We start from the raw sequence: 113900 nt of genomic DNA on the forward strand, positions 1-113900 counted from the left end.
CCGGCGGCCGCGTAGGCCGACAGGTCACCGGCGGCCGCGACAAACTCCGCAAAAGCCCCGCCGGGATGGTTCCCGACGGGGCTCCGCCGTATCACTGCCCCTATGAGCGGGGTCCTGGCTGTAACTGTTTGACCAGGTGGAAGACCTCCCGGGCCGCATAGCGTTTGAGGCAACGAACGATTTCGCGACGGGTCTTGCCCTCCTTGATCCGGCGCTCGTAGTAGCCCTGGGTGCGCGGGTCGACCCGCAGGCGGGTGAACACGATGCGGTGGAGCGCGGCATTGGCCTGACGATCACCGCCGCGGTTGAGGCGACGGAACTGCCGGCGTCCCGAGGAACGCTCGACGGGGCTGACCCCGCACAAGGCGGCGAAGGACGCCTCGCTGTCCAGGCGTTCCGGGTTGTCTCCGACCGTGATCAGCAGAGCGACGGCTGTGTCTGGGCCGATCCCGACCACGTCGAGCAGTTGCGGGGCATGGCCTTGCACGAGCCGGGCCAGACGATTGTCCACCTCCCGGATCTGTTCGGAGAGCTGGCCGATCCGGCGAGCCAGCAAACCGAGCGTGATCCGCGTGGCCTGCAGCACCGACTCCTCGCCAGCCTCTTCCTGACCGCTCGCGTCGGTGAACCGTGCGCAGGTACGGAAGAGCTCGGCGTTGCCCAGTTGGGCCAGTTCTTCCCGCAAGGCGGGGTCGGCAGTGATGAGGACGGCCTTGAGCTGATTGATGGCCTGAGTACGGGCTTTGACAGCCGACGCCTTCGTGAGTTTGTACATCCTCGCGATCTGCACCGGCCCGTCGCCCGACTTGGCCCGCGCGCAGGCCCGCCCACTCAATACCGCTCGCGCCGCGTTCTGCGCATCGAGCGGATCCGATTTGCCGCGCCGACGGCGATCCGCCCGGTCCATCCAATTCACATCAAACACGTCCACGCCCTGGGCCAGCAGGTAGCGGGTCAAGGATGCCCCGTAAGAGCCGGTCCCCTCCACCCCGGCCCGCCCCACCGTTCCCGACCTCCTGGCCCACTTCAGCAGATCCCGATATCCAGTCGCGCTGGCCGGGAACTCACTGGTGGCCAGCACCGCCCCCGTCAAGGAGAGCACCGAAGCCACATGGGCATCACGGTGCGTGTCCACTCCTAACACCACTTCCCCCGCAGGGCGGCGACGGCGGGGCTTCGGAACAGAAGACGGCGCACTGGGTCCGACTGAAGTGGACATACCTGATCCCTTCCGGTCCGATGACGTGTCGCGTTGCCGGTACCGGGCCACGTCAGACGGTCAGAATCGTGAGGACGCCACAACGAACGGCAGGCCCCTATCGGGACACGCCCCGCCAGCCCGGCACCGACAACGCACCATCCCCGACCATCGGCCGACACTGTGACACCAGGACACTTCGGTCACAGCCCCTATGAGCGGGGTCCCAGCTGTGGCTGTTTGACCAGGTGAAAGGCATCCCGGGTCACCTGACGGCGCAAGACTTCCTGGCTCACGACGCAAATCGCGGAATCCCGCCGCCGTGGCGGGGAACGCGCCGGCGGCAAGCACGGGCCCCGTCATGGACAACACCGCAGCGACATGGGTATCCCGGCGCCTGCCCCTCCAGCACCACCTCCCCTACAGGGCGACGACGGGCCTGCCGAGCAGGAGGCGTACTCGGCATGATCGATGCGCACATGGCCGATCGGGACATGCCGGTTCCCCTTCCGGTCCGACGGCGCGTCGCGTTGCCGGTACCGGGCCGCGTCGGGCGGTCAGAATCGTGAGGACGCCACAATGATCGGCAGGCCCCTGACTTGTTGAATCGGGCCCAGACGCGCGGTCTGCAGCCGTAGCGTCCAGGGTGTCGGTCGGCACGGGCCCGCAGTGCCCCTTGCCGCCCATGGGCTGGCTCTCCGATAGCGTGCCGCCGCCGGCCGACACCCACGCGGTGTGGCTCGACAGAGGCATGAACGTGTGCGACCGCTACTTCAAGTCAGGGTGCCCACCGCATACTTCGCCGCTTCGAGTACAGACCGGGATGCGCGTGATCACGATCGGGATCGACCCCCACAAGTCCTCTCACACCGCCGTCGCCGTGGACGGCGCAGGCCACAAGACCGGCCAGCGGCGCTTCGTCGTCAATGCCGGCACTTTCACGCAGCTGATGCGCTGGTGCGAGCCGTGGCCCGACCGCCGTTTCGCGGTGGAGGGTGCTGGCGGCCTGGGCCGCTCGCTCGCCCAGCAGCTGGCCGCCGCGGGCGAGAACGTGGTCGACGTGCCCTCCACCCTTTCGGCCCGGGCCCGGCTGCTGGCCACCGGTGGAGACCGGAAGACCGATGCCAAGGACGCCCTTCATGTTGCCCAGGTCGCTCTGTTTCGCCATGACCTGCGACCCGTGGTCGAGGAGGACCAGACCACGATCCTGCGGCTCCTGACCGAGCGGCGAGAGGACCTGGTCCACGAGCGCACCCGCGTCCTGAACCGACTCCACGCCGTGCTTCGCGATCTGCTGCCCGGCGGTGCCCCCACCGGGCTGTCGGCCGACAAGGCCGCCGTCCTGATGAAGGGGATCCGGCCGGTCACGGCCACCGACAACTGCCGCCGTGACATAGCTCGTGACCTGCTGGCCGACCTGCGCCGCCTCGACCGGCAGGTCAAGGACAACGAAGCCGAGATGCGCGAAGCCGTCGCGGCGACCCGCACCACGCTGACCACCCTGCCCGGCCTGGGCACCGTGTTGGCCGCCAAGGTCATCGGCCACATCGGGGACGTCAGCCGCTTCCCCACGGAGCACCACTTCGCCAGTTACACCGGCAGCGCGCCCTTGGACGCCTCCAGCGGCAACAACGTCCGCCACCGGCTCAACACCGGCGGCAACCGTGCGCTGAACTCGGTACTGCACTCCATCGCCGTCTGCCAGATCCGCGACGGCGGGCGCGGACAGGACTACTACCTCCGCAAGATCAGCGAGGGGAAGGCCCCATCCGAAGCCCGCAGGGCCCTCAAACGGCGCCTGTCCAACGTGGTCTACCGGATCATGAAACGCGACCAACGGAACCACCTCGCCCAAGCCGCTTGACACACAGAGGCGCTATGAGGTCATGCTCCGCCCGGCCGGAGCCCTGGGAACCGGGGCCCGGCGGTCGGACAGATCAACGTAAGGACAGCCCAGCAGGACGTCAGTCAGTGATTGGGTCACGACCACCGGAGACCCGCGTACCACTATGACTGTCAGTGGTGGCTGGCACGATCTCGGTCATGAGCGACGAGTCTTTCAACTGGCACGACTTCCTCGGCCGTTGGCAGGAGGAGTGGGTTCCCCGCGCCGAGCACGAGGAGGACGGGGACGGCGGTCCGGGTCCCGTCAGGCTGGGCAGGCCAGGGGCGGACGAGGCCGCGATCACCACGGTCGAGAAGCGGCTGGGGATGCGACTGCCGCCCTCCTACCGCCAGTTCTTGGCCGCGAGCGACGGATGGCGTGTGGAGCAGACGGCCGGGGTCTATCAGCTCGGTGGGATCGCGGACATCGACTGGTCCCGGGATCCGTACGGGTTGACCGAGGTGTACGAGGAGAATCTGGGCGACGACCCGCGCGAGCAGGAAGTCCTGCTCGCCGGCATGTGGCAGCGATCGCTGCGCCTGGAGATGGACTCCGATATGACGCTGGCTCTGCTCGACCCGGGCGACCGCGACGAGCACGGCGAGTGGGCGCTCTACATCTACAAGGGCTGGAGTGGTGAATACCCGGACCGCTACCCGTCGTTTCGTGCCTACATGGAGGCCATGTACCGGAGCTTCCACGGCGACCGGGTGGGGCGGCCGGACTTCGAGAACGCCACCACGCGCGCCCAGGACGCCCGGGTCGAGGAGGCCCGCCTACTCGCCCTGCGCGGACGGCATGAGGAGGCCCTGCCCTTGCTCGAGGAGGCGCGGTCCTTCGGACGACCGAACAGCGCGATTCTGCTGAACCAGTTGCAGCATCTGGCGGCTCCCCGCGCTCAGCGGGACTACGGCTCCCTTGTGGCTGACCCCCGCTATCTGCCCGAGCTCCTTACGGTGTCGGCCATCGAACCGGCCTCCGGCGAATGGCGACTGGGCGGAGACGACCACTGGCTGGGGATGATGGCCGCCCGTGGGGTCGACCGGGAAATCGCCGAGGACCTGTTGAGCGCGCTGCGCGACGCCACCCATCGCTATGCGCCGCCGGGTGCGTGGGGCCGGGCCGTCAACGAGGCCCGGGAGTCGGCCCGATGGGGAGCGACCGATGCCGCGTGGCGAATGCTGCGCGACGCGCTTAAGCAGTGGATACCACCTGGGCCTTTGCTGCTCGCGCCCCTTGGCCTGCTCGCCGATCCGGTTCTGGGGTCGCTGATCACCCCGCAGCGCGGGCGAGAGATCCTCGCGACTCCGCGCGCAGGCGAGTCCGGGCCCGCTCCCGAGCCGGCGCCCGATCTCGACCCGCCGGGTCTCACCTGGCTGACGACGACCGGGATACATGGGCGGCCGTTCGACGCGTACCGCTGCGTCTGGGTCGAGGGCGCCGACCCCGCCGGCCTACCCGCTCTGATAGGCGACGAGGGTGCCGAACTGAGTGCGCCCGTGCACGCAGCCAGGGCGTACCAGCCGTTGAGGCAGAACCACGAGCGGGAGGGCGTCGAGCTCTGGGAGGACCGGGCCGCGGTCATGGCCGGCCGCTGCAGCGAGGGGTGGGCCTTCGCCTTCGACGGCCAGTCCCGCCAGGGCATCAGCCACCTGTTCCAGTCCCCCGCCGCGGCCGCCTCCGCGTCGGGTCGCGCCGTGGTGGTGTGGCGTGAGCCGCAGCGGCACTTGGCTGATCACCCGGCCGCATTCCATGTCTCGGTGGCCGAACGCGGCGTGGAACTCTACGCGTTCACGGTGCGGGGCAACGACATCCGGCGCTCGGGTGCGATACCCAACACCCTGGATCCTGCGCGTTTTGCCGGCTCACCTGACACCCATCTCGACCGAGAGGTACGTCTGTTGGAGACCCTGCACGCCGAACTGGGCATCTCGCTCCCCTGCTTCGCCCTGTCCCAGGGCAGCCTCCCCATGTTCACCACCCGGTCCTGGACCCGAGCGCCGCGCGAGGGCGAAGGCTTCGCCTACCTGAGCTTCGTACGGCGTCGCCCCTGAGGCGACGCTACCGTAGAGCCGCGACCACGGCCTCGGCCACCCGGGCGAAGAGGCGGTCGTCGTATTCGGCATTGTCACCCTGCCCAGCCGTACACCGTGGCTACACCGCCGCTGCTCCCCTGGGCAGCGCGTCCAGAAGCACAACAGCGTGCGCCTACCCCGGGAAACCATCAGCAGTACCAGCGCGCCCGCGCACACCTACAAATACTCCTGAGACAGCGGCGAAACCATATCCGGAGGCACTGGCAGCAGCCCGACCACGCTTCGCCCCATCCCAATCCCAGTGGTCATCTTCGACAACGACACGTACATGCCTTCTGGGGCGCCGAATCAACACGGCCCGTTCGGCGAGCTCCCGCCGGCGTACCACCGGACTGGTACGCAGCCGCCCGCTCAACTGATCGAAGCATCTACTCCCAAGCCGAGGCCGACAAGCGCGGCGCCATCGGCCCCGCGGGCAGAACCCCCACCGAGACAAGCCGACGGGGGGCAACATCTGTCACGACAGCCCCTGTGACAGCAACCCAGTTCAGATCGGCAGCTCTCAGTATCGGGTGATGCAAAAGCTGGCGCATCGTCAGTGGCTGATCGACACAAGCGGCACGTAACGCTGGAAACCAAGCGCGCAGCGGGCAATTGGTTCGGAAAGTCGCCCTGGGTGGCACAGCGTTCCAGAGGGGAATCTGCGCAGCGCAGCGCACCGCTGAGCGATGATGTTGACAGAGTGACGGAGTCGATCGGGGGGCCTGCCATGTATCTGAGTCGCGTCAAGGTGAGCGGTCTGCGCGCGAGCGCAGAGATGCCAATGAGCTGCGACCTTCCGGGCAGGTTCAGTGTGATGATCGGGCCGAACGGCGCGGGCAAGACCACACTCACAGACGCGCTCTACCTCGCGCACCCAGGGAACCGGTTTCCGGTGCTCCCGAGGCCGACTTCAGCCGCGCTGGCATCCCCTGATGCCGGCGTCGAGCGCAGCATCGACATCACGTACAACCTGGCCGACGACCTCCAAGCCGAGGGGCGCCTCGGCCGCGAGATGCACACCACAGGGCACAGGCGGCCCGGTGGAGAAGCTGAATCCTGGAGTGTCTCCCTGCACCGACAACTGGGGACAGTCACCTCGCGCCTGACAAGCAGCCACGGCCTCGCCCGGAGGATCGACCAGTTCAAGCTCATCTATCTTCCCGCCTGGCGTCATCCACTGGACGAACTGGCGCGCCGCGAGGTGCGCATCTTGGTGGAGCTGCTACGCGCACGGCAGCAGGAACTCCATGGCAGCCGCAACCTGGTGGCTCTACGGGCCCGTGCCTCCCGACTATTGGAGGATCTAGCCAAGGACAGCCTGATCGACGCCGTTGAGGCCCGCATCGGCGAGCAGCTGGGCAGACTGTCGGCTGGCGTGAGCCCACAATGGCCCTACGTGCGCGGCCAGGTCATCGACGACACCTATCTCGCCCGCGTCCTGGAGATCATGCTCGCCGTGATCGAAGGCCGTTCCGCAGCCCGTCCTCTGGAAGTTTCTGGCCTTGGGTACGTCAACCTGCTTCATATTGCCGTGACGTTGGCTGCGATACCTGATTCAACAGAGATCCCCCTCGCCTCCGCGGACCCACCGGAGAGCAGCGATCACGAATCCCCGTCCGAGGAGGAGCAGGCGCGGCAAGCGTTCGAGAACTTGGCTCAAGCGCATGCTGAGGCGGCCTCCGAGGAAGACTCCTTCTTCTCCACGGCCCCGTTTCACGCAACGGTCATCATCGAGGAGCCTGAAGCCCATCTCCACCCTCAGCTGCAGCACTCGTTGGTCCGTTACCTGCGCAGAACCGTCAAGGCGCGCCCCGAGCTACAGGTGATCCTCACCAGTCACGCGACTGACATCATCACAGCGTGCGACCCCACGGAGCTCGTCGTCGTGCGTCGCACCGACCATGGAAGTGTGAGCCGCTGCGTCAAGGACGTGGTCCCGTCCCAGCATCGCGATGCCACGCTCCGCATGGCCAGACTGCACCTCGACGCGAGTCGTTCATCGGCTCTCTTCGCGGAACGCCTGCTCCTAGTTGAAGGAGTTACCGAGGGCGCGGTGGTGCGCGAGTTCGGCCGGGCCTGGGCAGGCGACGACGAAGCGAAGCAAGCCTTCATTGATGCCCTGAGCATCGTCCCGATGGGCACCAAAGTCGGCCAGTGGGCCGCCCATCTCCTGGCGACACCGGGCAAGGAGCTGTGCACGAAGCTGGCCATCCTCCGTGACAGCGACAGCGACCTTCCCTTCGACAGCGCTCGCGACATGCCCAAGTGGGCTGCAGAGCACGATAGGTCCGTAGTCCAGGTTTTCATCAGTCATCCCACCCTCGAGCCGGCGATCACTCCGGGCAACGAGAACCTTGTCGCGGAAGCCCAACAAGCGGTCGACCCAAACCATCCATTGGCTGAAGTCACCGTCGACAGCGTCCGGTCCTACTTCGCCAGCCGAAGAGCAGGAAAGAACGGCGAGGAAGCAGTCAAGGAAGGCCGGGGTGCACGGCGTAAGGCCGAGTTCGCCCTCGCTCTCGCCGCGGTTCTCCGGGAAGCCAACGACACCGACCGCGAGGCGGCCGACGGCCTTTCCCTCGTGACGGTCCCCGAGCACCTCGAGGACCTCTTCGACTTCCTGTATCCGGCCGCCTCCCCAGACACCACCGGCGATCTGACGTCCGAAGATCCCGCCATGGAGCCGCCCGGGTGGCTCGCTCCCGACGACATCTGGGACAAGTTGCCAGACGACATCGAATGGGATGACGATCTCGACGACCCGGCGTACTGGCCAGAAGACGAGCCCATCGACGCAGAGCTCGAGGCCGCGCCAGGCGAAGCACAGGAAACCCAGAACTGGGACGATCTTCTGCGCTCACGTCCAATCCGGCAGAACCAGACGACAGGTCGCCAGCCAGGAGGCTGGCCCACACACGTGCAGATACCCGGGCCCTGGCCACAGGGACAGCACAATGCCTAGATCCAGCACAGGGCTTCACGCACTGACACGACAGCAGCTCACCGCAAGTGGCAGCCCGCACAGCCGCGTCTACGTCGAAGCGGCACCCGGCTCCGGAAAGACCACCGTGTCGGCCCTGCGATTCGGCCTGCACCGCTTTGCCGCCCCCACCGACGCACGCGCGGTCGTAGCGGTCAGCTTCACCAGATCAGCCACCGAGGAACTGCGAACGCGTGTCGCCCGGCAATGGGGGTCGGCATCACTGCGCTGGCCGCACCGCATCGTGACCCTGGACACCCTTCTGTGCGACCTACTCTTCCACCTGCTCAATGAAGGCGTTCTGCACTGGCCAGGAGGACACACGGAAATTGACGTGTTGGACTCATGGCGGACAGCCCTCCCGACAAAACCCAGCCGCATAAAGCCCGTTCTGCGGGTCGACGGCGGCCACGTCGTCATAAGAACCGTCAACGAGCCCCAGACCGCGAGCCACCCATCAGCCATGCACTTCAAGGAAGCGGTCTCCGCTGGCGCATGTACCCATGACAACGTACGGGAGGTTCTTCAAGAGGCCCTCCCAGCTGGTCCCGCACGCCGAGCACTGATCTCGTACTTCGAGACCTCGGTGCGCTCGTTGACGGTTGATGAGGTGTTCGACGCCAACGATCTGGACCGGGACATCTTCTCACTCGCTGCGTCAGCGTCCAGCTCTCTCACCTTGGTCGGCGATCCGTGGCAGGCCCTCTACCAGTTCAGAGGCGCCCGTCCCGCTGCTATGGCGGCATACATAAGGGAGAACGGCTTCTCCACGCACTACCTGGACGACTCCTTTCGGTGGGGAACCGACAGACAGGCATGGCTTACGCGGCGCCTGCGACGACGCGTGCCCGTCACGCTGCCGGCCGGTTCTGCCCGCGATGCCGACATGGTCCTCGCACTCAAGTGGAAGGCACTGTGGGAGTGCGATCCGCGCGTCCTGCCCCTCGCCATCAAGCCCGGTGTCGGTCAGGTTCAAGAGGCGATCTGCACCCTGCTCCTCAATGAGATCGCACAGAATGCGCTGGGCACACAGGCAGTATTTCTGCACGATGCTCTGGTCACGCTCGGGCTGGACAAGGAGGCGCTAGCGACAACGATCCGCCCCTGCCTGCAGGCCGCGGTGGCTGACCTCAAGGACGGTCGCCAACCGGCCTTGGTGTGGCAGAGACTGACTTCCAGTCTCGCGGACCTCATTCCGGGGATCGCTACGACACAGCTCGCGCGCAAACCGATCCGCGCACTGGAGCGTCTACAACTTCGGCTCGTCAATGACCAGTTGAGACCTGGCCTTACCTGTCACCAGTCCAAAGGGCGAGAGTGGAACACGGTAGCCGTCAAGCTGAGCCCGGCAGACGCCTCGGCCCTGGCGCACGGCCTCGACCCTGCACGGGAGGACCATCGTGCCCTGTACGTGGCGCTCACGCGTGCCCGCCTCAACACCTATGCCATGAGCTGAATGTGGCAGGTCGTGTGCACCGAGGCTGGCCGTCGCGGGCGTGTCCCCACGGGGAAGAAGGAGTTGCTCCTCGACGAGCAGGCGGCCGCGAAGTTGCGCCAAGGCGCCTCCGGCCAGTCCCCCCACATCCTCTACGCTCGGGGCTCTCCTACCAGGCACTCGGCGACATCGGACGTGACAACACGGCCCCGCGCTGACAGTCAGGGCACAGCAGCTCCTCGGGGCGAGCGTGCACGAAGGCCGTGCAAGCGCCAGGGAACTAGTGCCGCATCAAGCAACGTTCGCCCCGGCTTGCCGGACGGGTCCGCGGCAGGTAGCCGTTGGATACGGTCCGCGTAGTCTCGCGAGGTGCATTCTCATCTGAGCTTCGAGAACCCTCCCGCGCTGCCTCACGGGGTGGTGGTCGAGACGTTGGAGCAGGCCCTGCGTGACCGCTCGGCAGAGGGCGAGGCGGCGGGAGTCCTGGTCGGCACCGCGTTGAACGACGACGACGCGGGGTTCGTCGAGCACTGGTGCGTGCAGGTCGGGACGCGGGCTGTGTCGGGTAGTCCGCTGCTCGGGCTGGCTGGGCTGTGCCTGGGCCATACCGCTCGACGCTTTGGGCATCTCAGCGATGAGGCCCGTGCCCTGGCACAGTCGCTGGCGGCGCGAGCCGAGGCGGACCCGTCGGATGTGGACGGTCGGGCCCTCGACGGCTATGACGATGTCCGGAGCTTCCTTCACCTGTGGTGACGTCGCCTGTTGCCGCTGCTGTTGCAGGTCAGGCTGCGTTGGCTCTCCTCACGAGGGCTTTGAGGCGCTTGTCGGCGGCGTGCTTGTTCCGCCAGATGATGTAGCGGCGGATCACGCTGCCCTGGGCCTTGTGGGTGGGGTGGTCGGTGCCATCGAGGGCGAAGTAGCGCAGGGCGGTGAACTGGGCCTCGATGCGGTTGAGCCATGAGCTGTCGGTCGGGGTATAGGCGATCTCGACGTTGTTGGCCTCGGCCCAGTCGGCGACGCGGCGGCAGCGTTTGGTGGTCAGGTGCGGGGAGTAGTTGTCGCAGATGATCGCGATGCGCTTGCCGACGGGGTGGAGGGAGCGCAGGTAGCGGCAGAACTCCAGGAACTTGGAGCGGTTCTTGGTCTTCTTGATGTGGCCGTAGAGCTGGTCTTTACCCAGGTCGTAGGCGGCGAACAGGTGGCGGACGCCGTGCGGGCGGGGTGTAGGTCGCGCGGCGGCGCGGGCGCGGTTCGCGGACGGGGTCCTTGTGCTTGCCGCCGCATCCGGTCCACTGGCGGCCGGGGTGGGGCTGGAGATTGAGGGGGCCGAACTCGTCCATGCAGAAGACGACTTCTGGCTCGCCAGCCTCGGGTATGACCTCGCCGTCGGCGATGGCGTAGAGGTGCTCGACGCGGGCCTTTTTGACCGCGTAGTCAGGGTCGCGGGAGGTCTTCCAGGTCTTCAGGCGTTGAAAGGTGACGCCTTCCTCGCGGAGCAGGATGCGCAGGCCCTCGTGGCTGATGTCGTCGACCACCCCCTCGGCAACCAGGAATTCGGCCAGTTTGACCAGGCTCCAGGTCGAGAAGGGTAGGCCGTGCTCGACTGGCCTGGACTTGGCGATCTTCTTGATCTCACGGCAGTTGGTGCTATCTTCACTAGCACCATGCTGTTGAGGCTGAACACCGCGGACAGCCGCCCCCTGCACGAGCAGGTGGCCGGCGCGATCCGGCGCGCCATCGCCGAGGGCGAGTGCGGGCCGGGAGACCGTCTTCCCCCGGCCCGGGACCTTTCCCAGACCCTGGATGTGAACGTCAACACAGTTCTACGGGGCCTTCGGGCGCTGCGCGACGAGGGGGTGCTGGAGTTCCGGCGGGGCCGGGGCGTGACGGTGGCCGACGGGGCGGACCAGCGCTCCGTCCTGCTGCACCGCGTACGCGACCTGGTGACCGACGCGGCGCACCTCGGCTACAGCAAGAACGACCTCATCGACATGATCAGGGGGATCTCGTGACCGAGCAGGTACGCAAGAGCGGAGCGGCGTGGGGCGCCGTCGGCTGGGGCGTCGGCGTCCTGGCCCTGTTGGTGGCGCTGCCGTTGGCCGCCAGCGGCCGGCTCCCGGACCGACTGGCGACCCACTGGCACGCCGGCTCGGGCAGGCCCGACGACTCCATGCCGCTCTGGGCCGCGGCACTGTTCCCCGCGCTGATCTGGGGTGTGCTGGCGTTCGTCGTCGTGCTGACGCTGCGCCGGGCAGGGGCCGGTCGCGGCGTACCAGGGTGGGCTGCTGCGGGCCTCGGCTTCGGCGGTGTGACACTGCTCGGCGGGCAGGCATCGGTCGTACGGGCGAATCTGGACCGCGCGGACTGGCACGAGGCGGGATCGGTGACGAGCGGGGTCGTGGGCACGCTCGTCGTAGCGGCCGCAGCGGGCGCGGCCGGTCTGCTGGCCGCGCGCCGGGCGCCGGACGAGCCCCGGCCCGCGGCGGACGGCCCGACCCTGGACATTCCCGCCGGGCAGCGGGTCGTATGGCTCGCCCGCACGTCGAACTCCTGGCTCCATGCGCTCGCCGCCCTGACCGGGCTGCTCGCGATCACCGTCTTCGTGTCGGCGCTCGCGGGTCTGACGGACCTTCCGTTCCTGCTGGCGGCCACGCCGTTCACCCTCGCCTCCGTTCTGGTCCTCGGCTGCTCCTCGGTGCAGGCACGAGTCAGCGAGCAGGGTCTGGACGTCGCCTTCGGTCCCTTCGGCTGGCCCACACGACACTGGGCCGTCGAGGACGTGGAGTCGGCACGCGTCGAGAGCCGCACGCCCGCCCAGGTCGGTGGCTGGGGCTACCGGCTGAGTGGGCTGGGAACCACCGTGATGCTGCGCGGCGGCGAGTGCCTGGTCATCCACCCGTCAAAGGGCAGGGAATTCGCGGTGAGCGTGGACGACGCCGAACGCGGAGCCGCCCTTCTGAACTCCTTGAGTGCCCGGCACACAACGTGAAATCGTCGTGGCACGCGTCCAGATAGCGGTGCTCTACTTCCAGTCGTGCGTGGCCAAACTCCCCCACGCCGAATGGGCCGACGGCAGTGCCCTGTACTACTGGATCAACAACTACGACTTCGGCGCACCCCACTGGCTGCGGCCCGCGCTCAGCGCCATCGTCGACCACCCCCTGGGCGTCGCCGCGATGACCTGGGGCCCTCTGCTCCTCGAGATCGCCCTGGCCGCCGCACTGCTCATGCCCCAACGCGTCCGCTGGATGCTGCTGCCAGCAGGCATCCTCTTCCACCTCGGCATCGCCGTCGTCATGGGCCTGTGGAGCTTGGGCAAGCGCCGCTGTGCTCCGCGGCCTGCACGGTCCACGACTGCGGGGCCACGGTGAAGCCCACGGTGGCGCCGTGGCAGCTGGAGGCGCAGAGCCCCGCTGGTCGGACACCCCCGGCGTCCATCGACACGGGCTGCCAGCATGGCGCGGCCCCGAAGTGCGCTCCCACAGCCGCCGGGCAGGCTGCCGGAAGAACACCGGCGATGCGGGCCGGCCCAGTGCTGTAGCGCCGTCTCCCGCCCGGACTGGGCGGGTGACTTGTCCGCGGTGCGCGGTGTCAGATGCTGCGGTGCCCGCGCACCGCGTTCTCCATCTCCCGCAGCTTCGGCGCGAGTTGCGCGTCCACGGCCAGCGGGTCCCGCCGATGGAGGTCCTGCAGCGCCCGACGCGCGGGCAGTGCGGTGTTGATCTCGTGCCGGCCCTGCTCCAGGGCGGCGAAGATGTCACGCACCACGTCGGTGACCTCACGTCGTCCGAAGCCCAGTTCGTCTCCGGCTCGGGATGTCGCCATCATGTCCGTGTCGGTCGCACCGGGATAGGCCGTCGCCACATGGACCGGTGTGCCGTGCAATTCCCGGCGCAGTGCATGGCCGAAGGCCGCCAGACCGCTCTTGGTGGCGGAGTAGACCGTGTAGAAGGGCAGATTCACCAGCGCGACCCCGCTCGCGATGTTCAGCAGCAGGGCCTGCTTTTCGGGTGTCGGTGGCCGAAGTGCGGGCAACGCCGCCCGGGACAGCAGCACAGGAGCGGTGAGGTTGAGCGCGATCATGGCCTGGATGTCCTCCGCGCTGTGCTCACGCAGGCTGCCGGCCCTCACGTTTCCGGCGTTGCTGATGAGGAGGCCGTAGTCGCCGAACACGTCCTGGGCCCGACGGGCGATCCGGGCGGGCGTTCCGGGCTCGGTGAGGTCGGCGACGGCAACATGTGCGGTGCCGCCCGCGTCGCGCATGAGGTCCGCGGTCCGCTGGAGGGTCTGCCGGCGTCGGCCGACCAGCACGAGCTCCGCGCCCCGTGCGGCCAGTCGCAGGGCCATCTCGCGGCCGATCCCGCTGCCCGCTCCGGTGACAACTCCCCGTCGGTGGTCCAGGTCCATGCCCACTCCCAAAATAGTTCTTGATTGAACTATCCATTATTGCTACGGTGACATCACCACGGCAAGGGAACCCCCTTCCGCACACGGGTTACGTATTGATCAATCCAGAAAAGGTGTGAGGTCATGGATCTCGAACTCGACAACAAGGTCGTCGTCGTCACCGGTGCCAGCAGGGGCATCGGCCTGGCTGTCGCCCGCGCCTTCGCTCACGAGGGCGCTCACGTGGTCGCAGGCGCACGCAACCCGGGCAAGGAGCTCGCCGAGCTGAGCGAGCGGCACGGTCTCGTCTCGCTGCCGGTGGACCTGAGCACGGCCGACGGCGCCGCCGCCCTCATCGACACGGCGGTCACCCACTTCGGCAGCGTCGACGTACTCGTCAACAACGTCGGCTCGGTCGCTCCGCGCCTGGGCGGGTTCTCGTCCGTCAGCGACGACGACTGGACGCAGACCTTCAACACCAACCTGTTCAGCGCCGTGCGGGCCAGCCGGGCAGCCCTCCCCCACCTACTGGCGAGCCGCGGAGCAATCATCAACATCGGCTCCGTGAACGCGATCCTGCCCGACCCGAGCATCGTCGACTACGCGGCATCCAAGGCCGCCCTGGCCAGCTTCGCCAAGTCGCTCTCCAAGGAGGTCGGCCCCCAGGGCGTCCGCGTCAACACCATCAGCCCGGGACCGGTCGAGACCGACATCTGGCTGGCCGACGGCGGCATGGCCGATACCGTCGCCAACGCCATGGGCGTCGGACGTGACGCGGCACGCGAGGCCATCGTCGCGGGCCTCGGCGGCCTGGCCACCGGCCGCTTCACCCGCCCCGACGAGGTCGCCGACCTCGCCCTGCTGCTGGCCAGCCACCGCACCGGCAACGTCACCGGCGCCGACTTCACCATCGACGGCGGACTCGTCAAGACCCTGTGACACCCGCCCGGAGCCACCCGCGCGTCGCGGGGGCGCGGAACGGACACACGCCCTCTCCGCGCCCTGCTCGATGCAGTCGATCGACTCATGCGCTCCATGTGACTGTCTTGCCAAGGTCTACGGCATGACCCACGACTTCGGCTTCTGCTCGCCTCTTGGCGCCGTCCAGGCCGGTCGGTACGCACCGGACGTACGAGGAGGGGGCCTGGCCCGCTCGGGCCACCGGATCCTCGAGGAGCACCCCGCGGACACGCTGCCGCAGCCGCGGCGGCATCCGGCTTGACCAACCGCGGGCAACCGCCCGAACCCCGCGCCCGCAGACCGGTGCGCCCCTTCACCGTTCACCCCGGATCCAAGGAGACAGCCATGCCCGAGTCCGCCCCCTACACCCCCACTCCCCGCCAGGTCGCCGAGTCGATGTACGAGGCTCTCCTGCACTCCGACCGGGAAGCCCTCGCGACCATCACCTCCCCCGAGATCCGGATACATGTCACGAACGACCTCGCCTACGGCGGCGAGTACGCGGGCCTGCCGGGCTTCGCCGCGCTGTTCAAGAACACCTTCGATCTGATCGACAGCCGCATCGAGATCGAGCGGTTCTTCGACGCGGGGGCCGACACGGTGGTGGCTGTGGGACGTACCCGCGGGACCGGCCGTGCCACCGGGACGCCCTTCGACTCAGCCATCGTGCATGTCCTGACGATCAAGGCCGGCCTGCTGGTGGGCTTCGACGCGTTCGTCGAGGACCAGCCGATCACCGCCGCGATCAGCGCCACGGCCGCTCAGAACTGAGCGGGCGCAGCACTCGGGCACACCTCGGCTCCGCGCTCCGGTCCGGCCGTCGCGGCTGCCGGCCCGGGACGCGGTTGTCCCCTCGGTGATCGACCTCCCCGATACTGGAATAAACATTCCAAAAATGCTACGGTCGTTTCATGGCACGCCCTCGGATGTTCGACACAGACCAGGTACTGGAGCGGGCCATGGACCTCTTCTGGCGTCAGGGCTACAACGCGACGTCACTGCCGCAACTGACGATGGAACTGGGCATCGGCAGCGGCAGTCTGTACGGCGCGTTCGGCTCCAAGGAGGGCCTGTACGCCCAGGCCCTGAAACGCTATTGCGACGACCAGGCCGCCTCGCTCGTGGAGCGACTCGATTCCGCCTGCGACATCCGTGCGGCACTTCGGGAGACGCTGCTCGCCATGGCCGAAGCGGACCTCGCGGACCCCGAGCGCGGCTGCCTGCTGGTCAACGCGGCTACGGAGCGCGCGGCGCACGAGGCCACAGTCGAACGTGTGAAGTCGACCATGGCCACCGTCGAGTCCGCGCTGACCGAAGCGTTGCAGCGCGCCCAGGTTCGGGGTGAGCTGGCCGCCGAGAAGCGTCCGGCCGAGCTGGCCCGCTTTCTGACGACGTTCATCCAGGGCATGCGTGTGATGGGCAAGGCCCACGCGGACCGGGAGTTCCTCGAGGGCGCTGTGTCCGGCGCCCTGAAGGTGCTGGACTGAGGCCGCACGAAGGGAAGTGCCGCCGCGGTGTCGACGGTCACGTGAAGAACCTGACCGTCGACGCTCGGCGTCGGCAGGTCATGTCCGGCCGGTCGGCGCCTCGGTCTCCGACGGACGCGCCACCTCGGCCAACGCATCCCGCAGCGAGGCACGTGAGGAGATGCCGAGCTTGGGGAAGCCCCCCTCACCCGGAGTACAACGGTGCCCACGCCGGACACTGCACGTCGTCGTAGCCCGCTGCGCGTAGAAGCCCCGCCAGAACATGGCGGGGCTTCGTCGTGCAGTCAGCTGTCACACGCGAATCACAGACCCCGTGGACACCCTCCCGGCACAGGATCCCGAAACTGGACATACATGTCCGCATAGGACTGGATGGACGGCCCTGGACGGCTTCTACGACATGTGCCATGTCGTACCCAGTGAGGGACCCAAGATCAGGACTGGGGCGTCTTCTCGCCCGTCAAAGCGGTATTGCAGGGTGTTCGTCGGTGTCTCACTCACGCCCTGCACGCTCTCACATCTCACAAATTCTCACGTGCTCGGGTCGGAGCCCCCGTGCAAGCCGTCCATGTTGTGACGGCTCCGCGAAGATCCGCCGCGTCCGGCTTCACGTACCCCTTCTTGCTCCGAATTCCGCGAACCAGTCCAGCATGTGGCCATCGGTGACGGCGCCAGGACCGGTGACGTCGGCCACGCGCGCGCCCTGCAGAAGCCGTTTGACCGGCACCTCGAGCTTCTTCCCGGTCAGCGTGCGGGGCACCGCGGGCACCCGCACGATCACGTCGGGCACATGGCGTGGGGACAACTGCTCTCGGATGGCCGCCGTGATCCGCTCCCACAGGCGATCGTCGGATTCCTCGTCATCGCCGGTCACGACGAACAGCGGCATGAAGTAGTCGCCGTCGGCCTGCTCGACACCGACGACGAGGCTGTCCGAGATGCCGGGCAGTTGCTCCACCACCCCATAGATGTCCGCCGACCCCATCCGCACCCCCATGCGATTGAGCGTGGAGTCGGAACGGCCGGACACGACGAGGGACAGGTCCGTTTCCATGGTCACCCAGTCACCGTGCCGCCACACGCCTGGGTAGGTGTCGAAGTAGCTGGCCCGGTAGCGTGCGTCACCGGGGTCGTCGACGAAGCGCAGTGGCATGGACGGCAGTGGGGCGGTCACCACCAGCTCTCCCTGCTCGCCGATCAGAGGCCGTCCCGTCTCGTCCCACGCGGCCAGCGCCACACCGAGCGCCGGGCACTGAATGCGGCCTGCACGCACCGGGAGGAGGGCAGAGCCGCCCGCGAGCACGGAGCAGACGTCGGTCCCGCCGCAGATCGACTGCAGCCACACGCCGGGAGCGAGCCGGTCATGGACCCAACGCCAGGTGCTCGATGCCATGGCCGACCCCGTCTGCAGGACCGAGCGCACCGCATCGAGATCGAGGTCGGCCGCCGGATGCAGACCCGATTTCTCCACGGCCGCGAGATAGGCAGCGCCGAGCCCGACCATCGTCGCCCTGGTCCGTTCGGCGACCCGCCAGGCGCCGACGGCGTCGGGATACGTTGGGCTGCCGTCGTAGAGAACGATCGTGCTGCCGTGCAGCAGACCGCCGACCAGGAAGTTCCACACCATCCAGCTGGTGGAGGTGACGAACAGGTACCGGTCCTCGGGGCGCAGGTCGGCACCGAGCCCCAGCGCCTTCAGCAATTCCACGACGATGCCGCCGTGACCCTGCACGATTCCCTTGGGGACACCGGTGGTTCCCGACGACCACAGAATCCACAGCGGGTGGTCGAAGGGTACGTCGGCGAAGTCCAGTGCCCGGGCGGTGGACGGCAGGGCGGACCAGGCGTGCACGGTGACGCCGGATCGTATGGACCATGCGTCCGTCTGCTGTGGGAAGAGGTCGTCGACCGCCAGGAGGTGGCGGACGGTCGGCAGTCCGTCCAGGAGCTCGGTGACCGTATGGCGTCTGTCGTGCTCCTTACCTCCGTAGCGGTAGCCGTCCGCGGCGACGAGGACCGTCGGCCGGACCTGCCTCAGCCGGGCAAGCACGCTGGGGGTGCCGAAGTCGGGTGAGCAGGCCGTCCACACGGCGCCGATCGCCGCGGTGGCCAGCAGTGCCACCACCGCCTGCGGCAGGTTGGTGAGATACCCGGCGACGCAGTCGCCGGGGCGCACGCCCATCCGCCGAAGGGCGGCGGAGACGTTCGTGACCTCGCGGCGCAGCTGGGCCCACGACGTCTCGACAGGTTCGCCGTCCTCGGTCACGCTGACCAGTGCCGGACGGGCGTCGGTGGCCTGGGCGAGGCACCGTTCGGCGAAGTTCAGCCGGGCGCCGGTGAACCAGCGGGCTCCTGGCATGGTGGCGTCGCCCAGCACCTCGTCGTACCCGGTGACGGCGTCCAGTCCGTAGTACTCCCACACCGCCGACCAGAAGCCCGGGAGGTCGGTGGAGCTCCACCGCCACAGCTCCGCGTAGTCGGCGAAGTGCAGGCCGCGGGTCTCTTCCAGCCATTCCATGAACACTGCGACGTTGGAGTCCTCCAGTTCGCGGCGCCCCGGTGTCCACAGCGGTTCGGTGTCCGGACTCATGAGTGCCCTCCGGTGCGCGTCGCCCCGAGCGGTGCGCTGCGGGAGTCGGACTCCAGCATGCGGATCAGTTCCTCGGCAAGGGGCCACTCACCGTGTCCCGAGGCCGGGTTGAGGTGGCCGACCGCGCCCAGCTGCACCAGGCGACTGCGCCAGTTCCGGGCCAGCTCGGCGACGCGGCCCGGTGCGCCGAGCGGGTCGTCGGCGCTGGCGGCGACGAGGGTGGGGAAAGGAAGCGGCACGCGGGGCACGGGAGTCCAACCGTGGTCCGCCAGTTCGGCAGGGGTGGGGTAGCCGTCCGGCAGCGGCGTCTCGAAGTCCGGTGGCGTGGCGAGCAGCGCGCCGCGTACGTCGGCACGGTGGCGCCCGGCCCAGTGCACCGTGGTGATGGCTCCGGCACTGTGGGCGACCAGCAGGACCGGCCCGTCCAGGGGCGCCAGCGTCGCGGCCAGATTGCCGACCTGGACGTCCAGGCTGAGCCGTTCCGCGGCCACCGGGGGAACGGTGCGAACGGCGCGGCCGGCCTTGACGAGCCGTTCGGCCAGCACGGTCTGCCAGTGGTCCGAAACGTGGTCGCGCAGACCGGGGACGATGACCACGGTGGATTGCCCGGTGGGGCTCATGAGGGGACCTCCGACGGGTGCTTGGGCTCCGCCCTCGTGGCGAGGTCGTCGAGGCGGAGGAGGTCGCGTTCGTACCAGTGCCTGCCGACCAGGAAGACCGCCGCGGCTGCGACCGCGACGAGGGGCACGATGCGCAGGGCGCCCAGCAGGCCGAAGCGGTCCGCGAGCGCGCCCGTGACGGCGGGGCCGGGGGCCAGCCCGAGCAGGCTGTTGGCCAGGGTGAGGGTGGCGAACGCGGTCGCGGCGATGGAGGCGGGGGTCAGGTTCGCCACCATGGCCGCCGCGGGTCCGGCGGAACCGGCCGACAGCAGGCAACCGGCGGCCAGGGCGAGCAACTGGGCTGGTCCGGTGGGCAGTTGGAAGGTGAGGGTCAGCAGGAGGAGCGCACCGAGGCTGCAGCCGACCGCGACGGCCCACTTGCGGATCGGGGCGGTGGAGCTGACGCGGTCGGATGCGACGCCCCCGAGGATCATGCCCAGGCCGATGATCATCGCGAAGCCACCGGCGGCCCCGCCCGCCTTGGCCGGTGCCATGTGGTAGTAGCGGTTGAAGAAGCTGGGCAGCCAGCCCAGGAGCGCGGCGGCGATGAACAGTTGCAGTCCGCTGCCGATGTAGGCGCTGATGACCGAGACGGAGGAGAACAGGCGGGGCAGGTGAGTGCGCAGCCGACCGCTCGCCTCTGCACCGCCCTCGGCACCGGCCGGCCGTCCACGCGGCGCCAGTCTGCTCTCCTTGACCACGACCCCGTACACCGCGGCGAGCACCAGGCCGAAGATCCCCATCGCGGCGAACGCCCAACGCCAGCCGGCCGCCTGGGCCACGGCGCCGCCGAGGGCCACGCCGAGTACCGAGCCGAAGGCTCCTCCAGCGATGAAGGCGCCGGAGAGGGTGGCCCGCAGCGCGGCGGGGAAAATGCTGAGGACCACGGCGATTCCCACGCTGCCGTATGCCGCCTCACCGATGCCGACGAAGAGACGGCCGACGAACATCTCGCCGTAGCTCGCCGATACGGCGCACCCCAGGGTGGCCAGGCTCCACATGGTGGCGGCGAGCAGCAGGCTCCGCACCCTCCCCCACCGGTCGGCCAGTAGGGACATGGGGAAGGTGAGCACGCCGACCGTCAGGGCCACGATGCCGCTGAGCGACCCCAGGGCGGCGTCGGACAGCAGCCATTCGGCCTTCAGCATCGGGAAGACGGCGTTGAGGACTTGGCGGGACATGTAGTCGGACAGCAGCAGGCCGAAGCCGAGTGCGAAGACTGTCCAGGCATAGCTTTTGGACACGGGCCACTCCGACACGGATGCGGTCGGGGCCGTGGACTGCGCAGTGGTGTGAAACTTCATTGTCATCACCTCGACTGCTCGAAAGGGAAGGTCAGAACGGTCTGTCGCCCACGATTCCGGCGCGCTCCATCTTGCGGACGGCGGGCCAGTAGTCCTGGACGGCGTAGTGCTGGGTGGAGCGGTTGTCCCAGATGGCCACGCTGTTGGGACTCCAGCGCCAGCGCACCTGGTACTCGGGGATCGCGGCCTGGCTGATCAGATAGGTGAGCAGGTGGCTCGCGCCCGGCGCGTAGTCCTGGCCGAAACGCACGTTCTCGGGCGTGTGGTAGTTGACGAAGTGCGTCGCGAACGCGTTGACGAAGAGGATCTTCTCGCCCGTCTCCGGGTGGGTGCGCACGACCGGATGCTCGGCGTCCGGGAACCGCTCTTTGAGCGCGTGGCGCCGTTCGTCGGGCATGACAGCGCCGAAGGTGGCCTCGATGCTGTGCCGGGCGCGCAGCCCCTCGATCCGGGTCTTGATGTGGTCAGGGAGCCGGCCGTAGGCCTCGACCATGTTCACCCAGATCGTGTCACCGCCGACCGGGGGCGATTCGACGCAGCGCAGTACGGCGCCCATCGACGGGTTCACCCGCCATGTGCCGTCCGTGTGCAGGGCGTTCTCGTAGTGCTCGGGGGGGCTGTCCAGGTCCTTGTAGATCCGGACCAGCCCGGGATGATCGGGGTCGCTGCCGGCGACGGGGTGGTCCTCCAGCGGGCCGAAACGCGAGGCGAACGCGACGTGGTCGGCACGCGAGATGTCCTGATCCCGCAGGAAGAGGACCTTGTACTCCAGCAGCAGGCTCTTGATCTCGGCGAACAAGCCGTCGTCACGGGCCGCTTCGGCCAGGCTCACACCGCTGAGCTCGGCACCGATGGTGCAGGTCAGCGGCTCGGCCACGATGGATGTGCGGCGCGCGCTCGGGCGCACCAGCGCCGGGGCCTGCCGCGGCAACGACGAGAGGGTGTCTGGCATGGATGCTCACTCCCTGGGGTGGAACGGGGTGCGCCCTCTCACAGGACGAAGACGGAGGATCCGGTGGTCCGGCCGGCTTCCAGATCGCAGTGCGCCTGCTCCGCGTCCTCGAGGGCGTAACGCTGATTGATTTCGATCTTGATGCGCCCGGAGGCGACGTGCTCGAACAGCTCGCCCGCCAGCGCGGCGCGCTCGGCGGGGTCGGCGATGTAGTCGGCCAGGGCGGGTCGGGTGACGAACAGCGAGCCCTGGACGGCGAGTTGCATCGCGTCGATCGGCGGCACGGGGCCCGAGGCGGTGCCGAAGCACACGAGGAGCCCGCGGCGGGCCAGTGAGGCGAGGGATCCCGCGAAGGTGTCCTTGCCCACACTGTCGAACACGACCGGGACACCCGCGCCGCCGGTCAGCTCGCGGACCCGGTCGGCCACGTTCTCGCGCCGGTAGCGGATGACGTGCTCGCATCCGTGTGCTCGGGCGATGTCAGCCTTCTCCTCACTGGACACCGTTCCGATCACACGGATGCCGAGCAGCGCGGCCCACTGGCACACGATCAGGCCCACCCCGCCCGCCGCGGCGTGCAGCAGCACGGTGTCGCCGGACTTGAGCGGATGGATCCTGCGCAGCAGATAGGCCGCGGTCAGGCCGCGCATCGTCATCGCGGCCGCCGTCTCGCAGCTGATCTCGGGGGGCAGCTTGATCAGGTGCGAGGCGGGCATGACCCGCTCCGTGCTGTAGGCACCGAGCGGACTTCCGGTGTACGTCACCCGGTCGCCCTCGGCGACGTCGGTGACGCCTTCGCCCACCGCCTCCACCACGCCGGCGGCCTCGACACCGATGCCGTCGGGCAGGCGGACCGGATAGAGCCCGCTGCGGAAGTACGTGTCGGCGAAGTTGAGGCCGACGGCCTCGTGCCGGATACGCACCTCGCCGGGGCCGGGATCGCCGACGGTGACCTCCTCCCACGACAGGACGTCGGGGCCACCGGTTTGGTAGAAGCGGACGGCGTGTGCCACAGAGTGCTCCGAAGGAATCGCGCGGGTGGGGTGTTACCTGTGTGCGGGGACGGGCCCCGGCGCCGGGGAGGCGGGAGTCAGGCCGTGACGTCGCGCAGCATGAAGCCGCGCTGCCCCGGGCGACGGTTGGGCACCATGCCGAGCCGGGCGATGGTCTCGTCGGCGTCTGCGTAGTACTCGCCGATCTTGTAGATCCGCTTGGCGTCGGCGCCGGTGGCGATCTCACGGCCGAGCGCCTCGGAGATCGCCACCATCTGCTCGACCTGTGCCACGGAGGACATCCGCTCGCCCTTGGCGCGCCAGAGGTTGTCCTCGTTGCCGACGCGAACGTGCTGGCCGAGGGCGATGGCGACGGCGTTCATCGGGGCCACGGCGCGCATGGAGCTCTCGATGGTCAGAACGGCGCCGTCCGGGACTCGGCGCATGAACTCGATCAGGTCGGCGGGGTGCCGCCCGGCGAAACCGCCGCCGATCGCCACGTAGTTGAGGATCAGCGGTCCGGTGTGGACACCGGCCCGGATCAGCCGCTCCACGGTCTCCAGCTGGGCCAGGTGGGCGAGTTGGAAGTGCGGCTGGATACCGTTCGCGCGCAGCCGCTTGAGGTGCTCCAGGTAGAACTCCGGACCGGCCTCGACGACCATGTCGCGGTACGCCCGGTAGTAGTCCGGCTTCGCGATCGAGGTGCCCTCGAGGTCGTCGTCGTTCATGATCTCGACGATGTTCATCTGGCTGGTGTTGATCGCGATCGTGACCTGGTCCGGCGCCGGGGTGAGTTCGGCCAGCAGGTGACGGGTGTCGTAGGCGAGCCACTTGGCGTCACCGCCCTCGCCCTCGGGGGCGAAGGAGATCGAACCGCCGATCTGGAGCACCATGTCCGGCACGGCCTCGCGCAGCCGTCCCAGCAGTTCATTGAACATCGACATCCGCTTGGAGCCCTTGCCGTCGAGCTCACGCACGTGGATGTGGAGCACCGTCGCGCCGGCGTTGTAGCAGTCGACGGCCGCCTGTACGTGCTCGTCCATGGTCAGTGGCAGGTCGTCCGCGTCGCCAGGAAGCCACTCGGGGCCGTACGGCGCGGCCTGGATCACCAGCTTTTCCTGGTTCTCGGGGAAGAGAGAGTCGTCGTGGAAGTGCACGGTGCTTCTCCTTGTCGAAGGGGTGATCGCGTCACGGAGCAGGCGGCGGACGCGACGACAGGGCCTGCGGAGGCTGACGTCCGGGCCGGTGGCGACACCTGACCGAGATGATTGCGGGCTGGTCCGGAGGAAGTGCCCTCAGGGGAGTAGCAGAGCGCTCCCTCCGGAAGCCGACCGCCTGCGCGGTGGTGCCACGGTAGGGCGGGCGGCACGTGCCCGCTTTGCCTGCGGTGACAGGTGACTTGTCAATCGGGGACACACGCGCGGGTCCACCGGTCCTGCCGCCCGTATGTATGCGTCCTGCTGCGGGCTCAGCTTCCGCCGCGGGTCGCCGAGCCGCCCCCGCTCTTGCGCCACTCCCGCGGACCGGTGCCGAAGTATTCGTGGAACCACCGGGAGAACGCACTCAGCGACGAAAACCCGAGCAGTGTGGAAACCTCGGTCAGGGAACGGCTGGGATTGGCGACGAACTGCTCGGCGAGCGCCCTGCGGGTCGAATTGAGCAGGGAGGAGAACGTCTCCCCGGAGCGAGCCAGATGACGGTGAACGGTGCGCCGGTCGACGCCGAGGCTGCGTGCGATCTGCTCGATGGAGCAGCGCCCGGTCGGCAGCAGCGCCTCGATGAGCTCGCGCACCCGGTCGGCCTCGGATGACTCCCTGGGGACTGCGATGGGCTCGAAGTACTGCCGGGTGTAGCTGCGCAGCTGGGCATCGGCCATGGAGTTGGGGGCGTCCAGGTCCGCGGCGTAGAAGACGATGCCGTTGAAGTCGCGGTCGAACTCCACCAAGGGCCCGAACATGCGGCGATGGCCTGCGGTGTCCCGCGGCGCTCGGTGTGCGAAGCACACCGACAACGGGCGCCAGCGCGGGCCGAGGAAGCCGCACAGCACGCGGTGGAACACGCCCACGGCGAGTTCCGTGCCCTGCCGGGCCGGCTGCGGCTCCCCGAGCCGGAGGTCCACCTTGAGCGTGGCCACCCCGTTGCCCTCCGAGAGCCGGGCGTGCAGGACCTCGTTGTACGTGTGCTGATGGCGGATCAGCAGTGACAACGCGCTGCGCACGTCAGGCTCTTCACGGACGAGCAGGCTGATGGGGCCGAGGTTGGAGAAGCGCCGCAGCTCCGCCAGGAGCAGACCGAAGTCCTCGCGCCCGGAGGCGGCGGCCGACAGCTCCAGCAGCCTGACCACCGCCGTGCCGGAGATCCACCGGTCCTGCACGGCCAGGTCCGCGGTGTCCAGGCCGACGCCCTTCATCAGCACACGGGGATCGAGACCGAGAGATCGGCTGAGCTCGACATAGCCGTTCAGCGCGGCGGTGCGGGCAAGGGGCCTCATGGGCACGCTCCAAGGGCGGCGGGTCCCCAGAAGTTAAGTTTCCCGTCCCCGTACGTCAAGCATGACGGACGAGTGATTCGTAGCATCCCCGTTCAACGCTGCCCGTAGGGCGACCGGCGGCCGCGCCGCCCGCCCGCCGCGCCGCCGGAAGAAAGCTGCTCGGCTCACCAGACCTCGCGGAGGCGACCATGGCCGAAACCCCGGATACGCCGGCGGTGCCGACCGAACCGTTCACGGGCCCCGCCCTGTGGTACGGACCCGATCTGGCGGGCCGTGACGACTGGGTGGTGAGGCTGTCCGCCGAGCACGGTGAGGAACTGCGTACGGGGGTGCACACCGCCCGCGGGCGCGCCGCCACACTGCTGCGGATGACCGTCGGCGACTTCCCTCTGCCCACGCTCGCCGCCGAGCTCGAGCGCGCTGCCGCGGCGCTTGTCGAGGGGCCGGGCTTCCTTCTGATCAAAGCTGTACCGCCGGATCTGCTCGGCGAGGCGGAGGCGAGCACCGTGCTGCGCGGCATCGGCCAGTACCTCGGCAGGCCCGTCCCGCAGACCGCCGACGGCCGCACCCTCTGCCACATCCGGGACGTCGGCCTGGTGCTGGACGGCCCGGCGCCACCCGCCTGTCTGACCCGGGCGGCGCTCCCGTTCCACACCGCCGAGTCGGACCTGCTCGGCCTGATGTGCCTGCGGCCGGGCCGCTCGGGCGGCCGTACGCTGCTGGCCAGTGCTGCCGCCGTGCACAACGCCGTGCTCGACGCCCGACCGGACCTCGCCTTGCGCCTGTACCGGAGTCACCTCTTCGGCGGCCAGGAAGAGCGCGCGTCCGGTGAGGGGGCGTACCTGGCCTCCCCGCTTGTCACCCGGCACAGCGACAGGCCCAGCATGCGCTACGACCGCGCCCGCTTGGCCAACGGTGCACACACTGCTCGCGGCAGTGGTCCCGACCGGGCCGCTGACAGGGAGTTGTACGACCTGATCGAGACGACGGCCGCTTCGCCCGCCGTCCGGCTCGAACTGGATCTCCAGCCCGGTGATCTGCTGCTGCTCGACAACCACATGGTGCTGCACGCCCGCTCGGCGTACGAGGACTTCGACGCCCCGGAACACAAACGGCACCTGTTGCGACTGTGGCTTGCCCGCCACGAAGACACCGACCCCGCAGGATGGGCAGCCGGACCGCACTCCCGCCCCGTGACACGCGCCGGGATCACCCCACACGACGTCATCCACCCCCGGAGCCTGCGCATGGCACGCCCTGGCTGCAGCTGTCCGCCGCTGCACACCTACTGAGACGAATCGAGGACGCCACAGTCATGCCCAATCTCGCCACGCTCCTGGTGAACTCCGCGGCCGTACACGGAGCGCACGTCGCCGTGCGCCACGACGACACCACCCTCACGTACGAGCAGCTCGACGAGGCGAGTGCGCGGCTCGCCAACGCCCTGGGCCGGCGGGGTGTCCGGCCAGGCGACGTCGTCGCCATGACCATGCCCAACGTGCCGCTCTTCCCGGTCGTGTATTTCGGCATCCTGCGAGCCGGTGGCGTGGTGGTGCCGATGAACCCGCTGCTCACGGCCCGCGAGGCAGCCTTCGTGCTCCGCGACTCGGGGGCCCGGACGGCGCTGGCCCACCCGATGTGCGCCGACCAGGTCGCGAAGGCAGCCGCCGAGACCGGAGCGGCGTGCCTGGTCACGGATTCCGACGCCTTCCAAGCGCTGCTGCTCGCTGCCGGGCCCATGCCCGGCGTGGTCGAGCGGGCCGACGACGACACCGCCGTCATCCTGTACACCTCGGGCACCACCGGAACCCCCAAGGGTGCAGAACTGACCCACCGAAACCTGCTGACCAACACGGCCACCACCGCGGAGACCCTGCTTCTGCTCGGCCCGGAGGACGTCCTGTTCGGCGGCCTGCCGCTGTTCCACGCCTTCGGTCAGACCTGCGCCATGAACACCGCCATAGCCGCCGGCGCGACGCTGACCCTGCTGCCCCGGTTCGATTCGGGGCGGGCCTTGGAGGTCATGCACCGGGACGGGGTGACCGTCTTCCTGGGCGTGCCGACGATGTACTCCTCGCTCCTGCACGCCGAGCGCCCGGACCGGCACAACACGCCCCGGCTCCGACTCGCGGTCTCGGGCGGTGCGGCCCTGCCGGTCGAGGTGCTGCACGGCTTCGAGCGAGCCTTCGGGGCACCGGTGCTGGAGGGCTACGGCCTGTCGGAGACATCTCCGGTGGCCGCCTTCAACCATCCGGACCGCCCACGCAAGGCCGGCTCGATCGGCACACCCGTGCGGGGAGTCGAGATGAAACTCGTCGGGGACGACGGGTCCGCCGTGGAGACCGGCGCGGTCGGCGAGATCGCCCTCCGCGGTGACAACGTGATGAAGGGCTATTTCAACAACCCCGACGCCAGCGCTCTCGCACTGCGCGACGGCTGGTTCCACACCGGCGACCTGGCATGTGTCGACGAGGACGGCTTCTACTTCATCGTTGACCGCAAGAAGGACCTGATCATCCGGGGCGGCTACAACGTGTACCCGCGGGAGATCGAGGAGGTCCTCTACGGGCACCCCGCGATCGCCGAGGCCGCGGTCGTGGGAGTTCCGGACCCGCTGCACGGGGAGGAAGTCGCGGCGGTCTTGGTGCTGAGGGCCGGCGAGAAGGCGTCGGAGCAGGAGATCCGCGACTACGTGAAGGAACATGTCGCAGCCTACAAATATCCGCGCATCATCACCTTCACCGACGAGCTGCCCAAGGGCCCCACCGGCAAGATCCTCAAGCGGGAGATCACGGTCCCGCCGCCGTCGGTCTGCTCGTGAATCCCACGCCTCGGCGACGGTCTCGGACGCGTGTCATGGGCGGTGCGAGGCGTCGTCGGGGCTGCCTGGCGTCGGCTGCTGAGGATCGTGGCGATCGGGAGGGCCGCGGCCGGCCCGCTGAGCAGGACCGCTGCCAGCGCTCCCGGGATGGAGGGCCGGTCGTCGAAGGTGAGCCCGCTCGCGGCCGGCGCGGGACCCGCGTTGCGGACCGAAGCGATGCCGCCCATGGTGGTGCGGCGCACCGGCGGGCCCGTGGCCGGCAAGGTTCCCACGCCGAAGGGGCAGCCGCCAGCAGGAACCCGGCGAGCAGGGAGACGGAGCCGAAGACATCTTCGAGGCCGCCGACGCCAGTCGGTGGACCCGCGGCCCCAGCCCGCCCCTCGCGTGGCGCCGGGTCCGGCGCCAGGTGGTCCCACCGCAGGTGCTCACGTCGAAGCGGACCACCCACCGGCGCCGGACCACGACCGGCCGATGGGGCGATGTTCCCCGCCGACCGGGAGACTCGCGTTCCCCGGACGGTCGGCGTCCGGGGCTCGGCGGCTCGACTCGCCCAGGAATCCGGCCAGTCGGCGGGCGGCGCGGCCCGGTCCCGTGCCCGGTGTCAGAGGTCGCCCGGTGCGCCGAGGCCCGTCAGTGCGCCGACCGGGTCGAGGTCGGGGGTGCCGCGGGGCCACCAGTCGTCGTGCCCCGGTTCGGATTCGTAGGCGTACCAGAGGCCGTTGTGACCGAGGCGGAGTTGGGCGTGGCCCCGCGGGTGGGTGAGGTGGTTGCGCCACGGGCGGAAGGCGGGGAGGTCCGCGGCGAGGAGGAGTGGGCGGGCCCGGTCAAAGCGGCCGGCCGGTGGGTCCCAGGGCTCTTCGAGGACCCTGAGCGCTTCGAATCCGCCCTGCCGCCAGGCGGCGACCGCGCGCGCCAGGTCGGCCGGGGTGCGCCCGGTCGCGGAGGCGAGCGAGGAGTACAGGGCGCGGGTGGCGGCGGTGAGGCCGGATCCGGGGCGGGCGGCGGCCAGACGCACCGCGTCCTGCCAGAGCGTCAGTTCCGCGACGGGATCGCGGCCCGTGGTGAGCAGCGCGTGCGCACGAGCCGCCGCGTCCGTGGCCAACTGGTCGAGCGCGAACGGGTCCGGACCGCCCGGAGCGCCCGGGTAGGTCGGCGGCTGCTCGGGGTGCGCGGGCGGCGGCAACGGCGCCGGGAGCGGCGACAGTGTGCGCCGGGCGATCACGTCGCGGGCGCGTACGCCGGGCAGGGGCGCGGGTTTCTGCTCCTGGGCGGCGCGAGCCGCGCGGGCGGCGTTACGGCGGGACAGCGCGTCGAGCAGCTCGCGTTCGCCGCGGCCGCGCAACAGGAGCAGCACGAAGGGGTCTTCGTCCAGCAGCCGTGCCGTCTGGTAGCAGAGGGCGGCCGCGTGCTTGCAGGGGTGCCCGGAGTCGGGGCAACTGCAGTGCGGTTCGAGCTCGCCGGGGCCGGGGAGCAGCGCGACCCCGCACTCCGCGAGCGACTTGGGCATCTCCTTGTCGAGCAGCGCTGCGATGTGCCCGGGCCGCTCGGCGGCCGCGTCCAGGAAGCGGTCCCAGTCACCGTCGGACAGCGTCCGCACCCTGACCTGCACGCGGTACGGCCGCGGTCGGCTCCCGTGCACATACGCGAGCACCAACCCCGGGGTGACCGTGATGGCGTCGACGTACCCGTGCCCTGCATAGGCCCGCCCGCGCGCCAACCGCGCGGCATCCAGCGCCCCCTCCTCCAAGGCGGTCACCCAGGCATTCCCCCACCACGTCTCCGCGAAGGCGTCGGCCTCCGACGCCCGCGCGGCGAAGGCGGGGAAGGTACGACGCAGCTCACCGTCGCGGCCCGGGGATCCCATGGAGCGCGGGAGCCGGTTGGCCCGGGGCGCGGTTCGCGGCTCTGATCCGGAGTGCGATCCGGGGTGTGCCAGGAGCGGGCCGGCGGTCGCACCGGGTACGGAGCCGGGCCGCGCGGGGCGCCGCACGGGGAACGCCTCGCCGTCGTCGCCGGGTTGCGCGGCTGACGAGTCCGGCGTCGCCACGCGCGGGTCTCCGGGCTGCGCCGGGTGCGGCTCCGAAGTCGCCTCGCGTACGTCTCCGGGTTGCGCCGGGTGAGCATGCGAGGTCGCCTCGCGTGCGTCTCGGGTTTCCGCGGGCTGCGGCTCCGAAGTCGCTTCGTGCGCGTTCTGGGGCAGCGCGCGATATGCATCGGAAGCCGCCTCGCGGGCGTCCTGAGGCAACGCACCATACGAGTCCGAAGCCGCCTCGCGGACGTCCCGGGGCGGCACACGAGGCGCGTCCGAAGCCGACTCACGAGTGTCCCGGGGCTGCGCCGTATGCGGGTCCGACGTCACGTCGGTGGGCAACTCGAAGGCGCCGGCGAGCAGATCGCGTAGGTCCCGGGCCCGGGACCCGCCTGCCTGGCGCGGTCTGCTCCGCCGAGTCCGGGAAGCGTCCGGGTTCGGCTCGACCGATCGGCGCCCTGCCTCAACTCCCCTGATTCCAGGGCCCGTTACCCCACTGTCTCCGGCCTCCGAGTGTGCCGCCCGTCTCGCCTCGTCCCGCGCGGCGCGCAACGCCTCGCGCGCGATGTCACCGGGACGCGCGCCTCCGGAAGCCCCCTCAGCGGGACGGCTCGCCGGAGTACTCCCCGCCCCGGTCGCCCGCCGCAAGGCCTCTCGCGCCACGTCGCCCGGTCGCGCCCCCGGGGAGGACGCCGTCTTCGGCGGCCTCCCGGCCGCGCCCCGCGCGGCAAGCGGGGCCGGCTGATCGTCAGCCGCATCGGCCGGCCCGGTCTCCCGAACCTCGCGCTCGCGCGCGGCTCGCAGCGCCCGACGGGCCTCGTCCGCAGGCCGCGCCCCGGCGACGGGACGGGGCGGATCGGTGCCCCCGGGCCGGCCCGTGTCCCCATGCCGGTCGGTGTCCTCTCGTTCCTCCTCCGCCCCGGCTGCCACCGGCCGCTCCTCGCTCTCGGAACCGTTCACGAGGACCTCCGAAGCGAGACCAGGTCCGACAGCTCGCGGTCGGTCAGTTCCGTCAGGGACGCCTCGCCGGAGCCGAGGATCGCGTCGGCCAGCGCCCGCTTCGCTTCGAGCATCTCGGCGATGCGGTCCTCCACCGTGCCCTCGGTGATGAGGCGGTGGACCTGGACGGGCTGGGTCTGGCCGATGCGGTAGGCGCGGTCGGTGGCCTGTTCCTCGACGGCGGGGTTCCACCAGCGGTCGAAGTGCACGACGTGGCCGGCCCGGGTCAGGTTCAGACCGGTGCCCGCGGCCCTGAGGGACAGCACCAGGACCGGGGTCGCCCCGCTCTGGAAACGGTCCACCATGTGTTCCCGCTCCGCGACCGGTGTGCCGCCGTGCAGGAGCTCCACGGGGACGGCACGGGCGGCGAGGTGCGCGGTGATGAGGCGGGCCATCCCCACGTACTGGGTGAAGACGAGTGCCGAACCGTCCTCGGCGAGCAGCGTGTCCAACAGCTCGTCGAGCAGGGCCAGTTTGCCGGAGCGGGCTGAGGGCCCGTGGGCGGCTCGGGCTTCCTCCTTGAGATACAGCGCCGGATGGTTGCAGATCTGCTTGAGGGAGGTGAGGAGTTTGAGGACCAGGCCCCGGCGCGCGATGCCCTCGGCGGTCTCGATCGCCAGCATCGACTCCCGGACCACCGCCTCGTAGAGGGAGGCCTGCTCGCGGGTCAGGGGGACGGGGTGGTCGGTCTCGGTCTTGGGCGGGAGCTCGGGGACGATCCCGGGGTCCGACTTCTTGCGGCGGAGCAGGAAGGGGCGGATCAGCCGGGCCAGGCGGGCCACCGCCTCCTCGTCCTCGCCGTTCTCCACGGCGCGCGCGTGCCGGGCCCGGAAGGACTTGAGGGGGCCGAGCAGTCCGGGGGTCGTCCAGTCCAGCAGGGCCCACAGTTCGGAGAGGTTGTTCTCCACGGGGGTGCCGGTGAGTGCCACGCGGGCGGGGGACGGGATGGTCCGCAGGGCCTTCGCCGTCGCCGAGTAAGGGTTCTTGACGTGCTGCGCCTCGTCCGCGACGACCATGCCCCACTTCTGCTGGGCGAGCCGCGGCGCGGTGGACCGCATCGTCCCGTATGTGGTGAGGACGAAGCCGCCGTCGAGGTCGTCGAGAGTGCGGTCGGGTCCGTGGAAGCGGCGGAAGGGAACGCCGGGCGCGAAACGGGCGATCTCCCGCTGCCAGTTGCCCAGCAGCGACGCCGGGCAGACCACCAGGGTCGGCTCGCTGTGGGCCCGCCGCAGGTGCAGCGCGATGACGGTGACGGTCTTTCCGAGCCCCATGTCGTCGGCGAGGCAGCCGCCCAGTCCGAGGGAGGTCATGAGGTCCAGCCAGGCGAGGCCGCGGAGTTGGTAGTCCCGAAGGCGGGCCTGAAGCTCCGGCGGCGGGTCCACGGAAGCCACGCCCGCCGTCAACCGGTCGCGCAGCGCGGCCAGCGCGCCGACCGGCACCGCATCGACCGTCTCGCCGTCGACATCGGCGCTGCCGGTGAGCGCCACGGACAGCGCGTCGACAGGGTCGAGCAGGCCCAGTTCGCGCTTGCGCGCCTTGCGGACGAGCGCCGGGTCGACGAGCACCCACTGGTCGCGCAGCCGGACGACCGGGCGGTGGGCCTCGGCCAGGGTGTCCATCTCGGCCTCGGTGAGCGGATCGCCGCCGAGGGCCAACTGCCAGCGGAACTGGAGCAGTTCCTCGCTCTCGAAGAACCCGGTGCCGTCCGTCGCCGACCCGGGCGCGGGGCGCACCACCGCTGCCGCGCTCAGGTCGTGGGCGAGGTCCCGGGGCCAGTGCACGGCGACTCCGGCCGCGCCGAGCCGGGTGGCCGCGACCCCGAGCAGATCGGACAACTCCTCCTCGGAGAGGGCGAGTACGTCGGGCACGTCCTGTGCGGACAGTCGGTCGAGCGGTGGCCAGACGCGGGCCGCGCGACGAACGGCGAGGGCCGCGTCGACGCGCGCGCGGGGGCCGAAGGTGGCGTCGGCCTCCCCCGCCCACAGGGATGTCGCGTCCACCACCAGGGTGGGGTCGGCGAGGCTGTGCACCTGAACGACGGCCGCGCCCGCGCGGCGCGCTCCCTCGTCGTCGTCGAAGAGCTGGTAGGCGGACAGGTCCAGGCGCAGCGAGATCCGTACACCCGCGTCCATGCCGGCGGCGACCTCGGCGGCCCAGTCGTGGGCACCGGTCAGCCGCTGCGGCTCGCTCGCCGCGAAGGGTTTCCCGGACGTGTACGGCGCGGCCGGGGTACGCGGCAGTGTGTCCGCGACCGCGTCCAGGAAGGACCGCATCAGTGCTTCCGGCTCGGGCAGCCGGAGCGGACCCTTGCCGGGGAGCGGGACGGCATGTCCCTCGTACGGGAGGGCCGCCGCAACCGCCCTGAGGTGGGCGATGTCGTCCTGGTCCAGCGGGCCCGCGCGCCATGCGTCGAGCCCCTCGGCCGTCAGCCCCGGCAGCAGCCGCCCGCGCGCGACGAGCCGCAGGGCATGCAGGGCGGCCGCGCCCCAGCAGGCCGTGGCGGGATGCGCGGCGGGGTCACGCCGGGCTCCGGCGAGCAGCGGCAGGGCCTCACCCACGGGCAGCGTCACGGCGGAGACGATGCCTCTGCGGACTCCGGGACCGTGGGGTCGTACGACCGTCAGCCGGGTCCGCTCACCGGACGGCGCCCCGTCGACCGGCTCACCCGACGCCGCACCCCCGACTCGCTCACCCGAGGACACCCCCGCGGCATGCTCCCCCGGCGCCGTGCCCCCGCCCTGCTCATCGGACGGCAGCGCGTCCCCGTCCGGATCCCAGAACGCGACCCGCCCCTCGCGCGGCAGCGGCGCGGGCAGGAAGACGGCGGCGAGCCGCACGGACAGTGATCGCACGGAAAGCGACCGCTCGGCCACCGCATCCACCCCGTCCCCCATACGCCCGGTCACCTCCCGCCCCTCAGTCGAATCAGTTGTCTTCGACTCTACGGGCGGGGTCTGACAATCGGCCTCGGCGACCGTGCCGGACCGGATCGGGACCGGTCAGGGAATCGTGCGCGAGACCACGTACACCATGGGGTGCTGGGGCCGGGACCAGTTCACGACGATGTCCTGCGTGGGCGCCGGGTCCTTCTGCTTGTGTACGAGACCGGACCACGGGCCGACGCCGGTGAACTCCCAGCCGACGACCTTCTGGTCGCGGGCACTGATGGTGATGTCGTCCTTCTTCAGCGCGTTCCGGCTGGTGCCGACGGTCTTGAGGAACCAGTCCAGGCCCGCGTCGGTGGTGCCGAACTGCACGTACAGGCGGCTGGTCTTCCAGTTGTTGGTCTCGTAGTAGGCGACCTCCGTGGAGTCCGCGGGCATGCGCACTTGGTACAGGCGGCGCTGGACGCGCGAGGGCCAGCCCGCGGTGAGGCCGGTCGCCGAGTACTTCTCCTCCTTCTGCTTGCCGCTGTTGCGGCTCTGGTTGGCGGAGACCACCAGATAGCCGGCCGGTACGCCGATGAGCAGCACGATGATCAGCAGCGTGAGGGCACGGCGGCGGAACTTGTGGCGTGGATCCTCCGGCGGCCGCCGTGGCTCGTCCGGCGGCGATGCCTGGCGCGGCAGCGAGGCCGTCACAGCGACCCCTGGGTCGTCCGGCGGGACTGCGTGTAGCGCTCGTACCGCTCGTAGCGCTCCACGCGGCGCCGCTTGGCGCGGCGGAAGCGGCGGGCGACGAGGCGGGCGAGGTCGGCGGCGCCGACCATGCCGGCCTCGGGGCCGAGCTGGGCGCGGGCGATACGAGCCTCGGGCCGGTAGCCGCGGCCCGTGAGGTGCCTGCGGAACGCGTCTCGCGCGGGGCCGATCAGCAGGTCGTCGGCCGCGCTGACGCCGCCGCCGATGACGAAGCAGGAAGGGTCCAGGGCGGCGGCCAGGTTCGCGATGCCCACGCCGAGCCACTGGCCGATGTCCTGGAGCAGCTCGATGCACATGGCGTCGCCCTCACGGGCCAGCTCGGTGATCATCGGGCCGGTGATGTCGGCGATGTTGCCCTTGACGTGCTCGATGATCCCGTACGCCACCGGGGAGTCCGCGGCGGCGAGCTCGCGGGCCTCGCGGACCAGCGCGTTGCCGGAGCTGTACTGCTCCCAGCAGCCGCGGTTGCCGCACGGGCAGCGGTGGCCGCCGGGCACGACCTGCATATGGCCGAACTCGCCGGCGACGCCGAACTTACCGCGCTTGACCTGGCCGTCCTCCAGGATCGCGCCGCCGATGCCGGTGCCGAGCGTGATCATGACGAGGTGGTCCTCGCCACGGCCGGCGCCGAAGCGCCACTCGGCCCAGGCCGCGGCGTTGGCGTCGTTGTCGACCAGGACGGGGACGGCGAGCCGCCCCGCGAGGCGATCACGCAGGGGCTCGTTGCGCCACGAGAGGTGGGGGGCGAACAGGATGCGGTTGCGCTCCGCGTCGACCCAGCCGGCGGCGCCGATGCCGACCGCGTGCACGTCGTGCCGGTCGGAGAGGTCCAGGACCAGCTCGACGATGGTGTCCTCAACGACCCTGGGGCTCTTGGACTTGTCCGGCGTCTCGGCGCGGACCTTCTCCAGGATGTTGCCGTCGGCGTCCACGACGCCCGCCATCACCTTCGTGCCGCCGATGTCGATGCCGACGGTGGGGACGCGGGGCGCCGTCAGGTGGGAACGGCGCTCGCGCGTCCCCACGGTCCGCAGGACGGTGGCCCGCGCGGAGCCGCGGTGTGCGAGGTCGCGGTAGGTGCTCATCGGGCCGATTCTGCCCTACGCTCCACCGGGGCTGCACTGTGGGAGCGCAGGGCCGCCTGTGACCTGCGGGCCGCCTGTGGCTGGTCGCGCCCCGCGGCGGAGCCGCAAATGTCACAGCCCCGCGCCCCTGTCGGAGCGCTCCTCACGAGGTGCGCTCCAGTTCGTGCCGCAGGTCCTCCAGCTCGCTTCCTCCCGCCATCTGGCGGGTCAGCTCGTCGAGGGTGATCTCGTCGCGGGCGTTGCTGCTGAACATGGTGCCGCGCTTCAGAAGCACGAAACGGTCGCCCACCAGATACGCGTGATGCGGATTGTGGGTGATCAACACAACACCCAGTCCGGCGTCCCGGGCGGCAGCCACATATTTGAGGACCACACCGGACTGCTTCACACCCAGGGCCGCGGTGGGTTCGTCGAGGACGAGGACCTTGGCGCCGAAGTAGACGGCGCGGGCGATCGCCACGCACTGACGCTCACCGCCGGAGAGGGTGCCGATGGGCTGGTCGACGTCGCGCAGGTCGATGCCCATGCGCAGGAGCTCCGCGTGGGTCGTCCTGCGCATGAAGTCGACGTCCATGCGCTTGAAGGGAACGACGCCCTTCCGGGGCTCGGAGCCGAGGAAGAAGTTCCGCCAGACCGGCATCAGCGGAACGACGGCGAGGTCCTGGTAGACCGTGGCGATCCCGTGGTCGAGGGCTTCGCGCGGGGACGACAGCCGGGTCTCCTCACCCTCGATGCGCAGGGTGCCCGCGTCGTGCTGATGGCGTCCGGCGATGATCTTGATGAGAGTGGACTTGCCGGCGCCGTTGTCGCCGAGCACGCAGGAGATCTCGCCCGCGTGGACTTCCAGCGAGACGCCTTCGAGGGCGCGGATGTTGCCGTAGTACTTGCTGACGTCGTCGAGTTCGACGAGAGCCGTACGGTCCGTGGAGGCCGAGTCGGTCGTCATGTTCGCGTCCGTGGTCACTTCGTCGCCTCCGCGCGCTTGCGGACCCAGTGGTTGAGCAGGGTCGCCAGGAGCAGCATCACTCCCAGGAAGAACTTGAACCAGTCCGGGTTCCATTCGGCGAACACGATGCCCTTACTGACCATGCCGAAGATCAGTGCGCCGACCGCCGCGCCGACCGCGGAGCCGTAGCCGCCGGTGATCAGACACCCGCCGATGACGGCCGCGATGATGTAGATCAGCTCGTTGCCGACGCCCTCGCCGGACTGCACGACGTCGAACGAGAACAGCAGGTGCTGGCCGGAGATCCAGGCGCCGAAGGCGACGCCCATGTAGAGCCCGATCTTGGTCTTGTCGACCGGGACGCCGACCGCTCGGGCCGCCTCCTCGCCGCCGCCGACGGCGTAGATCCAGTTGCCGACGCGGGTGCGCAGCAGGATCCAGGTGGCGACGGCGACCAGGGCCAGCCACCACAGGATGGTGATCTTGAAGTCGACGCCGCCGATGGTCAACGTCGAGGCGAAGACGTCCTTCGCGGAGGAGAAGCCCTCCATGTCGGAGATCGACTTCGTGGAGACCGTGCCGCTGATCAGCTTGGTGAAGCCGAGGTTCATGCCGGTCAGCATCAGGAAGGTGCCGAGCGTGATGATGAAGCTCGGCGGGTCGGTACGGGTCAGCATGACGCCGTTGAAGACGCCGATCGCCAGGGTGACGAGCAGCGAGACGAAGACGCCGACCCAGACGTTCGCGGTCATCTGGTAGCTGAACATCGAGGAGATCAGCGCTGAGCTGGTGACCATGACGCCGGCGGAGAGGTCGAACTCACCGCCGATCATCAGCAGGGCGACCGGGACCGCCATGATGCCGATGGTCGACGAGGCGTACAGGACCGTGCTGAGGCTCGCGGCCCGTACGAAGCTGTCCGCGAAGATCGCGAAGAACACGAAGACGGCGATCGCGCCGACCACGGAGCCGAGCTCGGGGCGGCCCATGAGCTTGCGCAGCGGCGAGGTCTTCAGGAGGCGTTCGTCGGCCTTGGTGCGCGGCGACGGAGCGGGTGCGGTGGTGCTCATCGGGTGCCCCGCTTCGTGTACTCCTCCAGGGCGGCGGCCTGGTCCTTGGTGATGATCTGCGGTCCGGTGAGGACCGGCTTGCCGCCGCCGAGGACGTCGCCGTTGTACTTGGAGAGCCAGAGCAGGTCCACGGCCTCGTACCCCTGGAGGTACGGCTGCTGGTCGACGGCGAAGCCGAGCGTTCCGTTCTTGAGCTCCCCGGCCACCTTCTCGTTGAGGTCGAAGGTGTCGATCTCGGCCTTGCTGCCCGCGTCCTCCTTGGCCTTCACCGCGGTGTCCGCGAAGGGGGCGCCGAGCGTGACGACCGAGTCGATGGACTTGTCGGCCTGCAGCTTTGCGCCGATGGAGGCCTGCACGTCGGGCATGCTGGTGCCCTGGACGTAGAGGTTCTGCACAGTGCCGTGGAAGGTCTTCTTGATGCCCGCGCAGCGCTGCTCGTGGCCGACGTTGCCCTGCTCGTGCAGGACGCACACGGTCTTCTTGCGACCCCGCCTGTTCAGTTCGTCACCGACCGCCTCACCGGCGATCGTCTCGTCCTGGCCGATGTGGGTGAGCGCGCCGAACGCCTTGGACTCCTCGGAGCCCGAGTTCACCGTGATCACGGGGATGCCGGCCTTCCGGGCGCGCGCGACGGCCGCCTTCATGGCGTCGGGCTTGGCGAGCGTGACGATGATGCCGTCGACCTGCTTGTCGACGGCGGCGTCCACGAGCTGCGCCTGCTGCTGTGCCTCGGCGTTGTGCGAGTACAGGAAGTTGATGTTGTCCTTGACCGCGGCCTGCTTGGCGCCGCTCTGCACGATGTCCCAGAAGGTGTCGCCGTCGCCCGAGTGGGTGATCATGGCGAAGGTCCACTTGGGCGTGTTCACCGCGGCCCTGCCCTGGGCTGCCGCCGCCTTGCGGGCGTCCTCGGCCCGCTTCCCGCCGGTGCTGCTGCATCCCGCGAGGGACACCCCCAGCGCCCCTGCGAGCGCGATGCTTACCCAGGTCCGAGTGCGTGCCACGAGGCCGTGCCCTTCTTACTTGCTCCTTGGTGCGCCGGGCCCTGCGGACTGACCCGGAGGGCCGTCACGTAGGCCCCTGGAACCGGTGTCTCACCGGCCCCAAACGTCCAAGTATCAATCACGGGGATCACGCACCCGACCAGCGGGTCCCGCGCGCGGTGGGCTTCCCAGGAGGCGGCACGCCCTTCCCGGTGACGATCACGGGGGCGTCATGGCCGTACGAGGAGCCGGAAAATCAGCGAGCCTTCAGGGCCGTACTCACCGAGCCGTCATGGCCGTACGAGGAGCTGGAACTCGAAGGAGTAGCGCGAGGCGCGGTAGATGTGGGAGCCGAACTCGACGGCTCGGCCGGTGTCGTCGAAAGTCGTGCGCTGCATGGTGAGCAGGGGCGCACCGGCCGGTTCGCCGAGCCGCTCGCCCTCCTCCGCGGTGGCCGCGCGGGCGCCGACGGACTGCCGGGCGCTGTGCAGAGTGATCCCCGCCGCGCGCATCAGCCGGTACAGGCCGGTGGCCTCCATCTGCGCGCTGTCCAGCTCCAGCAGGTCGGGCGGCAGATAGTTGCAGAGGTACGCCATCGGCTCTCCGTGCGCGAGGCGCAGCCGCTCCACACGGTGTACGTCGCCGCCCTCGGCCACGCCCAGGGCCGCCGCGACCTCGGCGGACGCGGGTACGACGGTGTTGACGAGCACCTGGGTCGCCGGACGCTGGCCCGCCGATTCCAGGTCGTCGTAGAGACTGCTGAGCTCCAGCGGGCGCTTGACCTGGCTGTGCACGACCTGGGTGCCCACGCCGCGGCGCCGTACGAGCAGGCCCTTGTCGACGAGGGACTGGATGGCCTGACGGACCGTGGGCCGGGACAGGCCGAGCCGCCCGGCGAGCTCGATCTCGTTGCCAAGGAGGCTGCCCGGGGTCAGCGTTCCGTGCTCGATCGCGGCCTCCAGCTGTTGGGACAGCTGGAAGTAGAGCGGGACCGGGCTGCTGCGGTCGACGCTGAGCTGGAGCGACACGGTCGGATCCACATCTGGTTTCGGCACGGCCCGAGCGTAGCTCCGGGAGATGTTGACGGGAAGTTGTGAAGTTCGATTGTCCGGACAAACCATTGACACGGCGCCGGGTCGGCCCGCACTTTGTTCCCATGCGCATCGGACTCATCGGAGCGGGTCGTATCGGTACATTCCACGCGACCACTCTCAGCCGTCACCGCGAGGTGGGCGGCTCCCTCATCGTCACGGACGCGGACACCGCGCGGGCCCATCGGCTGGCGGACCGCCTGGGCGCGACGGCGGCGCCCAGCGTGAACGAGATCTTCACCTGGGGCGTGGACGCGGTGGTCATCACGGCGGCGACTTCGGCCCACGGCGAACTGATCGGTCGGGCAGCACGGTCCGGGCTCCCGGTCTTCTGCGAGAAGCCCATCGCCCTCGATCTGCCGGGCACACTGACCGCGCTGGCCGAGGTCGACGCCGCCGGAACGGTTCTGCAGCTGGGCTTCCAGCGCCGCTTCGACGTGGGTTACACGGCCGCCCGCGAGGCGGTGCGGTCGGGACGGCTCGGCCGGCTGCACACGGTCCGGGCGATGACGTCCGACCAGTCGCCGCCCCCGGTCGACTATCTCCCGCTCTCCGGCGGGCTCTACCGGGACTGCCTGATCCACGACTTCGACATACTGCGCTGGGTCACCGGCCGCGAGGTCGTCGAGGTGTACGCGACCGGCTCGGACGCCGGACCCGCGATGTTCCGCGAGGCGGGTGACATCGACACCGCCGCGGCCGTGCTCACCTTCGACGACGGAATGCTGGCCACGGCGACGGCGACCCGGATGAACGGCGCCGGCTACGACGTCCGGATGGAGCTCGCCGGCGAACTCGACCAGATCGCCGTCGGCCTCGACGACCGTACGCCAATCGCGTCCACCGAACCGGCCGGGCCGCCGCCCGCCGACAAGCCGTGGATGGGCTTCCTGGAGCGCTTCGGCCCGGCGTACGAGACCGAGCTCGCCGCGTTCGTCGAGGTCGTCCGTGGTGAGCGCGCCAATCCGTGCGACGGCCGTGAGGCGTTGGAGGCGCTGCGTATCGCCGAGGCGTGTGTGCTGTCGCGGGGGGAGCGGCGCCCGGTGCGGCTCGCGGAGATCCCGGGCGGACGGGACTGAGCCGAGCACCCCGGTGCGCGCCTCACACAAGGAGGCGCACCGCCGGGCTCTGCGAGTCGACTCCGAGTACCCCGTCGCAGTGCTTGCACTTCAGCTCGTGCGGGCGCATCAGGTTGGTCTGGATGCTGTCGGTCCCCGACTCCTTGGCGTCCTGGCAGTAGTAGCCGAGGTGCAGCCGGATCCAGGGGTGGCTGGTGGGCGCCGCCGCCTTGTTGCCGTCCCGGGTGTCGGTGAAGGGCGCCCACCAGAAGTCGAGCAGGGCACGGACCGCCAGCCGCTCCCGGCCGTTGGTGGTGTCGAACGCGGCGATCCTGGCGGCGGTGTGGTGCCGCTTGAAGCCGCTGCGGCTGCCTGAGCAAAGTGCCCGCTCGGCCCCGCGCTCGAAGACGGTCGTACGGCCAGTGCGCTCACAGATGAAGCAGTCCAGCGCGAACTCCAGCGTGGAACGCCAGTACAGCTGGTGGGCGTCCGCACCATGCAGCCCCGTGCCGGTCAGCTCCGCGGTGATCTCCGCCGTACGCTGCACGGATGACGCTCCTCTCGTCGAAGGGGGCCGCTCACCAGCGCACCGGCAGGCTCCGCAGGCCGCGCATCAGCATGCCGGACAGCCAGTCCCCAGGGGGTCCGTCGAGCGCGAGATCCGGGCATCGCTCCAGCAGGGAGCGCAGCGCGACCCGGGCTTCGAGGCGGGCCAGGGGCGCGCCCAGGCAGTAGTGGATGCCGTGTCCGAAGGCGAGATGGCCCTGCGGGGCGCGGTGGATGTCGAAGCGGTGCGGATCCGGGCAGTACGACGCGTCGCGGTCGGCGGCGTCGAGGCCGATCATCACCGGGTCGCCCGCCGCGATGGACCTGCCGCCGATCTCCATCGGCTCGGCCGCGTAGCGGTACGTCGCCGTCTCCACCGGTCCCTCGAAGCGCAGGACCTCCTCCACCGTGCCGTCGAGGAGGGCCATGTCGGCCCGCAGCGCGGCGAGTTGGTCCGGGTGGGTGAGCAGGGTGTGCACCGCGGTCGTGATCAGGTTGACCGTCGTCTCGTGGCCCGCGACCAGCAGGATGAACGCCATCCCGCGCAGTTCGGCGTGCGAGAGGCGGTCGCCGTCCTGCGCGCGGGTGCGGATGAGGGCGCTGAGCAGGTCATCGGCCGGTGCCGCGCAGCGCTTGTCCTCGATCAACTCGTCGAGATATGCCGCGAGTTGCTCGACGGCGGCGAGTTCGGCGTCTCCGTCGGACGGTGCCACGATCTCGTTCGACATGGCCCGGAAGGCCTCCCGGTCGATGTCGGGGACGCCGAGGAGCTCGCAGATGACCGTGATGGGCAGCGGATAGGCGAAGGAATCCACGAGGTCGGTGCGGCCCTTCGGCAGCATCGCGTCCAGCAACCCGTCGGTGATCTGCTGGACGCGCGGGCGCAGCGCCTCAACGCGCCGCATGGTGAACGCGCCCGCGACGAGCGAGCGCAGCCGGGTGTGCTCGGGCGGGTCGCTGATCAGCACATACCGGCCCATCAGCTCCTCTTCGTACGAGCTGAGTCCCCTCTTGGTGCTGTCCTTGGACAGCCTCGGGTCGGCGAGGGCGGCTCGCGCCTCCTCGTACCCCACGACGAGCCAGCCCTCGTACGCACCGGGTGGCGGCGTGCGCACCCAGTGCACGGCACCCCGCTCGCGCAGTGCCGCGTACACCGGATACGGGTCCCTCGTGAACCACGCCCCGTACTCCCCCAGATCGATCATGGTTCCTCCTCCCGTTGCCCCGACCAACGATCGCGGCCCCCGATCAGTGCCCGTCCTGCGCTCTGCGCCCCGTCCTCGGCTCAGCGCCCGTCCTCCTCCAGAAGCCCGGCGTCGTACGTCAACAGGGCTATCTGCACGCGGTTGTTGAGGCCGAGCTTGGCGAGGATGCGCGAGACGTGGGTCTTGACCGTGGCGACGCTCATGAAGAGCTCGGCGGCGATCTCCGCGTTCGACCTGCCTTGTCCCACGGCGACGGCGACCTCGCGTTCCCGGTCGTTGAGGGCGGCGACCCGGTCGCGGGCAGTCGTGCGACGGGTGTCGGGCGCGCCGCCGGCCGCGTGTGCCATCAACTGACGGGTGACGGTGGGCGAGAGCACGGGATCACCGGCCGCGACCCGCCTCACCGCCGCGAGGATCTCCGCGGGCGGGGTGTCCTTCAGTACGAACCCGGCCGCCCCCGCGCGCAGCGCCCGCAATACCTGGTCGTCGGCGTGGAAGGTGGTCAGAACCACGACCTGCGGCGCCTCCTGGCGGCCGCGCAGCCTCTCCGTGGCGGTGAGTCCGTCGACCGACCGCATCCGGATGTCCATCAGGACGACGTCCGGTCGGGTGCGGTCGACGAGCGCTTCCACCTCGCTCCCGTCGGCGGCCTCTCCGACGATCTCGATGTCGTCGGCGCCGCCCATCATGAGGGACAGGCCGGCTCTCACCAAGGGGTCGTCGTCGACGAGCAGCAGTCGGATCGCAGTCATGGGATCCACCTAACCAGGTCGCCCGCCCTCGACCGGGGCGCCTCCGTTCAGGACGTCTCAAATCAGCGCCGCCAGATCCCTTTCCCCGGCGCGCGTGCTCCTTGCACCGCACGCGACTCACCTCTGATCCCCAGAATGCCGCGCGGGCCGCGAAGCCGGGGCAAGAATGCCCGTGAGTGTCCGCCAAGTCGCGACGGGCGGGGATTCCGGGCACCTGGACGGCGACTTGACGGCGATTTGACGAGGACCGCGGGCCTCGCGCGAGTGCGCCCCGCGGTGGAAGGAACCTTGGCCATGCGTGCCGCTTATGTCGAACAACTCGGCCCTCCCGACGTCATTCGCTACGGAGAGCTCGCCGCACCCGTGCCAGGTCCCGACGAGGTCCTCGTCGACGTACGGGCCACCACGGTCAACCCCGTCGACGCCTTTGTCCCTTCAGGGGTCTTCCGTACGCCGCTGGAATTCCCCTTCGTCATCGGCCGGGACCTGGTGGGCACGGTCGCGTCGGCCGGGGGCGGGTTCGCCGTCGGCGACGCCGTGTGGTGCAACAGCCTTGGCCACGGGGGCCGTCAGGGTGCGGCGGCCGAGCAGGCGGCAGTGGCCGTCGACCGGCTCTACCCGCTCCCTCCGGGCGTACCTCCCGAAGTCGCCGTGGCTGTGGTCCACCCGGCCGCTGCCGCGTATCTCGCCCTGTTCGCCCACGGTGGCCTGTGCTCCGGCGAGACGGTGCTGGTCGGTGGCGCCGCGGGAAACGTGGGCGCCGCGCTGGTGGTCCTCGCCGTCCGCGCGGGTGCCCGTGTCATCGCGACGGCGTCGGCGCGCGACCACGGCTACTGCCGGGGCCTGGGAGCCTCCGAGGTGGTGGACTACCGCGATCCCGAGCTCACGCGGCGCCTCGCGGAGCTGGCCCCCGGCGGAGTCGACCTCCATGTCGACACCTCCGGGCACAACGACCTCGCCTCCGCCGTCGCGCTGCTCGCCCATCGCGGCCGTATCGTCCTGATGGCCGGCGCCAAGGACGAACCCGTCCTCCCGGTGGGTCCCCTCTACATGAAGGACGCGTCCGTACGGGGCTTCGCCATCTCCCACGCCACCACCGGGGAGCTCGCGTCGGCGGCGACCACCCTCAACGACCTCTTCTCCCGGGATCTGCTCCGCCCCCGCACCACGGAAACGCTGCCGCTCAGCGCCGCGGCGGAGGTCCACCGGCGCATGGAACGTGGCGAACTCCATGGCATGCGGGTGGTCCTGCGCACGGACTCCTGAGCCGTCGTGGGGGGGCGGCAGGCGGATTTCGCCCCCTCCGCCCCTGCCCGTCCCGTCCCTGGGGGCTACGCCCCGAGACCCCGCCAAAGGACTGCGCAGTTCCCCGCGCCCCTTTAGAGGCGCGGGGAACTGCGCGAGCAACCCCCACCCACCGGCAGCCGAAAGGCTGGTACGGGACAGGCTGGGGCGGAGGGGGCGAAAGAACCACCCAGGGCCGGCACTCCCGCCGTCAGCCGGCCCACGGCAGCCACGCCCTCACCAGGAAGCCCCCGTCCCCCTCGGCCCCGTGCTCCAACCAGCCCCCGGCCAGCGTCGCCCGCTCCGTCAGCCCGATCAGTCCCTGACCCGAGCCGGGGACATGAGGGACGTCACCCGGCGGTGCGGGATTGCCGACGGAGATGGTCAGGCCGTCTCCGGAGGCCCCGCGAACCGTCACCGTCACCTCCGCGCCCGGCGCGTGCTTGCGGGCGTTGGTCAGGCCCTCCTGGGCGATCCGGTACGCGGTGCGTCCGACGGACGCGGGGACGGCGGCCGGATCGGTGACGCGGTTGTCGAGGACGACCTTCATGCCGGCCGAGCGGGACTCGGTGACCAGCCCGTCGAGCGCGGCGAGCGTCGGCTGCGGCCGCCCGGCGTCGTCGGAGTCCCCGGCCCGCAGCACACCGATGATCTCCCGCAGGTCCTGCAGCGCCTCGTGCGCGCTCTCCCGGATCACCCCGGCCGCCCGCGCGACCTCCTCCCGGGGCGCGTCCGGCCGGAACTCCAGGGCCCCCGCGTGCACACTCAGCAGGGTGAGCCGGTGCGCGAGCACGTCGTGCATCTCGCGCGCGATGGCCTCGCGCGCGAGCCGCTGCGCCTGCTCGGCCCGCAGCGCCGCCTCGGTCTCGGCCCGCCGCGCCCGGTCCCGCAGACTCAGCATCAGCTGACGCTTGGAGCGTACGAACATGCCCCAGCCGATCACCGCCGAGGTGAACAGCGCGGTGACGGCGACGGCGGCGAGGTACGGCAGATCGGGGTCGGGGCGAAGCCAGAAGAAAGCGGGAACCAGCGCGAGTTGCGCGCCGGCGAGCCAAGCCACGTATTTGAAGGGCCGGTGCACGGCGAGAGTGAAGAGGGCGACCATGCCCGCGCCGCCGGCGGTGTTCGAGACCAGTCCGACGGGGATCATGGCGATGGCGAGCCCCAGTGGCCATCGGCGCCGGAACCAGACCGCCGCGCAGGCGAGCGCGCCGAGCCACTGGTCGGTGACGACGAGGCCGTGCGGGGTGTTCGGGTCGTGGGTCAGCGTGTCCGCGGCCGCCAGGCCGATGGCGACGGCCAGCAGGAAGCACCCGAAGTCGACGACCCAGTCGCGCACGGTACGCCGTGGCCGTCCGGAGCGGCCGGCGCGCTCGGCGTCGGGGTCGAGCTCGGCGACCACGGCCGAGGGCAGCAGCCACCGCCGCCCCGGCAGCGCCGGGGCCTCGGGCCCCATCCACCCGGTCGCCCCTGCCGACGAAGTCGCCGGCTCACGCGCCGGATTGTCATCACTCACGGTCGACAAATCTACGCAGGCGCGCCCGCCGCCACCTCCCCGAGACCGGGATCACCGACCAAAGTCGCACCCCTTCAGACTTTCGTACGACCCTTGTCACCAGGACCGGCGACTTCGGCCGGACATGCCTCGCCCCGCGGCCGATGAACGTGGGGGGTCCGCGGGGCGAGGGTCATCACATGAAGCAGATTCTGGAGCTACTCGGTTTTGTCGCCCTGGTTCAGGGCGCGCTGGGCCTGGTGCACGAGATCACCGGCCGACTGCACGGGTGGGGGCTCGTACAGCGGTTCGGCTTCCTCGACGGCTACGAGATCTACGCGAGCGTCGCACTCCTGGTACTGGCGTTCGCGCTGTTCGCGGCCGCCGAGAGCCGGAAGTCCGGCTGAACGCGGACCGGACTTCCGGCGGACAGGATCACCGGTGCGTCAGCAGCCGAAGTCGATCAGATCGAACGTGGCGTAGTGATCCGCGGTGTAGTAGTCCTCCTGGGACTCCTCACCGGTGACGATGCGCCGTGCACCGCGCGTCGAGGAGCCGGGCGTGATCACCGTGTACTCGTGGTAGTAGCCCGTGGACTGGGAGGGCAGGACACCCTCCCGGTTCTGGAAGACGGTGCCGTCCTGGGAGTAGGGGAAGGGACCGCCCGACGCGATGAGGTCGAGCGTGTCGTACGCCTGGGACGGCAGGTCGCTGTAACAGATGCTGCCCACGGAGGTGGCCGCCGCGTTGGCGGGGGCTACGGCGGTACCACCGATGAGCAGGGCGGACATGAGGGCGACCAGAGCGCCGATACGAGTGGTGCGTGGGGGGAATCTCATGGACTCAGGATGACGCGCGTAGACCATGGCATGTCAATGTCAAGGGTGATGTTTTCTCCCGCCAAGTCCGATGAATTTTCCGGGAGTTAACCTGTCGCGCGCCGTCCCCACGCGGTCCCCGCGAGCACAAGTACGCCGCCCACGAGGCCCACCGCCCCGAGGCGTTCACCGCCGAGGGCGAACCCCGCCGCGGCGGCCCACAAGGGCTCGGTTCCGAGGAGCAGGCTCACCCGGGACGGCGAGGTCCGGCGCACCGCCCACATCTGCACGAAGAAGGCGAACAGCGTGCAGAACGCGGAGAGGAACAGCAGCCCCGTCCACTCCCGCGCACCGAATCCCGCGGCAGTGCTCCACGGCGTGGCGTCGGCGCCGGTCGACAGCACGGCGAACACCGCCACGGCGGCGCCCAGTTGGACGGTGGTCAGCGACAGCGCGTCGGCGCCCTGGACGGACTTGATGCGGGACATCGCGAGCACGTGCACGGTCCGGGCGAGGGCCGCGAGGAGCATCAGCAGGTCGCCGAGCGAGGGCCGGGTGAAGCCGCCGCCCTGGGTGAGCAGCACGACGCCGAGCACGGAGACACCGGCCGCGGCGAGGAACGCGCGTGAAGGGCGTACGCGGGTGACGGCCGCTTCGGCGAGCGGCGTGAAGATCATGGTGAGGCTGATGATGAGGCCGGCGTTGGTCGCCGAGGTGTGGACGACACCGTATGTCTCCAGGAGGAAGATCCCGCTCAGGATCAGCCCGAGCACTCCGGCTCCGCGCCACTGCGACGCCGTCAGGGCCCGCAGCGCTCGCCATCCCGCGGTCACCAGCACCGGCAGCACAACCGCGAAACGCAGCACCAGGACAGCGATCACCGTCCGCGCCGTGGTGATGTCCTTGGCGGCGAGATAGCTGGCGCCCCACACCACGGCCACGAGCAGCAGGGGCAGATCGGTGAGCCAGGCGCGGCGGGGCACGAGCGCGCCGGGTACGGCGATCGACGACATGGGAGCGGCTCCGGGTCTCCTGCGGACGGGCATGCGTGGAGACGGCGGCGGCTCGCACGGGAACGATCACCGTACCTATGCGACGACGCAGTGACTAGGCGTTTTCCGGGAGCTCGTACGAGCCGTACTCCGGGCGGCCCGCCGGGTCGTACGACTGGATGGAGACCCCGGCGGCGGTGACGCGGCCGCCGGTGTGCCGGAAGGCCGTCGGGACGCCGCCCTCGGGGAACAGGCGCAGGCCGGCGCCGAGTACGACCGGGAAGGTCAGCACGTGGATCGTGTCGACGAGGTCCAGGGCGAGCAGGGACTGGACGAGGGCTCCGCTGCCGTGAACCTGGAGTTCGCCGTCGGTGCGCTCCTTGAGGTCGGTGACCTCCTTGGCGAGGTCGCCGCCGATCACGGTCGTGCCGGCCCAGTCGGGGTCGGTGAGGCTGGACGAGGCGACGTACTTCGGCAGCGCGTTCAGCTTGGAGGCGACCGGGTCGGCCGGGTCGGTCACCTTCGGCCAGAACGAGGCGAAGGTGTCGTACGTACGGCGGCCGAGCAGGAAGGCGCCCACGCGGCCGAAGACCTCGTTGATGAACCGGCCGAAGTCGTCGTCGCCGTACGGAAAACTCCAGCCGCCGTGCTCGAAGCCGCCGCGAGGGTCCTCCTGGGGGCCGCCGGGGGCCTGGTAGACGCCGTCGAGAGTGACGAAGATGGTGGAGACGAGCTTGCCCATGGCGGGTGCCTGCTTTCTGGTGCGAGGTCCGTTGTCATCACTTCAGACCCCGCCCGCGCCCGCAACTCATCGCTTCATCCGGCGTGCGTCGAGAACAGTCCTCCGGTCGGGCCCTGCTTGTCGCCGCCCTGGGCCTTCTTCAGGGCGTTGGCGAGGCTCTCGATGGTCAGGGACTGCAAGATCACGCGCCCGTTGCCCTCCAGGGTGGCCAGGGACAGCCCTTCACCTCCGAAGACGGCGTTCATGAGCCCCTGGCGGTTGATGCCTCCGACGCGCTGGACGCCGTACTGGATGCCCTCCTCGAAGGCGACGACGCAGCCCGTGTCGACCTCGATGCGCCCGCCGAAGTCCGCCGGGTTGAGGTCGATGAAATTGCCCGCACCGGCGATGATCACGGTCCCGCGCCCGGTGAACTTCTCCAGGATGAAGCCCTCGCCCCCGCTGCGCCCGGTCCGGCCGCCCTGGAAGGCGATCCCGAACTCCACGCTCGACTCGGCCGCCACGAAGGCGTCCTTCTCCGCGAACCACGCGCGCGTGCCGTCGAGCTCCAGGGCGCGCATCTCGCCGGGCAGCACGCCCGCGAAGCCGACGGTGCCCTCGCCTCCTGTCGACGTGAAGTACTGGAACGCCAACGACTCGCCCGCGAGCGCGCGCTGCCCGACCTGCATGGCCGTGCCCATGGCCTGGCGCAGCATGCCGCCCATGCCTCCGCCGCCACCGCCGCCGGGCTGCTGGCCGCCCCCGCCGCCCGATGGACCAAAGAGGCGGGTCTCCATGGTCACGTTCGTCGTCTTGAAGAGGAACTTTCCCGCCTCGCAGTACACGGTCTGGCCGGGGCTCAGGTTGACGACAGCCATCTGCATGGCGTTGCCGACGATTTCTTGCTGAAGAGTCACGCCGGGAGAACGCGGGAAGTGGAGCGAAGAATTCCGGCCATCGGGACGCGGTCCCCGGTGACCCGAGTTCGGTGTCCGTTCGCCGCCAGCACCTCGCTGCCCAGGCCGCTGAGATGGACGCATGACCTCACAAGAAACCATGACTTCGCAAGGAGCCACGAACGGCAAGGTGGCCCTGGTGACCGGCGGGAGCCGGGGCATCGGTGCGGCGACGGCGGTGCGGCTCGCGCGGGAAGGCGCGGACGTCGCCCTCACCTACGTGAACGGCAAGGAGGCGGCGGAAGACGTCGTACGCGCCGTCGAGGCCCTCGGGCGACGCGGGCTCGCCCTGCGGGCGGACTCCGCGGATCCGGAGGAGGCCGGCGGCGCCGTGCGGCGGACGGTGGAGGCGCTCGGCGGCCTCGACATCCTGGTGAACAACGTGGGCGTCGGACTGCTCGCCCCCTTGCAGAGCCTGTCCCTCGCCGATGTCGACCGGGTCCTGGCCGTGAACGTACGCGGTGTCTTCCTCGCCTCCCAGGCCGCCGCCGCCCGCATGGACCGCGGCGCGCGAATCATCACCGTCGGCACCTGTATGACACAGCGGGTGCCCGGGCCCGGCGGAACCCTGTACGCGACGAGCAAGTCCGCCCTGATCGGCCTGACCAAGGCTCTGGCGCGGGAGCTGGGTGATCGCGGGATCACCGCGAACATCGTGCATCCCGGGCCGATCGACACGGACATGAATCCGGCGGACGGGCCGTACGCGCCCGGTCAGGCCGCGACGACCGCACTGGGGCGGTTCGGGGTGGCGGGTGAGGTGGCCTCGGTGGTGGCCTATCTGGCGGGGGCGGAGGCGGCGTACGTCACGGGGGCGGAGTTTGCGGTGGACGGGGGGTACGCGGCGTAGAGACGGTTTGATTCGTCCCCGCCGCTCCTACCCGTCCCTGGGGGCTCCGCCCCCAGACCCCCGCTCAAAGATCGCGCAGTTCCCCGCGCCCCGCTACGGGTGCGGGGAACTGCGAAAGGCGCTTGTCAGCCGCCCAGTTCCTGGTGGCGGGCCGCCAGGCCTGACGCGCCTTCCGCCGTCAGGGAGCCGTACAGGCGCAGTCGGGAGATGCCACCGTCGGGGAAGATGTCCACGCGCGCGTGGGTGGCGACGGTGGTGGTTGCGAGAGTGAAGCGGTGGTTGGTGTCGGGCTGGAGGCGGGTGCGGGGGAGGATTTCCGTCCAGTCGCCGTCGGCGCCGTTCTTCACCGACACCGACGCCCACCCGGCCGAGTTGCCCTTCAAGTACGCCGTGTCGATCTCGATCGCGCGGATCTCGGACTGGCCGACGAGCTGGTAACGGATCCAGTCGTTCCCGGTGTCGCGGCGGCGACGCGTCTCCCAGCCGTCGTCCATCTTGCGGGACCGGCCCGGCTGGATGGTGTTGGTGGCGGGCGAGTAGAAGAGGTTGGACGCGTCCTCGACCTGACCGCCGTTCTCCAGGGCGACGACGTCGAAGGTGCCGAGGACGGACAGCCACGTCGGGTCGGGCACGACCTCGCCGTAGACCCGCAGGCGGGCGATACCCCCGTCGGGGTGCTGGTTGACGCGCAGGTGCGTGAAGCGCTGCTCGACGGAGACGGCGAAGCCGTTCGCCGCGTGGCCGCCGACCGCCGTGCGCGGCACGAGCGTCGTCCACTTCACGTCGTCGGCGAGGAGTTCCTCGGGAGACGGGGAGCCGGGTACCGACGCGCCTTCGACCGACACCGCCTGCGGGTAGTTGCCACGGAAGTGGGCCGTGTCGACCACGATCCCGCGGATCACGCCGGGCGCGCCGAGGCGGACCAGCGCCCAGTCGTGGTCCTCGGCCGTCGGCCACGGGTGTTCGGCCGAGGCGCCACGGCGCCGGCGCGTCTCCCAGCCGTCCATGATCTTGCCCTTGTGGCCGAAATGCTCGGGGTCGAACTCGGCGGCCTCGGGCACGAGAAGGTTCTCGCGCTGGGCGAAGAACTCGTCGTTGGCGGCGATGACACCCGCGCCGAGCTGCCGGTCGGCGAGGTTGGCGTACTGGGTGAAGGGGAAGTCGGCGGTGCGGTAGTCCGCGTACGGGTCGCCGCCTCCGTAGGGATTCGCGTCGCCGGTGAAATGAGGTATCGCCGTCACGGTGATCAGGTCTGCCTTTCGAGGGTCGGCCGCTGCGGGTGCGGGGCGGGTGCGCGGATTTACGGGTGGCGGGTCAGGAGCTGCCCGGTCGGCTCGCCGAACTCGCCCTCGGCCACGATGCGTTCGCCGCGCAGCCAGGTGGACTTGACGACGCCGCTGAGGGTCTTGCCCGCGTACGCCGTGACCCGGTTGCGGTGCTGGAGCGCGGCGGGGTCCACGGTGAAGGTCTCGTCGGGCGCGAGGACCGCGAAGTCGGCGTCGCGGCCCGCCTCGATGGCGCCCTTGCGGTCGTCGAGGCCGACCAGTTGCGCGGTGCGCGAGGACATCCAGCGGACCACGTCCTCCAGGCCGTGGCCGCGCTTGCGGGCCTCCGTCCAGACGGCGGAGAGGCTCAGCTGAAGGCCGGAGATGCCGCCCCACGCGGTGGCGAAGTCGTCGGTCTTCAGGTCGGCCGTCGACGGTGAGTGATCGGTGACGACGCAGTCGATGGTGCCGTCGGCGAGCGCCCGCCACAGCAGGTCCTGGTTGGCGGCCTCGCGGATGGGCGGGCAGCACTTGAACTCGCTGGCTCCGTCCGGGACTTCCTCGGCGGTGAGCGTGAGGTAGTGCGGGCAGGTCTCCACGGTGAGCCGTACGCCCTCGGCCTTCGCGGCGGCGATCAGCGGCAGCGCGTCGCTGGACGACAGGTGCAGCACGTGCACGCGCGCGTTGAGGCGCTTGGCCTGGGCGATGAGGTTCTCGATGGCGGTGTCCTCGGCGTCGCGCGGGCGCGAGGCGAGGAAGTCGGCGTACTTCTGGCCGCCCTTGTGAGGAGCGGCGGCGAGGTGGTGCGGGTCCTCGGCGTGGACGATCAGCAGGCCGCCGAAGCCGGCGACCTCGGCGAGCGACTGGGCGAGCTGTTCCTGGTCCAGCTCGGGGAACTCGTCCACGCCCGAGGGCGACAGGAACGCCTTGAAGCCGAAGACGCCCGCGTCGTGCAGCGGCCGCAGGTCCTTCACGTTGTCGGGCAGGGCGCCGCCCCAGAAGCCGACGTCGATGTGCGCCTTGGAGCGGGCGACGTCCTTCTTGGTACGAAGGTTGTCGGCTGTCGTCGTCGGCGGGAGGGAGTTGAGCGGCATGTCGATGAGGGTGGTGATGCCACCGGCGGCCGCGGCGCGCGTCGCGGTCCAGAAGCCCTCCCACTCCGTGCGGCCCGGGTCGTTCACATGGACGTGGGTGTCGACGAGGCCGGGCAGCAGGACATCGTCGCCGAAGTCCTCGAGGCGTGCACCGGTCGGCACCTCGGCGTCGTGCGCGAGCACGGCCGTGATCTTCCCCGCGGCGACCGCGACCGATGCGGCGCGCGTCCCTTCGGGAGTGATGACGCGCGTCGAGCGCAGCACCAGTTCGACGTCGGACACCCGGACCCCTCTCTCTGCCGCTGTTGACTCCCGATACCGCGGGTTCACGTCCACGTAACGAAATTCAACGTTCTGTTGAAGGAGTCTTCACTCCGACCTACGCGCAGTCAAGGGCACACCCCTCCACTCTGCCCCCGATGCGCACCCTCTGGACGTTTCCACAAAGCGGAATTAGAATTCCGTGAAGCAGAACGTAGCTACACACAACCAGGCAGTCAACCGACTGCCGGGTAGGCTGCACGTGCCCACCCGTCACCCGCCACCGCCCTATTCGAGGCCCTGCGGGCCGCACCTCTCGATTCTGAGCCGTGAAAGGACCGCGCCCGTGCCGACGTCCAGCGCCAGCACCACCGACGCCGCCAAAACATCCGCCCCCAGTGGCGGCGTCCAGTCCCTCGAGCGCGCCTTCGACCTGCTCGAGCGCATGGCGGACGCCGGGGGCGAGGTCGGCCTGAGCGAGCTCTCCGCGAGCAGCGGCCTGCCGCTGCCCACCATCCACCGGCTCATGCGCACGCTGGTGGCCTGCGGTTACGTACGCCAGCAGCCCAACCGCCGATACGCGCTGGGCCCCCGCCTGATCCGGCTCGGCGAGTCCGCCTCCCGGCTGCTCGGCACCTGGGCCCGCCCCTACCTGGCCCGCCTCGTGGAGGAGACCGGCGAGACGGCGAACATGGCGCTGCTCGACGGGGACGAGATCGTCTACGTCGCACAGGTGCCGTCGAAGCACTCGATGCGCATGTTCACCGAGGTGGGCCGTCGCGTGCTGCCGCACTCCACGGGCGTGGGCAAGGCGCTGCTCGCGCACACCCCGGCCGACGAGGTGCGATCGCTGCTGGCGCGTACGGGCATGCCCGCCGCGACGGAGAAGACGATCACCACGCCGGACGGCTTCCTCGACGCGCTCGACGAGGTGCGCCGGCTCGGCTACGCGGTCGACGACAACGAGCAGGAGATAGGAGTCCGCTGCCTGGCCGTCTCCGTGCCCGACTCCCCCACCGCCGCCGCCATTTCGATCTCCGGCCCGGCGGGCCGTGTCACCGAGGCGGCCACGGACAAGATCGTGCCCGTGCTGCAGCAGGTCGCGGCCGAGCTGTCGGAGGCGCTGGCGAGCTCGGGCCCCGGAGCCTGATCAGGCCGTCACCTCAGGCGCCGGCTGCCTGTCGCCGGTCGTCCGTTGCCGGTCGTCCGTTGCCGGTCGTCCGTCGTCGGCCGTCCGTTGCCGGTCGACCGCCGCCTGCCGAGCCGGTGTGTCGATCCGCCCGTCCGCCATCTCCCGTACCGCGTCCGCCTCCCCGAGGTGGGCGCGGTCGTGCGTCGCTCGCGGGGCTCCTCGCGCTGGCCGCGGTCCGTTCCGGGGACAGCGCGCACCCCCTGGCCGTCGTGCTGTCGGCCCTCGGGATGGGCTCGGTGTTCACGGCGGGCGTGTGCACCCCGGCGGTGCGCCGCTCACGGCGTTCGGCCGCGGCGTGGCTGGCCGCCCTCAGCGCGAGCCGGCTGGTGCTCCTCACCCTCTCGCCGGACGGCCTGTGGGTGGCGTTCCCGCTCCACTTCCTGCAGTAGCACCTGCTGCCCGTGCGCTGGAGTCTGCCCGCGGTCGCCCTGACCGCCGCGGCGGCCATCACGAGCTTCCTGGCGCACGGCTCGCACATCACGCCGGGCGCGTTCATCGGCCCGCTCCTCGGGGCGGCGGTCGCGGTGGCCACGGAGCGAGCGGTCATCCGGAGAGGCTGAATCGGCCGGGACGGAGGTGTACGGCTATCGCCGCGGCGGTTCGCCGAACAGCTCCACCGCGCTGCGGACATCGGCGAGGCTCGTCGCCAGTGCGCTGACCGAGCCGATCGCGGCCGCGATCAGGAGCAGGGAGCGGCGCAGCCGGGGGATCTCGGGGATGCCGGTGACGGCCATCGCGGCGAGGGCCGCGAGTTCGTCCTCGGCTATGCCGCGGTCGGGGAACTCGGCCGGGTGCGCGGCGAGTTCACGGCGCAGCCGGGAGACGGCGGTGCGCAGTTCCGCAACTCTCGGATCCTCGTCGCTGCCGGTCACTGGCCTCTGCCCCAAGCTCCGCAACACAGCTCTCCCCCCTCGCACGCCTTTGTGCGTCAGTCCTTTGTACGTCGACCCCCAGGGCGGTGGTCGGGCGCCGGGGGACGCGGGCCAGTAAACGCCACCCCGTGCGCCGGGCGCCACTCCGCGGACCGAAATTCAGCCCATGGACACCACAGGGCTCGCCCGGGTTCCGGGGCGCGCTCCGGCCGGGTCGGGTATGCAGGGGACATGACGGAGAACAAAGACCAGGTGGCCGGGCTGTTGTTGGCGGCCGGCGGCGGGCGGCGCCTCGGGGGTCGCCCCAAGGCACTCCTGTCCCACCGGGGACGGCCTCTTGTCGAACACGCGGTCGAAGTCCTGCTTGCGGGGGGCTGCACCCGGGTCCATGTGGTTCTGGGCGCCCAGGCCGATGCCGTACGGGAGCGGGCGGAACTGTCGGGGTGCGTCCTTGTCGACAACCCGGAGTGGGAGGAGGGGATGGGCTCCTCATTGCGGGCGGGGCTGGACTCGCTGGCCGGCACGGAGGCGCGGGCCGCTCTGGTGTCACTCGTCGATCAGCCCGGGATCGGGCGGGAGGCGGTGGCCCGGGTTCTGGCCGCCTACGAGTCACCGCTGTCACTCGCGGCGGCGGCGTACGACGGAGAGCGCGGTCACCCGGTGCTCTTCGGCGCAGGTCACTGGGCCGGGATCGCGGCGACCGCCACCGGCGACCGCGGGGCACGCGCCTATCTGAAGGCGCACGAGGACGCGATCACGCTCGTCGAGTGCGGCGATGTGGCACAGGCGTACGACATCGACACGGAAGGCGATCTGATCCACCTTGAGTGAGCATGGTGGCACCGAGCGCCATCTTGCCTCGACTCAGAGAATCTCGACATCAACAAACCATTGAACTTCCACCATGAGGAAACTAGTATCCACTGCTCAGAAGCGCTGGACCGCCCCGAAGGCGCGGTCAGCCGCATCCGGTGCCCGTGGCACCCAGTGCCGTATGTACGCAGCTCGCTGAAGGAAGTGACAGCTCATGTCCGCACCAGCGCCGTCCCCGCTGGCCATCGTCGACGCCGAGCCCCTGCCCCGGCAGGAAGAGGTCCTCACCGAAGCGGCCCTCGCCTTCGTGGCCGAGCTGCACCGACTGTTCACGCCCCGACGTGACGAGCTCCTCACCCGCCGTTCGGAGCGCCGCGCCGAGATCGCCCGCACCTCCACACTCGACTTCCTTCCGGAGACCGCCGCGATCCGCGCGGACGACTCCTGGAAGGTGGCCCCCGCTCCGGCCGCCCTGAACGACCGCCGTGTCGAGATCACCGGCCCCACCGACCGCAAGATGACCATCAACGCCCTCAACTCGGGCGCCAAGGTCTGGCTCGCGGACTTCGAGGACGCCTCGGCGCCCACCTGGGAGAACGTGATCACCGGTCAGCTCAACCTGATCGACGCGTACACCCGGAACATCGACTTCACCGACCCGAAGTCCGGCAAGTCGTACGCCCTGAAGGCGAACGACGAGCTCGCGACGGTCGTCATGCGCCCGCGCGGCTGGCACCTGAACGAGCGCCACCTCGTCGACGCGGACGGCAAGCCCGTCCCGGGCGGGCTCGTCGACTTCGGCCTCTACTTCTTCCACAACGCGCAGCGCCTGCTCGACCTCGGCAAGGGCCCGTACTTCTACCTCCCGAAGACCGAGTCGCACCTGGAGGCCCGCCTCTGGAACGACGTCTTCGTCTTCGCGCAGGACTACGTCGGCATCCCGCAGGGCACGGTCCGCGCGACCGTCCTGATCGAGACGATCACGGCCGCGTACGAGATGGAGGAGATCCTCTACGAACTCCGTGACCACGCCGCCGGGTTGAACGCGGGCCGCTGGGACTACCTCTTCTCCATCGTGAAGAACTTCCGTGACGGCGGCCAGAAGTTCGTGCTGCCGGACCGCAACGCGGTCACGATGACGGCCCCGTTCATGCGCGCGTACACCGAACTGCTCGTCCGCACCTGCCACAAGCGCGGTGCGCACGCGATCGGCGGCATGGCGGCGTTCATCCCCTCGCGTCGCGACGAAGAGGTCAACAAGGTCGCCTTCGAGAAGGTCAAGGCCGACAAGGACCGCGAGGCGAGCGACGGCTTCGACGGTTCGTGGGTGGCCCACCCGGACCTGGTGCCGATCGCGATGGCCTCCTTCGACGCGGTCCTCGGCGACAAGCCCAACCAGAAGGACCGGCTGCGCGAGGACGTCTCCGTCGCCGCCGGCGACCTGATCGCCGTCGACTCCCTCGACGCCAGGCCCACGTACGACGGTCTGGTCAACGCCGTCCAGGTCGGCATCCGCTACATCGAGGCCTGGCTGCGCGGCCTCGGCGCGGTCGCCATCTTCAATCTGATGGAGGACGCGGCCACCGCCGAGATCTCCCGCTCGCAGATCTGGCAGTGGATCAACGCGGGCGTCGAGTTCGAACACGACGGAAAGTCCCTGAAGGCCACGCCGGAGCTGGCCCGCGAGGTCGCCGCCGAGGAGCTGGCGAACATCCGCGCAGAGATCGGCGAGGAGGCCTTCGCGGCCGGCCACTGGCAGCAGGCCCACGACCTGCTCCTGCAGGTCGCGCTCGACGAGGACTACGCGGACTTCCTGACCCTGCCCGCCTACGAGCAGCTGGCCGGCTGAACCGTCACTTGTCCGAGTGGCCCAGGGACTTTTCCGGGGCCACTCGGTCGCGTACGAGGCGCTTCACCGCCGTGGGTTCCGGGAAGCCCTGCTCCCGCCGGTCCCAGACGACCTCGTCGTCGACCCGTACGACGAAGACACCGCCGGTGCCGGGCTTCAGGGACAGCTCCGTCAGCTCGGTCTCGAACGTCGTGAGCAGCTCCTGGGCCAGCCAGGCGGCGCGCGGCAGCCAGCGGCACTGGGTGCAGTACTCGATCTGAACGCGGTGGATCTCTGTCATCCGAGGTGTACCGACCAATCCTGTTCCGCCGCCGGTTTGCCGTGCAGGTCGGGGACCCGCTTCAGCCAGTCCGGCCGGCCTTCCTGGGTTTTCGCCGCGCGGTGGGCGTCTTCGGCGGCGAGCTCCTCCTGGGTGGGGAAGTCCGTGGGCAGCCAGGCCGCGGAGGCCCGCACGCGGGCGTGCAGATAGCCGACGTAGGCCTCGCGGACCGCGTCGGGGGTGGTGAAACCGGGCTCTTCCATGAGCCAGGCGTCGGGCACCTCGGCCAGGACCGAGCGCAGGAGTTCCTCGGTCACCAAGGGGGCGAGTGCGGCGTCCGCCGACCGCGTGTCCGGGGCGTAGCCACCGAGCGCGTGGCGCCGGAAGTCGTAGGCCTTCTCCGGTGCCGAGGCGTCCCAGCGGTGGTGGAAGACCAGGGCGGCGCCGTGGTCGATGAGCCACAGGTGCGGGGGCGCGGTGCCGAAGGTGGGCCAGATCATCAGGTTCGAGCTGTGCACCGTGCGGTCCACGTTGACCGTGAGGGCGTCGAGCCAGATCACCTTGCCCGCCTCCAGCGGGTCGACGGGGAACGTCTTGGCGATCTCCGGGGTGAAGTCCTTCGCGCCCGGCAGATAGTCCATGCCGAGGTTGAGGCCTGCGCTGGAGCGCAGGAGGTCCTGGACCTCCTGGTGGGGCTCGTGCTCACCCACGGCCGGGTCGAAATGCACGAGGACCAGCTCGGGGAACCTCAGCCCCAGGGCGCGCGCCAGCTCACCGACGATGATCTCCGCGACCAGCGCCTTGCGGCCCTGCGCGGAGCCCGTGAACTTCACGACGTACGTCCCCAGGTCATCGGCCTCGACGACTCCGGGCACGGAGCCGCCCGCCCTCAGCGGGGTCACGTATCGAACAGCGGTCACGTCGCGCAGCACACCGGCAAGCCTAAGGCAGCGGACCGGACAGGTGACCGGCATCTCCGCGCCGCCCGGCCCCGGGCACGATCGCAGGTCACGCCCCTCACTCCAGGCGGACGATCAACTCGAGGTCTCCCGGAGCGGGTTGGGCAACGGCACATATCGCGCGTCCGCGCCGTCCGCGCCCGTCCACCGCAGCAGCAGGTTCGTCTTGCCGGGGAGGGCCGGCGAGGCGAGCAGGTCCGCTATCTCGGGGAGGCCGCGCTCGGTGTCGTAGCGGATCAGCTCCCGTCGTACGGCGGGCCACGGGTCCAGGCCCGGGTGGCGTTCGGCGAGGAGCGCGGCGAGTTCGGCGAGGTGGTTGACGAACAGGCAGTACACGAGGCGCTCCCAGCCGGCCGCGCGCGTCACCCCGGGCAGCAGCTTCACGCCCTCGGCGTCCCGGAAAAGTGCCTGCACGGGCATGCCGTCGGCGTCGACGGCGACCAGCGAGTTCTGCACGTGCGCCTCGACGACGACGCCGTGCCGCGCGAACGCCTCCAGCACCGGGGGCACGACCTGGCGCAGATACGCCGCCCACCAGGATGAGGGGTCGGTGAGCCGGTCGAGAGGGCTGCCGTCGAAGCCTTCCACGAGGGCGGCCGCCAGGAGCGGGGTCGCGCCCGGCACCAAGTGCCGGCGCAGTCCGTCGCGCACGAGGACGGCGAGTTCCTCGAAGGCGAAGTCGGCGGTGCGGTAGCCGCGGTCGCTCAGCCAGGCCGCGGGGCCCGGCACGGCTGCGAAGGCCGTGGCGGTCGCCTCGTCGGTGCGGCGCATTTTCAGCAGGTCGTGCCGCCACAGCCGGCGAATGTCGTTGGTGATGCGCACATCGAGGCTGAACTTCACGAACAGGTCGTCCTCGGGCGCGTACAGCGTGCGGACGGCGGCCGTCGGCCACAGCGGCCGTACGGTGCGCCCCAGGCGTAGCAGCCGGCCGTCCGCGAAGGCGTCCTGGATCTCCGGGCGGGCGCCGACCAGGTCGAGCTGCCAGGGGTGGGCGGGCAGCAGCCGGTAGCCGGGCGGGGTCCGGCCGAGGGCGTCGAGTGCCGTCGTGTCGCCCTCCTCGACGACCGCGTCCGCCCGCACGGCGAGCAGGTCCAGCGGGAAGCGGGCGTACGCCTCCGGCGCGTACGGCAGCCAGCCGGAGACCGGGCCGCCGCCGCGGGCCTTGGGCGCGGGGTGGTACGGGTGCCCGGTGATCAGGGAGTGTTCGGAGCGCAGATACGGGTCCTCGGGCGGTGTCGTGCGGGCGCGCGCGGTGAGCAGCGCGGCCACCGCGTCCCGGCTGTCGATCATCTCGGAGGGCAGTTCGGAGTTGGACAGACCGGTACAGCGGCGCAGTTCCTCGGCGGTGAGTTTGACCAGCTCGGGGTGGGTGAGCCGATGCCAGGCGCCGCCGGCGTACACCTCGGGTTCCCTGGGCCGCCGAGCACCCCGAACCCGCAGCAGTCGGCGACTGGCCCGGAGCCGGAACACGCCCGTGTCCTGCGCCGGCTCCCCCACTTCCCGCAGGAGACAATTGAGCAGTGGCGCGGCGGCGTACGCGTCGGCGGCCTCTTCCGTGTCACCCCTGTCGAGCGGGGGGAGCTTGGGGGGCATGGAGTCCACGCGATCCATTCGTCCATACGGTGCACTGGTGATCAGTATGTCTGCCGTCGCGGACGACCGCGACGCAGTCCCCGTACCCAAGGAGCCCGACCGTGCATCGTCCCCCCACGTTCGAGGACGAGGCGGCGCTGGCCGACGAGCTGAGCGTCGTGCGCCCCGGCCTGTCGGCGCCGTACGCGCAGGCGCTGCCCGGCGCCCGGGCGGCCGTGCTGACCCGTCTGTGGCGGGCGCTGGCGCATGAGCCGCTGCCGTGGATCGCGCGCCGCGAGCCGGGCCTCGACGGTCTCACACTCCGCCTGACCGACGGCCGCCGGCTGCACGGACCGTACGCGGACCCGTACGCCACCACCGCGTATGTCACCGAGGTGCGCCTCGACGGCAAGCCGTACCTTCATCCGGCCCGGCTCGTCGAAGCCCTCGCGGTCCCGAACGGTCCCGCCTTCGCGGCCGAGCTCGACGACAGCGTGGCCTCCTTGGCGCTGTCCCGCGCGGGGCAGCCGGCCTCGTGCGACCCGGCCGAGTCCGTGCCGAGCCGGACCTGGGAGCAGCGGGTCGTCGACGGGCATCCGTACCACCCCAACTGCCGTTCGCGGCCGGGGTTCTCGGTGGCCGAGCAGCTCGCGTACGCGCCGGAGCACCGGCCGCTCGTGGAGCTGGGACTGGTGGCCGCGGACGACTGCCTGGTCACGGGCGAGTGGCCGAAGTGGCTGCGGGACGGGGAGCGCGTCCTGATTCCGGTCCACCCCTGGCAGTCGGCCCATGTGCTGGACCGTCCGGTCCAGGACCGGCTCACCGCCCATCCGTTGATGTCCCTGCGCACCCTCGCCCTGCCGGACGGCCCGCACGTCAAGACCGCGCTGAGCGCGCGGCTGACCTCCTCGGTGCGCGACATCTCGGTGTACTCGGTCGAAACGGCCGAGACCGTCTCGGCGTTCATGGAGAAGGTGACCGATCGCCTGGGCCTGCCGCTGCACATCACCCGGACCCTGGGCGCCGTCACCGCCAACAGCCCCGATCTGGCCGCGGTGTTGCGGGAGTCCCCGGACGAGTACGCGCGGCCGGGCGAGCAGGTCGTCCCGGTGGCCGCCCTTCCCCTGACCGGTCTGACCGAAGACCCCACCTGGCTCGGGGGGTTCACCCGGCTCGTCCTCACCGTCGGGCTGCGGCTGCTCGGCCTGGGCGTGGCCCTGGAGGCACACGGCCAGAACCTGCTGGTGGTTCTCTCCCCCGCGGGCGCCCCAGTCCGGCTCATCTACCGCGACCTGGCCGACATCCGGATCAGTCCGGCCCGCCTGGCCCGCCACGGCATCCCGGCCCCGGCTCTGGCCGGCCGGATCGTCACGGACGACGAGACCACCCTGCGCCGCAAGCTCTTCGGCTCGCTCGTCGGCGGCACGTTGGGGGTGACGGCGGGTTCGACGGCCGCTCTGCGGGCGGCCCTGGAAACCGTCGTACGGGATCTGCCGGCCACCGCCGACCTCGCGGCCCTGCGCGACGAACCGCTGCCCACCAAGGCGTTGACCTTGATGCGCCTGTCGCCGGAAACGCCCGGGGACATCTGGGCGCGGTTGCCCAACCCGCTGGCGGGGCCCGGCTCCGGCGGCCACTCGATGTGAAGCACGTCTCGAAGCATGGGTTGAGACGCGGGTTGAGACACGGGTTGAGGCACGGGTTGAGGGAGCACGTTCGGAGCGCGTTTGGAAGCACGTTTTGGAGCACGCGTCACGGCCCGTTGCAGCCCGGTTTGAAGATCGTTTTGAAGCGCGGCACCTTTGATCAATAGGATCCGCCGATGATCACAAGACAACGGCTGGCAGCAGGAGTCTGCGCCCTGCTTGCCGCCCTGACGGCCGGAATCGCCTTCCCGGCCGGAGCGGTCGCCGACGAAACGGCGGAGCAGGCCGCTCCCAAGGTCGAACTCGTGCTGGACGTCAGCGGTTCGATGCGGGCTCGGGACATCGACGGCGGGTCGCGGATGGCCGCGGCGAAGCAGGCGTTCAACGAAGTGCTCGACGCGACGCCGGAGGAGGTGCAGCTCGGCATCCGCACGCTCGGCGCCAACTACCGGGGAAATGACCGCAAGACGGGCTGCAAGGACACGGCGCAGCTGTACCCGGTGGGGACCCTGGACCGCACCGAGGCGAAGACCGCGGTCGCGACCCTCGCACCCACCGGCTGGACGCCGATCGGTCCGGCGCTGCTCAAGGCGGCCGACGACCTCGACGGCGGCGAGGGCACCCGGCGGATCGTGCTGATCAGCGACGGCGAGGACACCTGCCAGCCGCTCGACCCGTGCGAGGTGGCCCGCGAGATCGCGGCCAAGGGCATCGGTCTCACCATCGACACCCTCGGTCTGGTGCCCGACGCCAAGACCCGCGACCAGCTCAGCTGCATCGCGGACGCGACCGGAGGCACATACACCTCGGTCCGGCACAAGGAGGAACTCGCCGACCGCGTGGGTCAGTTGGTCGACCGGGCCGCCGATCCGGTGGTGACGCCGGTCGCCGTGGAAGGCGCCGCCGAGTGCGCGAAGGCGCCCACCCTCAAGTCGGGCCTCTACACCGACCGCGAGGAGTTCGCGCAGCACCGCTGGTACCGCGTGGGCGTCGAGCCGGGCCAGGAGCTGCGGGCCTCGGTGAGCGTCGCGGCGGACCGCGAAGTCAACCCGGACTACGGGGTGTTGCTGCGGGCCGTCACCGTGCACGGTCGCGAGATCGTCCGCGGCGAGGCGGCGGGCAACGGCCGCACGGACGTCATCTCGACCGGTCTGCGCTACCCGAAGGCCGAGAGCGACGACGAGAACGCCGCCGCCGAGGTCGTATGCCTCCAGGTGTCGAATGCGTTCTCCGCGGGCGCGGGCGTGAAGACGACGCCCGGTCTGCCGCTGGAGCTGACGGTCGACGTCGTCGACGGGCCCGACCAGGCGGGCGACGTGGCCTCGTTCGGCCTCGGCCGCGGCTGGTGGCTGCTCGGCGCCCTCGTACTCACCGGCTTCCTCGCGGGTGTGCTGTGGGGCTGGATCTCGCGCTGGCGGGTCGCGGTCTGGAGGACCAACTGATGTGTATCCGACGTGTGTTGACGACGACGGCGTTCATGCTGGGCGCCACCGTGGCTCCCGTTCTGCTCGGCGCCTCCGCCACTCCGGCCGTCGCGGACTCCTCGCCCTCGGCTTCGGCGAGTCCGTCGGGCGACGGCGGCGCGCCCACCGAGGCCGGTACGTCCTTCCGTACGGCGACCGAGATCGAGCAGGGTCAGCAGGCCACCGCGAGCGGCTCCACGGGTGACTACCTGTACTGGTCGTTCCCCGCGGACGCCGGACAGCGGCCCACCGTGAAGGCGACGGTCAAGTTGCCCGAGTCCTCGACGCGGAACGCCACCGAGACCTGGCAGATCGACGTGTACGACGGGCTGCGGCGCCGCCAGGCGTGCCAGTACGGGGCGCAGACGCGGACGGCGGCGCGGGACGCGGCCTCCGTGGACCTGTCCTGCACCCTGCGCACCGTACGCGCCTGGTCGGAGACCTGGGCCAACGACCCGCTGCCGGGCACGTACTACATCCGGCTGACCGCCACGGGTCTGGGGGCGTCCGAGCTGGGCCTGCCGGTGAGCACCGAGGTCAAGGTGGACTCCAAGGACATCGGCGGCTCGGCCGCGGTCGACGGCTCGCTCGCCGAGCCGCTCGTCCCGGGCATCGCGACGAGCGCCAAGAAGTCCGACGCGGACTCCGACTCGTCGACGGCCGCGCTGTCCTCGATCGAGCCCGACGACGGCTGGGCCTCCGGCTGGTGGTCCGACCGCTGGGTGTGGACCGCGATCGGCGGCATCCTCGCGGCCCTCGCGGGCATCGGCGGTTACGCACTGACGCGCGGGGCGGGACGGCCTTCGCGGGTGACGCCGGGCGCCTGACTCTTCAAGGAACGCCGGACGGGCTGAAAGTCTTCAGCCCGTCCGGCGTTTGAGGACGAGCGCGAAGCGCGATACGGGGGGCTGGGGGGCACCAGCCCCCAGGTACGGGACGGGCAGGGAGGAGGGGGCGAAAACCCATCCCGCGTCACGCCTCCCGCAGCACCTTGGCCACCGTGCCCTCCCCCGTCACCTCAACCCGCCCCGCACGCACCGCGTCCAGCAGCGCCAGCGCCCCGCGACTCACGGCCTCGCACGTCTCCGTGTCGAGTGTCAGCCGGGCATCCGGTTCCTCCGGGGCGGGCCCGTCCCCGTAGACCGACCCCTCCTCGGCCCCGAGCCACACATGGAACTCCCCTTCTTCCAGCCGGACTTCGACGAGTCCCTCCCCCTCCAGCCCCCGGAGCAACGGCAGGGCGAACCAGTGCGCCCGCACGGCATCCGTGGGCCGCCGCTCCCCCAGCGCGGGCGCCCCCCACTGCCCCAGCGCCTGCAGCACGGGCAGCAACTCCCGTCCCCGGCCGGTGAGTTCGTAGACGTACGCCGCACCCGGCGGCGGAAGGCGCCGCCGGGTGGTCAGCCCGTCGCGCTCCATGTCCTTGAGCCGGGACGCGAGCACGTCCGTGCTGACGCCCGGGAGGTCGGCATGCAGATCGGTGTAGCGGCGCGGTCCGCCGAGCAGCTCCCGGACGATCAGGAGGGTCCACCGGTCGCCGACGTCATCGAGGGCCCGGGCGGCGGAACAGTACTGGTCGTAGCTTCGGCGAGGTGACATGCGGCGCAGTCTAGCTATCTTGTTGGACTTTCCAAGCTCTAACTTGGTAAAACCAAGCAACACCACGAACCGGAGGGCGCAACGCATGGAGTTCCGGCAGTCGAGCAAGCTCAGCGAGGTCTGTTACGAGATCCGCGGCCCGGTGATCGAGCACGCCAACGCGCTGGAGGAGGCGGGCCACAGCGTGCTGCGCCTCAACACCGGCAACCCCGCGCTCTTCGGCTTCGAGGCGCCGGAGGAGATCCTCCAGGACATGATCCGGATGCTGCCCCGGGCGCACGGCTACACCGACTCGCGCGGCATTCTCTCCGCCCGCCGGGCCGTCGCCCAGCGCTACCAGGACCGGGGCCTGGAGGTGGGCGTGGACGACGTCTTCCTCGGCAACGGAGTCTCCGAACTGGTGTCGATGGCGGTGCAGGCGCTGGTCGAGGACGGCGACGAAGTCCTCATCCCCGCCCCGGACTTCCCGCTCTGGACTGCGGTCACCACCCTCGCCGGCGGCAAGGCCGTGCACTACCTCTGCGACGAACAGTCGGACTGGTACCCGGACCTGGACGACATGGCGGCGAAGATCACGGACCGTACCCGCGCGGTCGTCATCATCAACCCCAACAACCCCACGGGCGCGGTGTATCCGAAGGAGATCGTCGAGGGCATCCTCGACCTCGCGCGCCGCCACGGCCTCATGGTGTTCGCGGACGAGATCTACGACCAGATCCTGTACGACGACGCCGTGCACCACTCGGCCGCCGCGCTCGCCCCGGACTTGGTGGTCCTCACGTTCTGCGGCCTGTCGAAGACGTACCGCGTGGCGGGCTTCCGCTCGGGCTGGCTGGTCGTCACGGGCCCGAAGCAGCACGCGCGCAACTACCTGGAGGGCCTGACCATGCTCGCCTCCATGCGGCTGTGCGCCAACGCGCCCGCCCAGTACGCCATTCAGGCCGCGCTCGGCGGCCGCCAGTCCATCCACGAGCTGACGGCCCCCGGCGGCCGCCTCCACGAACAGCGCAACCGCGCCTGGGAGAAGCTCAACGAGATCCCCGGCGTCTCGTGCGTCAAGCCGAAGGGCGCGCTGTACGCGTTTCCGCGCATCGACCCCGAGGTGCACAAGATCCACGACGACGAGAAATTCGTCCTGGACCTCCTCCTCCGCGAGAAGATCCAGGTCGTCCAGGGGACCGGCTTCAACTGGCCCCGCCCCGACCACTTCCGCATCCTCACCCTCCCGCACGCCGACGACCTCGACGCGGCGATCAGCCGGATCGGGCGGTTCCTGAGCGGGTACCGGCAGTAGGGCCACCCGGCCGAGCCGGGGCTGCGCCGGTCGGCCGCCGGTGCCACCGTACGAGGGGACAGAAAGGGTTCGGCGATGGGTGACCTCCTCCTCGTACGGCACGGAGAAACCGAGTGGTCGTTGTCCGGGCGGCACACCGGGTCGACCGACATCCCGCTGACCGACAAGGGCCGGGAGCAGGCGCGGAGCCTGGCTCCGCTGATCGCACGCCATCACATCGCGGCGGCGTTCGTCAGCCCCATGCAGCGGGCGCGGGAGACGGCGCGGCTGGCCGGGGTCGGCGGGGCGCGGGTGGACGCGGATCTGTCGGAGTGGGACTACGGCGGGTACGAGGGGATCACGACCGTCGAGATCCAACGGAGCAGGCCCGACTGGTTCCTGTTCACGGACGGGGTCGCGGCAGGACCGCCCGAGCACCCCGGGGAGAGCCCGGACGAGGTCGGGGCACGCGCGGAGCGGATGCTGGCCAAGATCGACGCGGCGCTCGCCGAGGCGGAGGGCAGTGTCGTGGTCGTCTCGCACGGGCACTTCCTGCGGGTGCTGACCGCACGGCGGCTGGGACTGCACGCCTCGGCCGGCGCCCTGTTCCAGCTCAGCACCGGGACGATGAGCCGGCTGAGCACCGAGCACCGGCGGCATGTGGTGGCCGGGTGGAATGTCAGACCCGACGCGTACTGTTCCCATGGGCCGCTCCCCTCGGCAGGACAGACGCCCGGGGAGGAACTGACGGGCGGCTGAGGGAGCCGCCGTGCACGACAGGCGGCGGGAAGGAACGCGCCATGACACGACCGCCGACCGCCGCGCAGCGGCGTGTCATCGAGGCCGCCGACCCCGTGACCGGACGTCTGAAGGGCACGGAGACGCAGCTCGCCGCACTGGTCAAACGCGGGCTGGCCTTCCGGCATCCACGGCCGCCGCACGACCATTTCCTGACACCCGCCGGGCATCGCATACGGGAGGCGCCCGAGCCCGTCGCCGCCGTGGAGCCCCCCGTCGCGGCCGAGGCCGGTGTGTTCGCCGCGCGCATCGGCGGCGAGGAGGCGGCCGACGCCGGACCGTCACGCATACGCGAGGTGCGCAGCGCCTGGGAGGGGCTTCTGGAGCTGCGCCGGATGACCAATCCGGACGGTGACGTCGACCGTCCGTGCGGGTGGGAGCGTACGCATCTGGTGCAGGCCGCCGCGCTCGCGCTGGAGGCCGCGGGGCACCGGCCCGCGGGGGCGGAGGGCGGCGGTTACCGGGTGCGGGCGACACCGCAACCGGAGGCCGTCGCCGTGCGCGAGCCGGATTCCGGGGCGCTGCGCGCCTGCGCGGCCACGCTGCAGAAAGCGGGCTGGCAGGTCGGCGAGCACACGGAGCCTCGCACGGGGGCGCGGTATGTGCTCGCCTCGCCGCGACGCGTGTGAGGAGGGGGGGCCGGAATGGCTTGCGGTACAAGGGAGTTGGATGGATCAGTCCTGATCGCCGTTGATAAGGGGAAGTCGTGGCAGAGCCGTTTTCCGTCGCAGTGACCGTCCGCGGGTACGAGACCGACGTGCAGGGACACCTCAACCAGAGCGTGTATCTGCAGTACGCGGAGCACGCCCGCTGGTCACTGCTGCAAGCGGCCGGGATCAGTCAGACCGGGCTGACAGGCAAGGGCGTGGGCCCGGTGTCCCTGGAGACCACCATCCGCTACAAACGCGAGCTGCGCGCCGGGGACGAGGTCGAGGTGACCTGCGCATTCCAGTGGGGCGAGGGCAAGAGCTTCCGCATCGAGCAGACGATCCGGAAGACGGACGGCACGGTGTCCGCCGAGATCTCCGCGGTCGGCGGACTGCTCGATCTCAAGGAGCGCAGGCTGGTCGCCGACCCGCGCGAGTACTTCCGGGCACTGGCCACCGATCCGGGACTGTTCGGGCTCTGACCGTCCCGGGCGGGAGCCGCTGCGTAGCCGGAGCGGTAGCCGTGGCCGTCACGGGCGCGTGCCGTCCGGGCGTCGCGGCAGCGTGACAGTCACCGTCAGGCCGCTGCGGCCGGGGCGCGCGGCCCCCGCCCCGGCTCCGCGGGCCGGCCGTCAGTCCCGCGCGAAGGCCTCCTTGTGATCGTGCGCCCACCGGGCATACGTACGCGGCGCACGGCCCAGCACTTGTCGTACGCCCTCCGTCAGCACCGCGTTCCCGCCCTTGCGGACGTACGCCGTGCCCGCCAGGACGCCCTCGGCGTAAGTCGAGGACATGCCGGCCCGGAGGAACTGCTCGCGGAGCGCGTCCGAGGGTACGGCCACGGTGGTGACCGGGCGGCCGAGGGCCTCGGCGAGGGTGGCGGCCTGGTCGTGGGCGGTGAGGGGTTCGGGTCCGGTCAGGGTGTAGACACGGCCCGTGTGCCCCGGCGCGAGCAGGGCCTCGGCCGCGGCCTCCGAGACGTCACGCGGGTCGATGACGCCCTGTGTGCCGGTCCCGGTCATGTTGGGCACCGGATTGCCGGAGTGGATCGCGTCCGCCCAGCTCAGGGTGTTGGAGGCGAACGACGAGGGGCGCAGGATCGTCCACTCCAACTCACTTGCCCGGACTGCCTGTTCACCACCGAGATGCCAGTTGCCGACCGGCCCGAGGGCCGCCTCGCCCGTGCCGATGGCCGAGAGCTTCACGACCCGGCGCACGCCCGTCACGCGCGCCGCCGCGACCAGCGCCGCGTCGGCGTCCGCGACAGCTGCGCAACCTCTTCGCGGACGGTGTCGGTGTCTCGCCCAAGCACTACGCCCGCATCGCCCGGGTACGCCACATCCTCACGCACGCCCGCCGGTCCCCGGGCACCCCGTGGGCCCAACTGGCCGCCGCCACCGGCTACGACGACCAGTCGCACATGACCGCCGACTTCCGCACGCTGATGGGCGTCCCGCCCACGTCGTTCTTCACCGGCCGTCTTCCGGCTGCGCGGCCTTGTCAGGCGTTCGGGTCGGCACCGGTACCTGGTTGAAGCCGTAGTAGATCGCGATCAGGCCGTGGGCGGCCAGGGTGAGCGGGGCCGAGACGTAGGCCAGGCCGACCGTGGCGGGGTAGGCGAGGGAGCCGAGGGCGAAGCGGACGCGGGTGCGGCGGGCGCCCTCGATGTCGACGCGGGTGTCGAAGAGGTGGCCCGTGCGCGTGAGATGCCACCACAGGGCCTGGAAGGCCAGGGCCATCGCGACCATCACCATGCTGTAGACGGCGGCAGCGACATGGGATGCCTTGTCCTCGCGCAGATACTCCGCGAGCATCGCCGTCGGCCAGGGCACGGCGGCCACGACCATCAGCACGAGCAGGTTCAGGAACATCAGGGTGCGGTCGACCCGGGCGACGTAACTGAAGACCTGGTGATGGTTGATCCACATGATGCCGATGACCAGGAAGCTGACGACATAGGCGGCGTACGAGGGCCACTGCGCTCCCAGCGCGTGCCACAGGCCGCCGTGCTCACCCGGCTCGGGGACCTTGATCTCCAGGATCAACAGCGTGATGGCGATGGCGAAGACGCCGTCGCTGAAGGCCTCGACACGGCCCGACTCGTTCATGACGTGCACTCCCCCTCGCGGTCATGACTGTGCGCTCAGACGGTAGCCCAGCACCCGCTGCCCCCGATCACCAACTCGCCCTCACCGTACGGGTATACGCCACATGAAATCTCTGGTAGGAAACTTTCCTAACAGTACGCGGCCACGCCACACACCCCCCAACGGAGGTACCGTGCACACCCCCCACATAGGCACTTCACGTCGCACCCTGCTCGCCCTGATCGGAGCTTCGCTGGTGGCAGGTCCGATCATCGCCACCCAGTCCGCGACCGCCGCGCCGGCCGGTCTGGACGACCCGGCGAAGAAGGAGATCGCCATGAAGCTGGTCTCCAGCGCGGAGAACTCCTCGCTGGACTGGAAGGCGCAGTACAAGTACATCGAGGACATCGGCGACGGACGCGGCTACACCGCCGGGATCATCGGCTTCTGCTCCGGCACCGGCGACATGCTCGACCTCGTCGAGCTCTACACACAGCGCAAGCCCGGCAATGTCCTGGCCAAGTACCTGCCCGCGCTGCGCGAGGTGAACGGCAGCGACTCCCACGAGGGCCTGGACCCCGGCTTCGAGGGCGACTGGCGCAGGGCGGCCCAGGACTCGGCGTTCCAGCAGGCCCAGAACGACGAGCGCGACCGCGTCTACTTCAACCCGGCCGTACGGCAGGGCAAGGCCGACGGCATCGGTGTCCTCGGCCAGTTCACGTACTACGACGCCATCGTGATGCACGGCGACGGCGGCGACAGCACCAGTTTCAGCAACATCCGCAGGCGGGCGCTGGCCAAGGCCAAGCCGCCCTCCCAGGGCGGCGACGAGGTGACGTATCTCAACGCCTTCCTCGACGCGCGGGTGTGGGCCATGAAGCAGGAGGAGGCCCACTCCGACACCAGCCGGGTCGACACCGAGCAGCGGGTCTTCCTGCGCAAGCGGAATCTCAACCTTGATCCGCCGCTGGACTGGAAGGTGTACGGGGACAGCTACCACATCGGCTGAGGCCCCCGATACAAGCGGAGGGCGCGGCACATGCTGCCGCGCCCTCCGTACGCCCGGGTCGTCAGTGCGCCGGGACCGCCTTGAGGTCCTCGCCCGCCTCCATGGGATGGGTCACTTCGTCCGCGTCCCGCCCCTTGCCGAGGTGGTTGAAGACGAGGTTGAGGGCCACGGCCGCGATGCAGCCCGTCGAGATGCCCGAGTCCAGGACGATCTTCGCGGTCTCCGGGAACGCGTGGTAGAACTCCGGCGCGGTGATCGGGATGATGCCGACCGCGAGGGACACGGCGACGATCAGGACGTTGTTGTCCTTCTCCAGGCCGGCCCGTACGAGGGTCTGGATGCCGCTGGCCGCGACCGACCCGAAGAGGACGACGCCCGCTCCGCCGAGGACGGGACGCGGTACGACGGCGATCAGCGAAGCGGCCATCGGGCACAGGCCCATCAGCACCAGGAATCCGCCGCCGGTGGCGACGACGTACCGGCTGCGGATCCGCGTCATCGCGACCAGGCCGATGTTCTGCGCGAAGGCGCTGCACATGAAGCCGTTGAAGAGCGGGCTGATCGCCGAGCCGAGGGTGTCGGCGCGCAGGCCCGCCGCGATGGTCTTCTCGTCGGCGGGGCGCTCGACGATCTCGCCCAACGCCAGCATGTCCGCGGTCGATTCGGTCATCGAGACCACCATGACCACGATCATCGAGACGATCGCGGCGACCTGGAACTGCGGGGCGCCGAAGTGGAACGGCGTCGGGAAGCCGACGACGTCCGCGTCGGCCACCGGGCTGAAGTCCGTGACACCGAAGGGGATCGCGACGAGCGTGCCGATGACCAGGCCGAGCAGCACGGCGATCTGCTTGACGAAGCCGCGGGTGAAGCGGCGCAGCAGCAGGACGATGACGAGTGTCGCGGCCGCCAGGCCCAGGTAGGTCATCGAACCGTAGTCGTCCGCCCCGGGGTTGGGGCCCTGCGCCCAGCCGAAGGCGACCGGCAGCAGCGAGACGCCGATGAGGGTGATCACGGAGCCGGTGACGACGGGCGGGAAGAAGCGGACCGCCTTACTGAAGAAGGGGGCGGCTATGAAGCCGAGCACTCCCGCGACGATGACCGCGCCGAAGATGATCGGCAGCGCGTCGCTCTTGTCCTTGGTGGAGGCGACGACCGCGGTCATGGGCGCGACACCCGCGAAGGTAACGCCGTTGACGAACGGCAGCCTGGCGCCGATCTTCCAGAAGCCGAGGGTCTGCAGGAAGGTGGCGAGGCCCGCGGTGAACAGGCAGGCGCCGGTCAGGAAGGTCAGTTCGGTGGCCGACAGGCCGATGGCCGCGCCGACGATCAGGGGTGGGGCGACCACTCCGGCGTACATGGCGGCCACATGCTGCAGGCCGGTGGTCGCCATCTTCAGGGGCGGGAGTTTCTCGTCGACTGGGTGCTTGGAGTCGGCGGTCGGGGCTGGTATTGCATCGGTGCTTGGCTCGGGCTGGGCGGCCACGGCGGCTCCTCCGGTCGGTTTACACGTCAGCGTTGACGCGGGGTTCAAGGAGGTGATGCGCGGTCGTGCGGGACCGGGACAGTGACCGTGACACAGAGGGATTCCTGGTCACGGAGACCGTTCCGGGGAGCGCACGCGTCCACGCACACCCCCCGGAAACGGCCGCCATGGACCCCGCTCGGGTCCACGGCTACCGGCTGAGGGCCGTCCCCCTCAGCCGGAGATCTCCAGTTGTTCAGACCTGCACGCGATCCGCGCGGGCCGCACTGTCAGGCCCGTACGGTTGTCCGTGCCGGGCCGGACCGTCAGGCCTCCGCGGTGATCCGCGCCAGGCGCTGCGCCTCTTCCCGCGTGGAGCGGGCGATGGCGTCCTCGTCGACGTGCAGCAGGCGGCTGTCCTCGACGACCGGCTTGCCGTTGACGAGCGAGAGGGTTACCGGGGCCGCCGCGCCGAAGACCAGCGCGGTCACCGGGTCGGCGATCGAGGCGTGCGCCAGGGTGTCCAGCTTCCACAGCACGATGTCGGCGAGCTTGCCCGGCTCCAGGGAGCCGATCTGCGAGGCGCGGCCCAGGACCTGGGCGCCGCCGTATGTGCCGAGGCGCAGCGCCTGACGGGCGTTCAGGGCGGCCTCGCGGTGCGCGCCGAGGCGGTTGATGAGGAGGGCGTTGCGCAGCTCGGTGTGCAGCTCGCCGGACTCGTTGGAGGCGGTGCCGTCGACCCCGAGGCCGACCGGGACGCCGGCCGCCAGCATGTCGGGAACGCGCGCGATACCGGCCGCCAGACGGGCGTTGGAGGACGGGCAGTGGGCCACACCCGTCTTCGTACGGGCGAAGGCGGCGATGTCGGAGTCGTTCATGTGGACGCAGTGCGCCATCCACACGTCCTCGCCGAGCCAGCCGGTGGACTCGAAGTAGTCGGTCGGGCCCATGCCGAACAGTTCCTTGCAGAACTGCTCCTCCTCCACGGTCTCCGAGCCGTGCGTGTGCAGCCGTACGCCCTTGCGGCGGGCCAGCTCGGCGCCCTGCTTCATGAGTTCGGTGGAGACGGAGAAGGGCGAGCAGGGCGCGACGGCGACCTGCGTCATGGCGTCGAAGGACGCGTCGTGGTGCTCGTCGACGGTCGCCTCGGTGGCGGCGAGGGCGCCTTCGAGGGTCTCGACGGCGAAGTCCGGCGGCAGACCGCCGTCCTTCTCGCTGCGGTCCATGGACCCGCGGGCGAGGGTGAAGCGGACGCCCATCTCACGTGCGGCCCGGATGACGGCGCCGGACAGGTCGCCGGAGCCCTTCGGGAAGACGTAGTGGTGGTCCATGGCGGTGGTGACACCGCCGCGGGCCATCATGGCGAGGGAACCCTGTGCGGCGGAGTACACCATCTTCTCGTCGATGCGCGCCCAGGTCGGGTACAGCGCGACGAGCCAGTTGAAGAGGTTGTGGTCCGTGGCCAGGCCGCGGGTGATCCACTGGTAGAAGTGGTGGTGGGTGTTGACCAGGCCGGGGGTGGCCAGGTGCCCGGTGCCGTCGATGCGGCGGACCACGTTCTCCAGGTTCTCGGGGGCCTTTCCGGCGCCCACCGACTCGATCTTGTTGTCGGCGACGACGATGTGGCCCGAGGCGTACTCGGTGTCACCTGCGTCCACAGTCGCGATGGAACAGTTCTCGATCACGATGCGCGAAGCTGCCACGGCGGTTCCTCGTTCTTCCCATTGGCGGACGGACCCGGGGGTCGAGCGGGGTGACGACCGGGTCCGTGGTGCTGTTGTTGCGCAGATGCCCCCGCTCTCCCCTGGGACTTGACGCCGGCGCACGCGTCGGGGGTGGAGCAGCAGTACTGCTGGCCGCAGTACTACAGGTTGGTGAGGTCCTCCGGGATGTGCGGCTCGCAGCCGTCGCGCAGAATGGTGGCTTCGATCAGCCCGTACGGACGGTCGGCCGCGAAGTAGACCTCGTTGTCGTTCTCGAGTCCGAACGGCTTCAGGTCCACCAGGAAGTGGTGCTTGTTCGGGAGCGAGAAGCGGACCTCGTCGATCTCGCTGCGGTTGTTGATGATGCGCGAACCCATTTGGTACAGGGTCTGCTGCAGCGACAGCGAGTACGTCTCCGCGAAGGCCTGGAGCATGTGCTTCCTGACCTGGTCGTAGGACTTCTCCCAGTTGGGCATCTTCTGCTCGTCGCCGCTCCAGTTGAAGCGCCAGCGGCCGGAGACCTGGGTGGCCAGGATGCGGTCGTACGCCTCCTGGAGCGTCGTGTACTTGTCCTTGACGTAGCCCCAGAACTCGGAGTTCGTCGAGTTCATCACGACGAGGTCCTTCAGGCCGGAGATGACCTCCCACTTCTCACCGTCGAAGGTGATCTGGGTGACCCGGGTCTCCTGGCCCTTGCGTACGAAGGAGTGCTTGACCGCGTCGGCGCCAATGAACTTGGAGTTGGCGTCCGAGGTCTCGATGCGCTCCCAGGCGTACTCCTCGATGCGGATGCGCGCCTGCTTGATCGGCTCCTGGCTCGTCACGAAGTGCCGGGCCAGGTGGATTCCGAACTGCTCGGCGGACTCGATGCCGTACTCCTTGGCGAAGGCGTACACCGTGTTCTTCGTGGTGTCCGTCGGCAGGACGTTCGCGTTGGAGCCCGAGTAGTGGACCTCCTCCATGTCGCCGCTCAGCGCGACCGACACGTTCAGGTCCTTGATGTGGTGCGTGTCGCCGTTGCGGGTGATCTTGACGACGCGGTTCTCGGCCTTGCCGTACTGGTTCTGTCCCAGAATCGTGGGCATGTCTGCTAGCTCCCTCGGTAAACGGAGTAGCCGAACGGGTTGAGCAGCAGCGGTACGTGGTAGTGCTCGCCCGGCTTGACGGCGAAGGTGATCGCCACTTCCGGGAAGAACACTCCGCTCGCACCGCTGTCCCGATTCGCGGGGGCGTCCTGCTGCGCATCGGCTTGCTTTTTTTCTGAATCCGACTCGAAATACCGCTCGACCGCGAAGTCGAGCCGTACGTGGGTCGTCCCCTCCGGCAGCGCCGGAAGGTCCTTGCACCTGCCGTCCGCGTCGGTCGCGGAGCCGCCGAGCGCCTGCCAGGCCGCATCACGCCCGGAGCGGGCCGCAAGCTGGATGGCCACACCCTCGGCGGGACGTCCGACGCTGGTGTCCAGAATGTGCGTGGACACGGAGGCCGTGGTGTCGGTGCTCATGCCTCTTCTTCCTCTACGAGATTGCCGAGGCGGATGCGGTTGATCTTGCCCAGCTCGGCGCGGACGATCTCGCGCTCCTGCTCGGGCGAGTTGCCGATCCGCTCCTTGACCGCGTCGCGCATCTGCTCGCCGGTCCGGCCGGTGGCGCAGATGAGGAAGACGTGGCCGAACTTCTCCTGGTAGGCCAGGTTCAGTTCGAGCATCTCCTCCTTGAGCTCCTCGGAGGCGCCGGCCATGCCGCGCTGCTCCCGGGAGGAGGTCGGGTCCCCGGGCTTCGGCCGCCCGATCGGCGGGTGCCCCGCCATCGCCTCCTCCAGGTCCGCGGTGGTCAGCTCGGCCATAAGGGCGTCGCTCGCGGCGAAGAGTTCGTCGATGGTGGCGAAGGGGCGGCGGGCGAGCAGGCCGCTGCCGTATGCCGATGAGGCGCACACCTCGTGGAGGGCGGCGGAGGCCGCGGGCTCCTCCAGGGCGTTGAACCGGGCGAGGCCGCCAGGTGTTGTACTCGAAGTCACGGGAAGCCTCCGTGGCCTTGTGCTGGACGGGCTGCGGATAGCTAACGCCCTCGGAAACACCACGTCAACACTTTGTTGAAAACTTCGGGTAACAAAAACCGCCGTCCGGGCAGTCCGGACGGCGGCGGGTGGGGCGGTCGGCCTCAGTCACCCTTCGCGGCGTTTTCCCTGTTCAGGTAGTTGTAGACGGTGAAGCGGCTCACGCCGAGGGCACTCGCCACGGTCTCCACGCCGTGCCGCACGGAGAAGGCTCCACGCGCTTCCAGTATGCGCACGACCTCCTGCTTGGCCTTGCGGTCGAGGTCGGCCAGCGGCCTGCCCTGCTTGCGCTCCAGAGCGGCCAGGATGTGGTCGAGGGAGTCGGCGAGCTGAGGCAGGCGCACGGCGACTACGTCCGTACCCTCCCAGGACAGCACGACGTCGTCGGTGCCGGCCTGGTCGGGCGGCAGCATCTCGCCCCCCATGGCGTCGACCAGCGGCTTGACCGCCATGACGAAGGGGTCGTCCCCGAAAGCGGTCACCGCTCCCCCTCCTCGACCACGTTGAGCTGCAGGGAGACCCGGGTGGCCCCCGCCTCCAGACTCTTGCGCAGCAGCGCGTCAACCGCGGTGAGGACCGCGTCCGCGCCGCCCTCCGCGGTGTTGCCGAACGGGCCGACGTCCACGGCGTCCAGCTCCGCCGCCTCGATGACCTCGCGGGCGACCAGCGCGTGCGGGGGCGCCTCCTCGAGGTCGAAGGGTTCGGTCGTGAACTCCACTCTCAATCGCACTGTGCCCCCATGGCATTGGTTCTGACCTACGAGTTTCCTCAGCTCTGGCTGAGAGGGCACATCCGGGGCACATTCTGCCGTCAGGCGGGTCAGCGCGGCGTCGGTGTGTCCCGGTCGCTCCGAGACGACCTTAACGGACTCACCCGTAGCGATCAGCGGGGATGCGTGTCCCGGGCGCTGTCAGGTCCCGGGCGCTGTCAGGCTCCGCAGTGGGGCAGCCCGCCGCAGAGCGCGACCATGTCCTCGAAGGCGCCCTGCACGTCGACGGGTGCCGCGGGGGAGGCCCCGTGGCACTCGGCGTAGGCCCGTACCAGGTTGCCCACCAGCCGTTCACTGTCGAGGAGTTGGGCGTACGGTCCGGGTCCGGCCGCTCGTGCCAGCTCCAGGGGATCGAGCCCGTCGGCGATGCCCGCGCGCGCCAGCTCACGGACCCAGCGCAGATAGTCCGCGTTCGCGTCGAGCAGCTCGGGGCCGCAGAGCGAGCCGTGCCCGGGTACGACATGCAGCGGTTCGAGCGCCCGCAGCCGGTCCAGCACGCGCAGCGATCCGGACAGCGATCCCATGAGCACGAAGGGTGTTGCGCCGGAGAAGAGCAGGTCCCCGGCGAAGAGAACCCGCTGGTCGGGCAGCCAGACGACGGTGTCACCGGCCGTGTGCCCCGGGCCGAGGTGCATGAGCTCCATGCGCACGCCTGCGGTCGGCAGTGTCATACGGTCCCGGTAGGTGACATGGGGCTCGGTCACCTGTACATGCCCCCAGTCGACCTGCGGCCACAGGCCGGTCAGCGCCAGGCCGTGTTCGGCCATCTCCGCCGCGGCACGCTCGTGGGCCACGATGGTGGCGCTCGGGGCGAAGAGGTGATTGCCGAAGGTGTGGTCGCCGTGGCTGTGCGTGTTGACCACGGTGGTGACCGGGCGTGGGCCGAGGGTGCGGACCGTCTCCCGCAGCAGACGTGCCCGCGCTTCCGTCGCCGCGGTGTCCACGAGCACGGTGCCTTCGCGGCCGACCACAATGCCGGCGTTGTTCAGACACCAGCCGCCGTCCGGCTGGAGGTAGGCGTACACGTCCTCGGCTAGCTGTTCTACCTGGTACTTGATGAGGGTGTTTCGGGTCACAGTGTCCATGTCAAGCTCCACAGGGTGGCGTCACGGACAGGAGAACCGAGTACGCCACAGAATCACTCAAGAGCTCACAGCGCCGCTCCGCGCCGGCATGAAATTGATTGAAAAATCCACGAGACCGGTTCGCGGGGCGCTGAATCGAATCAACAGACTTCCCACCTTCGGTTTTTCTTCGCCTTAACAGAAGGACACCAGGTCAACACATGGCGAACCCACCCGAAAAACATTGACATACCGCTCGCCAACTCTTGTAGCATTCAAATTGCGATGAGACACCGCGCACTTTCAACGGGGGAGCGAAGGGTGAACATTGGAATTCTGGGCCCCTTGATCGTGCGGTCGAGCGGTGGCAACGCCACACCCTCCGCACCCAAGCCACGGCAGTTACTGGCACTGCTGGCGACCCGGATGGACCAAGCGGTCTCCATGGACCTGCTGATCGACGAAATGTGGGAGGGCCGGCCTCCGGCCAGCGCGGTGACCGTCGTGCAGACCTACATCGTGCAGTTGCGGCGAGCACTCGCCGACACCTTGCAGATCCGCTCCGCCGAGGTCGCCGACGTGGTACTGCCCTTCACGGGCTGGGGGTACCGCCTGGCGTCAGGTGCGGATACGACGAGTGACGTAACGGCGTTCCTGCGCTGCGCCGAGCTGGGACGCGACGCTCTGGCCGCGGGGGCGAACGACCAAGCGGCCGTGATGCTCCGCCGGGCGCTGCGCATGTGGCGCGGACCGGCGCTGGCGGGCGTTCGGCTCGGGCCGCACCTGCTCGCACACCGCACCCATCTCGAGGAATGCCGCTTGGCGACCGTCGAGCAACGCGTGGAAGCGGATCTGCGACTCGGATATCACCATGAATTGATCAGCGAATTGTCGGGATTGGTCCTGCAGCATCCGCTCCACGAGAATCTTCATTCCCTCTTCATGGTTTCGCTTTACCGGTCGGGGCGGCCCGCGCAGGCCCTCAGCACGTTTCAGGATCTTCGAAAGAATCTCCGCGACGAGCTGGGGATAGATCCTTCACCGCGCATAAACAGTCTCCATCAGGCAATTCTTGTGGCCGATCCCTCACTCGACGCGGAAATACAGTCCAGACTGTTCAGGCTGGAGCTGGACCTGCCGTCGGGGCGGGTTCTCTGAGACCGTCGGCGGCCGGCCGATCCGCTAGTCCAAGCCGCGCTTCCCCGGTGTCCAGTACGGCTTGACCAGAACGGACCTGCGTGGCCACCCGCGTTCCCTCACCAGCTGATCCCGTACGGCCTGGCAGGTGCGAGCCTCGCCGGCGAGGTAGGCGACCCCGGGTTCTTCGGGCAGGTCGAGCTCCCGAACGGCCGCGACCAGCGAGGCGGACCGGACGGCGGACGCGCCTCCGCGGAAACCCCACGTCAGATCCGAGGACCTCGGCAGCGGCAACCGGTCCTGCGGGCCGGCGACTTCGATGGTGCCGTGGACACGGGCGCTGTCCGGCAGCGCGCGCAGCATCGCGCCGAAGGCCACCGACGCTGTCTCCTCCCCGACGAACAGGTGGTACGCGGCCGACTCGACGGTGCCGAACCTCCCCTCGGGTTTGCGGAAGGTGACCTCGTCCCCCACCCGGAGAGAACCGGACCAACGGGCACCGGGACCGTCCCCGTGGTCGAGGACGCACAGCTCCAGCCCTTCCCCGTCGTACGACCACACGGAGTAGGTCCGCAGCACATCGCGCAGGGCACCGGCCCAGAGCGGGGCGTGCACATCCTTCACGTGCACCCTCACGTGCTGGCCCGGGATCCAGTCCAGCCCGCGCACGTTCCGCCCGGCGATACGGATCAGACGCATGCGTGGCGTCGCCTGCTCGAGATGCTCGACCCGTCCGCGTACGAAGTACAGGTGGAGCAGCGGGTCGAGCAGGAGGTCGACCGGACGGCGCCGAACCGGGTTCGCTTCGGGTGGCATCCACATGCTCCCTGGTTGTTGGGAAGAACGGGTCGGATCCGGATCGGCGCCGACTATGAGGAACACCCCGCCCGCAGCGGCTCACCGGACTCCGCGCACGGGGCCGCGTCAAGAACCGCCTGCCGCAGAGTGCGTACGCGCGGTGAAGGGTCGATTCCCAGTGCCTCACGGAGATTCGTTCGCAGCAGCTCGAAGGCGTCGAGGGCGCGGGCAGGCTGTCCGGCGCGGTAGAGCGCGATGATGAGGAGCGCGCAAAGGTTCTCGTGGAGCGGATATCGCGCCACCAACCCCGTCAGTTCGTCGATCAGTTCGTGATGCCGTCCGATGCGCAGATCGGCCTCCACGCGCTGTTCGATGACGCCGAGCCGGCTCTCCGTCAGGCTGGTCCGGTGCGCCAACAGGTGCGCCCCCACGTGCACATCGGCCAGCGCGGGCCCCCGCCAGACCTGCAGCGCCCGGCGCAGCAGCGCGGATGCCCGGTCGTTCTCGCCATTGAGCAGCGCTCGTCGGCCCTCCTCCGCGTACTGGGCGAAGACGCTGGCGTCCGACCGTTCACGGTCGACGACCAGTCGGTATCCCCAACCGGTGAACGGGAGTATCTCGCGGGTCACTTCGGCGGTGCTGGCCCCCTGTGCGCGGGCAAGCGATTGGCGCAGCTGCATGATGTAGGTCTGGACCACGGTCAGCACGCGGGCCGGCGGGTTGTCCTGCCACAATTCGTCCACCAGAAGGTCGACGGGAACCACCAGGCCGGCCCGGGCGGCCAGCAAAGCGAGCAACTGCCGCGGCTTGGGGGCGGTCGGCACCGCCTGTCCACCGGTGGACCGTACCGTCAAGGGGCCAAGGATTCCGATGTCCACTGTGCTCGCCTCCCCGCGTACCGGGGCGACCTCACCGACCGGGTGGCAGGGCGGCTGCGCTGTCGCCCCGCACGTCGGCCGAGCCGCCCCGCATCCACTTACTCCGGCAGGTCAACGGTGGGCCGTTGCCCGGATATCACGTGGTCGAAGTCGAATCCGAGGTCGTCGAGAATGGCCCGGGCGCCGGCCCTCGCTCCGCCGGTGACCCCTGATCCGGGGTGTGTGGACGGCCCCACGAGATAGAAGCCCTCCGCGGGCAGCCGGTAGCCCATATTGGGTATCGGCCGGTAGCCCATGAACTGGAAGAGCTGCGAACCGAAGTGGCCCGGGTCGCCGTTCGGCCACGACGCGTTGAACCGCTCGCCGTCCACCGGACTGTCGATCACCTTGCCCAGTACCTTGTCGGGGCCCATGTTCGTAGTCAGACCGCAGAAGGTCTCGAATACGCGGTCGAAGAGTTCTTCCTTGCGCTCGTCCCAGCTCCCCTGGTCCAGTTCGAGGGGGGCGTAGCTCAGCAGGTACAGGGTGTGCTGCCCGGCGGGCGCACGGGTGGGATCCCAGGCGCTCGCCACGGCGATGCTCGGCATATTGCTGATCGGAACGCCGTACTTCAGGCCGTCGAAGGTCCGCATCAGCTCGGGCAGCGGAACCGCGATCTCCTGGAAGCCCGCGCTGCCCACCTCGGGACCGGCCTTGAAGACGGGCGCCTCGCTCAGCGCCAGATGTCCGGTCAGCAAGGCGAAACTGACCGGTTTGATCCGCCTCACCTTGCGTTCCCAGTCGGCCCCGAAGCGGTGGTCGACCATGTCGGGCAGCTGTTTGATGTTCACGTCGGCGACCACCGCCCTCCGGGCCTCGATGCGTTCGCCCGAGCGCAGTACGACCCCGGTCACGCGGTCGCCCGCGAAGAGGAACCTCTCGACGGGTGCCGCGGTCCGGACGGTCCCGCCGAGCTCCTCCAGTGAGTTGACCAGCGCGGTCGTCAGGGATCCCGATCCGCCGACCGCGTAGCCGAGCCCATAGCGGTGGATCACCGGCACCATCATCAGCAGGAAGGCGCCGGTGCCGCCTTCTTCGGGTGCGGCCAGGATCTCCGAGACCCATCGGGCCAGCGCGGCCCGGACCTTCGGGCTCTCGAACCACTCGTTGACCACGTCCAGGTAGCTCATCATGAGCATGCGGAGCAGCTCCTGGCCGACCTCGGTCTGGTCCAGGGCGGCGAAGAACGCTCCGAGCGGGGGCGGCGGTTCGAACAGACCCGCCATGAGCATGTCCAGCAGCTGATCCGTGAACGCGTGGAAGCGCAGATAGCTCTCCGCGTCCCGCGGCGAGATCCTGGCGATCGTCTCGGCCGTCTTGCGTACGTCCCGGTAGAAGGCGATGTAGTCGCCGTCCGCGAAGGTGACGGCGATGCTCGGGTCCGGGAACACGTACTCGAGTCCGTGCCGCGACAGCAGGCCGAGCTCGTCGTCGCGGATCAGCGGATTGCCCTGGATGAAGATGTGCGCGATCGCGTGCAGATCGTGGTGGAACCCGGGCAGGGTCACCTCGCGTGTGATCACGCCGCCGCCCACGTAGTCCTTCGCCTCCAGCACCACCACGTCCAGGCCCGCCTTGGCGAGGTAGGCCGCGGCCGTCAGCCCGTTGTGACCGCCGCCGACCACCACCACGTCATGCTGCGTCATGGGAAGTCCCCTCGACCTCGGCCGCGCGCGGCGGCGCGCCGTTCCCGCGATCGCGCTGGAAGCCCCCGTCGATGTCCCAGACGGATCCGGTGACATAGCTGCTGACATCACTGTCCAGCAGGTTCACGGCGGGCCGCGCGATCTCGTCGGCGGTCGCGATCCGCTTGATCAGGTTCGTTGCGATCACGGAGTCCTCGAGACCGGGTATGTGCTGGGCCCCGAGGCGCAGACCAGGAGTGTCGGTGATGCCCGCGCACACGGCGTTGACCCGGATCCCAAGGGGCGCCAGTTCGATCGCCCAGGTGGGCACGAGGTAGTGCAGTGCCGCTTTGGTGGCTCCGTAGATGCCCATTCCGGGCGTCGGTTGGCGGCCGATGGACGACGAGACGACCACGGCGGAGGCACCTGGACGCTCCGCCATCGCGGGCACTGCCGCGTTCATCGTGGCGATGGTGCCGCGCAGATTGACCGTGATCACTCGGTCGACCTCGCTGATGGGCTGCTGCGCGAGAGCTCCCGGGATCAGGATCCCCGCGTTGCAGACCAGCAGGTCGAGGCCTCCGTGCACATCGACCGCGTGGTCCACGGCGCGCTGCGCCGATTCCGCGTCCGCCGTGTCACCGGCGACCCAGGTTGCCCAGGGGCCCAGCCGCTCGGCCGCGGCGGCCAGCGGTGCCTGCCTCCGTGCCGTCAGCACAACCTGTGCGCCTGACTCGATCAGCGCTGCGGCGATGGAGAACCCGATGCCTTCGCTCGCGCCGGTGACCAACGCGACCTTCCCTGCGACGGCCATCTCAGACGGTCCTCCGGCGACGCTGGTGCCCAGACTCTGCGTACTGCCCATGCGGGCGGATGGCCGGCATCTGATCCGGCATGGCTTCCCCTTCCGGAGAGTGGTCCTTACGACTGTGCGTCGGCGGGCACGCGCTGCTTGCGGCGGCGCCGGGAGGCGGCCGAGAGCAGCCTGCCGTCGCGGGCGTTGAGTGCCAGAAGCGTGATGTTCACTGCGCCGCCGATGAGTTCGACGGTCTGGATCAGCGAGAACTGCGTACCGAAGTCACGTTCCGCGGCCATTGACTGCAGGGTGACGGCGCACGGAACGAGCACCAGGAGTCCCACGGCAGCGGCCACCGCCGTGCGCCGCTGCTTGCGGCGGACGAGGGGGGCGCTGCGGCGGCCGCTGCTCAGTGAGCGGCCGGAAGCCCCGGCGATCGCCATGCTCGGCACGAGGACGGTCAGCGCCAGGGCGATGGCCGTCTTGACGATCGAAACGGCGTGCTCGTCGCCGAAGACCTCGACGACGACCGAGGAGGTGAAGAACAGCGTGATCAGCGAGAGTGCGAGCACTCCGGCGGCGGCGTGCACACGTGATTTCACGATCTTCTCCCCAGTGCGATGGACGAGACGGATCTTCCTGAGGTCTCGTTGTGCGTCGATGGGGGCCGCCGACCTCTCAGGGAGGTCAGGGACTCCCGGTGGACTCCAGGTTTTCGATGACGCGCGCGATCGTGCTCAGCAGCGCGGCAGTCTCCGAGGCGTCGAGACCTCCGGTCGCCAGATCGTTGACCTCGTGTGCGGCGGCGATCAGAGGCTCCTGAAGCTCACCGGCACGCTCGCTCAGCAGCACCTGTGCCTGGCGTTTGTCCCGCGGATCCGGGACGCGGTGGATCAGTCCGTCCCGCTCCATCCGCTGGAGGGTGTACGCCATCGTCGGCTGCTCGATCTGTACGCGATCGCAGAGCTCCCGCTGTGTCAGTCCGTCCTGCTCGTAGAGCGCAAGCAGTTGGGCGAACTGGCCGGGCACGACCCCGTATCGCTCGATCCTCAGCCGCAGGGCGCGCTCCAGCAGGCGCGCGAGGTGGTTCACCTGGTATCCGAGCGATGCCTCGCGTGACAGCTGCTGCGACTGCCGGGTAGCTACGCCCTCGGGTTCGACCGCCACCGCCACCTCCGTGCACAGGTACTACCGAGTCGATTACCCCATAGCTTGCTATGTATGTCAACGCGGCCGGCCCGCTGCGCCCGGACGGGGTCAGTCCGCCACGACTCCGAGCTGCTCGGACATCCAGTCACAGAAGCGCGGGATGAAGTCGCCGAAGTAGTTCGTCGCGACATGGCGCTCGCCGGGATAGCGGATCAGTTCGGTCGTGCCCGCGGCCCAGTCCAGCATCCGTTCGCAGGACTCGATCGGAATGATCGTGTCGAGTTCTCCGTGGATGGCGAGCAGCGGTATCCGCAGCGGCGGGACGTCGCGCAGGTTCAGCGACGTACGGGCGAGCTCGTCCATCGCGGCGTCGTCGGCCTGGTCGAAGACGAACCGGAAGTCCTTCTTCACCATCGCGTTGACGTCGCGGTAGCTGTCGTGATCGAAGCCTCCGGAGAGGTTGACGCACGCCCGGAAGCCGGGGACGGTCGCGGCGGCGCGCGCGGCGAGATAGCCGCCGAAGCTCACTCCGAAGATCCCCATCCGGTCGGCGTCCACGTCCGGCCGCCGCACGACGTGCTCCATCACGGCGGCGACGACCCGCTCGAAGTCGACCTTCATCGGTGTCCTGCCGATGTGCACGCCCTGCCCCGGCCCGTCGAAGACGACCGCGCCCATGTCACGGGCGATGAACTCGCGGGCGAAGGCGTAGAGTTCGACCTCCTTTGCCGAGTCGAGGCCGTTGACCAGTACCACGCACGGCCACGGGCCTTCGCCGCGCGGCAGCATGAGATATCCGGGTACGTCGAGTCCGTCGCTGGTGACGTTCAGCGGGTGTACCACCTCGTCCAGATACGGGATGGCCCGCTCGAACACCTCGGTGACCCGGTCCCGGCTCTCCCACTTGGCCTCCGCGTCGTCGAAGTAGAAGAACTCCGCGTAGTGGTGGCAGGCGGCGGCCTTGCGCTGTGCGGTGCGGGCGGTCTCCAGATGGCCGGCCGCCAGTGACTCGTCGGCGCGTCCCTCGTAGTGCACACCGAGCGCGGACCACCGACGGTGCCAGTCGGCCCAGTCCTCGTGAGTGCTCTCCTTGCGCAGGTCCTTGAGCACCATGGTGATGTCGCCCCAGTCGAGGCCGGCCAGGCCGAGCCGGCTGAAGAACAGCTCACAGTTCTCGAACGTCGCCGCCGAGATCCCGTTGCCGGCGTTCCTGGGCCCCCACGCGTCGCGCAGACTGTCGCTCGCGGCGCCGTCCACCTCGATGTCCCGGTCTGCCTCGAGCCACTCCTTGAGCGCGGTGAGCACGTTCTCGGTGGTACGGAAGAGCGCGTCGGCGATGTCGGACGCGCTCTTCGTGTCGTCCTGGCGCGGGACGAAGGTGTGCACGATGACGAGACGTGCGGCGCCGTCGGCCGGCTCGATGGTCCAGCTGCCGTCCATCGCGGCGATCGCCGGGGGCAGCGTCACCATCCGGAAGTCGATACGGAACTGGTCGGGGCGGTACCGCCGGTGCGAACGAACGCTGTTCTCACCCAGCTCGTTCACGACCCTCATGTCCATCACCACCTCGTTGGCGCCGACTTCGGTGCGGCGGACCTCACGGGTGGTGGGGAAGATGCTGGGCCAGCGCTCGATGTCCGTGCACGAGCGCCAGAGGCGGTCGGCCGGGACACCGATGACCACGGTGTTGACGACGGAGTTCTTCACTTCGGATGCCGTGTGCGTACTCAAGGAGTCCTCACATCGCGTCGATGGTGCCGGTCTCGTGGTTGCGTCCCGTTCCGCTCCGGGAACCGGGGTGCGGCGAGGTGAACGCTCTCGGGCTTCGCTCAAGGACGACTACAAGCCGACTCAAGAGCGCCTCGACCCAGGTCGGACGACCGCACGAGTGCGGCCCGAGGACCGCTTGAGCGGTCCTTGACCCGTCCTTGAGGGGGCGTCGGTCTGCTCGGTGCGCCGAACCGGTCGTCAGGCCGGCGGCCACCGAGCAGACCCACGTCCCCGCGCACCGTCCCGGAGCGCGGCCGAGACGGGGACCTGGCCACGAAAGGCAACCCACATGTCAGCGACGGACTCATCTGTGGACGCCCGCCGCACAGGCGGGCCGGGAGGCACGCCCCCGGGCCCGCGCCGGGTGGTCATCACCGGCGTGGGCGTCATCGCGCCCGGCGGCACGGGCACCAAGGCGTTCTGGGATCTCATCACTTCGGGGCGCACCGCGACCGGGCGCATCTCCTTCTTCGACCCCGCCGCGTACCGCTCCCAGGTGGCGGCCGAGTGCACCTTCGACCCGGCGCAGCAGGGCCTGACGCCCCGCGAGATCCGCCGTATGGACCGGGCGACGCAGTTCGCGGTCGCCGGGGCCCGGGAGGCCGTGCGGGACAGCGGCCTCGACTTCGGAACGCCGGACCCGGCACAGATCGGCGTGACGATCGGCAGCGCGGTAGGCGCCACCATGGGGCTTGAGGAGGAGTACGTCGTCCTGAGCGACAGCGGGCGCAAGTGGCTGGTCGACAACTCCTACGGAGTGCCGCATTTGTACGGGCACTTCGTGCCCAGCAGTATCGCGGCCGAGGTCGCCTGGGCCGTCGGCGCCGAAGGTCCGGCCGCCGTCGTCTCGGCCGGCTGCACGTCCGGCATCGACTCGGTCGGCTACGCCCGCGATCTGATCGCCGAGGGCAGCGTGGACATCATGGTCGCCGGTGCGACCGACGCCCCGATCTCCCCGATCGCGGTGGCCTGTTTCGACGCGATCAAGGCGACCACGCCGCGCAACGACGAGGCGGAGCACGCCTCCCGGCCGTTCGACAGGAGCCGCAACGGCTTCGTGCTCGGCGAAGGGGCCGCGGTCTTCGTACTGGAGGAGTACGAGCACGCCCGACGGCGCGGGGCCCATGTCTACGCGGAGATCGCCGGCTTCGCGTCCCGCTGCAACGCCTTCCACATGACCGGACTGCGGCCGGACGGCCGGGAGATGGCGGTCGCCATCGAGACCGCCCTGGGCGAGGCCCGGACGAACCCCGAGGACGTGTCCTACGTCAACGCGCACGGCTCCGGCACCAAGCAGAACGACCGCCACGAGACCGCCGCCTTCAAGCGCAGCCTCGGCCGGCACGCGTACAGCGTGCCGGTGAGCTCCATCAAGTCGATGATCGGGCACTCGCTCGGAGCGATCGGCTCGATCGAGATCGCGGCCTGTGCGCTGGCCATCGAACACGGTGTCGTGCCTCCCACCGCGAATCTGCATACCCCCGATCCCGAGTGCGATCTCGACTACGTCCCGCTCGTCGCCCGGGAACAGCGCGTGGACACGGCCCTCACCGTCGGCAGTGGATTCGGCGGGTTCCAGAGCGCCATGGTGCTGACGCGCCCCACGGAAGGGAGCGCCGCATGACCGGGAATGCCGTGGTGACGGGGCTCGGCGTGGTCGCGCCGAACGGCCTGGGCACAGAGGAGTTCTGGACGGCGACGCTCAAGGGCATCAGCGGCATCGACCGCATCACCCGTTACGACCCGAGCGGCTACCCCTCGCCGCTCGCCGGAGAGGTGCTGACCTTCAACGCGGCCGACCACCTGTCGAACCGCATGCTCCCGCAGACCGACCGCATGACACAGATGGCCCTGGCCGCGTCGGACTGGGCCCTCGCCGACGCCGCCGTGGACCCGGCGACGGTGCCGGAATTCACCATGGGCGTGGTGACCGCCAGTGCCTCCGGGGGCTTCGAGTTCGCCCAGCACGAACTGCAGAAACTGTGGAGCAAGGGCCCCGAACACGTCAGCGCCTACCAGTCGTTCGCCTGGTTCTACGCGGTCAACACCGGTCAGATCTCCATCCGTCACGGGATGCGCGGCCCCAGCGGCGTACTGGTGACCGACCAGGCCGGCGGCCTCGACGCGCTCGCCCACGCACGGCGGCACATACGCAAGGGCACCAGCCTCGTGATGTCTGGTGGCGTGGACGCCTCACTGAGCCCCTGGGGCCTGGTCTCGCAGATCACCACGGGACGCCTCAGCCGCTCCACCGACCCAGAGCGCGCCTACGCTCCCTTCGCCCTCTCGGCCGACGGGTACGTGCCGGGTGAGGGCGGAGCGATTCTCGTGCTGGAGAGCGAGACCGGAGCCCGGGACCGCGGCGCACGCGTCTACGGCACGCTCGCGGGGTACGGCGCGACCTTCGACCCCGCACCCGGCTCCGGCCGCGAACCCGGACTGCGCCGTGCCGTCGAACTGGCCCTGGCCGACGCAGCGGTGGCCCCACCGGACATCGACGTGGTCTTCGCGGACGCGGCCGGGGTCCGCGCACTCGACCGGGCGGAGGCCGAGGCCCTGGCCGCCGTGTTCGGCCCGTACACCGTGCCGGTCACCGCGCCCAAGACGATGACCGGCCGCCTGTACTCGGGCGCCGCGTCCCTCGATGTGACGGCGGCACTGCTCGCCATGCGCGATGCCGTCGTCCCGCCGACCCTCCACGTCCCGGACCAGGCGGCGGACTGCCCGATCGCCCTGGTCCGGGACGCCGCACGCGAAATGCCCGTACGGACCGCGCTGGTGGTCGCCCGCGGCCATGGCGGCTTCAACGCGGCGATGGTGCTGCGCGCTCCGGACGGCAACTGATCCGCCGCATCGACAGCGACTGATCCGCCGTATCAGCGGCGGCACGGATCCGCCGTGTCAGCGGCGGCACGGCAAGAGGCATACGAGAGTGAGGACATCATCCATGGCAGCACATGAGCTGACCCTGGCGGACCTGACCCGCATCCTTCGCGAGAGCGCCGGCGAGGACGAGGGCATCGACCTCGACGGCGACATCCTGGACACCACCTTCACCGACCTCGGCTACGACTCGCTGGCGCTGCTCGAAGCCGCCAGCAGGGTCGAGCGCGAACTGGGCGTCAAGCTCGCCGAGGACACCGTCGGTGAGGCCGAGACGCCCCGGCTCTTCCTGGCCCTGGTCAACGAGCCGGTCGCGGCGAACACGTGAGCCACGGGCCTTCCGGCCCCCCTCCCGGCCGGAAGGCCCGTACCCGTTTCAAGGCCCCACCCCCGCAAGACGGATACGAGGAGAAGACAGCATGGCGAACGACAGCGCCGGCGTGGTGATCGTCACCGGCGGCACCAGCGGAATCGGTCTGGCCGTCACCGAGAGCCTGGCCGAACACGGAGCGAAGGTGTTCCTCTGCGCACGCCACGAGGAGGACCTGACCGTCACCGTCAAGGATCTGCGCGAACGCGGCCTGGACGTGGACGGGGTCCGCTGCGACGTCCGGTCGCGCGACGAGGTGCGGGCCTTCGTCGAGGCCGCGGTGCGGCGGTACGGCACGATCGACGCGCTCGTCAACAACGCCGGCCGCAGCGGTGGCGGAGTCACCGCCGACCTCGCGGACGACACCTGGTACGACGTCATCGACACCAACCTCAACAGTGTCTTCCTGATGACGCGGGAGGTGCTCACCACGGGCGGTATGCGCGAGAAGCAGCGCGGCCGCATCGTCAACATCGCCTCGACGGGCGGCAAGCAGGGCGTCGTCCTCGGAGCGCCCTACTCCGCGTCCAAGCACGGAGTGGTCGGGTTCACCAAGGCGCTGGGCCTGGAACTGGCGAAGACCGGCATCACCGTGAATGCCGTCTGCCCGGGCTATGTCGAAACGCCCATGGCGCAGCAAGTGCGCACCAACTACGCGCGGATCTGGGATACGGACGAGCAGGCGGTACTGGAGCGGTTCGAGACCAAGATCCCGCTCGGCCGCTACTCCACCCCGCAGGAGGTGGCCGGCCTGGTCGGCTATCTGCTCTCGGATCTCGCGGCCTCCATCACCGCACAGGCCCTCAACGTGTGTGGCGGACTGGGCAATTACTGACCCCGCCACCCTCTTCGACTCGCTCCTCCCGATACGCCCGACACGAAGGACGTACGAACCATGACCGATGTGCGACATGCAGTCACCGTGTCCGCAACGCCCGAGGCCGTGTACGGACTCCTCGCCGACACCACCCTGTGGCCCGTGAACTTCCCTCCCACCGTCCATGTGGAGCAGCTGGAACGGGACGCGGAGGCCGAGCGCATCCGGATCTGGGCCGTCGCCGGGGACACGGTCAAGACCTGGACCTCCCGGCGGGAACTGGACCCCGAGGGCCTTCGCATCACCTTCCGGCAGGAGGTGTCCCAGCCTCCCGTCGCGGCCATGTCCGGTGCATGGATCCTCGAGCCGCTTCCGGACGGGGGAACGGAGGTGGTGCTCGAGCACACCTACCGCGCGATCGACGACGACCCCGACGCCCTTACGTGGATCGCCGACGTCACCGACCGCAACAGCCGCTCCGAGCTCGCGAACCTCAAGGCGCTCGCGGAGCAGGCGACGGACGGGGCGGAGCTGCGGCTGACCTTCGAGGACAGCATCGTCGTCGACGGCGAGGTGACGGATGTGTACGACTTCCTCTACCGAGCCCGGGAGTGGCCGGACCGGCTGCCGCACGTGTCCCGCATGGACCTCCAGGAAGACGAACCGGGCGTACAGGTCATGGAGATGGACACCATCACCGCCGACGGCGCCATGCACACGACCAAGTCGGTGCGTGTCTGCTTCGCCGATGAGCGCATCGTCTACAAGCAGGTCGTGGTGCCGCCGCTGATGACGGCGCACACCGGTGAGTGGCGCGTATCCGCTGTACGAGGCGGAGTCGCGGTGACCTCCCGGCACACCGTGGCGATACGCCCCGAGGCGGTGGCGGGCATCCTCGGCGAGGGTGCCACGGTCGCCGACGCCCGGGAGTTCGCCCGCACCGCGCTCAGCGGCAACAGCAGGATCACCTTGGAGCACGCCAAGGCCTTCGCCGAGCACAACACCGCCCCTTCGCAGGTCTGAGCAGGTGCGCATGGAGGGTGCCGTCGGTCGGCGTCGGCCATGTGCGTCGTGTGCCGCCCCGGCAGTGGGCACCCTCCCCCGACCGTCGATGTCGCCGAAAGCCTTGGAGTGGAACACCATGCGTACCGTTGAGCAGACCACCTCGGACATCCCGTCGGACATCCCATCGGACATCCCTGCGCAGACGACCGGGGCGAGCCTCCGAATCACCTCCGACCGCCCGGACGCACGGCACTCGGACGAAGGGCCCCCGGCCGAACGGACCCTGCACGAGCGGCTTACGGAGCTCGGCGACATCAAGGAGACGGCGCGCCGAGGACCGGACCCGGCCGCCACGGAACGTCAGCACGCCAAAGGCAAGCTCACGGCCCACGAGCGGATCGAACTGCTGCTGGACGACGGGTCGTTCACCGAGGTCGAGGCACTTCGCCGGCACCGCGCCACCGGCTTCGGCCTGGAACGCCGGCGACCGTACTCGGACGGGGTGGTGACCGGCTGGGGCACCGTCCACGGCCGGACTGTCTTCGTCTACGCACACGACTTCCGCATATTCGGCGGCGCGCTGGGCGAGGCGCACGCCGAGAAGATCCACAAGCTGATGGACATGGCGGCTGCCGCGGGTGTTCCACTGATCTCGCTGAACGACGGGGCCGGAGCCCGGATCCAGGAAGGCGTCTCTGCACTGGCCGGCTACGGCGGCATCTTCCGGCGCAACACCCGTGCTTCCGGGGTGATACCGCAGATCAGCGTCATGCTCGGCCCGTGCGCCGGCGGCGCCGCCTACTCCCCCGCGCTGACCGACTTCGTCTTCATGGTGCGCGGCACCTCACAGATGTTCATCACAGGACCGGACGTGGTCAAGGCCGTGACCGGCGAGGAAATCTCCCAGAACGGCCTGGGAGGCGCCGATGTGCACGCCACCACTTCCGGCGTTGTGCACTTCGCCTACGACGACGAGGAAGTCTGCCTGGAAGACGTGCGCTTCCTCCTCTCGCTCCTTCCCGCCAACAACCGTGAACTCCCACCCGCCGTGGAGTGCCACGACCCGGCCGACCGGCGTACCGAAGCACTGGTGGACCTGGTCCCCCACGACCCGGGCCGGGCCTACGACATGCGTACGGTCATCGAGGAGATCGTCGACGAGGCGGAGTTCTTCGAGGTGCACCCCGCCTGGGCGACGAACATCGTCTGCGCTCTGGCCCGGCTCGACGGTCATGTGGTGGGGATCGTGGCCAACCAGCCCGCCTCTCTCGCGGGTGTCCTGGACATCGAGGCATCCGAGAAGGCCGCACGCTTCGTCCAGATGTGCGACGCCTTCAACATCCCGTTGGCGACACTCGTGGACGTGCCGGGCTTTCTGCCCGGAGTGGGCCAGGAGCACGACGGAATCATCCGGCACGGCGCCAAGCTGCTGTACGCGTACTGCAACGCGACCGTGCCGCGCGTGCAACTGATCCTGCGCAAGGCCTACGGCGGCGCGTACATCGTCATGGACTCCCGCTCCATCGGCAGCGACCTGTCCCTCGCCTGGCCGACGAACGAGATCGCGGTGATGGGCGCGGAGGGCGCCGCCAACGTCGTCTTCCGTCGTGACATCGCGGCCGCCGCCGATCCCGAGGCGGTACGGCAGCAGAAGATCAAGGAGTACAAGTCGGAGCTGATGCACCCCTATTACGCGGCCGAGCGGGGCCTGGTGGACGACGTGATCGATCCGGGCGACACCCGGTCTGCGCTGATCCGCTCCTTCGCGATGCTCCGGAACAAACACTCCGACCTGCCGTCCCGCAAGCACGGAAACCCTCCGCTGTGACGAAGGGAGGCAGCCCGGACCACCGTACTCGTGAGAGGGAAGGCAGCCATCGTGCGCAAGGTGCTCATCGCCAACCGTGGCGAAATCGCTGTCCGCGTGGCCCGGGCGTGCCGGGATGCCGGGATCGCGAGCGTTGCCGTATATGCGGAACCGGACCGGGACGCGTCGCATGTCCGTGCGGCGGACGAAGCGTTCGCATTGGGCGGTGACACTCCGGCCACCAGTTACCTGGACATCGCCAAGGTGCTGCAGGCCGCCAAGGACTCCGGGGCGGACGCGATCCATCCCGGCTACGGCTTCCTTTCGGAGAACGCCGACTTCGCCCAGGCCGTGCTGGACGCCGGCCTGATCTGGATCGGCCCGCCGCCGCAGGCCATCCGCGACCTCGGTGACAAGGTCGCCGCCCGGCACATCGCGCAGCGCGCGGGCGCCCCGCTGGTGGCGGGCACCCCCGACCCGGTCTCGGGCGCCGAGGAGGTCGTCGCCTTCGCCCAGGAGCACGGCCTGCCGATCGCCATCAAGGCCGCCTTCGGCGGCGGCGGACGCGGCCTGAAGGTCGCCCGCACCCTCGAAGAAGTCCCCGAGCTGTACGAGTCCGCGGTCCGCGAGGCCGTCGCCGCGTTCGGCCGCGGCGAGTGCTTCGTGGAGCGCTACCTGGACAAGCCCCGGCACGTGGAGACGCAGTGCCTGGCCGACACCCACGGCAACGTGGTCGTCGTGTCCACCCGTGACTGCTCCCTGCAGCGCCGCCACCAGAAGCTGGTCGAGGAGGCCCCCGCCCCGTTCCTGTCGGACGCCCAGGTGGAGCAGCTGTACTCCTCCTCCAAGGCGATCTTGAAGGAGGCCGGCTACGTCGGCGCGGGCACCGTGGAGTTCCTGGTCGGCGCGGACGGCACGATCTCCTTCCTGGAGGTCAACACCCGCCTGCAGGTGGAGCACCCGGTCACCGAGGAGGTCGCCGGCATCGACCTGGTCCGCGAGATGTTCCGCATCGCCGACGGCGAGGAACTCGGCTACGGCGACCCCGAACTGCGCGGCCACTCCCTGGAGTTCCGCATCAACGGCGAGGACCCGGGACGCAACTTCCTGCCCGCCCCCGGCACGGTCACCGCCTTCGCCCCGCCCTCGGGCCCGGGCGTGCGCCTGGACGCGGGCGTGGAGTCCGGCAGCGTCATCGGCCCGGCCTGGGACTCGCTGCTGGCCAAACTGATCGTCACCGGCGCCACCCGCGCCCAGGCCCTGCAGCGCGCCGCCCGCGCACTGGCCGAGTTCCAGGTCGAGGGCATGGCCACCGCGATCCCCTTCCACCGCGCGGTCGTCAAGGACCCGGCGTTCGCCCCGGAACTGACCGGCTCGAACGCGGCATTCACGGTCCACACCCGCTGGATCGAGACCGAGTTCGTCAACGAGATCCCCGCCTTCGCCGCCCCGGCCGACGTCGAGGCCGAGGAGGAGCCGGGCCGCGAGACCGTCGTCGTCGAGGTCGGCGGCAAGCGCCTGGAGGTCTCCCTGCCGTCCTCGCTGGGCATGTCGCTGGCCCGCACCGGCCTGGCCGCCGGCGCCAAGCCCAAGCGCCGCGCCGCCAAGAAGTCCGGCCCGGTCGCCTCCGGCGACACCCTCGCCTCCCCGATGCAGGGCACCATCGTCAAGGTCGCCGTCGAAGAGGGCCAGGAGGTCAAGGAGGGCGACCTGGTCGTCGTCCTGGAAGCCATGAAGATGGAACAGCCGCTCAACGCCCACCGCTCCGGCACCATCAAGGGCCTGAGCGCGGAGGTCGGCGCCTCCGTCACCTCCGGCGCCGCGATCTGCGAGATCAAGGACTGAGGCATGACCGTCATCAAGCCCAGCCTCCGACCCCAGGCAGAGACCACGGCCAGGGCGAAGCCGAGCCGACCCCACCCCCTTTCCCCGGGCGTCCGCCGCATCGCCCTGAACGCCGCCGGCATCACCCTGTCCTGCCTGCTCAGCGAGCCCCAGCACAGCAGCCCGCGCGCCACCGTCATCGCCGTGCACGGCAGCGGCATGAGCGCCGGTTACTTCGACGGGCAGGCCCACCCCGACCTCTCCCTGCTCACCCTGGGTGCCCGGCTCGGCTTCACCGTCCTGTCCCTCGACCGACCCGGCTACGGCCACTCCGCCACCCAGCTCCCCCATGGACAGCCCCTCGCCGAGCAGTCCGTGACGCTGCACGCCGCGCTGGCCGAGTTCGCTCACCGACACGAGGTCGGGGCCGGGTTCTTTCTGCTGGCCCATTCCTTCGGGGGCAAGCTCGCGCTGACCGCGGCAGCCGACGACGTGGACGCCGGTCTGATCGGCCTGGATGTTTCCGGATGCGGCCACCGATACGCCGTAGAACCACACCAGTTGCCTGAACCCCACAGTCGCGCAGCCTGGCGCTTCAGCTGGGGAGCATTCGGGCTCTATCCACCGAACACCTTCCTGAGCAGTCGATCCGTGGTGGCTCCCACGCCGCCGTGGGAGCGGCGCGAGGTACCGACCTGGCCGGATGTTCTCCCCGATTTCGCCCGCCGTATTCGCGCGCCGGTCAGGTTCACCTTCGCCGAGCACGAACGATGGTGGCAGCACGACCAGAACGCGGTTGCCGAACTGACCGGCATGCTGGCCGGGACTCGCGTCAGGGTCGACCGCCATCCGGACGCGGGGCACAACATAAGTCTTGGATGGGCCGCCCGTTCCTATCATCTGCGGGCGTTCGGCTTCTTCGAGGAATGCCTCGCACGGCGCGAGATGACTGATTCCCGGTGATACACGCAGTAAGGAAGACGTTCCAGTCCCTTTCCATTCGCAATTTCAGGCTCTTCGCCACTGGCCAGCTGATCTCCGTCGCCGGTACCTGGATCATGTTCGTCGCGCAGGACTGGCTGGTTCTCTCTCTGACCGGGAATTCCGGAACCGCGCTGGGAGCGGTGACTGCCCTGCAGTTCGCGCCACTGCTGCTCACGCTCCTCGGAGGGCGGCTGGCCGACCGGCACGACAAGCGCAAGCTCCTGATCCTGGCCAATGTGGTGTCGGGGCTGCTGGCGCTGATGTTCGGCACGCTGGTCCGCACCGGGTCGGTACAGCTCTGGCACATCGCGTTGTTCGCGCTCGCTCTCGGTGTCGTCAACGCGGTCGAAGTGCCGACTCGCATGTCCTTCGTGAGTGAGATGGTCGGCGCCGAGCTACTGCCCAACGCATCGGCGCTGAGTGCGGCGTATTTCAACATCGCGCGCACGGCGGGCCCGGCGCTCGCGGGCGCGCTCATCACTTGGCTGGGCACCGGCCCGGTGATTCTCCTCAACGCCTTGAGCTATCTGGGGACCGTGGTGGCCCTGCTCATGATGCGACCGGCCGAACTGCACCGCGGCGAAAAGGAGAGGACGAAGGGCAGTGTTGTCGACGGACTGCGATACATCAGATCCACGCGGGATCTCATGCTGCCGATGGTGCTCGTCGCCGCGGTCTGCACGTTCGGGTTCAACTTCCAGCTGACGCTCCCGTTGTTCGCGAAGACGGTGTTCGACGCCGGTCCCACCGCCTTCGGGCTGCTCACCGCGGCGTTCGCCGCGGGATCGCTGGTCGGAGCATTCGCCACCGCCGTCCGTCGGGGACGGCCTTCGATGAACGTCGTCCTCGGTGCCGCCATCGCATTCGGCGCGTCGACGACCCTGTCCGGCCTCGCACCCACCTTCGCGTGGGCCATCGTGCTGCTCGCCGTCACCGGCGCAGCGGCCATCCATTTCGCCCAGGCCGCCAACCACCGGATCCAACTCGGCACCGATCCGGCGTACCGCGGCCGCGTGATGGCCCTCTACACCCTGATCTCCCAGGGCTCCACGCCCGTCGGCGCACTGCTCATCGGCCGGCTCGCCGACCATCTGGGCGCCCGCTCCGGCCTCTGCCTCGGCGGCCTCGCTTCTCTGGCAGCGGCCCTCGCCGCGCTGACGATCTGCGCCGGACGGCGCGACACTCGTGACGCGAACCCCGGCCGGCAGCGGGTCGAACCGGGCGGCATCGTGGGGCAAGAGGCCGCAGAACGTCCAGCGTGACAGGCCGCTCCGCCCTGCGGGACCACGTCAGGTGGCAGTGCCGCGAGAACCAGCGAGAGCAGTTTGCGCAGGCCAGACCGCGTGCGCCAGCGATCGCGCAGGTCATGGCCATGCGCCGGGCCTCACCCTCCCTCGCACGCGCTCAACCGACTGCGCGGTGCCGATTTCCGGCAGCCCCCTCTTGACAAGCACTGACACCCGACGGCAATCTTCCATTAAGCAGAAACGAACTTCCGTAATACGGAATCTCGACAACGGAAGGGAGCGCCGACCCACATGGGATTCGCAGACCAGCGCTTCAACGTCAACCTGTCGATCCTCTTCACGGAACTCCCGCTCCTGGAGCGCCCCGCGGCAGCCGCCGCGGCGGGCTTCACGGCGGTCGAGCTGTGGTGGCCCTGGGTCGACTCCCCCACCCCCGAGCAGTCCGAGCTCGACGCCGTGAAAAAGGCGATCGAGGACGCGGGCGTCCAGCTGACGGGCCTGAACTTCTACGCCGGGCAGCTGCCGGGGCCGGACCGGGGCGCGCTGTCGATCCCCGGCGCGGAGTCGGAGAAGTTCCGCGCCAACATCGACGTGGCGGCGGACTTCGCCCAGTCGCTCGGCTGCAAGGCCCTCAACGCCCTGTACGGCAACCGGGTCGAAGGCGTGGACCCGGCCGAGCAGGACGCGCTCGCACTGGAGAACCTGGTCCTCGCGGCCCGGGCGGCCGACCGGATCGGCGCGATCCTGCTGATCGAGACCCTCAACCAGCCGGAGTCCCCGCGCTACCCGCTGGTGACCGCTCCGGCCGGCGTCGGTGTGGTCGACAAGATCAACGAGGCGACCGGTCTCGGCAACGCCAAGTTCCTCATGGACCTCTACCACCTGTCCATGAACGGCGAGGACCTGCCGTCGGTGATCGAGCAGTACGCGTCGAAGACCGGCCACGTGCAGATCGCCGACAACCCCGGCCGTGGCGCCCCGGGCACCGGCGCGCTCCCGCTGGCGGACCTCCTCGACCAGCTGAAGAAGGCCGGGTACGAGGGCTGGGTCGGCCTGGAGTACAAGCCGGGCGACCGCCCGAGCGCGGAGGCCTTCGACTGGCTGCCCGCCGAGGCCCGAGCCGCCCGCTGAGCGGCATCCCACAGACGTAGCAGAGAAGTCAGAGAGGCACCCTCATGAGCAACAACCTCCCCAAGGTGGCGTGGATCGGTCTCGGAATCATGGGCTCCCCCATGTCGGAGAACCTGATCAAGGCCGGGTACAACGTCACCGGCTTCACGCTGGAGCAGGACAAGCTGGAGCGCCTGGCCGCCGCGGGCGGTACGGCGGCCGGTTCGATCGCCGAGGCCGTGCGCGACGCCGACGTGGTGGTCACGATGGTGCCCGCCTCCCCACAGGTCGAGGCCATCGCGTACGGCCCCGACGGCATCCTGGAGAACGCGACGTCCGGCGCGCTGCTGATCGACATGTCGTCGATCACCCCGCAGACCTCCGTGGACCTGGCGAAGGCGGCCAAGGACAAGGGCATCCGGGTCCTGGACGCCCCGGTGTCCGGCGGCGAGGCCGGCGCCATCGAGGCCGTGCTGTCCATCATGGTGGGTGGCGAGCAGGCCGACTTCGACGAGGCCGAGCCGATCTTCGAGGCGCTCGGCAAGACCATCGTGCTGTGCGGTCCGCACGGCTCGGGCCAGACCGTGAAGGCGGCCAACCAGCTGATCGTCGCCGTGAACATCCAGGCGTGCGCCGAGGCCGTGGTCTTCCTGGAGAAGTCCGGCGTGGACCTGAAGGCCGCGCTCGACGTCCTCAACGGTGGCCTCGCGGGCTCCACCGTGCTGACCCGCAAGAAGGACAACTTCCTCAACCGCGACTTCAAGCCGGGCTTCCGCATCGACCTGCACCACAAGGACATGGGCATCGTCACCGACGCCGCCCGCAATGTCGGTGCCGCGCTGCCGGTCGGCGCCGTGGTGGCCCAGCTCGTCGCCAGCCTGCGTGCGCAGGGCGACGGCGGCCTGGACCACTCCGCGCTGCTGCGCGCGGTCGAGCGCCTCTCCGGCGCGCAGGTCTGACCCTCGATACCTCCGGGCGGCGCCGCCGCTGACACCTGTCCTGTCGCGCCCAGGCGACGGCGTCGCCCGGAACCATCTTCAACAAACTGTTGACGTTCAGATCGCCCCCAACCTAGGCTCCACGAAGCGGAAGAGGTCCACGAAGCGGAAGAAGGTTTCCGCTGACCCCGCTGCCCCCTCGTACGGAAGGTCCACGATGTCGAAGCGCGTGCTTACGACCGAGTCCGGCGCCCCGGTCGCCGACAACCAGAACTCCGCCACCGCCGGCGTCGGTGGCCCGCTCCTCCTCCAGGACCAGCACCTCCTGGAGAAGCTCGCCCGGTTCAACCGCGAGCGCATCCCGGAGCGCGTGGTGCACGCCCGCGGCTCCGGCGCGTACGGCTACTTCGAGGTCACGGACGACGTCACCGGCTTCACGTACGCCGACTTCCTGAACACCGTCGGCAAGCGCACCGAGGTCTTCCTGCGCTTCTCCACGGTGGCCGACAACCTCGGCGGCGCGGACGCGGTGCGTGACCCCCGCGGCTTCGCACTGAAGTTCTACACCGAAGACGGCAACTACGACCTCGTCGGCAACAACACGCCGGTCTTCTTCATCAAGGACCCGATCAAGTTCCCCGACTTCATCCACTCCCAGAAGCGCGACCCGTTCACGGGCAAGCAGGAGCCGGACAACGTCTGGGACTTCTGGGCGCACGCCCCCGAGGCGACGCACCAGATCACCTGGCTGATGGGCGACCGCGGCATCCCGGCCTCCTACCGCCACATGAACGGCTACGGCTCGCACACCTACCAGTGGACGAACGCCGACGGTGAGGCCTTCTTCGTCAAGTACCACTTCAAGACGAACCAGGGCATCCGCAGCCTCTCCACCGAGCAGGCGCAGGAGATCGCGGGCAAGGACGCGAACTCGCACCAGACCGACCTGCTGCAGGCCATCGAGCGGGGCGTGAACCCGTCCTGGACGCTGTACGTGCAGATCATGCCGGCGGCGGAGGCGGCCGACTACCGCTTCAACCCCTTCGACCTCACCAAGGTGTGGCCGCACAAGGACTACCCCCTGCAGCGTGTGGGCCGCCTGGTCCTGGACCGCAACCCCGACAACGTCTTCGCCGAGGTCGAGCAGGCCGCCTTCTCCCCGAACAACTTCGTTCCGGGCATCGGCCCCTCCCCCGACAAGATGCTCCAGGGCCGCCTGTTCGCCTACGCGGACGCGCACCGCTACCGCCTGGGCGTCAACCACACCCAGCTCGCGGTGAACGCCCCCAGGGCGACGGTCGCGAACAACTACGGCCGCGACGGCTTCATGGCCTCCAACGGCCAGGGCCGCCACGCCAAGAACTACGAGCCCAACTCCTACGACGGCCCGACCGAGACCGGCCGCCCGCTGTCCGCGCCGCTCGCGGTCGCCGGCCACACGGGCACGCACGAGGCTCCCCTGCACACCAAGGACGACCACTTCTTCCAGGCGGGTGAGCTGTACCGCCTGATGTCGGCCGAGGAGCAGTCCCGGCTGATCGCCAACATCGCCGGCGGCCTCTCACAGGTCTCCCGCGACGACGTGATCGAGAAGAACCTCGCCCACTTCCACGCCGCCGACCCGGAGTACGGCAGGCGTGTGGAGGAGGCGGTCCGCGCCCTGCGCGAGGACTGAGCCTCAACTCAAGGCGCCCGCGAAGGCGTTGGACCCGGATGAGGGGTGGTCCATCGGCTGTCCGGGCAGGACCGGGACCGCGGCGGCGTGCGAGCCAGTGCGGTGGTGAAGGTCTCGGGATCTCCTTCTCGACCTGAGGGACGGAGACCCCGGTTCCATCGCATCCGCCGCGGTCCCAGCCACACCCCTGAGGTGTGGCCCACGGACTCCGTCCGGCGGCGCGAATGTCCTGTCGCGCCCAGCCTCGCACCGTCGGACGGCAACAACTTCACAGGTCACCGGCCCAGAGCGCCGGGTACGGACGGTCCCGTACCCGGCGCTCCGCCGTGTGCTCCAGGTGCGGATCGGGTCGTGTGCCCGGCGCTCCGCCGTGTGCTCCAGGTGCGGATCGGGTCGTGTGCCCGGCGCTCCGCCGTGTGCTCCGGGTGCGGATCGGGTCGCCCCGCAGGAACCTGAGGACATGGACTATCCCAGCATCGTCGTGCACACCCCGGCTCTGGACGGGTCGCGGCGGGTGACCGCGGGGGACGAGACGCTCGGTATCGCGTATCACCTCGACGACGTCGTCGAGATCCTGCGCCAGGCCGATGTCGACCTCGACGAGATCGAGGTCGAGGAGAGCGACATCATCGACTGGCAGGGCGGCGGGCCCGACGACTGGCCCGGGCTGTCGGAACACCCCGCGCAGTGAGGGCGCACGCCGCGCGCGCCGGGCGCACACAACCGGACTCCGGGTGTACGCAACCGGACGTAGACGCCCTACGGAACCCTCAAATCAACCTCTGAACACGGCCCCAGGGGCTTCAACTCCCCCCGGATGAGGCAGATTCTCGGCACACGGGGCCCGCCGACACGGGGGCGGCGGGCTCCGAACGGGGGTACGGGGGAGCACCATGGTCAGGAGCGCGGCGGTCGGGCTTGAGCCCAAGACCGTCGCGCTGCTGCGTGGCGGGCCGCGCGCCGCGGTGACGGTCGCCGTGCTCGCCCTGCATCTGCGGGGCGCCGTCGGCGCCGGACGGCCGGGCACGATGCGGACGTCGGGGGCGTCCGCGGGGGCGGGCCTTCCGCTGGAGAAAGCGGTGCACGCCTCCCTCTACCGCCCGGCGGGAATGCGGGAGTTGCTGGAACGGCCCCGGGTGCGGCGCACGCTCGCGGAACTGCGGGCCGAGGCCGCCGCGGCCGGGCTGCTGCGTCGTCTCCCTCCCCACCGGACCCGCACCGCCCGGCGCGCCCTCAAGGCGCTGCGCGCCGGGCTCCCGCTGCCCGCCGGACGGGAGGGCCTGTCGACGGACGACCTCCTGCTCGCGGTCGCGCTGTACGGCGATGCCGCCCTGACCGTGCTGGCCCCGCGTTTCGCTGAGGCCGCGGGCCTCATCGGACGCGGCGGCGTCGCGGAGCACGGACAGTCCTGGGGCGGCGGGGGCGGCATCGGTTTCACCGACGACGGGGCCGGCTGGGGCGGAGGCGGACCGCACTGACCGCCCGCGGGTCCTTGAGGAACGGCAGGGTGTGGCGCAGGAAGAGGTCCGGGCGTTCGTTGTACGGCTCGTGGGCCGTGGGCAGCAGCACGCTCAACGTCCGGACGGGCAGGGCGCGTTGGGCGCGGCGGCCGTCCAGGAACGCGGGGACGACCGGGTCGCGTCTCCCCCACAGCAGCAGGATCGGCACGTCCAGGACGGCGGGGTCCGCCAGACCGAAGTCCGGGTCCGCGAAGCCGCGCCAGATGGCGCAGTGTACGGCCAATCGCCGTGCGTTTCTGGGCAGTTGGCGGGTTCTCTCGTACGTCGCCCGAGCGCTCGGTGTGCCGAGTCGGCGCAGGTACACGCGGGCCAGCGGGACGACGAGCCGGCGGGCGCGCGCGGGCCGGCCCATCACCTCGCGGCAGAACCAGCTGGTGAGGGCGGTGTGCCGGGTGAAGCCGGCCGGGTCGACCAGGACGAGCGCCGTGATCGACCGCGCGTGCCGTCCCTCGGCGAGGCGACAGGCGACGTAGCCGCCGACGCTGTTGCCGAGGACTGAGATCTCGCGGACGCCCTCCTCCTCGACGAGCGCGTCGAGGACCTGCTCCGCGGCCGTCACAAGCCGTTCAGGGGTGACCAGTTGGGGCTCGGAGGCCGTGGAGTCCCCGTAGCCGGGCCAGTCGGCCACGAACGTACGGTGGCGGTCCGCGAGGGCGGGCAGGACGGCGTCGTAGTCACGACCGTCCCCGGGGTTGGCGTGCAGGAGCAGCAGCGCGGGGGCGCCGGGAGCGCCGTGGCAGCGTACGGCGATGTCGCCGAGAGGGGTGGGGACGGTCATCCGCATGGGGCGAGCATGCCGGACCCGCTGATGCCTGTGAACAACGCGAAAGGACGGCCCATCCCCCCGGACTGGGCCGCCCCTGCCTGACAGGAGTGTCAGAAGGCTGAGAGGTGGATCAGACCTTCAGCGTCTTGATCGAGGTCGGGGCGTGGCCCGGCTCGGTCGCGATCTCCTCGAACTCCACGACGTTGCTGATGTCGTTCGTCTTGCTCATCGCGATGTTCGTGACACGCTCCAGGATCGCCTCGACGACGACCGGGACCTGGTACTCGGCGGCGAGCTTCTTGGCCTGCTCGAAGGCCGCGCCCAGCTCGCCGGGGTCGGTGACCCGGATCGCCTTGCAGCCGAGTCCCTCGACGACCTTGATGTGGTCGACGCCGTAGACGCCCAGCTCAGGGGAGTTGATGTTCTCGAACTCCAGGTTGACCTGGAAGTTGATGTCCAGACCGATCTGCGCCTGACGGATCAGGCCCAAGTAGGCGTTGTTCACCAGGACATGGACGTACGGGATCTTGTGCTGGGCGCCGACGGCCAGTTCCTCGATCATGAACTGGAAGTCGTAGTCACCGGAGAGCGCGACGACCGGGGTCTCCGGGTCGGCCTTGGCGACGCCGAGCGCGGCCGGGATCGTCCAGCCGAGCGGGCCCGCCTGGCCGCAGTTGATCCAGTGGCGCGGCCGGTAGACGTGCAGCATCTGGGCGCCGGCGATCTGCGAAAGGCCGATGGTGGAGACGTACCGGGTCTCCGGGCCGAAGGCCTTGTTCATCTCCTCGTAGACGCGCTGCGGCTTGATCGGGATGTTGTCGAAGTGCGTACGGCGCTGGAGCGTTGCCTTCCGCTCCTGCGCGGAGGCGGCCCAGTCGCTGCGGTCCGGCAGCTTGCCCGCGGCCTTGAGCTCGCGCGCGACCTCGACGAACAGCTCCAGCGCGGCCTTGGCGTCGGAGGCGATGCCGTAGTCGGGCGCGAAGATCTTGCCGATCTGGGTGGGCTCGATGTCGACGTGCACGAACTTCCGTCCGGCCGTGTAGACGTCCAGCTTGCCGGTGTGGCGGTTGGCCCAGCGGTTGCCGATGCCGAGGACGAAGTCGGAGTCCAGGAAGGTCGCGTTGCCGTAGCGGTGCGAGGTCTGCAGGCCCACCATGCCTGCGTTCAGCTCGTGGTCGTCGGGGAGGATGCCCCAGCCCATCAGGGTCGGGACGACCGGAGTGCCCGTCAACTCGGCGAATTCGACGAGCAGTTCGGAGGCGTCGGCGTTGATGACGCCGCCGCCGGCGACGATCAGCGGACGCTCGGACTCGTTCAGGAGCGTGATCGCCTTCTCGACCTGGGCACGGGTCGCGGCGGGCCTGTAGGCCTGGAGCGGCTCGTACGTCTCCGGGTCGAACTCGATCTCGGCGAGCTGGACGTCGATGGGCAGGTCGATGAGGACCGGGCCCGGACGGCCGGAGCGCATCAGGTGGAAGGCCTGCTGGAAGACGCCGGGAACCTGGGCGGGCTCCAGCACGGTGACGGCCATCTTCGTGACCGGCTTGGCGATCGAGGCGATGTCGACGGCCTGGAAGTCCTCTTTGTGGATCACGGCGGTCGGGGCCTGGCCCGTGATGCACAGGATCGGGATGGAGTCGCCGATCGCGGAGTAGAGGCCGGTGATCATGTCGGTGCCGGCCGGACCCGATGTACCGATGCAGACACCGATGTTGCCCGGATGGGTCCGGGTGTAGCCCTCCGCCATGTGCGAGGCACCCTCGACATGTCGGGCGAGGGTGTGGTTGATCCCGCCGGACGCCTTGAGCGCCGCGTAGAAGGGGTTGATCGCCGCGCCCGGGACGCCGAACGCGTTGCTGACGCCCTCGCGCTTGAGGATCTCGACTGCCGCGCGGGCAGCGGTCATACGAGCCATGGAGTACTCCTGCTTCGGCTGTCGGATTCGCGCTCCCGTCGCGCCCCGCGGAGAGCTGTTGATTCCGTTGCGGTCCGCAGCGGCTTCCCTGACCCCCGAGGGGCCGGGATTCCGTATTGCGGAAACTAACTTCTACTATCTGGAAGCAATGTAAGCGGCTCGCCGAAAGCCGTCAAGAGTGGACTCGGCACTGGACCCGACGGTGGCTGTCGAACCGTTTCCCTGCCGGAGGGCCCCTCGCTGGAGGACGATGGACACGCTGTCCCGATGTGACGTCCTGGAGTGGGCCATGGCCGAGAGCGTGCCGGTGCGGTGTCCGGCCTGCCGCCGCGAGCATCTCTATGCGGCGCCGTCGTATCCGTGCGTGTGCGGCGCGCCCGTGACGCCTACGCTCGACCGCCTCGCGAATCCGGCACCCGTCACCCACCGTGTCTGGGACGAGGACTGGGTCGCGGTCCGCTGCGAGGCCTGCGGCCGCGACAGCCAGTGGCCCCACCCCGAGCTGGGGTGCTCCTGCGGGGCGACGCTGCGGATTCCGGTACGAGAGGTACGACGCGTACGGCGGGCGCAGCGCGTGGAGCTTGCGCCGGGCACGGCCGCCGACGCGCACCCCGACGGGACCAGGGAGTCCCGCGCGCGAACCGCCCCGGACGCCCGCCCGCACACGAGCGACGCCGAGACGCACGACGCGGACGGATCGCCACAGGATACGGAGCAGGACAGGGAGCAGGACAGGGAGAGGGAGGCAGCGGGGGAAAGGGAGAGGGACTACCGGGACCGGAGCAGAAGCAGGTCACCGCAGCGCTCGCCGCACGCCCCCTCGTCCGCACCCCGCCCGGCGTTCCAGCCGGTCACCATCCGTACCGCACGGGACGCGGTCACGGCGGCCGCGCTGTATCTGCGCTGGCTCGGTTACCGGGACATCCGGCGGGCGGACCAGCGGCCACCGTCCGGGATCGGGCTCGTCGCCCGCGGCATCCTCGCTCAGGTGGACCCCACGGTCCGCCCGGCCACGCTCCGCGACGTGGAGTGCCTGTGGCTGACGGCCATGACGGAGTCGGCGGGGTGCGTGTACTTCTCCCTCGCGGGCTACGCGGACGACGCCCGTCTCCGGGCCGACACCCTCGGCGTGCCGCTCTTCGTCCTCGACCTCACGGGCACCCCGCAACCGGTGAACCGCCCGGCCGACGAACTCATCGCCACCGCGGGCTGACCACCGGCACAATCGACGCATGCGCATCCGCCGCACGGCCCCCGACGAGCTGCCCGCCCTGCAGGACATCGAACGCGCCGCGGGCGGCCCCTTCCGGGAACTGGGCATGGCCGACATCGCCGACGACGAACCGCCCGCCCTGGACCTGCTGGACGGCTACCGGCGAGCGGGCCGCGCCTGGGTCACGGTGGACGAGGAGGACCGCCCTCGGGCCTACCTGATCGCCGAGCCGGTGGACGGCGCGCTCCACATCGAACAGATCTCGGTCCACCCGGACGCCGCGCGCCGGGGCGTGGGCCGCACTCTCCTCGCGTACGCCGCCGACCGCGCACGAGAGGAGGGCCTGACCGGTCTCACGCTGACCACCTTCGCGGAGGTCCCGTGGAACGCTCCGTACTACCTCCGCATCGGGTTCCGCGTCCTGGAGGAAGCCGAACTCACCCCCGGCCTGCGGACGATCCGCGCCGCGGAGGCCGGGCACGGCCTCGACCGGTGGCCACGCGTCTGCATGCGCAGAGCCCTACGCGGGGCGTGGGGCCTGTCCTGCGACCCTGGTCCGCCCTAGGACCTGTCCGCGTACGTCTCCCTCAACTCGATCTTCCGCACCTTGCCCGAGACCGTCATCGGAAAGGACTCCAGGATCCGCAGCCGGCTGGGGATCTTGTAGTGCGCCAGCTGTCCCTCGCAGAAGGCCCGCAGCTCCTCCAGCGTCAGCGGGTCGGCCGGGTCACGCGGGATGACGCAGGCGAGCACCTCCTCGCCGTAGCGCTCGTGGGGTACGCCGACCACCTGGACATCCGCGATCTTCGGATGGGCGTACAGGAACTCCTCGATCTCGCGCGGGTAGATGTTCTCGCCGCCCCGGATGATCATGTCCTTGATGCGCCCGACGATCTCGACGTAGCCGTCCTCGCGCATCATGGCCAGGTCGCCGGTGTGCATCCAGCGGCCGGGGTCGATGGCCTCGGCGGTCTTCTCGGGCTCGTTCCAGTAGCCGAGCATCACGCTGTAGCCGCGGGTGCACAGCTCACCGGCGGTGCCGCGCGGCTGGGTCACGCCGTCCACCGGGTCGACGACCTTCACCTCGATGTGCGGGAGCACCCGGCCGACGGTGCCGGTGCGGTGTTCGAGGTCGTCTTCCCTCCGGGTCTGCAAGGACACGGGTGAGGTCTCGGTCATGCCGTAGCAGATGGACACCTCCTCCATGTGCATCTCGGCGACCACCCGCTTCATCACCTCGACCGGGCAGGGCGAGCCCGCCATGATGCCGGTGCGCAGGGAGGACAGGTCGTACGTCGCGAAGTCGGGGAGGTTCAACTCCGCGATGAACATGGTGGGGACGCCGTACAGCGACGTACAGCGCTCCTGCTGGACGGCCTTCAGGGTGGCCGCGGGGTCGAAGGACGGGGCGGGGATCACGATGCACGCGCCGTGCGAGGTGGCGCCGAGGTTGCCCATGACCATGCCGAAGCAGTGGTAGAAGGGCACCGGCAGGCAGACCCGGTCCTGCTCGGTGTAGCCGACCGTGCGGCCCACCCAGTAGCCGTTGTTGAGGATGTTGTGGTGGGAGAGCGTGGCCCCCTTGGGAAAGCCCGTGGTGCCCGAGGTGTACTGGATGTTGACCGGGTCGTCGCAGCTCAACTCGGCTGCGGCCACGGACAGTTGCCGAGCGTCGACGGACGCGGCGCCCGCCGTCAGGGCGTCCCACGACGGGTCGCCGATGTACACCGTGTCCCGCAGTTCCGGGCACTTCTCGCGGACCTGGTTGACCAGGGCCCGGTAGTCGCTGCTCTTGTGCTCCTGTGAGGCGATCAGGACCGAGATCCCCGCCTGCCGCAGCACGTACTCCAACTCGTGTGCGCGATAGGCGGGGTTGATGTTCACCATGATCGCGCCGATCCGGGCGGTCGCGTACTGGACGAGCACCCACTCGGGGCAGTTGATCGCCCAGATGCCGACGCGGTCGCCCTTCAGCACGCCCTTGGCGAGCAGCCCGCGCGCCACCTCGTCCACCGCGGCCCCGAACTCTGCGTACGTCCAACGCCGTCCGGAGTCCATGTCCACCAGCGCGTCACGCTCGGGGTAGGCGATGATCGCCCGGTCCAGATTGGCTCCGATCGTGTCGCCGAGGAGCGATGTCGTGCTCGTGCCATGGGCGTACGACAGTTCGGTCACCGGAAGTCCTCCTCGCGGTACTCCGCGTCCGAGCCGGCGGCCGTGGCCTCGCGCAGCTCGATCCGGCGGATCTTGCCGGACACAGTTTTGGGGAGTGCGCCGAACTCCAGACGGCGAACGCGCTTGTACGGCGCGAGGACCGTGCGGGAGTGCTCGAAGAGCACCTTGGCGGTGTCGGGCCCCGGCTCGTAACCCTCCGCGAGGACGATGTACGCCTTCGGCACCGCGAGCCGCAGTGCGTCGGGGGCCGGGACCACGGCGGCTTCCGCGACGGCCTCGTGCTCCAGCAGCGCGCTCTCCAGCTCGAAGGGCGAGATCTTGTAGTCGCTGGCCTTGAACACGTCGTCGGCGCGGCCCACGTACGTGATGTAGCCGTCGGCGTCGCGCGAGCCGATGTCGCCGGTGCGGTAGTAGCCGCCCGCCATCGCCTCCGCCGTACGGTCGGCGTCGCCGTGGTAGCCGGTCATCAGGCCCACGGGGTGCGTCGAGAGGTCGAGCGAGATCTCGCCCTCGTCCGCGCCGGGCGCGCCGGACACCGGGTCGAGCAGTTCGACGTGGAAGCCGGGGCTGGGCCGCCCCATGGAACCCGTCTTGAGCTGCTGCCCCGGGCTGTTGGAGACCTGCACGGCCGTCTCGGTCTGCCCGAAGCCGTCCCGGATGGTGACGCCCCAGGCGCGCCGCACCTGCTCGATGACCTCGGGGTTGAGCGGCTCCCCCGCGGCCACGGCCTCGCGCGGCGGCGTCCGCAGCTGCGTCAGATCGGCCTGGATGAGCATGCGCCATACGGTGGGCGGGGCGCAGAACGTCGTCACGCCCGCCCGGTCCATCTCCGCCATCAGCCGGCCCGCGTCGAAGCGCGTGTAGTTGTGGATGAAGACGGTGGCCTCCGCGTTCCAGGGCGCGAAGAGGTTGGACCAGGCGTGCTTGGCCCAGCCGGGCGAGGAGATGTTCAGGTGCACGTCACCGGGCTTGAGCCCGATCCAGTACATGGTCGCCAGATGGCCGATCGGATACGAGACATGCGTGTGCTCGACCAGTTTGGGGTGGGCCGTGGTGCCCGAGGTGAAGTAGAGCATCAGCGGGTCGTCCGACTGGGTGGGACCGTCGGGCTCGAAGGGCTCGTCGGCGGCGTACGTCTCCTCGTACGACCGCCATTCGGGCCGCGCACCGCCGACCGCGATCCGGGTGTAGCCGCCCGGCACCTCGTCGAACTTCTCCGCGTCCTCGGACCGGACGACGACATGCCGGACGCGGCCGCGCTCGACGCGGTCGCGCAGGTCGGCGGCGCCGAGCAGCGGGGTGGCCGGGATGACGACGGCGCGCAGCTTCATCGCGGCGAGGGCCGTCTCCCACAGCTCGACCTGGTTGCCGAGCATCACGAGAATGCGGTCCTCGGCGCCCACGCCCTGCGCGCGCAGCCAGTTGGCCACCTGGTTCGAGCGCCCGGACATCTCGGCGAAGGTGACCTCGGTGCGCTCGCCGTCCTCCTCGACGATGTACAGGGCGGTACGGTCGTTGCCCCGCGCGATGGCGTCGAACCAGTCGAGTGCCCAGTTGAAGTACTGCGGGCGGGGCCAGCCGAAGCCCTCGTAGGCGGCCGTGTAGTCCTCGCGGTGCTCCAACAGGAAGTCCCGCGCGGCCCGGAACTCGTCCGTCGCGCTCGTCGTCGTCATGTGTCCTCCTCGTCGCCGGACAGCCGCATACCATCGTGTATTCCGTGATGCAGGTCTCACCACCCCCGAACGGGGGTGCGCCGCGATGAAGGGGCGATCAGGTGGCAGCAGACGCAGCCGAGGCGGTGGAGATGCGTGGCGCGCTGGTAAGGCTGCGTCGCGCGACGGGGCTGCCCGTCGCTTTCGGAGGCCTGGTCGAGGCCGGCCGCCAGCAGGTACGCATCAGCGAACTCAGCGGTACGGCGACGGCCGCGCTCAGCGCGCTCGCGGTGTCCTCGGGCAATGGTCTCGGCGGCAAGGCCGTGGCCCTCGCCCGGCCGTGCGCCGTGACCGACTACTCGGCCTCACGGCAGATCAGCCACGAGTACGACGTGGCGGTCGCCACCGAGGGGCTGTGTTCCGTGCTGGCCGTGCCCGTTGTCGTACGCCGCCGGGTGCGCGGGGTGTTGTACGGCGCCCTGCGGACGGCCCAGCCGCTGGGTGACCGCACGCTCGGCGCGGCCGTCGCGGCGGCCCGGGACGTGGAGCAGGCGCTGGTCGTGCGGGACGAGGCGCGGCACCTGCTGACCACCGCGCGGGAGCCCGACCCGGTGGCGGGGGGTGCCGCGTGGGAGGAGGTGCGCGAGGCGCACGGGGCGCTGCGGGCGCTGGCGCCGCGCATCGTCGACCCGGAGTTGCGGGCCGAACTCCTCTCGGTGTGCGGGCGGCTCGCCGAGGCGGGGCCTGGGCTCGGCTCGCGTCACGTCGATCTCGCGCCGCGCGAGATAGACGTCCTCGCCTGTGTCGCAGCGGGGGCGACCAACGCGGGCGCCGCGCAGCGGCTGGGACTGCGTCCGGAGACGGTGAAGGGGTACCTGCGGTCGGCGATGCGGAAGCTCGGGGCGCACACCCGGTTGGAGGCGGTTGTCGCTGCGCGGCGGGCTGGGTTGTTGCCGTAGGGCTCGCGAGCCTTCGGCGCTTCGCGCCCCTCGCCCTGGCCGCTCCGCGCCCCTCTGGCGTTTTCCCATTCAATACGGCGCGCCTTGAAATACCTTATGCGCACGACCTGTTATTTCCCTCACCACCCCGACAGTCCGAAATTCAAAGAGACATTGCCTAATATTGGCCCGGACACGACATGAGGGGAGCGGTGACCGTGCGAGGGGACTTCAAGGAGCCTGCGAGACCCCGCCCCGACCTGGTCATCGGCCGGGAGGAGCTCTTCGCGGGGGCGCGCGAGCAGCTCTCCGGCGGGGGCAGCGTGCTGGTGCACGGCCCCGCGGGAATTGGAAAGTCGACCATCCTGCGGACGCTGGCCGCGGAATGCGCCGAGTCGGCACGAACCGTGTTGCGCTGCTCCGCCACCGAGTCCGAATCCCACCTCCCCTTCCTCGCCCTGACCGACCTCCTCGGCCTGGTCGTGGACGAGGTCTCCGACCGGCTGCCCGTCCCGCAGCGCACCGCCTTGGAGTCGGCGCTCACCGGCCGCGGCGAATCCACCCTCCAGCGCGACGGTCTGGCACTGCGGCTCGCGGTGCTGTCGGTGTTCCGGGCGCTGGCCGCCCAGGGCCCGGTGCTGATCGTCGCCGACGACCTGCAGTGGCTCGACCCGGCCAGCGCCGAACTGCTCGGATTCGCCGCCCGCCGGCTCGGCGGCATGCCCGTACGGATGCTGTGCGCCGTACGCACCGACACCGAACCGCAGGGCCAACAGCACGATCTCCATCTACGCGCGTCCCCGCCGGACACCCTGCCCGTGCGGGTCAACCCGCTCTCCCGCGCCCAGGTGGCCGCGCTCCTCGACCACCGCGGCTACACCGACCTGCCCCGCTCCACGGTGCGGGACATCCACCGCACCAGCGGCGGCAACCCCCTGTTCGCGCTGGAGTTGGGCCGCGCCCTCGCCGAGTCCGCGACCCCGCCGAGCCCGGGCGAGCCGCTTCCCGTGCCGACCTCGCTGCGCGCGCTCGTGCTCAGCCGCCTGGAGATGCTGTCCGCCGAGGCCCGCCGCACGCTGCTCGTGGCGAGCGCGGGGGCGCGCCCCACGCCGGCGCTGCTGCACGCGGCCGGTCGCGAGAACGCCGAGGCGGAGATGGCGTCGGCCGTGGAGCTCGGGCTCCTCGCCACGGAGCGCGAGACACCCGGCATCCGGTTCGCGCATCCCCTCGTCTCGGCCGCCCTGTACGCGGAGGCGAGTGCCCAGGAGCGGCGCGCCGCGCATGCCGCGCTGTCCACGGCGGCCTCCGACCCCATCGAGCGGGCCCGGCATCTCGCGCTGGCCACCTCCGGAACGGACCCACGGGTCGCCGCCCGGCTCGGCGAGGCCGCGGCCGCCGCCCGGGATCGCGGCGCGCCCTCGGTCGCCGCGGGGCTCGGGCTGCTCGCGGCCCGGCACACTCCCGTCGACACCGTGCCCGGCCCGGACGAACGGCGACTGGTGGCCGCCGAGGACGCGCTGACGGCCGGTGAGACGGATCTCGCGCGAGACATCGCGCGCCAGGTGCTCGCCCGGGCCACCGCACCGGCGGACCGGGTGCGGGCCTGGATGGTCGTCATCGACGCGGCCGGGCAGGCCATGGCCGAGATCGACGCCGTCTTCCCGCATGCGCTCGCCGACGCGGGAGACGATCCGCGGCTGCTCGCCCTCGTCCGCTACCAACTGGCCTGGCGGGCCCTGCTCATGGACGGCGAGATGGCCAAGGCCCGCGAGGAGGCCGCCTGTGCCGCGGGGCTCGCGGCCCGTGCCGGGGACCGGCCCACCGAACTCCTCGCGCTGGGCTTCCAGGCGCAGATGGAGACCCTGATGGGGCATCCGGACGCGCCGGCGACCATTCAGCGGGCGATGCGCGAGCCGCAGGACCCCCGGGTGGCGTGCGACCACAACGGCGCCGGTGCCGCCCGCTTCCGCTGGCTGATCATGGGCGACCAGCTCGCCGAGGCCCGTACGACCATCACGGCGCTGCTGCACGAGGTGCAGCGGCGCGGGATGGTCGAGAGCGAGGTGCACTTCCTGCGCGGGCTCGCCGAGACCGAGCTGCGCTCCGGGCACTGCGGCCGGGCACTCGACCTGGCCCGTGAGAGCCTGCGGCTCGCCCGTGACACGGGGATCGGCGAGGCGGCCACCGCCATGTTCACCTCGCTCGCCGAGGCCGCGGGCGGCGACGTGGACCGCGCGCTCGCGCTGGCCCGGGAGGCCGTGGACCGCGCCGAGGAGGACGGCGACCTGATCTACCTCTCGCGCGCCCTCGGCGCCCTCGGGCACGCCCAGCTGGTCGCCGGGGACGCGGCGGCGGCGGTCCGGTCGCTGCGCCGCGTACGGGAGTTGGAGGAGGGACTCGGCGTCGTCGATCCGGCCCGCGGGCG

At 70.1% G+C, this 113900-nt stretch carries 101 protein-coding genes and 3 pseudogenes (1 of these 104 running past the window's edge); 50 read left to right on the forward strand and 54 right to left on the reverse strand.

The window, feature by feature from the left end:
* Nucleotides 1–100 precede the first annotated feature (100 nt).
* Complete coding sequence (locus tag ACZ4RZ_RS29220; protein WP_467749000.1) at nt 101–1219, reverse strand: IS110 family RNA-guided transposase; 1119 nt, start codon at nt 1217–1219, stop codon at nt 101–103.
* An 802-nt stretch (nt 1220–2021) separates the two neighbouring features.
* On the opposite strand from ACZ4RZ_RS29220, the gene ACZ4RZ_RS29225 reads away from it, so the two are divergent.
* The 5 genes from ACZ4RZ_RS29225 (at nt 2022) to ACZ4RZ_RS29245 (ending at nt 10329) form a co-directional block, all read left to right on the forward strand.
* Nucleotides 2022–3062, forward strand: a complete 1041-nt coding sequence (locus ACZ4RZ_RS29225) for an IS110 family RNA-guided transposase (protein ID WP_467749002.1) — start codon at nt 2022–2024, stop codon at nt 3060–3062.
* A gap of 179 nt (nt 3063–3241) precedes the next feature.
* A complete protein-coding gene (locus ACZ4RZ_RS29230) occupies nt 3242–5137 on the forward strand; it encodes an SMI1/KNR4 family protein (RefSeq protein WP_467749003.1) in 1896 nt (631 codons plus the stop codon).
* Between the two features lie 724 nt (nt 5138–5861).
* Entirely contained in the window at nt 5862–8123 is a 2262-nt protein-coding gene (locus tag ACZ4RZ_RS29235) for an ATP-dependent nuclease (protein ID WP_467749005.1), read from the forward strand.
* The gene (locus tag ACZ4RZ_RS29240) at nt 8116–9597 is read left to right on the forward strand and encodes a UvrD-helicase domain-containing protein (protein WP_467749006.1); all 1482 of its coding nucleotides are present in this window, start codon (nt 8116–8118) and stop codon (nt 9595–9597) included. Before ACZ4RZ_RS29235 ends, ACZ4RZ_RS29240 begins: the two co-directional genes overlap by 8 nt.
* Before the next feature lie 348 nt (nt 9598–9945).
* On the forward strand, nt 9946–10329 hold the full coding sequence (locus tag ACZ4RZ_RS29245) for a hypothetical protein (RefSeq protein ID WP_388116211.1): 384 nt from the start codon (nt 9946–9948) through the stop codon (nt 10327–10329).
* A gap of 28 nt (nt 10330–10357) precedes the next feature.
* Here the strand turns inward: ACZ4RZ_RS29245 and ACZ4RZ_RS29250 are convergent.
* Nucleotides 10358–11213, reverse strand: a pseudogene (locus ACZ4RZ_RS29250) (IS630 family transposase); the annotation flags it as partial.
* A gap of 27 nt (nt 11214–11240) precedes the next feature.
* Here ACZ4RZ_RS29250 and ACZ4RZ_RS29255 point away from each other — a divergent pair.
* Genes ACZ4RZ_RS29255 through ACZ4RZ_RS29265 form a run of 3 tightly spaced genes read left to right on the forward strand, consistent with a single transcriptional unit; the run spans nt 11241 to nt 12947 of the window.
* Complete coding sequence (locus tag ACZ4RZ_RS29255) at nt 11241–11588, forward strand: GntR family transcriptional regulator (protein ID WP_467749008.1); 348 nt, start codon at nt 11241–11243, stop codon at nt 11586–11588.
* On the forward strand, nt 11585–12565 hold the full coding sequence (locus tag ACZ4RZ_RS29260) for a DUF1648 domain-containing protein (protein ID WP_467749009.1): 981 nt from the start codon (nt 11585–11587) through the stop codon (nt 12563–12565). Before ACZ4RZ_RS29255 ends, ACZ4RZ_RS29260 begins: the two co-directional genes overlap by 4 nt.
* Nucleotides 12546–12947 carry an HTTM domain-containing protein gene (locus ACZ4RZ_RS29265; RefSeq protein ID WP_467749011.1) on the forward strand — a complete coding sequence of 134 codons (402 nt, stop codon included), beginning with the start codon at nt 12546–12548 and terminating at the stop codon, nt 12945–12947. Before ACZ4RZ_RS29260 ends, ACZ4RZ_RS29265 begins: the two co-directional genes overlap by 20 nt.
* Nucleotides 12948–13167: 220 nt before the next feature.
* On the opposite strand, the gene ACZ4RZ_RS29270 is transcribed toward ACZ4RZ_RS29265, so the two are convergent.
* Nucleotides 13168–13983, reverse strand: a complete 816-nt coding sequence (locus ACZ4RZ_RS29270) for an SDR family NAD(P)-dependent oxidoreductase (protein WP_467749013.1) — start codon at nt 13981–13983, stop codon at nt 13168–13170.
* A 123-nt stretch (nt 13984–14106) separates the two neighbouring features.
* On the opposite strand from ACZ4RZ_RS29270, the gene ACZ4RZ_RS29275 reads away from it, so the two are divergent.
* The 4 genes from ACZ4RZ_RS29275 (at nt 14107) to ACZ4RZ_RS29290 (ending at nt 16409) form a co-directional block, all read left to right on the forward strand.
* Nucleotides 14107–14901 (forward strand): oxidoreductase, encoded by a 795-nt coding sequence (locus tag ACZ4RZ_RS29275; RefSeq protein WP_467749015.1) that lies wholly within the window; start codon nt 14107–14109, stop codon nt 14899–14901.
* A 124-nt stretch (nt 14902–15025) separates the two neighbouring features.
* The gene (locus ACZ4RZ_RS29280; RefSeq protein WP_467749017.1) at nt 15026–15184 is read left to right on the forward strand and encodes a hypothetical protein; all 159 of its coding nucleotides are present in this window, start codon (nt 15026–15028) and stop codon (nt 15182–15184) included.
* Between the two features lie 83 nt (nt 15185–15267).
* Nucleotides 15268–15693, forward strand: a complete 426-nt coding sequence (locus ACZ4RZ_RS29285; protein ID WP_467749018.1) for a nuclear transport factor 2 family protein — start codon at nt 15268–15270, stop codon at nt 15691–15693.
* 140 nt (nt 15694–15833) lie between these two features.
* A complete protein-coding gene (locus ACZ4RZ_RS29290) occupies nt 15834–16409 on the forward strand; it encodes a TetR/AcrR family transcriptional regulator (protein WP_467749019.1) in 576 nt (191 codons plus the stop codon).
* A gap of 607 nt (nt 16410–17016) precedes the next feature.
* On the opposite strand, the gene ACZ4RZ_RS29295 is transcribed toward ACZ4RZ_RS29290, so the two are convergent.
* The 7 genes from ACZ4RZ_RS29295 to ACZ4RZ_RS29325 form a co-directional block, all read right to left on the reverse strand.
* Nucleotides 17017–18999, reverse strand: a complete 1983-nt coding sequence (locus ACZ4RZ_RS29295) for an acetoacetate--CoA ligase (RefSeq protein WP_467749020.1) — start codon at nt 18997–18999, stop codon at nt 17017–17019.
* Nucleotides 18996–19619 carry an RBBP9/YdeN family alpha/beta hydrolase gene (locus tag ACZ4RZ_RS29300; RefSeq protein WP_467749021.1) on the reverse strand — a complete coding sequence of 208 codons (624 nt, stop codon included), beginning with the start codon at nt 19617–19619 and terminating at the stop codon, nt 18996–18998. The genes ACZ4RZ_RS29295 and ACZ4RZ_RS29300 overlap by 4 nt, the downstream gene beginning before the upstream one ends.
* Entirely contained in the window at nt 19616–20902 is a 1287-nt protein-coding gene (locus ACZ4RZ_RS29305; RefSeq protein ID WP_467749023.1) for an MFS transporter, read from the reverse strand. The genes ACZ4RZ_RS29300 and ACZ4RZ_RS29305 overlap by 4 nt, the downstream gene beginning before the upstream one ends.
* 91 nt (nt 20903–20993) lie before the next feature.
* Nucleotides 20994–21914 carry a TauD/TfdA dioxygenase family protein gene (locus ACZ4RZ_RS29310; RefSeq protein ID WP_467749024.1) on the reverse strand — a complete coding sequence of 307 codons (921 nt, stop codon included), beginning with the start codon at nt 21912–21914 and terminating at the stop codon, nt 20994–20996.
* Nucleotides 21915–21952: 38 nt separating this feature from the next.
* On the reverse strand, nt 21953–22927 hold the full coding sequence (locus ACZ4RZ_RS29315) for a quinone oxidoreductase family protein (RefSeq protein WP_467749026.1): 975 nt from the start codon (nt 22925–22927) through the stop codon (nt 21953–21955).
* A 77-nt stretch (nt 22928–23004) separates the two neighbouring features.
* Nucleotides 23005–24063 carry a beta-keto acid cleavage family enzyme gene (locus ACZ4RZ_RS29320; protein WP_467749028.1) on the reverse strand — a complete coding sequence of 353 codons (1059 nt, stop codon included), beginning with the start codon at nt 24061–24063 and terminating at the stop codon, nt 23005–23007.
* A 311-nt stretch (nt 24064–24374) separates the two neighbouring features.
* Nucleotides 24375–25397, reverse strand: a complete 1023-nt coding sequence (locus tag ACZ4RZ_RS29325) for an AraC family transcriptional regulator (RefSeq protein ID WP_467749030.1) — start codon at nt 25395–25397, stop codon at nt 24375–24377.
* Between the two features lie 188 nt (nt 25398–25585).
* Here ACZ4RZ_RS29325 and ACZ4RZ_RS29330 point away from each other — a divergent pair, with 188 nt between their 5' ends.
* Both ACZ4RZ_RS29330 and ACZ4RZ_RS29335 read left to right on the forward strand, forming a co-directional pair.
* Nucleotides 25586–26689: a TauD/TfdA family dioxygenase gene (locus ACZ4RZ_RS29330; RefSeq protein ID WP_467749032.1), complete on the forward strand. Its 1104-nt coding sequence runs from the start codon at nt 25586–25588 to the stop codon at nt 26687–26689.
* A gap of 23 nt (nt 26690–26712) precedes the next feature.
* A complete protein-coding gene (locus tag ACZ4RZ_RS29335; RefSeq protein ID WP_467749034.1) occupies nt 26713–28218 on the forward strand; it encodes a long-chain-fatty-acid--CoA ligase in 1506 nt (501 codons plus the stop codon).
* Between the two features lie 601 nt (nt 28219–28819).
* On the opposite strand, the gene ACZ4RZ_RS29340 is transcribed toward ACZ4RZ_RS29335, so the two are convergent.
* The 8 genes from ACZ4RZ_RS29340 to ACZ4RZ_RS29375 all read right to left on the reverse strand — a co-directional run bounded on the left by ACZ4RZ_RS29340 (nt 28820) and on the right by ACZ4RZ_RS29375 (nt 39993).
* On the reverse strand, nt 28820–30910 hold the full coding sequence (locus ACZ4RZ_RS29340) for an SWIM zinc finger family protein (RefSeq protein WP_467749394.1): 2091 nt from the start codon (nt 30908–30910) through the stop codon (nt 28820–28822).
* A gap of 293 nt (nt 30911–31203) precedes the next feature.
* Complete coding sequence (locus ACZ4RZ_RS29345) at nt 31204–34140, reverse strand: DEAD/DEAH box helicase (protein ID WP_467749395.1); 2937 nt, start codon at nt 34138–34140, stop codon at nt 31204–31206.
* A gap of 105 nt (nt 34141–34245) precedes the next feature.
* On the reverse strand, nt 34246–34827 hold the full coding sequence (locus ACZ4RZ_RS29350) for a sugar kinase (RefSeq protein ID WP_467749036.1): 582 nt from the start codon (nt 34825–34827) through the stop codon (nt 34246–34248).
* Complete coding sequence (locus ACZ4RZ_RS29355) at nt 34824–35969, reverse strand: ROK family glucokinase (RefSeq protein ID WP_467749037.1); 1146 nt, start codon at nt 35967–35969, stop codon at nt 34824–34826. The genes ACZ4RZ_RS29350 and ACZ4RZ_RS29355 overlap by 4 nt, the downstream gene beginning before the upstream one ends.
* Before the next feature lie 142 nt (nt 35970–36111).
* Nucleotides 36112–36915, reverse strand: coding sequence for an ATP-binding cassette domain-containing protein (locus ACZ4RZ_RS29360; RefSeq protein WP_467749397.1), 804 nt, complete (start codon nt 36913–36915; stop codon nt 36112–36114).
* A 14-nt stretch (nt 36916–36929) separates the two neighbouring features.
* The gene (locus ACZ4RZ_RS29365) at nt 36930–37985 is read right to left on the reverse strand and encodes an ABC transporter permease (protein WP_467749039.1); all 1056 of its coding nucleotides are present in this window, start codon (nt 37983–37985) and stop codon (nt 36930–36932) included.
* The gene (locus tag ACZ4RZ_RS29370; RefSeq protein WP_467749041.1) at nt 37982–38986 is read right to left on the reverse strand and encodes a sugar ABC transporter substrate-binding protein; all 1005 of its coding nucleotides are present in this window, start codon (nt 38984–38986) and stop codon (nt 37982–37984) included. Before ACZ4RZ_RS29370 ends, ACZ4RZ_RS29365 begins: the two co-directional genes overlap by 4 nt.
* 269 nt (nt 38987–39255) lie before the next feature.
* Nucleotides 39256–39993: a GntR family transcriptional regulator gene (locus ACZ4RZ_RS29375; RefSeq protein ID WP_467749399.1), complete on the reverse strand. Its 738-nt coding sequence runs from the start codon at nt 39991–39993 to the stop codon at nt 39256–39258.
* Nucleotides 39994–40121: 128 nt separating this feature from the next.
* On the opposite strand from ACZ4RZ_RS29375, the gene ACZ4RZ_RS29380 reads away from it, so the two are divergent.
* Nucleotides 40122–41135 (forward strand): Gfo/Idh/MocA family protein, encoded by a 1014-nt coding sequence (locus tag ACZ4RZ_RS29380; RefSeq protein ID WP_467749042.1) that lies wholly within the window; start codon nt 40122–40124, stop codon nt 41133–41135.
* Nucleotides 41136–41157: 22 nt separating this feature from the next.
* Here the strand turns inward: ACZ4RZ_RS29380 and ACZ4RZ_RS29385 are convergent, their stop codons facing one another.
* The 3 genes from ACZ4RZ_RS29385 to ACZ4RZ_RS29395 all read right to left on the reverse strand — a co-directional run bounded on the left by ACZ4RZ_RS29385 (nt 41158) and on the right by ACZ4RZ_RS29395 (nt 43617).
* On the reverse strand, nt 41158–41661 hold the full coding sequence (locus tag ACZ4RZ_RS29385) for a hypothetical protein (protein WP_467749044.1): 504 nt from the start codon (nt 41659–41661) through the stop codon (nt 41158–41160).
* Between the two features lie 31 nt (nt 41662–41692).
* Complete coding sequence (locus ACZ4RZ_RS29390) at nt 41693–42865, reverse strand: cytochrome P450 family protein (protein WP_467749046.1); 1173 nt, start codon at nt 42863–42865, stop codon at nt 41693–41695.
* A gap of 80 nt (nt 42866–42945) precedes the next feature.
* On the reverse strand, nt 42946–43617 hold the full coding sequence (locus ACZ4RZ_RS29395; protein WP_467749048.1) for a response regulator: 672 nt from the start codon (nt 43615–43617) through the stop codon (nt 42946–42948).
* A gap of 294 nt (nt 43618–43911) precedes the next feature.
* Here ACZ4RZ_RS29395 and ACZ4RZ_RS29400 point away from each other — a divergent pair, with 294 nt between their 5' ends.
* Complete coding sequence (locus ACZ4RZ_RS29400; RefSeq protein WP_467749050.1) at nt 43912–44883, forward strand: NADPH:quinone reductase; 972 nt, start codon at nt 43912–43914, stop codon at nt 44881–44883.
* Nucleotides 44884–45112: 229 nt separating this feature from the next.
* Here the strand turns inward: ACZ4RZ_RS29400 and ACZ4RZ_RS29405 are convergent, their stop codons facing one another.
* Nucleotides 45113–46357 carry a sensor histidine kinase gene (locus ACZ4RZ_RS29405; RefSeq protein WP_467749401.1) on the reverse strand — a complete coding sequence of 415 codons (1245 nt, stop codon included), beginning with the start codon at nt 46355–46357 and terminating at the stop codon, nt 45113–45115.
* 239 nt (nt 46358–46596) lie between these two features.
* Here ACZ4RZ_RS29405 and ACZ4RZ_RS29410 point away from each other — a divergent pair, with 239 nt between their 5' ends.
* On the forward strand, nt 46597–46803 hold the full coding sequence (locus tag ACZ4RZ_RS29410) for a hypothetical protein (protein WP_467749052.1): 207 nt from the start codon (nt 46597–46599) through the stop codon (nt 46801–46803).
* Nucleotides 46804–46842: 39 nt separating this feature from the next.
* On the opposite strand, the gene ACZ4RZ_RS29415 is transcribed toward ACZ4RZ_RS29410, so the two are convergent.
* The 4 genes from ACZ4RZ_RS29415 to ACZ4RZ_RS29430 all read right to left on the reverse strand — a co-directional run bounded on the left by ACZ4RZ_RS29415 (nt 46843) and on the right by ACZ4RZ_RS29430 (nt 49844).
* Nucleotides 46843–47235: a guanyl-specific ribonuclease gene (locus ACZ4RZ_RS29415; RefSeq protein WP_467749054.1), complete on the reverse strand. Its 393-nt coding sequence runs from the start codon at nt 47233–47235 to the stop codon at nt 46843–46845.
* A gap of 86 nt (nt 47236–47321) precedes the next feature.
* Nucleotides 47322–48227, reverse strand: a complete 906-nt coding sequence (locus tag ACZ4RZ_RS29420; RefSeq protein ID WP_467749056.1) for a DMT family transporter — start codon at nt 48225–48227, stop codon at nt 47322–47324.
* Nucleotides 48228–48321: 94 nt separating this feature from the next.
* Nucleotides 48322–48948 carry a dihydrofolate reductase family protein gene (locus ACZ4RZ_RS29425; RefSeq protein ID WP_467749058.1) on the reverse strand — a complete coding sequence of 209 codons (627 nt, stop codon included), beginning with the start codon at nt 48946–48948 and terminating at the stop codon, nt 48322–48324.
* Between the two features lie 74 nt (nt 48949–49022).
* The gene (locus ACZ4RZ_RS29430; protein ID WP_467749059.1) at nt 49023–49844 is read right to left on the reverse strand and encodes an AIM24 family protein; all 822 of its coding nucleotides are present in this window, start codon (nt 49842–49844) and stop codon (nt 49023–49025) included.
* 139 nt (nt 49845–49983) lie between these two features.
* Between ACZ4RZ_RS29430 and ACZ4RZ_RS29435 the strand changes: the two genes are divergently transcribed.
* A complete protein-coding gene (locus ACZ4RZ_RS29435; protein ID WP_467749061.1) occupies nt 49984–50733 on the forward strand; it encodes an SDR family oxidoreductase in 750 nt (249 codons plus the stop codon).
* A gap of 125 nt (nt 50734–50858) precedes the next feature.
* Here ACZ4RZ_RS29435 and alc read toward each other — a convergent pair whose 3' ends face one another.
* Both alc and allB read right to left on the reverse strand, forming a co-directional pair.
* Nucleotides 50859–51974 (reverse strand): allantoicase, encoded by a 1116-nt coding sequence (alc, locus tag ACZ4RZ_RS29440; protein ID WP_467749063.1) that lies wholly within the window; start codon nt 51972–51974, stop codon nt 50859–50861.
* A gap of 59 nt (nt 51975–52033) precedes the next feature.
* Nucleotides 52034–53374 carry an allantoinase AllB gene (allB, locus tag ACZ4RZ_RS29445; protein WP_467749065.1) on the reverse strand — a complete coding sequence of 447 codons (1341 nt, stop codon included), beginning with the start codon at nt 53372–53374 and terminating at the stop codon, nt 52034–52036.
* A 325-nt stretch (nt 53375–53699) separates the two neighbouring features.
* Between allB and ACZ4RZ_RS29450 the strand changes: the two genes are divergently transcribed.
* Together ACZ4RZ_RS29450 and ACZ4RZ_RS29455 are read left to right on the forward strand one after the other, a co-directional pair.
* Nucleotides 53700–54503, forward strand: a complete 804-nt coding sequence (locus ACZ4RZ_RS29450) for an IclR family transcriptional regulator (RefSeq protein WP_467749067.1) — start codon at nt 53700–53702, stop codon at nt 54501–54503.
* Nucleotides 54504–54685: 182 nt separating this feature from the next.
* Nucleotides 54686–55078: pseudogene (locus ACZ4RZ_RS29455) on the forward strand (sensor histidine kinase); the annotation flags it as partial.
* Nucleotides 55079–55129: 51 nt separating this feature from the next.
* On the opposite strand, the gene ACZ4RZ_RS29460 reads toward ACZ4RZ_RS29455, so the two are convergent.
* Nucleotides 55130–55444: a DUF5955 family protein gene (locus ACZ4RZ_RS29460; protein WP_467749068.1), complete on the reverse strand. Its 315-nt coding sequence runs from the start codon at nt 55442–55444 to the stop codon at nt 55130–55132.
* Nucleotides 55445–55648: 204 nt separating this feature from the next.
* Here ACZ4RZ_RS29460 and ACZ4RZ_RS29465 point away from each other — a divergent pair, with 204 nt between their 5' ends.
* Nucleotides 55649–56248, forward strand: coding sequence for a nucleotidyltransferase family protein (locus ACZ4RZ_RS29465; protein ID WP_467749070.1), 600 nt, complete (start codon nt 55649–55651; stop codon nt 56246–56248).
* 196 nt (nt 56249–56444) lie between these two features.
* Nucleotides 56445–58079: a malate synthase A gene (gene aceB / locus ACZ4RZ_RS29470; protein ID WP_467749072.1), complete on the forward strand. Its 1635-nt coding sequence runs from the start codon at nt 56445–56447 to the stop codon at nt 58077–58079.
* A gap of 4 nt (nt 58080–58083) precedes the next feature.
* Here the strand turns inward: aceB and ACZ4RZ_RS29475 are convergent, their stop codons facing one another.
* The 3 genes from ACZ4RZ_RS29475 to ACZ4RZ_RS29485 form a co-directional block, all read right to left on the reverse strand.
* Nucleotides 58084–58359: an Rdx family protein gene (locus ACZ4RZ_RS29475; protein ID WP_189191774.1), complete on the reverse strand. Its 276-nt coding sequence runs from the start codon at nt 58357–58359 to the stop codon at nt 58084–58086.
* Entirely contained in the window at nt 58356–59270 is a 915-nt protein-coding gene (locus ACZ4RZ_RS29480) for a HipA family kinase (RefSeq protein ID WP_467749074.1), read from the reverse strand. Before ACZ4RZ_RS29480 ends, ACZ4RZ_RS29475 begins: the two co-directional genes overlap by 4 nt.
* A 102-nt stretch (nt 59271–59372) precedes the next feature.
* Nucleotides 59373–60908: an IucA/IucC family protein gene (locus ACZ4RZ_RS29485; RefSeq protein ID WP_467749075.1), complete on the reverse strand. Its 1536-nt coding sequence runs from the start codon at nt 60906–60908 to the stop codon at nt 59373–59375.
* Nucleotides 60909–60991: 83 nt separating this feature from the next.
* On the opposite strand from ACZ4RZ_RS29485, the gene ACZ4RZ_RS29490 reads away from it, so the two are divergent.
* The 3 genes from ACZ4RZ_RS29490 to ACZ4RZ_RS29500 all read left to right on the forward strand — a co-directional run bounded on the left by ACZ4RZ_RS29490 (nt 60992) and on the right by ACZ4RZ_RS29500 (nt 64805).
* Entirely contained in the window at nt 60992–62515 is a 1524-nt protein-coding gene (locus ACZ4RZ_RS29490; RefSeq protein ID WP_467749076.1) for an IucA/IucC family protein, read from the forward strand.
* Between the two features lie 176 nt (nt 62516–62691).
* Complete coding sequence (locus ACZ4RZ_RS29495; protein ID WP_467749077.1) at nt 62692–63957, forward strand: VWA domain-containing protein; 1266 nt, start codon at nt 62692–62694, stop codon at nt 63955–63957.
* Nucleotides 63957–64805, forward strand: a complete 849-nt coding sequence (locus ACZ4RZ_RS29500) for a hypothetical protein (protein ID WP_467749079.1) — start codon at nt 63957–63959, stop codon at nt 64803–64805. The genes ACZ4RZ_RS29495 and ACZ4RZ_RS29500 overlap by 1 nt, the downstream gene beginning before the upstream one ends.
* 145 nt (nt 64806–64950) lie before the next feature.
* On the opposite strand, the gene ACZ4RZ_RS29505 is transcribed toward ACZ4RZ_RS29500, so the two are convergent.
* On the reverse strand, nt 64951–65577 hold the full coding sequence (locus tag ACZ4RZ_RS29505; protein WP_467749081.1) for a winged helix-turn-helix transcriptional regulator: 627 nt from the start codon (nt 65575–65577) through the stop codon (nt 64951–64953).
* 85 nt (nt 65578–65662) lie between these two features.
* Between ACZ4RZ_RS29505 and ACZ4RZ_RS29510 the strand changes: the two genes are divergently transcribed.
* The 4 genes from ACZ4RZ_RS29510 to ACZ4RZ_RS29525 all read left to right on the forward strand — a co-directional run bounded on the left by ACZ4RZ_RS29510 (nt 65663) and on the right by ACZ4RZ_RS29525 (nt 68777).
* Nucleotides 65663–66871, forward strand: a complete 1209-nt coding sequence (locus tag ACZ4RZ_RS29510) for a pyridoxal phosphate-dependent aminotransferase (RefSeq protein WP_467749083.1) — start codon at nt 65663–65665, stop codon at nt 66869–66871.
* Between the two features lie 75 nt (nt 66872–66946).
* Nucleotides 66947–67609, forward strand: a complete 663-nt coding sequence (locus ACZ4RZ_RS29515) for a histidine phosphatase family protein (protein WP_467749085.1) — start codon at nt 66947–66949, stop codon at nt 67607–67609.
* A gap of 41 nt (nt 67610–67650) precedes the next feature.
* On the forward strand, nt 67651–68277 hold the full coding sequence (locus ACZ4RZ_RS29520; RefSeq protein ID WP_467749087.1) for a hypothetical protein: 627 nt from the start codon (nt 67651–67653) through the stop codon (nt 68275–68277).
* Between the two features lie 77 nt (nt 68278–68354).
* The gene (locus ACZ4RZ_RS29525) at nt 68355–68777 is read left to right on the forward strand and encodes an acyl-CoA thioesterase (RefSeq protein ID WP_467749089.1); all 423 of its coding nucleotides are present in this window, start codon (nt 68355–68357) and stop codon (nt 68775–68777) included.
* Between the two features lie 150 nt (nt 68778–68927).
* On the opposite strand, the gene ACZ4RZ_RS29530 is transcribed toward ACZ4RZ_RS29525, so the two are convergent.
* A complete protein-coding gene (locus ACZ4RZ_RS29530) occupies nt 68928–69521 on the reverse strand; it encodes an NAD(P)H-binding protein (protein ID WP_467749091.1) in 594 nt (197 codons plus the stop codon).
* Between the two features lie 35 nt (nt 69522–69556).
* On the opposite strand from ACZ4RZ_RS29530, the pseudogene ACZ4RZ_RS29535 reads away from it, so the two are divergent.
* Nucleotides 69557–69829, forward strand: a pseudogene (locus tag ACZ4RZ_RS29535) (helix-turn-helix domain-containing protein); the annotation flags it as partial.
* On the opposite strand, the gene ACZ4RZ_RS29540 reads toward ACZ4RZ_RS29535, so the two are convergent.
* On the reverse strand, nt 69765–70403 hold the full coding sequence (locus ACZ4RZ_RS29540; protein WP_467749093.1) for a TMEM175 family protein: 639 nt from the start codon (nt 70401–70403) through the stop codon (nt 69765–69767). The pseudogene ACZ4RZ_RS29535 and the gene ACZ4RZ_RS29540 sit on opposite strands and share 65 nt — an antisense overlap.
* A gap of 172 nt (nt 70404–70575) precedes the next feature.
* Here ACZ4RZ_RS29540 and ACZ4RZ_RS29545 point away from each other — a divergent pair, with 172 nt between their 5' ends.
* Entirely contained in the window at nt 70576–71391 is an 816-nt protein-coding gene (locus ACZ4RZ_RS29545) for a chitosanase (RefSeq protein ID WP_467749095.1), read from the forward strand.
* Nucleotides 71392–71452: 61 nt separating this feature from the next.
* On the opposite strand, the gene ACZ4RZ_RS29550 is transcribed toward ACZ4RZ_RS29545, so the two are convergent.
* The 8 genes from ACZ4RZ_RS29550 to ACZ4RZ_RS29585 all read right to left on the reverse strand — a co-directional run bounded on the left by ACZ4RZ_RS29550 (nt 71453) and on the right by ACZ4RZ_RS29585 (nt 78465).
* Complete coding sequence (locus ACZ4RZ_RS29550) at nt 71453–72784, reverse strand: nucleobase:cation symporter-2 family protein (protein ID WP_467749403.1); 1332 nt, start codon at nt 72782–72784, stop codon at nt 71453–71455.
* Nucleotides 72785–73182: 398 nt separating this feature from the next.
* Nucleotides 73183–74559: an 8-oxoguanine deaminase gene (locus ACZ4RZ_RS29555; protein WP_467749096.1), complete on the reverse strand. Its 1377-nt coding sequence runs from the start codon at nt 74557–74559 to the stop codon at nt 73183–73185.
* Nucleotides 74560–74720: 161 nt separating this feature from the next.
* A complete protein-coding gene (pucL, locus tag ACZ4RZ_RS29560) occupies nt 74721–75644 on the reverse strand; it encodes a factor-independent urate hydroxylase (protein ID WP_467749098.1) in 924 nt (307 codons plus the stop codon).
* Between the two features lie 5 nt (nt 75645–75649).
* Nucleotides 75650–76060 carry a hydroxyisourate hydrolase gene (gene uraH / locus ACZ4RZ_RS29565; RefSeq protein WP_467749100.1) on the reverse strand — a complete coding sequence of 137 codons (411 nt, stop codon included), beginning with the start codon at nt 76058–76060 and terminating at the stop codon, nt 75650–75652.
* A complete protein-coding gene (gene uraD, locus ACZ4RZ_RS29570) occupies nt 76057–76572 on the reverse strand; it encodes a 2-oxo-4-hydroxy-4-carboxy-5-ureidoimidazoline decarboxylase (RefSeq protein WP_467749101.1) in 516 nt (171 codons plus the stop codon). The genes uraH and uraD overlap by 4 nt, the downstream gene beginning before the upstream one ends.
* Before the next feature lie 143 nt (nt 76573–76715).
* Nucleotides 76716–77093: a helix-turn-helix domain-containing protein gene (locus ACZ4RZ_RS29575; RefSeq protein WP_467749102.1), complete on the reverse strand. Its 378-nt coding sequence runs from the start codon at nt 77091–77093 to the stop codon at nt 76716–76718.
* The gene (locus tag ACZ4RZ_RS29580; protein ID WP_467749103.1) at nt 77090–77341 is read right to left on the reverse strand and encodes a YkoF family thiamine-binding protein; all 252 of its coding nucleotides are present in this window, start codon (nt 77339–77341) and stop codon (nt 77090–77092) included. Before ACZ4RZ_RS29580 ends, ACZ4RZ_RS29575 begins: the two co-directional genes overlap by 4 nt.
* A 197-nt stretch (nt 77342–77538) precedes the next feature.
* Entirely contained in the window at nt 77539–78465 is a 927-nt protein-coding gene (locus ACZ4RZ_RS29585) for an MBL fold metallo-hydrolase (protein WP_467749105.1), read from the reverse strand.
* A gap of 264 nt (nt 78466–78729) precedes the next feature.
* On the opposite strand from ACZ4RZ_RS29585, the gene ACZ4RZ_RS29590 reads away from it, so the two are divergent.
* Nucleotides 78730–79602: an AfsR/SARP family transcriptional regulator gene (locus ACZ4RZ_RS29590; RefSeq protein WP_467749107.1), complete on the forward strand. Its 873-nt coding sequence runs from the start codon at nt 78730–78732 to the stop codon at nt 79600–79602.
* A gap of 24 nt (nt 79603–79626) precedes the next feature.
* Here the strand turns inward: ACZ4RZ_RS29590 and ACZ4RZ_RS29595 are convergent, their stop codons facing one another.
* The 7 genes from ACZ4RZ_RS29595 to ACZ4RZ_RS29625 all read right to left on the reverse strand — a co-directional run bounded on the left by ACZ4RZ_RS29595 (nt 79627) and on the right by ACZ4RZ_RS29625 (nt 86597).
* Nucleotides 79627–80397 carry a siderophore-interacting protein gene (locus ACZ4RZ_RS29595; RefSeq protein ID WP_467749109.1) on the reverse strand — a complete coding sequence of 257 codons (771 nt, stop codon included), beginning with the start codon at nt 80395–80397 and terminating at the stop codon, nt 79627–79629.
* 53 nt (nt 80398–80450) lie between these two features.
* Complete coding sequence (locus tag ACZ4RZ_RS29600) at nt 80451–81233, reverse strand: AfsR/SARP family transcriptional regulator (protein WP_467749111.1); 783 nt, start codon at nt 81231–81233, stop codon at nt 80451–80453.
* Between the two features lie 122 nt (nt 81234–81355).
* Nucleotides 81356–82942, reverse strand: a complete 1587-nt coding sequence (locus ACZ4RZ_RS29605) for a phytoene desaturase family protein (protein WP_467749113.1) — start codon at nt 82940–82942, stop codon at nt 81356–81358.
* Nucleotides 82929–83735 carry an SDR family NAD(P)-dependent oxidoreductase gene (locus ACZ4RZ_RS29610; protein ID WP_467749115.1) on the reverse strand — a complete coding sequence of 269 codons (807 nt, stop codon included), beginning with the start codon at nt 83733–83735 and terminating at the stop codon, nt 82929–82931. Before ACZ4RZ_RS29610 ends, ACZ4RZ_RS29605 begins: the two co-directional genes overlap by 14 nt.
* 107 nt (nt 83736–83842) lie before the next feature.
* Entirely contained in the window at nt 83843–84319 is a 477-nt protein-coding gene (locus ACZ4RZ_RS29615) for a hypothetical protein (protein ID WP_467749117.1), read from the reverse strand.
* Nucleotides 84320–84404: 85 nt separating this feature from the next.
* Nucleotides 84405–84884 (reverse strand): MarR family winged helix-turn-helix transcriptional regulator, encoded by a 480-nt coding sequence (locus tag ACZ4RZ_RS29620; RefSeq protein WP_467749119.1) that lies wholly within the window; start codon nt 84882–84884, stop codon nt 84405–84407.
* A 90-nt stretch (nt 84885–84974) separates the two neighbouring features.
* Complete coding sequence (locus tag ACZ4RZ_RS29625) at nt 84975–86597, reverse strand: alpha/beta hydrolase (protein WP_467749121.1); 1623 nt, start codon at nt 86595–86597, stop codon at nt 84975–84977.
* Nucleotides 86598–86925: 328 nt separating this feature from the next.
* Between ACZ4RZ_RS29625 and ACZ4RZ_RS29630 the strand changes: the two genes are divergently transcribed.
* From ACZ4RZ_RS29630 to ACZ4RZ_RS29695, 14 genes are all read left to right on the forward strand, one after another.
* Entirely contained in the window at nt 86926–88260 is a 1335-nt protein-coding gene (locus tag ACZ4RZ_RS29630; protein WP_467749123.1) for a beta-ketoacyl-[acyl-carrier-protein] synthase family protein, read from the forward strand.
* Nucleotides 88257–89480: a ketosynthase chain-length factor gene (locus ACZ4RZ_RS29635; RefSeq protein ID WP_467749125.1), complete on the forward strand. Its 1224-nt coding sequence runs from the start codon at nt 88257–88259 to the stop codon at nt 89478–89480. Before ACZ4RZ_RS29630 ends, ACZ4RZ_RS29635 begins: the two co-directional genes overlap by 4 nt.
* A gap of 103 nt (nt 89481–89583) precedes the next feature.
* Nucleotides 89584–89847: an acyl carrier protein gene (locus ACZ4RZ_RS29640; RefSeq protein WP_467749127.1), complete on the forward strand. Its 264-nt coding sequence runs from the start codon at nt 89584–89586 to the stop codon at nt 89845–89847.
* Nucleotides 89848–89938: 91 nt separating this feature from the next.
* Entirely contained in the window at nt 89939–90724 is a 786-nt protein-coding gene (locus tag ACZ4RZ_RS29645; RefSeq protein ID WP_467749129.1) for an SDR family NAD(P)-dependent oxidoreductase, read from the forward strand.
* A 60-nt stretch (nt 90725–90784) separates the two neighbouring features.
* The gene (locus ACZ4RZ_RS29650; RefSeq protein WP_467749131.1) at nt 90785–91729 is read left to right on the forward strand and encodes an aromatase/cyclase; all 945 of its coding nucleotides are present in this window, start codon (nt 90785–90787) and stop codon (nt 91727–91729) included.
* Nucleotides 91730–91847: 118 nt separating this feature from the next.
* Nucleotides 91848–93539, forward strand: a complete 1692-nt coding sequence (locus ACZ4RZ_RS29655; RefSeq protein WP_467749133.1) for an acyl-CoA carboxylase subunit beta — start codon at nt 91848–91850, stop codon at nt 93537–93539.
* A 51-nt stretch (nt 93540–93590) separates the two neighbouring features.
* Nucleotides 93591–95363, forward strand: a complete 1773-nt coding sequence (locus ACZ4RZ_RS29660) for an acetyl/propionyl/methylcrotonyl-CoA carboxylase subunit alpha (protein ID WP_467749405.1) — start codon at nt 93591–93593, stop codon at nt 95361–95363.
* Between the two features lie 3 nt (nt 95364–95366).
* The gene (locus tag ACZ4RZ_RS29665) at nt 95367–96305 is read left to right on the forward strand and encodes an alpha/beta hydrolase (RefSeq protein WP_467749135.1); all 939 of its coding nucleotides are present in this window, start codon (nt 95367–95369) and stop codon (nt 96303–96305) included.
* A complete protein-coding gene (locus ACZ4RZ_RS29670; RefSeq protein ID WP_467749137.1) occupies nt 96302–97588 on the forward strand; it encodes an MFS transporter in 1287 nt (428 codons plus the stop codon). The genes ACZ4RZ_RS29665 and ACZ4RZ_RS29670 overlap by 4 nt, the downstream gene beginning before the upstream one ends.
* Before the next feature lie 276 nt (nt 97589–97864).
* Entirely contained in the window at nt 97865–98704 is an 840-nt protein-coding gene (locus ACZ4RZ_RS29675; RefSeq protein WP_467749139.1) for a TIM barrel protein, read from the forward strand.
* 44 nt (nt 98705–98748) lie between these two features.
* On the forward strand, nt 98749–99642 hold the full coding sequence (locus ACZ4RZ_RS29680; protein ID WP_467749140.1) for a 2-hydroxy-3-oxopropionate reductase: 894 nt from the start codon (nt 98749–98751) through the stop codon (nt 99640–99642).
* A gap of 196 nt (nt 99643–99838) precedes the next feature.
* On the forward strand, nt 99839–101296 hold the full coding sequence (locus tag ACZ4RZ_RS29685; RefSeq protein ID WP_467749142.1) for a catalase: 1458 nt from the start codon (nt 99839–99841) through the stop codon (nt 101294–101296).
* A 460-nt stretch (nt 101297–101756) separates the two neighbouring features.
* Nucleotides 101757–101987: a hypothetical protein gene (locus ACZ4RZ_RS29690; RefSeq protein WP_467749144.1), complete on the forward strand. Its 231-nt coding sequence runs from the start codon at nt 101757–101759 to the stop codon at nt 101985–101987.
* Between the two features lie 202 nt (nt 101988–102189).
* Nucleotides 102190–102774: a TIGR04222 domain-containing membrane protein gene (locus tag ACZ4RZ_RS29695; protein ID WP_467749146.1), complete on the forward strand. Its 585-nt coding sequence runs from the start codon at nt 102190–102192 to the stop codon at nt 102772–102774.
* Here ACZ4RZ_RS29695 and ACZ4RZ_RS29700 read toward each other — a convergent pair.
* A complete protein-coding gene (locus ACZ4RZ_RS29700) occupies nt 102731–103600 on the reverse strand; it encodes an alpha/beta fold hydrolase (RefSeq protein ID WP_467749148.1) in 870 nt (289 codons plus the stop codon). The two genes, ACZ4RZ_RS29695 and ACZ4RZ_RS29700, sit on opposite strands and share 44 nt — an antisense overlap.
* A gap of 112 nt (nt 103601–103712) precedes the next feature.
* Nucleotides 103713–105488: a glyoxylate carboligase gene (gene gcl / locus ACZ4RZ_RS29705; RefSeq protein ID WP_467749407.1), complete on the reverse strand. Its 1776-nt coding sequence runs from the start codon at nt 105486–105488 to the stop codon at nt 103713–103715.
* Between the two features lie 259 nt (nt 105489–105747).
* Between gcl and ACZ4RZ_RS29710 the strand changes: the two genes are divergently transcribed.
* Complete coding sequence (locus ACZ4RZ_RS29710) at nt 105748–106710, forward strand: hypothetical protein (RefSeq protein WP_467749150.1); 963 nt, start codon at nt 105748–105750, stop codon at nt 106708–106710.
* Between the two features lie 19 nt (nt 106711–106729).
* The gene (locus tag ACZ4RZ_RS29715; RefSeq protein ID WP_467749151.1) at nt 106730–107275 is read left to right on the forward strand and encodes a GNAT family N-acetyltransferase; all 546 of its coding nucleotides are present in this window, start codon (nt 106730–106732) and stop codon (nt 107273–107275) included.
* Here the strand turns inward: ACZ4RZ_RS29715 and ACZ4RZ_RS29720 are convergent.
* Together ACZ4RZ_RS29720 and ACZ4RZ_RS29725 are read right to left on the reverse strand one after the other, a co-directional pair.
* Nucleotides 107272–108885 (reverse strand): AMP-binding protein, encoded by a 1614-nt coding sequence (locus ACZ4RZ_RS29720; RefSeq protein WP_467749153.1) that lies wholly within the window; start codon nt 108883–108885, stop codon nt 107272–107274. The two genes, ACZ4RZ_RS29715 and ACZ4RZ_RS29720, sit on opposite strands and share 4 nt — an antisense overlap.
* The gene (locus ACZ4RZ_RS29725) at nt 108882–110558 is read right to left on the reverse strand and encodes an AMP-binding protein (RefSeq protein ID WP_467749155.1); all 1677 of its coding nucleotides are present in this window, start codon (nt 110556–110558) and stop codon (nt 108882–108884) included. The genes ACZ4RZ_RS29720 and ACZ4RZ_RS29725 overlap by 4 nt, the downstream gene beginning before the upstream one ends.
* 101 nt (nt 110559–110659) lie before the next feature.
* Here ACZ4RZ_RS29725 and ACZ4RZ_RS29730 point away from each other — a divergent pair, with 101 nt between their 5' ends.
* Nucleotides 110660–111496, forward strand: coding sequence for a helix-turn-helix transcriptional regulator (locus ACZ4RZ_RS29730; protein WP_467749157.1), 837 nt, complete (start codon nt 110660–110662; stop codon nt 111494–111496).
* Between the two features lie 191 nt (nt 111497–111687).
* Nucleotides 111688–113900, forward strand: the 5' portion of a protein-coding gene (locus tag ACZ4RZ_RS29735) for a helix-turn-helix transcriptional regulator (RefSeq protein ID WP_467749159.1). 637 nt of this gene lie beyond the right edge of the window; 2213 of the gene's 2850 nt are visible here — the first part of the coding sequence; the start codon lies at nt 111688–111690; the stop codon falls past the right edge of the window.

The sequence above is a fragment of the Streptomyces sp. NPDC027189 genome (assembly GCF_055566975.1).

What these genes read in the sequence shown, in the direction of transcription:
- ACZ4RZ_RS29220 (WP_467749000.1), bottom strand. Translation starts at nt 1,219, where the DNA reads ATGTCCACTTCAGTCGGACCCAGTGCGCCGTCTTCTGTTCCGAAGCCC.
- ACZ4RZ_RS29225 (WP_467749002.1), top strand. Translation starts at nt 2,022, where the DNA reads ATGCGCGTGATCACGATCGGGATCGACCCCCACAAGTCCTCTCACACC.
- ACZ4RZ_RS29230 (WP_467749003.1), top strand. Translation starts at nt 3,242, where the DNA reads ATGAGCGACGAGTCTTTCAACTGGCACGACTTCCTCGGCCGTTGGCAG.
- ACZ4RZ_RS29240 (WP_467749006.1), top strand. Translation starts at nt 8,116, where the DNA reads ATGCCTAGATCCAGCACAGGGCTTCACGCACTGACACGACAGCAGCTC.
- ACZ4RZ_RS29255 (WP_467749008.1), top strand. Translation starts at nt 11,241, where the DNA reads ATGCTGTTGAGGCTGAACACCGCGGACAGCCGCCCCCTGCACGAGCAG.
- ACZ4RZ_RS29270 (WP_467749013.1), bottom strand. Translation starts at nt 13,983, where the DNA reads ATGGACCTGGACCACCGACGGGGAGTTGTCACCGGAGCGGGCAGCGGG.
- ACZ4RZ_RS29275 (WP_467749015.1), top strand. Translation starts at nt 14,107, where the DNA reads ATGGATCTCGAACTCGACAACAAGGTCGTCGTCGTCACCGGTGCCAGC.
- ACZ4RZ_RS29280 (WP_467749017.1), top strand. Translation starts at nt 15,026, where the DNA reads ATGACCCACGACTTCGGCTTCTGCTCGCCTCTTGGCGCCGTCCAGGCC.
- ACZ4RZ_RS29285 (WP_467749018.1), top strand. Translation starts at nt 15,268, where the DNA reads ATGCCCGAGTCCGCCCCCTACACCCCCACTCCCCGCCAGGTCGCCGAG.
- ACZ4RZ_RS29290 (WP_467749019.1), top strand. Translation starts at nt 15,834, where the DNA reads ATGGCACGCCCTCGGATGTTCGACACAGACCAGGTACTGGAGCGGGCC.
- ACZ4RZ_RS29295 (WP_467749020.1), bottom strand. Translation starts at nt 18,999, where the DNA reads ATGAGTCCGGACACCGAACCGCTGTGGACACCGGGGCGCCGCGAACTG.
- ACZ4RZ_RS29300 (WP_467749021.1), bottom strand. Translation starts at nt 19,619, where the DNA reads ATGAGCCCCACCGGGCAATCCACCGTGGTCATCGTCCCCGGTCTGCGC.
- ACZ4RZ_RS29310 (WP_467749024.1), bottom strand. Translation starts at nt 21,914, where the DNA reads ATGCCAGACACCCTCTCGTCGTTGCCGCGGCAGGCCCCGGCGCTGGTG.
- ACZ4RZ_RS29325 (WP_467749030.1), bottom strand. Translation starts at nt 25,397, where the DNA reads ATGAGGCCCCTTGCCCGCACCGCCGCGCTGAACGGCTATGTCGAGCTC.
- ACZ4RZ_RS29330 (WP_467749032.1), top strand. Translation starts at nt 25,586, where the DNA reads ATGGCCGAAACCCCGGATACGCCGGCGGTGCCGACCGAACCGTTCACG.
- ACZ4RZ_RS29335 (WP_467749034.1), top strand. Translation starts at nt 26,713, where the DNA reads ATGCCCAATCTCGCCACGCTCCTGGTGAACTCCGCGGCCGTACACGGA.
- ACZ4RZ_RS29345 (WP_467749395.1), bottom strand. Translation starts at nt 34,140, where the DNA reads ATGGGGGACGGGGTGGATGCGGTGGCCGAGCGGTCGCTTTCCGTGCGA.
- ACZ4RZ_RS29355 (WP_467749037.1), bottom strand. Translation starts at nt 35,969, where the DNA reads ATGAGCACCTACCGCGACCTCGCACACCGCGGCTCCGCGCGGGCCACC.
- ACZ4RZ_RS29360 (WP_467749397.1), bottom strand. Translation starts at nt 36,915, where the DNA reads ATGACGACCGACTCGGCCTCCACGGACCGTACGGCTCTCGTCGAACTC.
- ACZ4RZ_RS29365 (WP_467749039.1), bottom strand. Translation starts at nt 37,985, where the DNA reads ATGAGCACCACCGCACCCGCTCCGTCGCCGCGCACCAAGGCCGACGAA.
- ACZ4RZ_RS29380 (WP_467749042.1), top strand. Translation starts at nt 40,122, where the DNA reads ATGCGCATCGGACTCATCGGAGCGGGTCGTATCGGTACATTCCACGCG.
- ACZ4RZ_RS29390 (WP_467749046.1), bottom strand. Translation starts at nt 42,865, where the DNA reads ATGATCGATCTGGGGGAGTACGGGGCGTGGTTCACGAGGGACCCGTAT.
- ACZ4RZ_RS29395 (WP_467749048.1), bottom strand. Translation starts at nt 43,617, where the DNA reads ATGACTGCGATCCGACTGCTGCTCGTCGACGACGACCCCTTGGTGAGA.
- ACZ4RZ_RS29400 (WP_467749050.1), top strand. Translation starts at nt 43,912, where the DNA reads ATGCGTGCCGCTTATGTCGAACAACTCGGCCCTCCCGACGTCATTCGC.
- ACZ4RZ_RS29405 (WP_467749401.1), bottom strand. Translation starts at nt 46,357, where the DNA reads ATGGGGCCCGAGGCCCCGGCGCTGCCGGGGCGGCGGTGGCTGCTGCCC.
- ACZ4RZ_RS29410 (WP_467749052.1), top strand. Translation starts at nt 46,597, where the DNA reads ATGAAGCAGATTCTGGAGCTACTCGGTTTTGTCGCCCTGGTTCAGGGC.
- ACZ4RZ_RS29415 (WP_467749054.1), bottom strand. Translation starts at nt 47,235, where the DNA reads ATGAGATTCCCCCCACGCACCACTCGTATCGGCGCTCTGGTCGCCCTC.
- ACZ4RZ_RS29420 (WP_467749056.1), bottom strand. Translation starts at nt 48,227, where the DNA reads ATGTCGTCGATCGCCGTACCCGGCGCGCTCGTGCCCCGCCGCGCCTGG.
- ACZ4RZ_RS29425 (WP_467749058.1), bottom strand. Translation starts at nt 48,948, where the DNA reads ATGGGCAAGCTCGTCTCCACCATCTTCGTCACTCTCGACGGCGTCTAC.
- ACZ4RZ_RS29435 (WP_467749061.1), top strand. Translation starts at nt 49,984, where the DNA reads ATGACTTCGCAAGGAGCCACGAACGGCAAGGTGGCCCTGGTGACCGGC.
- ACZ4RZ_RS29465 (WP_467749070.1), top strand. Translation starts at nt 55,649, where the DNA reads ATGACGGAGAACAAAGACCAGGTGGCCGGGCTGTTGTTGGCGGCCGGC.
- aceB (WP_467749072.1), top strand. Translation starts at nt 56,445, where the DNA reads ATGTCCGCACCAGCGCCGTCCCCGCTGGCCATCGTCGACGCCGAGCCC.
- ACZ4RZ_RS29475 (WP_189191774.1), bottom strand. Translation starts at nt 58,359, where the DNA reads ATGACAGAGATCCACCGCGTTCAGATCGAGTACTGCACCCAGTGCCGC.
- ACZ4RZ_RS29485 (WP_467749075.1), bottom strand. Translation starts at nt 60,908, where the DNA reads ATGGATCGCGTGGACTCCATGCCCCCCAAGCTCCCCCCGCTCGACAGG.
- ACZ4RZ_RS29495 (WP_467749077.1), top strand. Translation starts at nt 62,692, where the DNA reads ATGATCACAAGACAACGGCTGGCAGCAGGAGTCTGCGCCCTGCTTGCC.
- ACZ4RZ_RS29500 (WP_467749079.1), top strand. Translation starts at nt 63,957, where the DNA reads ATGTGTATCCGACGTGTGTTGACGACGACGGCGTTCATGCTGGGCGCC.
- ACZ4RZ_RS29505 (WP_467749081.1), bottom strand. Translation starts at nt 65,577, where the DNA reads ATGTCACCTCGCCGAAGCTACGACCAGTACTGTTCCGCCGCCCGGGCC.
- ACZ4RZ_RS29510 (WP_467749083.1), top strand. Translation starts at nt 65,663, where the DNA reads ATGGAGTTCCGGCAGTCGAGCAAGCTCAGCGAGGTCTGTTACGAGATC.
- ACZ4RZ_RS29515 (WP_467749085.1), top strand. Translation starts at nt 66,947, where the DNA reads ATGGGTGACCTCCTCCTCGTACGGCACGGAGAAACCGAGTGGTCGTTG.
- ACZ4RZ_RS29520 (WP_467749087.1), top strand. Translation starts at nt 67,651, where the DNA reads ATGACACGACCGCCGACCGCCGCGCAGCGGCGTGTCATCGAGGCCGCC.
- ACZ4RZ_RS29540 (WP_467749093.1), bottom strand. Translation starts at nt 70,403, where the DNA reads ATGAACGAGTCGGGCCGTGTCGAGGCCTTCAGCGACGGCGTCTTCGCC.
- ACZ4RZ_RS29550 (WP_467749403.1), bottom strand. Translation starts at nt 72,784, where the DNA reads ATGGCGACCACCGGCCTGCAGCATGTGGCCGCCATGTACGCCGGAGTG.
- pucL (WP_467749098.1), bottom strand. Translation starts at nt 75,644, where the DNA reads ATGCCCACGATTCTGGGACAGAACCAGTACGGCAAGGCCGAGAACCGC.
- uraH (WP_467749100.1), bottom strand. Translation starts at nt 76,060, where the DNA reads ATGAGCACCGACACCACGGCCTCCGTGTCCACGCACATTCTGGACACC.
- ACZ4RZ_RS29585 (WP_467749105.1), bottom strand. Translation starts at nt 78,465, where the DNA reads ATGGACACTGTGACCCGAAACACCCTCATCAAGTACCAGGTAGAACAG.
- ACZ4RZ_RS29590 (WP_467749107.1), top strand. Translation starts at nt 78,730, where the DNA reads ATGAGACACCGCGCACTTTCAACGGGGGAGCGAAGGGTGAACATTGGA.
- ACZ4RZ_RS29595 (WP_467749109.1), bottom strand. Translation starts at nt 80,397, where the DNA reads ATGCCACCCGAAGCGAACCCGGTTCGGCGCCGTCCGGTCGACCTCCTG.
- ACZ4RZ_RS29605 (WP_467749113.1), bottom strand. Translation starts at nt 82,942, where the DNA reads ATGACGCAGCATGACGTGGTGGTGGTCGGCGGCGGTCACAACGGGCTG.
- ACZ4RZ_RS29610 (WP_467749115.1), bottom strand. Translation starts at nt 83,735, where the DNA reads ATGGCCGTCGCAGGGAAGGTCGCGTTGGTCACCGGCGCGAGCGAAGGC.
- ACZ4RZ_RS29630 (WP_467749123.1), top strand. Translation starts at nt 86,926, where the DNA reads ATGTCAGCGACGGACTCATCTGTGGACGCCCGCCGCACAGGCGGGCCG.
- ACZ4RZ_RS29635 (WP_467749125.1), top strand. Translation starts at nt 88,257, where the DNA reads ATGACCGGGAATGCCGTGGTGACGGGGCTCGGCGTGGTCGCGCCGAAC.
- ACZ4RZ_RS29640 (WP_467749127.1), top strand. Translation starts at nt 89,584, where the DNA reads ATGGCAGCACATGAGCTGACCCTGGCGGACCTGACCCGCATCCTTCGC.
- ACZ4RZ_RS29645 (WP_467749129.1), top strand. Translation starts at nt 89,939, where the DNA reads ATGGCGAACGACAGCGCCGGCGTGGTGATCGTCACCGGCGGCACCAGC.
- ACZ4RZ_RS29650 (WP_467749131.1), top strand. Translation starts at nt 90,785, where the DNA reads ATGACCGATGTGCGACATGCAGTCACCGTGTCCGCAACGCCCGAGGCC.
- ACZ4RZ_RS29655 (WP_467749133.1), top strand. Translation starts at nt 91,848, where the DNA reads ATGCGTACCGTTGAGCAGACCACCTCGGACATCCCGTCGGACATCCCA.
- ACZ4RZ_RS29665 (WP_467749135.1), top strand. Translation starts at nt 95,367, where the DNA reads ATGACCGTCATCAAGCCCAGCCTCCGACCCCAGGCAGAGACCACGGCC.
- ACZ4RZ_RS29675 (WP_467749139.1), top strand. Translation starts at nt 97,865, where the DNA reads ATGGGATTCGCAGACCAGCGCTTCAACGTCAACCTGTCGATCCTCTTC.
- ACZ4RZ_RS29680 (WP_467749140.1), top strand. Translation starts at nt 98,749, where the DNA reads ATGAGCAACAACCTCCCCAAGGTGGCGTGGATCGGTCTCGGAATCATG.
- ACZ4RZ_RS29685 (WP_467749142.1), top strand. Translation starts at nt 99,839, where the DNA reads ATGTCGAAGCGCGTGCTTACGACCGAGTCCGGCGCCCCGGTCGCCGAC.
- ACZ4RZ_RS29690 (WP_467749144.1), top strand. Translation starts at nt 101,757, where the DNA reads ATGGACTATCCCAGCATCGTCGTGCACACCCCGGCTCTGGACGGGTCG.
- ACZ4RZ_RS29695 (WP_467749146.1), top strand. Translation starts at nt 102,190, where the DNA reads ATGGTCAGGAGCGCGGCGGTCGGGCTTGAGCCCAAGACCGTCGCGCTG.
- ACZ4RZ_RS29700 (WP_467749148.1), bottom strand. Translation starts at nt 103,600, where the DNA reads ATGCGGATGACCGTCCCCACCCCTCTCGGCGACATCGCCGTACGCTGC.
- gcl (WP_467749407.1), bottom strand. Translation starts at nt 105,488, where the DNA reads ATGACCGCTGCCCGCGCGGCAGTCGAGATCCTCAAGCGCGAGGGCGTC.
- ACZ4RZ_RS29710 (WP_467749150.1), top strand. Translation starts at nt 105,748, where the DNA reads ATGGACACGCTGTCCCGATGTGACGTCCTGGAGTGGGCCATGGCCGAG.
- ACZ4RZ_RS29715 (WP_467749151.1), top strand. Translation starts at nt 106,730, where the DNA reads ATGCGCATCCGCCGCACGGCCCCCGACGAGCTGCCCGCCCTGCAGGAC.
- ACZ4RZ_RS29725 (WP_467749155.1), bottom strand. Translation starts at nt 110,558, where the DNA reads ATGACGACGACGAGCGCGACGGACGAGTTCCGGGCCGCGCGGGACTTC.